Origin of the sequence: Streptomyces sp. NBC_00096, assembly GCF_045041305.1 — a bacterium.
Taxonomy (GTDB): Bacteria; Actinomycetota; Actinomycetes; order Streptomycetales; family Streptomycetaceae; genus Streptomyces.
In genome coordinates this window covers 5655073-5767920 of the sequence record NZ_CP108221.1, presented here as the reverse complement: position 1 = coordinate 5767920, position 112848 = coordinate 5655073, and the positions used below count along the sequence as shown (strand labels likewise).

Genomic DNA, 112848 nt, shown 5'->3' with positions numbered 1-112848 from the left:
GGCCGAAGTAGGGGCCGGCGGCCGCGGCGGGCGCGGGCACCGGCGGTTCGGGGGACATCGCGTCGGCGGCCTGCAGGGCGGCGACCGGGTCGACCAGCCCGAAGCCGCGGGCGTCGTCGCGGCCGCCGGCCGGAGAGTTGGAGGCGGTGTCCTCCAGCAGCTTCTTGATCTGCGCCGGGGACAGCCCGGGGTGGGCGGCCTTGACCAGGGCGACCGCGCCGGAGACGAACGCGGAGGCGGCGCTGGTGCCCCAGCCCTCGTAGTAGGAGCGGTCGGGGTCGGCGATGACGACCCCGACCCCGGGGGCGCTGACGGTGGCGTACCAGTTGCGGGTGGAGAAGGCGGCCTTGCGGCCCTTGCGGTCGACGGCCGTGACGGCGATCACCCCGGGGTAGGCGGCCGGGTAGGAGGCGTGGTCGCCCTGCAGGCCGCCGTTCCCGGCGGAGGCCACGACGACCGCCCCCTTCGCGAGGGCGTACTGGACGGCCTCGTCCTCGGAGGCCTCGTGGTGGGCGGAACTGCTGTCGTCGCCGAGGGACAGGTTGATGACGTCGGCGCCGTGGTCGGCGGCCCAGCGGATGCCCTCGGCGAGGGCGCCGCCCTTGCTGTCCCGGGCCTTGGCGCGGCCGGGGTCGCCCTCCTCCAGGATCACCCGGACCGGGAGGATCCTGGCCTGCGGGGCGACGCCGAGGACGCCCTTGCGGCGGTTGGGGCCGTGGCCGTGCCCGGCGATGATCCCGGCCATGGCGGTGCCGTGGCGGGCCCAGGCGCGGTCGCCGCGACCGGCTCCCATGCCGACGAGGTCGGCGCCCTCGAGGACCTGGCCGTCCAGGTCGGGGTGGTCCGGGTCGACCCCGGTGTCCAGGACGGCGACGGTGATCCCCTCGCCCCGGGTGGTCCCCCAGGCCTCCTCGGCGCGCAGGGCGGTCAGCCCCCACTGGCGGTCGCGGATGGCGTCGGCGGCGGCCGGGGGCGCGGCGGTGGCGAGGAACAGCGCGGCGAGGGCCATGGCCGGGACCAGGGGGCGGCGGCTCATCGGGCGCGCTCCCCGGCGGGGGGCCGGGTGGCGAGGGTCCGCAGGGCGTGCTCCATCAGGCCGGCGACGGCCTTGGTCTCGTGGCCGAGGCCCGCCTGGGCCACGGCTCCGGTGGCGTCCTTGCTCATGGTGTCCTCGGCGGGGCTGGGGGCGCCGAGGACGCGGCCGTCGGCGAAGGCGGAGACGGTGTAGACGACGACGGGGGCCTCGGCGAGGACGGTGGCGGTCCAGGCGGCCCGGCGGTCATCGGGGAATCCGTAGCCGGGCGGGGCGGTAAGCCGCCCGCTCAGGGAGTCCATGGCGGCGCCGCCGGCGGGGGTGAAGACCATGCCGACGGTGACGAACGAACTGCGGGTGGCGTCCGTGTAGGTGGCGCGCAGGACGCGGGTGCACCCGGTTTCGGCGAGCAGGGCCCGCCAGTCGGCGGCGAGTGCGTCGGCGCAGTCGGCGTCGGGGGCCAGGGCGATGCGGATCCACGAGCGGTCGGCGCCGCCGGGCCCGGCTCCCTGTCCGTCCAGGACGGGTGGGAAGAGGCTGTCGACCGGGGTGGAGCGCCAGAGGGAGCCGGCCTCGCGGTACGCGGCGTCGGCGGTCACCGGCCGGTGAGCGGCCCGGTATCCGGTGACGGCCGTGTAGCCGGCGCCGCCGGTGAGACCGAGGCCGAGGAGGCCGCACAGGGCGGCGGCGAAGATCTTTCCCGGGCGCCGCCGGGGCGCGGCCGGGGCCGGGTCGGGTGCGATCAGGACCCCGTCGTGCGGTGTGGACGTGCTCATCCGGCGGCTCAGCCCCCCGTTCCGTCGGCTGCCAGCCCCCCACTTTACGCGCCCGCTCCGGCCCGGCGGCGGCCCCCCGGAAGCGTCCGGGCCGGCCGGTCCGGGGGAACGCGCAGGTGGTGCGCCGCGACGGGGCAAGTGGCGCGCCGGGACGGGGCAGGACGTGCGCCGGGAGGCAGCAGGTGGTGCGCCGCGACGGCGCAGGACGTGCGCCGGGACGGTCCGCCGGGCGACCGGCCCGGCGGACCGCCGCATGTCCTACGGGGCGATCTGCACGCCCGTCAGCGCCGGGACGAACTGGTCGAGCTCGGTGCGCCAGTAGCGGTTGATGTTGAGGCGGGTGGGCTTCTCCTCGCCCGGGAGCCGGAAGCGCAGGGAGCTCCAGAGCGCGTTGCGCTTCACGTCGGTGACGAGGGTGCGGGCCTCGTCGAGCGGGATGACGTGCACGAGCTCCTTGGGGCGGTTGCTCATCCGGGAGGCCCGGTGGACGACGACGACCCGCTCGGTCAGGGTGACGAAGTAGTACTTCACGAAGAGCTGGCCGATCAGGCCGAGCTCGTTCATCAGCCAGGGGCTCGGGCCGGTGATGGTGTGGAACGTGACCACCGGACGGTCGTTCGGCTCGATCTCCCGGATCGCCTGTGCGACCTGCTCCTGCATGGTGGACTTGCGGATGGCCATCTGGCTCTTCCCCCTGAGTGGTGACTCCCCCGCGCACGTCAGCCGGGGACGGGCGAGAGTAGACACATTCGAACGGCCGTCTCAATGGCCAAAACGGGCATCCAGTGGTCGAGACCAAATTTTGACCAGAGCCTCCTCCATGGCCTCTGACCTGGCCGATGGACGGGACGGTCCGCGAACCCCCTACCCACGGGTACACCCATCTGGCAGGCTGCCGCCCATGAACTCCCCCGCCGCCGACCGGGCCCGTTACGACCGGGCCACCGCCCATCTCGACGCCCCGCTCGCCCTCGTGGATCTGGACGCGTTCGACGCCAACGCCGATGACCTCGTGCGTCGCGCCGGCGGGAAGCCGGTCCGGGTGGCGAGCAAGTCCGTACGGTGCCGCGTGCTGCTCGAACGGGTGCTGGCCCGGCCCGGGTTCGCCGGGATCATGTCGTACACCCTCGGCGAATCGATCTGGCTGGCCCGCTCCGGCTTCGAGGACGTGCTGCTCGCCTACCCGTCCGCCGACCGGGCCGGCTTCGCCGAGCTCGCCGCCGACCCGAAGCTGGCCGGCGCGGTCACCGTGATGGTCGACGACCCCGCGCAGCTGGAGCTGATCGACCGGGCCCGCGACGGTGGAGGCCAGGAGATCCGGGTCTGCCTGGAGCTGGACACCGCCCTGCACCTCTTCGGCGGCAAGGTGCGCGTCGGCGCCCGCCGCTCCCCGCTGCGCGAACCCGCCCAGCTGGCCGAGCTGGCCCGCGCGGTGAGCGCCCGGCCGGGCTTCCGCGTCGTGGGACTGATGGGATACGAGGGCCACGTGGCCGGGGTCGGCGACGCCCTCGCCGGACGTCCGCTGCGGTCGCGCGCCATCCGGCTGATGCAGGGCGCCGCCCGCAAGGAGCTGGCCGCCCGCCGGGCCGAGGCCGTACGGGCCGTGCGCGCCGTCGTCCCCGACCTGGAGTTCGTCAACGGCGGCGGCACCGGCAGCGTCCAGCAGACCGCCGCCGAGGACGCGGTCACCGAGATCGCCGCCGGCTCGGGGCTCTACGTACCGCGACTCTTCGACAACTACACCTCGTTCAGCGGCCGCCCGGCCGCGCTCTTCGCCCAGCCGGTGGTCCGCCGGCCCGGCGTCGGGGTGGTCACCGTGCTCGGCGGCGGATACCCGGCCTCCGGCGCGCCCGGCGCGGACCGGCTGCCGGTTCCGTACCTCCCCCAGGGCCTGCGCTACGACCCGCAGGAGGGGGCCGGCGAGGTGCAGACCCCGCTGCTCGGCGGTCCGGCCGACGATCTGCTGATCGGCGACCGGGTCTGGTTCCGGCACGCGAAGGCCGGTGAGCTGTGCGAGCGCTTCGACGAGCTGCACCTGGTCCAGGGCGACCGGGTGACGGCCACCGCCCCGACCTACCGGGGCGAGGGCCGCACGTTCCTCTGAGCGGGTACCGCTAGAACACCGAGTCCGTCTGGTCCGGGATGACGCTCGTGTCACCCCGGAGCACGGGCCCCGGGGTGCCGTCGCGGCCGGTGAAGCCGGTGGTCGCGCACGGGTACGGCGCGGCCTTCTGCTTCTTGGGCTGGATGAACATCGGGTTCACGATCCACTTGCCGTCGCTGTTGTCGTAGGCGCGGCACATCAGCTCGTTCTTGTTGCGGTTCACGACGAGCCGCAGCGCGGTCGCGTCCCGCAGGAACGTCACGTCCGTGTCGGAGTCGCCCGCGGCGAACACCTGGCGGCGGGCGGCCGGCTGGACCTTCTCGGCGGCGGCGCCGCGGACCCCGAAGATCTCCTTGTTGATCCAGCACCGCTTGCCGTCCACGTACGTGATCATCGTGTCGGCGCCGTCCCGGACGGACCCGCAGCCCTGCAGGTGGGAGGTGAACTTCCCGCCGGCGGTCGTGGTGCTGCGGATGCCGATGACGTGCCGCGCGTCGACGCCCACGCCCTCGGCCCACACCTCGACGACCGGCTGCGGCGAGGCCGAGCTGATCCAGACGTCGAAGCCGGCCTGCTGCAGGCCGGCTATGAGCTCCTTCTGCTGGTCGTAGTAGCGCACCCAGCCGGTGGCGGTGGCGGAGCCGACCTGCTGTTTGGCGTCGACCGGCGCGGCCAGGTTCTCGGCCTGGGCGGCGGCGGCGAAGCCGCGGATCTCGCGGGCGGTCCAGCCCTGCATGAGCTGCGGCAGCCAGGCGTAGGCGGGCTCGATCGTCCGGTGGTCCCAGCCGGCGAAGGCGGGGGCGCCCGCGCGGGTGGCGGCGGTGCCGTAGACGGCGTTCAGCTCGTCGGCGCAGCCGACGCCCGCGGGGGCGCCGGTGGGCAGCGGGGCGCCGGGCTTCGCGAGGGTGCCGCAGGCCTCGGCCAGGGCCTGGGCGGCGGCCGGGGTCAGGTAGCGGCTGGTGGTGGTCCAGTCGCCCTTGGCCGGCTGGCGGATCTTGCCGTTGCGCAGCAGCCAGAACATCTGCGCGTCGCCCACGTCGTTCTTGACGACGGTGTTGTCCCAGTCGAAGACCGCGACGGGCTTGTTGCGGCTGGGCCGGTACGGGTTGCACTCGCCGTACTCGTCGATGAGCTGCTGGAGCCGGGCCTGGTTGTCCCCGTACCACTCGGCCTGCAGCCGGGGGGTGGTGCAGTGGGCGCCGGGGCGGGCCGCCTGGGCGGCGGGCGCGGCGGCCACGAGGGTGCCGGCGGCCAGCGCGACGGCGGCGCCGACGGCCGGGAGCCGTCGTACGGAGTTGAGTCGGGTCACTGAGGTGGATTCTCCTGGTTCTTTCACAAGACCATCAAGGTCAAGATCGTCGCGGACGGTAGAACACGACAGCCGGGCGTCGTGCGACGCCCGGCTGTCGGGGAGGTGGAGTCCGGGTGAACCCTTGGCGCCGGGCCCCCGGAAGCCGCCTACAGGGGGGTGACGTACGCGCCGGAGATGCCGCCGTCGACGAGGAAGTCGGTGGCGTTGATGAAGGAGGAGTCGTCGCTGGCGAGGAAGGCGACGGCGGCCGCGATCTCGGTGGGCTCGGCGAACCGGCCCAGCGGGATGTGCACGAGCCGGCGGGCGGCGCGCTCGGGGTCCTTGGCGAACAGCTCCTGCAGGAGCGGGGTGTTGACGGGACCCGGGCAGAGCGCGTTGACCCGGATGCCCTCGCGGGCGAACTGCACGCCCAGCTCGCGGGACATGGCGAGCACGCCGCCCTTGGAGGCGGTGTACGAGATCTGCGAGGTGGCGGCGCCCATCCGGGCGACGAAGGAGGCGGTGTTGATGATGGAACCCCGGCCCTGGCGCCGCATGTAGGGCAGGGCCGCCTTGCAGCACAGGTAGACGGAGGTCAGGTTGACGTCCTGGACCCGCTTCCAGGCCTCCAGGCCGGTGGTGAGGATCGAGTCGTCGTCCGGGGGCGAGATGCCGGCGTTGTTGAAGGCGATGTCCACGGAGCCGTAGGTGTCGAAAGCGGTCTTGAAGAGGGCCTCGACCTCCTCCGGACTGGTCACGTCGACCTTCACGAAGGTGCCGCCGACCTCTTCGGCCGCGGCCTTGCCCGCGGTCTCGTCGATGTCCCCGCAGACGATGTTGGCGCCTTCGGAGGCCAGTCGCCGGGCGGTGGCCAGGCCGATGCCGCTGCCGGCTCCGGTGATGACGGCGGTACGGCCGACCAGCCGGCGGCAGACGTTCTCTTCGATGGAGCCGGTGGAACCGGTGGAATCGGTGCTCATGCTGTTCAGGCCTCCGTGCTGATGAAGACGTTCTTGGTCTCGGTGAAAGCGGTGAGGGAGTCCGGCCCGAGCTCGCGCCCGAGTCCGGACTGCTTGTACCCGCCGAAGGGGGTCCAGTAGCGGACGCTGCTGTGGGAGTTGACCGACAGGTTGCCGGCGGCGACGGCGCGCGAGACGCGCAGCGCGCGGCCCACGTCGCGGGTCCACAGGGAGCCGGCCAGGCCGTAGTCGGTGGCGTTGGCCAGGCGTACGGCGTCCTCCTCGTCCTCGAAGGGCAGGACGACGGCGACCGGCCCGAAGACCTCCTCGGTGGCCACGACGGCGGTGGGGTCGACGTCGGTGACGAGGGCCGGCGGGTACCAGAAGCCGGGGCCTTCGGGTGCGCTGCCGCGGATCACCGTGAGGTCATCGGTGATGTAGGACCGTACGCGGTCCAGCTGGACCCGCGAGATGAGCGGCCCCAGCTGCGTCTTCTCGTCGGACGGGTCCCCGACGACCACCTTTTCGATCTCGGGCGCCAGCAGCTCCATGAAGCGGTCGTACGCGGAGCGCTGTACGAGGATCCGGGTACGGGCGCAGCAGTCCTGGCCGGTGTTGTCCAGGAAGGACATGGGCGCCGAGGCCGCCGCGGCCTCCAGGTCCGCGTCGGCGAAGACGATGTTGGGGTTCTTGCCGCCGAGTTCGAGGGTGAGCCGCTTCACCCGGTCGGCGCACTTGGCCATGATCCGCTTGCCGACCCGGGTGGAGCCGGTGAACACGATCTTGGCCACGCCCGGGTGCTCGACGAGGGCGTCGCCCGCCACGTCGCCCCGGCCGGGCAGCACCTGCAGGAGGTGCTCGGGGAGCCCGGCCTCCAGGGCGAGCTCGGCCAGGCGCAGTGCGGTGAGCGGGGTGGTCTCGGCGGGCTTGAGGATGACCGCGTTGCCGGCGGCCAGGGCCGGGGCCAGGCCCCAGGCGGCGATCGGCATGGGGAAGTTCCACGGGGCGATCACGCCGATGACGCCGAGGGGCTCGAGGAAGGTGACGTCGATGCCGCCGGCGACGGGGATCTGGCGGCCGGAGAGGCGCTCCACTCCCCCGGCGGCGAAGTCGAGTACGTCGCGGACGTTGCCGGCCTCCCATCGGGCGTTGCCGATGGTGTGGCCCGCCTCCCGGACCTCCAGCCGTGCCAGTTCCTCGGTGTGCCCGTCGACGACGGCGGCGAAGCGGCGCAGCAGTCTGGCCCGGTCGGCGGGCGCGGCCGCCGCCCAGATCCGCTGGGCGGCGGCGGCCCGTACGACGGCGGCGTCGACGTCGCCCCGTGTGGCGGCCGGGACGACGGCGACGATTTCCTCGGTGGCCGGATTCAAGACTTCCAGCGCGTCGGACACGTGGTGGCCTTTCAGACGTTCGGGTGCGGTGGGTGCGGTGGATCCGGTAAGGCGGTGGATCCGGTCCTGCGGTGCGCAGGGACGGCTCGGGCCCTACAGGCGTTCGAAGGAGCGGCGCAGCTCCCAGTCGGTCACCGCGGAGTCGTACGCGTCCAGTTCGACGCGGGCCATGTTCCGGTAGTGGGCGACGACCTCGGGGCCGAAGGCCGCCTTGGCGATCTCGCTGTTCTCCCAGAGCTCGGCGGCCTCGCGCAAGGTGGTGGGAACGTGCGCGAAATCGGCGGTGTAGGCGTTGCCGGCGCAGGGGTCCGGCAGTTCGAGGCGGTTCTCGATGCCGTAGATCCCGGCCGCGACCAGGCCGGCGACGGCCAGGTGCGGGTTGACGTCGCCGCCCGGCAGGCGGTTCTCGAACCGCATGGATCGTCCGTGGCCGACCACGCGCAGCGCGCAGGTGCGGTTGTCCACGCCCCAGGCGACGGCGGTCGGCGCGAAGGATCCCGGCCGGAAACGCTTGTAGGAGTTGATGTTGGGGGCGTAGAGAAGGGAGAAGTCGCGCAGCGCGGCGAGCTGGCCGGCCAGGAAGTGACGCATCACCGGTGACATACCGCCGTGGGCGTGCGCGTCCGGGCCCTCGCCGGCCATCGCGTTGCGTCCGTCATCGTCGTTGAGCGAGAGGTGGATGTGACAGGAGTTGCCCTCGCGCTCGTCGTACTTGGCCATGAAGGTGAGCGAGACGCCCTCCTGGGCGGCGATCTCCTTCGCACCGGTCTTGTACACGGCGTGCTGGTCGCAGGTGGTCAGCGCCTCGTCGTAGCGGAAGGCGATCTCGTGCTGGCCGAGGTTGCACTCGCCCTTGGCCGACTCCACGACCAGGCCGGCGGCCTGCATCTGGTTGCGGATGCGGCGCAGCAGCGGTTCGATGCGGCCGGTCCCGAGGACGGAGTAGTCGATGTTGTACTGGTTGGCGGGGGTGAGGCCGCGGTAGTTGGAGTCCCAGGCCTGCTCGTAGGTGTCCTGGAAGACCATGAACTCCAGCTCGGTGCCCACCATCGCGGTGTAGCCGTGACCGGCGAGGCGTTCCAGCTGGCGGCGCAGGATCTGCCGGGGCGCGGCGACCACGGGCGAGCCGTCGTTCCAGGCGAGGTCGGCGAGGAGGAAGGCGCTGCCCGGGTTCCAGGGGATCCGGCGCAGGGTGGCGAGGTCGGGGTGCATGGCGAAGTCGCCGTAGCCCCGGTCCCAGGAGGACATCTCGTACCCGTCGACGGTGTTCATGTCCGTGTCGACGGCGAGGAGGTAGTTGCAGCCCTCGGTGCCGTGCTCGAGGACCTCGTCGAGGAAGAACTGTGCGGCGAACCGCTTGCCCTGGAGGCGCCCCTGCATGTCGGGGAAGGCCAGGACCACTGTGTCGATCTCACCGCTGGCGACGAGAACACGGAGTTCTTCGGTCGAAAGCGGCGGCTTGCGGTCTACCACGGGATTCTCTCCTTCGGTGAGCCGAGTGGGCCTAAGGTATTGAATAGAACCATTGCTTGGGAAGGGGAGGGGACCACATGACCGATACGGCGAGCGAAGACGACGCGATCGCGCGGCTCAATCCCGTACTGCGGCAGGTGCGGGCGGGCAACGGTTTCGAGGAGGCGCTGGAGCAGATCCTCCAGGTGGTCCGGCTGGGTCTGGTGCCCGGCGGGGAACGCCTGCCGCCCGAGCGCGAGTTGGCCGAGCGGATGGGGATCAGCCGGGTGACGCTCCGCGAGGTCCTGAAGGTGCTCCAGGACCAGGGCCTGGTGGAGGCCCGGCGCGGGCGGTACGGAGGAACGTTCGTCCTGCCCCGCCCCGACACCCCGGCCGGGGGCACCGAGGAGGAGCTGCGGCGCCGGGTCGCGGGCGTGGACATCGAGGACGTGCTGCGCTTCCGAGAGGTCCTGGAGGTGGGCGCGGCCGGGCTGTGCGCCTCGCAGGGGCTCACGGAACGGGACGCGGACCGGCTGCTCGGCGCGCTGGCCGCCACCCACGACGCCCCGCTCCCCGACTACCGCCGCCAGGACACGCTCTTCCACCTCACCCTGTGCGAACTCGCCGGATCCGCCACCCTGACGGCCCAGTACGCGGCCGTCCGGGCCACCGTGAACGACCTGCTGGACTGCATCCCGCTGCTGGTGCGCAACCTGGAGCACTCGCAGCAGCAGCACAGCGCGCTGGTCGAGGCGGTACTGGAGCGGGACGCGGACGCGGCGCGCGAGGTGATGCGCGAGCACTGCTGCGGCACGGCGGCGCTGCTGCGGGGGTTCCTGACCTGAACGGCGCCGGACCGAGAGGCATTCGTAACCCCCGTTTAACGCAGGGGTCTTGCGCCCGCCATGCCGGAGCGGCAAAGGTACGCCCCACAACCATTGCCCTAGGCAGGAGTGCACATGGCCGACGACACCGGCGCACGGCTGGCAGCCGTGCCCGAACCCACCACGTCCCTCGAGAACGCCGCCCCCGGGAACGGCTCGGACGGCTATCTGGAGCGCCGCACCCTTCGCCGCGGCAGCGCGGGCTGGCTGCTGCTGACGGGGCTCGGCGTCGCGTACGTCGTCTCCGGAGACTTCTCGGGCTGGAACGTCGGCCTCGCCCAGGGCGGTTTCGGCGGTCTCGCCATCGCCACCGTCCTGATGGGCGCGATGTACGCGTGCCTGGTCTTCTCCCTCGCCGAGCTGTCGGCGATCCTGCCCACCGCCGGCGGCGGTTACGGCTTCGCCCGCCGGGCACTCGGCACCTGGGGCGGCTTCCTCACCGGCACCGCGATCCTCATCGAGTACGTGCTCGCCCCGGCGGCCATCGCCATCTTCATCGGCGACTACGTCGAGTCGCTGAACCTCTTCGGCCTCACCTCCGGCTGGCCCGTCTACCTCGCCTGCTTCGCCATATTCATCGGCATCCACCTGTGGGGCGTCGGCGAGGCCCTGAGCTTCTCGCTCGTCGTCACCGCCATCGCGGTCATCGCCCTGATCGTCTTCGCGGCCGGCGCGTTCACCGAGTTCGACCCCGCCAACCTCGACAACATCGCGGTCGACACCTCCGCGGCCGGCGCGAGCTCGTGGCTGCCGCTGGGCTTCCTCGGCATCTGGGCCGCCTTCCCCTTCGGCATGTGGTTCTTCCTCGGCGTCGAGGGCGTGCCGCTGGCCGCCGAGGAGGCCAAGGACCCGGTCCGCTCCGTACCGCGCGCCCTGTCGATCTCCATGGGCATCCTGGTCCTGCTCGCCCTGGTCACCTTCCTCGCCTCGACCGGTGCGCGCGGAGCCGACGCCATCAAGGACGCGGGCAACCCGCTGGTCGTCGCCCTGGAGGGCAACCCGAACCTCTCCTGGCTGAAGACCTTCGTCAACTACGCGGGCCTGGCCGGACTCGTGGCCTCCTTCTTCTCCATCATCTACGCCGGCTCCCGCCAGCTGTTCGCCCTCTCCCGGGCCGGCTACCTCCCCCGCTTCCTGTCCCTGACCTCGAAGCGCAAGGCCCCGTACCTGGGCCTGCTCATCCCCGGCGCCATCGGCTTCGCGCTGGCCGCCGCCACCGGCAACGGCCCGCGCATGCTGAACATGGCGGTCTTCGGCGCGACCATCTCCTACGCCCTGATGGCCCTCTCCCACATCGTCCTGCGGCGCCGCGAGCCCGGCCTGGAGCGCCCGTACCGCACACCGGGCGGCATCGTGACCTCCTCGGTGGCCTTCGTACTCGCCCTGTCGGCCCTGGTCGCCACCTTCCTGGTGGACAAGGACGCGGCTTTCATCGCCCTGGCCGTGTACGCCGTCGCCCTCGCCTACTTCGCGTTCTACAGTCGGCACCACCTCGTGGCCTCCGCGCCGGAGGAGGAGTTCGCGGCCCTGGCGGAAGCCGAGGCCGAGCTCTCCCGCGACTGATCCCCGCCCCTTCACCCCTGTCCCCCGGAGGTACCCACCGTGCCCAGGCCGCTCATCGGCATCACCACCTACGTCGAGGCATCCACCCGCTACGGGGTGTGGGACGTCCCGACGGCCCTGGTCCCCACCGGGTACTACGAACTCGTGCAGGCGTCGGGCGGCACCGCCGTCCTGCTCCCGCCGGACGAACCGGAGACGGCGGCGGAGGTGCTGGCCCGACTGGACGGCTTGGTCGTGGCGGGCGGACCGGACGTGGACCCGGTCCGCTACGGCGCTCCGCGCGATCCCCGTACGGGCCCGGCGGCGACCCTGCGCGACGAGTGGGAGCTCTCCCTCATCGCCGCGGCACTGGATTCCCGCACCCCCCTGCTCGGGATCTGCCGGGGCATGCAGGCGCTGAACGTGGCGCTGGGCGGAACGCTGGTCCAGCACATCGACGGCCACGCGGCGGGCCCGGGCGTCGTCTCCTGGCACCCGGTCCGCCCGGTCCCCGGCACGCTGTACGCCTCGCTGGTCCCGGAGGAATCGGAGGTCCCGACCTACCACCACCAGGCCGTCGACCGCCTGGGCCACGGCCTCGTCGCCTCGTCCCACGCCCTGGACGGCACGGTGGAGTCGATCGAACTCCCCGACCCCGCCCACTGGACCCTGGGCGTCCAGTGGCACCCGGAACGCGACAAGGACACCCGAGTCATGTCAGCCCTGGTGGCGGCGGCCTCCGCCCTGGCCCGGGTCTGACCCCCAGCAACCCAGCCCCACCGGCGTTTGAGGCGCGGGGTCTGGGGCGGAGCCCCAGGGGGCCGGGCGCAGCCCGGCCCCCTGTCCTCGAACGCCGGGCGGGCTGAAGGGCCGGCGCCGCGGCAGTCAGTGCCGGGTCAGCGCGAGCAGGTCCCGCGCGGGGCCCGCCGGCCGGGCCCCCGCGGGCCAGACCGCCCGGAGCTCCCGCTCCAGGCCCGCGCCCAGCACCGGCACGGACACCAGCCGCCGCCCCGCCAGCTCGTCCCCCACCGCCAGCTCCGACAGCACGCACGGCCCGGCCCCGCTCACGGCCGCCGCCTTCACCGCGGTGGTGGAGGCCAGTTCCAGCAGCGGCTCCGCCAGCCCCCCGCACCCGGCCAGCGCCGCGTCCAGCACCTGCCGGGTCCCCGACCCCCGCTCCCGCAGGATCAGCGCGGTGGCCGCCAGCTCCGCCGGCTCCACCCCCCGCGAACGCCGCGCCCACGGGTGCCCGGGAGCCACCGCCACCACGAGGCGGTCCTGCGCGATGACCACGGAGTCGAGCCCTTCCGGCACGCTGAGCCCCTCCACGAAGCCGAGGTCCGCCTCGTGCGCGAGGACCCGGTCGGCGACGACCGCCGAGTTCCCGGCGTGCAGGGACACCGCCGTCCCGGGGCGCTGCCCGCGCAGCGCGATCAGCCAGCCGGGCAGCAGGTACTCCGCGATGGTCATGCTGGCCGCGACCCGCAGCCGGGAGTCGCGCCGGCCCCGCAGCGCCTGCGCACCCGCGTCGAAGGCCTCGGCGGCCTCCACCACCCGGCGCGCCCAGTCCGTGACCAGCGCGCCCTCCGCCGTCAGGGTCGATCCGCGCGGCGAGCGGTCCACGAGCGCGACGCCGAGCCGGGTCTCCATCGCCCGGATCCGGCTGCTGGCGGCGGGCTGGGTGATGCCGAGCCGCCGCGCTGCGCCGCTCAGGCTGCCCACCCGCGCGACGGCGAGCAGCAGTTCCATGGCCCCGAGGTCCGGGACCCGGTGCGCCAGCGGTACCTGTCCCTCGGCCGCCCGCTCCTCATTGCCGTACCCATTACCCATAACTTCAGTTTATGCCCTCATAGGGAAGATCCCTCTGCCGTCCGGCCCCGCCCGGCGGGACGCTGGACCCATGGCCACCACCCTCGTACGACCCCGTCCCACCACCCCCGGGATCCTCCGGCCCCACAAGGCCCCCTCGCTGCGCCACCTCGGCCCCAACTGGTACGCCTCCGTCATGGGCACGGCGATCATCGCCAACGCCGGCGCGACCCTCCCGTACCAGCTCCCCGGCCAGCGCGTGCTCTGCCAGGTCTTCTGGGTGCTGGCCGCCACCGCCCTGGCCGTGCTGCTGACCGCCCGCGCGGGCCACTGGCTCCACCACCGCGACCAGGCCCGCGCGCATCTGCTGGACCCCGCCGTGGCCCCCTTCTACGGATGTCTCTCGATGGCCCTGCTGGCCGTCGGCGGCGGCACCCTCATCGTCGGCAAGGACCTCATCGGAGTACCCGCCGCCGTGGCCGTCGACACGGTCCTGTTCACCGCGGGCACCGCGATCGGCCTCCTCGCCGCCGTGGCCGTCCCCTACCTGATGGTGGTCCGCCACAAGGTCGAGGCCCACCAGGCCACACCCGTGTGGCTGCTCCCCGTGGTCGCCCCCATGGTCTCCGCCGCGCTGGGCCCGCTGCTCATCCCCCACCTGGCCGCCGGCCAGGCCCGCGAGGCCATGCTGCTCGCCTGCTACGCCATGTTCGGCCTCAGCCTGCTCGCCACCCTGCTGCTGCTCCCCCTGGTCTTCGGCCGGCTGATCATCAGCGGCCCCCTGCCCCTGGTGCTCACCCCGACCCTATTCCTGGTCCTGGGCCCACTCGGGCAGTCCACCACCGCCGTCAACTCCCTCGCGGACATGGCCCCCCAGTCGATAGCCGCCCCCTACACCGGCGCCTTCGCCGCCTTCGCGGTCGTCTACGGGGTCCCCGTGATGGGTTTCGCCCTCCTCTGGGTGGCGCTGGCCTCGGCGATGCTGCTGCGGGCCGCCCGGGAGGGGATGGGGTTCGCCATGACCTGGTGGGCGCTGACCTTCCCCGTGGGCACCTGTGTCACCGGCGCGGCCGGACTGGCCCGCCACACCGGACTCACCGCCTTCGCCTGGCTGGCCGCGGCCCTGTTCCTGGCCCTGCTGACCGCCTGGTTCCTGGCCGCCGCGAACACCCTGCGCGGCCTGCGCACCGGCCGGCTCCTGGCCGCGCCCCGCTAGGACGCTCCTGGCCGCGCCCCGCCAAGCCGCGCCCCGCTAGGCCTGGCCCCGCAGGGCCGCCGCCAGCACCGCCGGAGCCTCGGCCAGCGAGGGCCCGTACCAGGTCAGCATGCGGCCGTCGACGAGGGCGGCCGGGATGTCCGGAAACGCCTCGGGCCCGTCGTCGGCGGTGAAGCGGTAGGGCTCGTCCGGGAGCACCACGAGCTCGCAGCCGGCGGCCGCCAGCTCGGCCGCCGGGACCCTCGGATAGCGCTCCGGGTGCCCGGCGTAGACGTTGCGCACCCCGAGGCGTGCCAGCAGGTCCCCCGCGAAGGTGTCGCGGCCGAGCACCATCCAGGGCCGCCGCCAGACCGGCACGAAGGCCGGGCGCAGCTCCCTCGGCGGTTCCACCCGGGCCCACGCGGCCTCCGCGTCCGCCAGCCACCCGGGCCGCGCCAGACCCAGGGCCCCCACCAGCACCCGGTCCAGTTCGCGGAAGGCCTGCGGCAGGTCCCGTACCTCGGTGACCAGCACCTCCAGGCCGGCCGCGCGCAGCGCCGCCAGGTCCGGGGCCCGGTTCTCCTCCTCGTTGGCGACGACCAGGTCCGGGCGCAGCTCCGCGATCGCGCGCACGTCGGGGTTCTTCGTCCCCCCGACGCGCACCGCGTCCCCCAGGTCGCCCGGGTGCGTGCACCAGTCGGTCACCCCGACCAGCGCCCCGGGCGCGCTCAGGGCCACCGCCTCGGTCAGGGACGGCACCAGCGAGACGACGCGCCTGCGCATCCGGTCAGTGTTCCGGGCAGGGCGGTTCGGAGGTCGCGTGGATGTGCTCGCCGACCGCGACGATCAGGATCCGGGTGTCCTCGGTGACGGCCCGCCAGCGGTGGCGCACCCCGCCGGACAGGAACAGCGCGTCGCCGTTCTCCAGCCGGTACGCCCGCCCCTCGGCCTCCACCTGGCAGGCTCCCGAGACCACGTACATCAGCTCGTCGTTGCGGTGCTGGTACTCCCGGCCGGCGGCCTGGTCCCCGGTGAACTCCAGGGCGTGCAGCTGGTGGTGCCCGCGCACGAGGGGCCGTACGCCGGGAACCGGGGTGAGCCCCGAGTCGTCGCCGGCCCGTACGAGGTCCACGGTGCGCGCGGTGTCGGAGGCGGCCAGCAGGTCGACGGCCGTGGTCTCCAGGGCATCGGCGACCCGCTCCAGGGAGCGCATGCTGGGCCGGGCCCGCTCGTTCTCTATCTGGCTCAGGAAGGGGACCGACAGGCCGCTGCGCGCCGATACGGCGGCGAGGGTCAGGTGCAGTGCCCGGCGTCTCTTGCGCACGGCCACGCCCACCCGGAGCGGTTCCTTGGAGTCCTTGTCCCTGTCCCGCTCCTTGTCGTCCGCGCCGGTCGCCGCGCTCGTGCCGTTCCTGCCGTCGGTGCCGTTCCTGCCGTCGGTGCCGTCCCTGTCGTCCATGGCGGGGCTGCCCTCCCCTTGTCCCGGTCCATCGCACATGACACATCGCCCATCGGTGTGCTGTAAGCACCTTACGCAGCAACCGGCCCCGGTTTCTTGCTCAAGTCCGGAGGAGGCCGCACGAGGAGGCCGCACCCGCGCCACTTTCCGTTTGCCCGCGGTGCATCATCGTGATCGTGACGACGACTCGACGCCTGATGCTCCTGGACACCGCTTCCCTCTACTACCGCGCGTACTTCGGCGTGCCGGATTCCGTGAAGGCCCCCGACGGGACCCCGGTCAATGCCGTGCGGGGCCTGCTCGACTTCATCGGCCGCCTCGTGCAGGACCACCGCCCCGACGACCTGGTGGCCTGCATGGACGCCGACTGGCGGCCGCACTGGCGGGTGGAACTGATCCCCTCCTACAAGGCCCACCGGGTCGCGCGGGAGACGGACACCGGCCCGGACGTCGAGGAGACCCCGGACACCCTGGCCCCGCAGGTCCCGATCATCGAGGCGGCGCTGGACGCCTTCGGCATCGCCCGGGTGGGGGTGGCAGGGTACGAGGCGGACGACGTGATCGGCACGCTGACCACCCGCGCCACCGGCCCGGTGGACATCGTCACGGGCGACCGGGACCTGTACCAGCTGGTCGACGATGCGAAGCGGCGGCGCGTGCTGTACCCGCTGAAGGGTGTCGGCACCCTCCAGGTGACCGACGAGGCCTGGCTGCGCGAGAAGTACGGGGTGGACGGGCCCGGCTACGCGGACCTGGCGCTGCTGCGCGGCGACCCGAGCGACGGCCTGCCGGGGGTGCCCGGCATCGGCGAGAAGACGGCCGCGAAGCTGCTGGACGCCTACGGGGACCTGGCCGGGATCATCGCGGCGATCGACGACCCGAAGGCGAAGCTGACCCCCACCCAGCGCAAGCGGCTGGACGAGTCCCGGCCCTACCTCGCGGTGGCCCCCAAGGTCGTCCAGGTCGCCTCGGACGTTCAACTGCCGCAGTTCGATCCGTCCCTTCCGTCCCTTCCCGCCCAGCCCGACCTGGTGGCGGCACTCGCGCACCGGTGGGGTCTGGGTGGAGCAGTTGAACGCCTGAGCAGCGCTCTGCGCCACTGAGGTGCTAACTTAGGTAATCCTAAGCTTCACGAAAGTCAGGGTCGGAAAGTCAGGGAGACGCCGTGGCAGAAGGACGCGCCCGCAAGGTCGGCACCGCAGTCGTCTTGCGCACCGAACAGTTGACCCCGCACATGGTGCGGATCGTGCTGGGCGGTGACGGGCTGGCCGGATTCGGCGCGGGCGCGTACACCGACCACTACGTGAAGGTCCTCTTCGCACCGGAGGGCGTCACCTACGCCTCCCCGTGGGACCTGGAGCAGATCCGCGCGTCCCACCCCCGCGAGGAATGGCCGCGCCAGCGGGCGTACACGGTGCGCGCCTGGGATCCGCTGCACCGTGAGCTGACCCTCGATTTCGTGGTCCACGGCGACGAGGGACTGGCCGGCCCCTGGGCGGCGCGCGCCCAACCAGGTGAAATCGTGCGCTTCCTCGGGCCGGGCGGCGCCTACGCCCCGGACCCGCTCGCCGGGTGGCATCTGCTGGTCGGTGACGAAAGCGCCCTGCCGGCGATCGGCGCGGCGATGGAGCGGATGCCCGCCGGGGCCCGGGTCCACGCGTTCGTGGAGGTCGAGGGACCGGCGGACGAGCAGCAGATCGCCACCCCCGACGGCATCGTCCCCTTCTGGGTGCACCGCGGCTCCCGCCCGGTCGGCGAGGCCCTGACCGAGGCCGTCCGGGCCCTGGCCTTCCCCTCCCAGGACGTCCACGCCTTCGTCCACGGCGAGGCCGGCTTCGTCAAGGACCTGCGCCACCACCTGCGCGTGGACCGCGGCATCCCGCGCGAACGCCTGTCGATCTCCGGCTACTGGCGCCTGGGCGAGACGGACGAGGGCTGGCGCGCGATCAAGCGCGACTGGAACGCCGAGGTCGAAGCCGAGCAGGAGCCGGTCGGCGCCTTGCGCTGACGCACCCCGGGGGGACCCGCCACGGGCGTACCCGCCACGGGCGTGCCGGGACGCACCTGCCGGCGCACGCGTGCGGCCCCCGCTCCCCCGCGGGCGGTGTCACCCGGACGGCGGGACAATGACCGCATGCGTACGCTCCGCGCGCTCACGGCAGCCGGAGCCGCAGCCCTCCTGGCCGCGGCCGGGACGACGGCGGCCACCGGGACGACAGCGGCAGCCGGGACGACGGCTGCAACCGGGACGACGGCACTGATCGGGACGACAGCGGCCGCACCGGGCCCGCCCACCCCGAAACCCCAGATCACCGACGCCCAGGTGGACACGGCCCTGCGGCGCCTGGACGCGACCGTCACGGACATGATGCGCCGCACCGGGGTCCCCGGTGTCTCCGTCGCCGTCGTCCACGACGACAAGGTGGTCCACCTCAAGGGGTTCGGCCTGCGCCGGGTCGGCGACAAGGCGGCCGTGGACCCCGACACGGTCTTCCAGATCGCCTCCCTCTCCAAGCCCGTCTCCTCCACCGTCGTGGCCGGCGTCCTGAAGGACCCGGCCGACTGGGACCGGCACACGGAGCTCCCCGGCTTCGCCCTCAAGGACCCCTGGGTGACCTCGCACGTCACCACCGCCGACCTGTTCTCCCACCGCAGCGGCCTGCCCGACCACGCCGGCGACCTCCTCGAAGACCTCGGCTACGACCAGGCGTACGTCCTCGACCACCTGCGCCTGGCCCCCCTCACCCCCTTCCGGGCGAGCTACGCCTACACCAACTTCGGTTTCACCGCCGCCGCCGAGGCCATCGCCCGTTCCCGGAACACCACCTGGCAGAAGCTCAGCGCCGACACCCTCTTCACGCCGGCCGGCATGACGCACACCAGTACCCAGTTCCGGGCCTTCGAGACCGCCCCCGACCACGCCGCCACGCACGTCAGGAACCCCGACGGCAGCTGGAGCCCCCGCTTCGTCCGCGACCCCGACGCCCAGGCCCCGGCCGGCGGCGTGAGTTCCACGGCGCGCGACATGTCCCGCTGGCTGCGCCTGCAGCTCTCCGGCGGCACCCTCGACGGCAAGCGGATCGTCCCCGCCGACACCCTGGCCCGCACCCACGTCCCCGAGATCGTGTCGCAGCCGCCCGCCGCGCCCACCGCCCGCACCGGTTTCTACGGTCTGGGCTGGAACGTCTCCTACGACGACGCCGGCCGCCTGCGCCTGAGCCACTCCGGCGCCTTCGCGCTGGGCGCCAACACCAACGTCACCATGCTCCCTCTGGAACGGCTCGGCATCGTCGTCCTCACCAACGGCGCCCCCGTGGGCCTCGCCGACGCCGTCGCCCTCGATTTCTTCGACACCGCCGAGCACGCCAAGCCGACCACCGACTGGCTGGCGCTGACGGGCCCGCTCTACGCCCAGCTCGACGAGGCGGGCCGCTCCCCCACCGACTACGCCCGCCCGCCCGCGGCGGCGAAGCCGGCCCGGCAGGACTCCGCGTACACCGGGACCTACGAGAACCCGTACTACGGCAAGCTGACCGTGGCGGCCACGGGCGCGGGCGGGCTGACGCTGTCCCTCGGCCCGGAGCCGATGGTCTTCACCCTCACCCACTACGACGGGGACACCTTCAGCTACGAGACCGCCGGGGAGAACGCGGTCGGCCGCACCGGGGTGACCTTCTCCCCCTCCGAGCACACGGTCCGCGTCGAGTACCTGGACGCCGACCACCTGGGGACCTTCACCCGCGGTTAGGCCGTCTAGCCTGTACCCCGATGAAACGCAGATCCCACATCCCCGACGCGCCCCTGCCCCAGGTCGCCGGCATCGACCCGGTCCGCATGCGGCTGCCCCCCGACCCGCAGGGGACGTGGCCGGATCTCGGTTCCTACCTCACGGCGCGCTACGAGGGCACCCGCGGCGCCGATTCCATGGCCCGCCTGCTCCACGACGGCCGGGTGCTGGGCACCGGCGGGCGGGTGCTGCGCGCGCGGGACCCGTACGAGCCGGGCGCCTTCCTGTGGTTCCACCGGGACATGCCCGAGGAGCCGGTGGTGCCCTTCCCGATCGGGGTCGTGTACCGCGACGAGCACCTGCTGGTGGCCGACAAACCGCACTTCCTGGCCACCACCCCGCGCGGCAGCCACGTCTTCCAGACGGCCCTGGCCCGGCTGCGGGTGGAGCTCGGGCTGCCCGCGCTGAGCCCGGCGCACCGGCTGGACCGGATGACCGCCGGACTGGTGCTGTTCAGCATCCGCCCCGAGGACCGGGGCGCCTACCAGCTGCTGTTCCAGGAGCGGCGGATCCGCAAGGAGTACGAGGCGCTCGCGCCCCACGACCCGGCGGTGGGGTTCCCGCGGACCCTGCGCAGCCACATCGAGAAGGAGCGCGGGGTGATGGCGGCGGTGGAGATCGCGGGCGCCGAGCCCAACGCCGAGACGCTGGCCGAACTCCTCGCGGTCAAGGACGGCCTGGGGCGCTACCGGCTGACTCCGCACACCGGGCGCACCCACCAGCTGCGGGTGCACATGAACAGCCTCGGCCTGCCGATCCTCGGCGACCCGGTCTACCCGGTGGTCGGCGATCCGGCCCCGGACGACTACCGGCGTCCGCTCCAGCTCCTGGCCCGCACCCTGGAGTTCACCGACCCCGTCACCGGGATCGCCCACCGGATCGAGAGCGGCCGCACCCTGCGGGCCTGGGAGGACCGGGCCGGCTGGGAAGGGGAAGAGGGCGAAGGGGAAGGCGAAGGGACACCGGCGGGCGCCCGCTAGTCGGCGACGCCCGCGATCCGCAGCGCCGCGTCGGCCGTGGCATCCGCGAAGGCGGCCACCGGCCGACCCGGATCGGCGCGGTGGATGAGCATGACGCCTTCGATGAGGCCGAAGACGAGGTCGTTGCGGAGCACCAGACCCGCCCGGTCACCGGCGAGCAGGGCTCCGACGCAAGTGGCGTCGAGCAACGTGCGGTAACTGTCCTTGAGTTCCTGCCGCATCTGCCGGAAGCGGGTGAACCGTGCGCCGCTGACCTCGGGCAACAGGTAGAGCGCGCCCAGGTTGTACGGCCCCCCGCACAGCAGCAGCACGTCCGAGCGGCACAGCTCCCAGAGCCGGCGGCCGGCCGGCCGGTCCGCTTCGAGGACCAGGCGGCGGGCCAGCTCCAGGGAGGGCGCGACCGTGGACTCCAGGAGTTCGGCGAGGAGTTCCTCCTTGCCGCCGAAGTAGTGGTACATGGTGGCCTGGCGCATTCCGGCCCGTTCGGCCACGGCCCGCGTGGTGGTGGCCGCGTACCCCTTCACCGTGAACAGCTCGGCCGCCGCGTAGAGGAGCTCCTCGCGCGGCGGCCGTCCGCTCTCTGATCTCTGCTGATCGGCTCGCGGCCGACCGACCCGTCTCGGCCCTTCGTCCGTTCCCCCAGTCATGAATCGATCGTCGCACAGCGCACGTCGAATCGATCATGGCAAGAGATGAGATCCGGCCACGACCGCCTTTGGAGGAAGATCCAAAGGCGGTCAGCCCACGGAGCTGTAGGCCACCACACCGCGCAGCAGGGCGTCCACCGCCTTGCGGGCGTTGCGGGCCACCGTGCTGCCCCCTTCCGAGGAGGACGGCGCCGCGGCGGCCACCTGTCCCAGCACATCGATGACCTGCTTGCACCAGCGCACGAAGTCACCCGCCGGCATCTCCGCCTCGCGCAGCACCTCGTCCAGGCCCCTGTCCGAGGCCCACTGGTACGCCGCCCACGCGAAGCCGAGGTCCGGCTCGCGCTGGCCCACGCCCTCCGCCTGGTTGATGCCGTGCTCCTCCTCCAGCGCGTCGAGCCGGCCCCAGATCCGGACCATCTCACCGAGCGCGGCCTTCGCCGCACCACCGGGCACCTTCGGCGCCACCGCGTCGTCGGACTGCCGCGCCTCGAAGACCAGCGCCGAGACGCAGGCGGCCAGTTCGGCCGGGCTCAGCCCCTCCCAGACACCGGCCCGCAGGCATTCGGACGCCAGCAGGTCGAGCTCCCCGTAGAGCCGGGCGAGCCGCCGCCCGTGCGGGGTGACCTCGCCCTCGCGCAGGTAGTCCAGCTCCGTCAGCAGCGCGTGGATCCGGTCGAAGGTGCGGGCGATGGTGTTCGTCCGGCCCTCGATGCGCCGCTCCAGCTGCTGGGTGTCGCGCTGCAGCCGGTGGTGGCGCTCCGCCCAGCGGGCGTGGTCCTCGCGCTCGTCGCAGCCGTGGCACGGGTGCGCGCGCAACTCGGTGCGCAGCCGCGCGATCTCCCGGTCGTCCGCGGCGGCCGCCCGGCCGCGGCCGTGCCGCTCCACGGTGATGTGCCCCGCCTTGGCCCGCAGCTGGGACGCCAGGTCCCGACGGGACTGCGGGGAGCGCGCGTTGAACGTCTTGGGGATCCGCATCCGCTCGACCGCCTCGACCGGGACCGGGAAGTCGATCCCGGCGAGCCGCTTGACCTGCCGCTCCACGGTGAGCACCAGCGGGCGCGGGCCCTCGGTGTACTCGTGCCCGCGGTGCCCGTTGGAACGCCCGGCCGGCACGCCCGGGTCCAGCACCAGGGCCAGGCCCGCGAACTTCCCCGTGGGCACGTGGATGATGTCGCCCGGCTTCAGCTTCTCCAGCGAGGCCGCCGCCTGCGCCCGGCGCTGGGCCGCGCCCTGCTTGGCCAGGTCGTTCTCGCGGTCCTTGAGTTCGCGGCGCAGCCGCGCGTACTCCTCGAAGTCTCCGAGGTGACAGGTCATGCCCTCCCGGTAGCCCTCCAGGCCCTCCTCGTTGCGCTGCACCTGCCGGGAGATCCCGACGACCGAGCGGTCGGCCTGGAACTGCGCGAAGGAGGTCTCCAGCAGCTCGCGCGAGCGGTGCCGCCCGAACTGCTGGACCAGGTTGACGGCCATGTTGTACGAGGGCTTGAAGCTGGAGCGCAGCGGATACGTACGGGTACCCGCGAGCCCCGCCAGGGCCGCCGGGTCCATGCCCCGCTGCCACAGCACCACCGCATGGCCCTCGACGTCGATGCCGCGCCGCCCGGCCCGCCCGGTGAGCTGCGTGTACTCGCCGGGGGTGATGTCGGCGTGCTGCTCGCCGTTCCACTTGACCAGCTTCTCCAGGATCACCGTGCGCGCGGGCATGTTGATGCCCAGCGCCAGGGTCTCGGTGGCGAAGACGGCCTTGACCAGGCCCCGTACGAACAGCTCCTCGACGACCTCCTTGAAGGTGGGCAGCATGCCCGCGTGGTGCGCGGCGATGCCCCGCTCCAGGCCTTCGAGCCATTCGTAGTAGCCCAGGACGTGCAGGTCCTCGGCGGGGATGGACGCGGTCCGCTCCTCGACGATCTCGCGCACCTTCACCCGCGCGGAGTCCTCGTTGAGCCGCAGGCCCGCGTACAGGCACTGCTGGACGGCGGCCTCGCAGCCGGCCCGGCTGAAGATGAAGTTGATGGCGGGCAGCAGCCCGTCGCCCTCCAGCCGTGCGATGACCTCGGGTCGCGAGGGGGTCCAGATCCGGCCGCGCGAACGCCGCTCGCGCTCGCGGTCGGCCTCGCGGACCATCTTCCCGCGCCGCCGGTCCTTGGGGTTGTAGCGGCTGGTGTTCTCCTCCCGCGCCATCCGCAGCAGGTCGGGGTTGACCTCGCGGCGCGCGGAGCCGCGGCCGCCGTGGTCGGACTCCTCCTCGAAGAGGTCGTAGATCCGGCGGCCGGCCATGACGTGCTGCCACAGCGGTACGGGCCGTTCCTCGGAGACGATCACCTCGGTGTCGCCGCGCACCGTGTCGAGCCAGTCGCCGAACTCCTCGGCGTTGGAGACGGTGGCGGACAGCGAGACCAGGGTCACCGACTCGGGGAGGTGGATGATCACCTCTTCCCAGACGGCTCCGCGGAACCGGTCGGAGAGGTAGTGCACCTCGTCCATCACCACGTAACCCAGGCCGCCCAGCGCCTGCGAGCCCGCGTACAGCATGTTGCGGAGCACCTCGGTGGTCATCACGACCACCGGAGCGTCGGAGTTGACGCTGTTGTCGCCGGTGAGCAGGCCGACCTTGTCGGCGCCGTAGCGCCGCGCCAGGTCGGCGTACTTCTGGTTCGACAGGGCCTTGATGGGCGTGGTGTAGAAGCACTTGCGGCCCTGCTGGAGCGCCAGGTGCACGGCGAACTCGCCGACGATGGTCTTGCCCGAGCCGGTGGGCGCGGCGACGAGGACGCCCTTCCCGGCCTCCAGTGCCTTGCAGGCCTCGATCTGGTAAGGATCCAGGTCGAATTCGTACATCTCACGGAAGGGCGCCAAGGCCGTGGCCTCTTCGGCGGCGCGGATCCGGGCAGCGGCGTACCGCTCGGCGGGAGAGAGTTCTTCGGTCATCTTGATGTCGAGCCTACCCGCCACCTCTGACAACAGTCGCGATCATTTAAGTGAGCAGCCGGACGGCCCCGGAGACGCACTCGGCGGTCACCGGCAGCGGCCCCAGCGGCTCCCCGTCCGCGTACGCGGTGATCCCGGCGGCCTCCAGGGTCACCTTCGCCGCACGGTGGACGGTCACCTTCGGATGGCTCAGATGGGTCCCCTTGTAAACCTTCGGGAAGACCTTGAGGAGGGTGGTACGGCTGCAGTCGCCGACGACCGTGACGTCGAAGAGCCCGTCGTCGGGGACGGCGTCCGCGCAGATGCGCATGCCGCCGCCGTAGGAGGACCCGTTGCCGACGGCCACCAGCGTGGCCTCGGTCTCGATGACCGGGCCGCCGTCCAGGGTGATCCGGTACGGGAAGGGCCGGAAGGCGGCCAGCTCCAGGGCCATCGCCAGGTCGTACTTGAACCGGCCGGCCGGCAGCCGCATCCGGTTGCCGCGGTCGTTGACCCGCGAGTCGAAGCCGGAGCACAGGACGGTCCCGTACCAGCTTGCGCCACCGGCCCCCTCGACCCGGCCGAGGTCGACCTCCCGGGTCCGGCCGCCCTTGAGCGCCTCGGCCGCCAGCCGGCCGGCCCGCGCGGGCTGCCGTACGGGCAGCCCCGTGGCGCGCGCGAAATCGTTCCCGGTGCCCACCGCGACCACCCCGAGCGGCACCAGGGTCCCCGCGAGCGCCTGCAGCGCGAGGGAGACCATCCCGTCACCGCCGACCGCGATGACCGCGCCGGTCCCCTCCCGCACGGCGGTCCGCAGCCGGGCCAGGGCATCGGGGGCGTCCGTGCCGACGACGGTCCGCACGGAGAAACCGGCGTCGCGAAGCGCGGAAGCGGCCGGCTGCGCGGCGTGCGCGCCCCGGCCGCTTCCGGCGGTGGGATTGACGAAGAGGGTGATCTCAGCACTCACCCACGGGAATGTACCCGCCGGGATCAGGTCGCGTCGTCGTAACCGTTGATCCGCTGGCGTCCGCCGTCGGCCTGCTCGGGCAGGGCGCCGGGGGCCGCCACGGCCTCCACCGCACCGACCTCGGCCGGCGTCAGGTCAACCTCGGAGGCCTCGTCGTCATCGAGGTCCGCGTCGGGGTTGCCCCGCGCCCGGCGGCGGTCGTTGAGCCAGCAGAGCAGCAGCGCGATGAAGTAGAGGGCGATGATCGGCGCGGCCAGCGACATCATGGTCAGCGGGTCACCGGTGGGCGTCGCGAACGCGGCGAAGATCGTGATGCCGAGGACCATGGCCCGCCACCAGCTCGCGAGCCGCTTGGCGGTCAGCACCCCGGTGATGTTGAGCAGGATCAGCAGCAGCGGCAGTTCGAAGGCCAGGCCGAAGACCACGACCATGCGCGTGACCAGGTCGAGGTAGTCGTCGACCGGCAGCAGGTTGCGCGCGTTGTCGGGGGTGAACTCCAGCAGGATCACCGCGGTCTGCGGAAGGATCTTGTAGGCGAGGACCGCTCCGGCACCGAACAGCGGTGCGCCGACCGCCACGAAGCCCACGGCGTACTTCTTCTCGTGGTTGTGCAGTCCCGGGGCCACGAAGGCCCACAGCTGGTACAGCCACACCGGCGTCGAGAGCACCACACCGGCGCTGAGCGAAACCTTCAGGACGATGGAGAACGGCGCGATGAGCCCGTTGACCGTCATGTCGGCGCAGGGGCGGCCGTTGCGCTGCGAGACCACCCCGTCGATGCAGCCCACGGAGTCCAGCATCGGCTTCAGCATGAAGGCGATGAGGTCCTTGTAGAAGACCGCGGCCACGATGGTGATCACGAGGACCGCAAGGACCGACTTCAGCAGCCGGTTTCTCAGCTCACGCAGGTGCTCGACCAGGGGCATCCGCCCTTCGGCGTCCTTCGCCTTCTGGTCCTGCTTCTCCTGCTTGCGGGCAGACTTGAGCAACCCACGTCCCTTGTCTCGTTGCAGATGGCTGGTGCGACCGTGACCGGCTGGTGTCAGCCCTGGGTCGTGTGGTTGGGCTCGCTCACGGGCCGGGCGCTGGTGACGTCACCGGGCGAGGCCTGGATCGTGCGCGGGGCCGCGGTCTGCTGCTGGGGGGCACCGGCCTGGTCGGCGACGGAAGCGGCGGTCGCGGCATCCTCCGCCTCGCCCTCCTTCTTCATCGCCTTCGCCTCGCTCTTGAGGATGCGGGCGGACTTGCCGAGCGAGCGGGCCATGTCGGGAAGCTTCTTGGCACCGAACAGCAGGAAGATCACGGCGACGATCAGGAGGATCTCGAGGGGCTTCAGGTTGCCGATCATGTGTGTCTTCCTTCTCACCGAAACGGCTGGTTGTGGAGTCAAGACGGCCGCGCCGAAATTCGGCAGACCGTTCTGACATGGATCGTAACCCCCGGGGGTTAACGCCAGGCAATCCCCTGGGGTCTCACCGGATGCGTGGTCAGACAGTACGACGGTTGCCACACGATGGCTATGGCCGCACGGAGCGTCCCGCCCTGGCCAGGTCACCCGCGGCCCGCTCCAGGTCGGCGGAGGCGTCCGCGATGCGGCGCCCGGCGTCCGCAACCTGACCGGAGAGCCTGCGCACCTCCACGAAGACCCGTAGGGCGAGCACGGCGAGGACGGCGAGCCCGAGGAAACCCAGAGCGATTGCGAACATCGGCCACAGCATGTGAGGAGCCTAGGCCACGGCCCGGCTCATACGCTGCGCAGGGTGCTCACGCCGCCCCCGGTCAGCAGTTCCACAATGCGCTCACCGGCCGGTTTTCGCACCGGAGCCCCGCAGTCCGGGCAGGTGAAGGAGTAGAAGGTCGTACGCCGGCTGCCGCCGATGGCCAGCCGCAGGGCGCCCGCGTCCAGCTCGAAGCGGGCCCGGCACTCGGGACAGGAGGCCTTGAACGCGACCGGCCCGCCCGCACCGGCCTGTGCGGGCACCTGCGGCACCTCCGGCATCCCCGACGCTCCCGGCATCCCCGAAGCTCCCGGCATCCCCGGCACCCCCGTCATCGCGCGGATCCCCCTCAGCCCTGTTCCCCGTCAGCCCTGCCCTCGCCCGCCCCGTCCTCATAGGCGGCCAGCGCCTCCCGCGCCGCCCGGCGCGCGCTGTCCGCCAGCTCCACGGGGGCCACGATCCGCCCCTCGCGGCCCAGCCGCAGCGCGAGCCGGCGCAGCGAGCCCGGATCGGGGCTGCGCAGCGTGATCCGCAGACCGCCCTCGGGCAGCTCCTCGGCGCTGTCGTGCGGGTAGTACTCGGCGACCCAGCGCCCGCCGGGACCCACCTCGACCACGACCTCCGGGTCCTCGGCGGCCGGCTGGACCAGCCCCTCGGACAGGTCGCGGGGCTCGATGGCGGGCGGGTCGGCCCGCTCGTCGAGCAGGCGGATTTCGGCCACCCGGTCCAGGCGGAAGGTGCGCCGGGCCTCCGAGAGGTGGCACCACCCCTCCAGGTAGGTGTGCCCGACGGCGAAGAGCCGGATCGGGTCGACCTTGCGCTCGGTGAGCTCGTCGCGCGCCGGCGAGTAGTAGCGCAGCCACAGCCGGCGCTGCTCGGAGATCGCCCGGTCCACGTCGGCGAAGACCCCGCCCTCGGACTCGAAGGTCACCGACAGCCGGGAACTCGCCCCGGCGACCTCGCCCGCGGCCGCCTCCAGCTTGGCGGTGGCCCGCAGCAGGGCCTGGCGATCGCCCTCGCGCAGCCCTGGCAGGGTGGCCACCGCGCGGGCGGCCACCAGCAGCGCGGTCGCCTCGTCGGCGGCCAGCCGCAGCGGCTCGGCGGTGGACTCCCCCGAAGCATCGGGATTGCGCCACCAGATGCGCTCCCCGTCGGTGTCGATGTCCAGCAGGTCACCGCCCCGGAAGCTGGTCCCGCACATGGGCAGCACGTCGAGGTCCGAGATCAGCTCGTCCTCGGTGATGCCGAAGGCCCGGGCCACGTCGGCGACGTGCGCACCCGGGCGCTCGCGCAGGTACGTCACCAGGGACAGCATCCGGCGCGTCTGGTCGATGGCATTGGCGGCCATGCTGGTACGTCTCCCCCTCAGGGCATTGCCCACTGGTCTTGCGCGGCCCGTCCGGTCCCGCGCGGCTCCGCGCGGTGCGCTCAGCCCTTGGCCACGGCGCGCAGCCGGTCCACCACGTCGGCCCGCAGGTCCGCGGGGGCCAGCACCACGACATCGGGACCGAACTCCACCAGCCACGCGTCCAGCCCGTGGCCGTACGGGATCTCCAGCTCGTCCCAGCCCTCCCCGCCCGCGCCCTCGCGCACGGCCGTGGCCTTGGCCCGCAGCGGATAGCCCGCCCCGGCCCGCAGCCGGATCAGCGCGGAGCGGTCCGCGCTCTCCCCGGCCCAGCTCGCCACGGTCTCCCGTACGGTCACCACGTCCGGGACCTCGGCGGTGTACCTGGCGGCACGCGAGCGGACCTTGCCCGTGATCCGGGAGAGCCGGAACACGCGCTCCGCCCCGCGGTCGCGGTCGAAGCCCGCCAGGTACCAGTGACCGCGCCAGCACTCCAGGGCCCAGGGCTCGACCTGACGGGTCTCGGGACGGGCGGCGGTGGACTTGCGGTAGTCGAAGACGACCGGGCGGCGGTCGCGGCAGGCCAGCATCAGCGGCTCGAAGGCCGCCTCGTGCACCGGGATCCGCGGCTCGATGGCACTGTGCTGGCCCTCGTACGGATCCGAGGCCTCCGGCATGCCCCCGGCGCGCAGCTTCTGCAGGGCGCCGCTGGCCGCCCCGGCCAGCCGGGCCTGCTGCCACACCTTGGCGGCGAGCCCGAGGGCAGCGGCCTCCTCGGCGTCCAGCGCGACGGGCGGCAGCCGGTTGGAGTCACGCCGGGCCAGGTAGCCCGTCTCGCCCTCCAGGTTCTCCACCGTCTCGATGACCAGGCCGAGCTCCCGCAGATCGTCCTTGTCCCGCTCGAACATCCGGTTGAAGGATTCGTCGTTGCCGGCTTCCATGTACGCCTCGATGGAGCCGCGCAGTTCGCGCTTGCTGAGCGGCCGGCGGGTCCCCAGCAGACACAGCGCCAGGTTCATCAGCCGCTCGGCCTTGGCAATCGCCATCGACGCCCATCCGCCCTTCCACGCCTTCGGGACGATCCCGTCCGCGCACCCTCGTGAGCGCTGACCGTACCGCCCCGGCGGTCCTGGGCAAAAGCGAGGGGCCCCCGCCGAACGGCAGGGGCCCCACACATGCTTCCCGGCTTCGGTGAAGACCGGTCAGGCACCCATCAGGTCGCACACGAAGATCAGCGTCTCGCCCGGCGCGATGGCGCCGCCGGCGCCGCGGTCGCCGTACGCGAGGTGGGCCGGGATCGTCAGCTTGCGACGGCCGCCGACCTTCATGCCCTGGACGCCCTGGTCCCATCCGGAGATGACCTGACCGACCCCGAGCTGGAACTGCAGCGGCGCGCCGCGGCCCCAGGAAGCGTCGAACTCCTCGCCGGTGGAGAAGGCCACGCCCACGTAGTGGACGGAGACGCGGGAACCGGCCTTGGCCTCGGCGCCCTCGCCGACCCAGATGTCCTCGACGACCAGGTCGGTCGGGACCGGGCCCTCGGGGAAGTCGATCTCGGGCTTCTCGAGCTTGTCGCTCACGGAACTGCTCCTCAAAAACTTACGAACAGGGGGACAACCTGGACAGTCTTACATCACGGAGAGGATGTCGAGACTGAAGACCAGCGTCGAGTTGGCCGGGATGGTGCCCTGCTCCTTGTCACCGAAACCCTGGTCGGCCGGGATGACCAGCAGGATTCGGCTGCCGACCTTCTTGCCGACGATCCCGTCCTTCAGACCCTTGACCGAGAGCTCCGCCAGCGGCCACGTCACCGACTGGTCGGTGGAGTACGTGCTCTCGAAGGTCTTGTCGTCCTTCCAGGTCTTGCCGTTGAACTTGACCACGACGCTGTCGGTGTCCTTGACGACGGCGCCGTCGCCCTCCAGGACGTAGTCCGAGACCAGCTTGGCCGGCGGGGTGTCGTCCTTCGGGACGGTCACGGAGACTTCCTTGCCGTCCGTGTTCGTACCGACCTTGGGCAGGTCCTTGTTGTCCTGCGGGACCTCCTTGCCCTTGGCCGAGACCGGGATGGAGGTGCCCTTGACGATGTCCACGACGAAGACGAGCGTGGCGTTCGGCTTGATCTTGTCGCCCGAGCCCTGCGCGCCGTAACCGAGGTCCGGCGGAATCACGAGCTCCAGACGGCTGCCGACCTTCTTGCCCTCAAGGCCCTGGTCCCAGCCCTTGATGACCTGTCCGGCGCCGATGGTCACGTCGAACGGCTTCTTGTCCTTGCCGAAGCTCTGGTCGAACGGCGTCTTGCCGTCCCAGACCTGGCCGAGGTAGTTGACCTGGGCGACGTCGCCCTTCTTCAGCGCCGGGCCGTCGCCCTCGCTGATGGTCACCACCTTCAGTTCCTTGGGCGGGGTGCCCTTCCCCTGCGACAGGGTGGGCTCTTCCCCGAACTTGGCGCCCTTCGTGATCGCGGGCGCCCCGTTCTTCATCTGGGCGGAGTCGGAGCCGCTGTCGCCACACGCTGCTGTCGACAGCAGCAGAAGGGGTACGACAAGCAGGCCGGCAAGTCGGCGCACGTGTTCCTCAGATCTCAGACGGCTGGGCGGTCGTCGCCACTCTAAGGCGTGCGCAGGGCCCCGTACGAGATTCATACGGGGCCCTGCACAAGATCCGTGCGATGTCACACAACGCTACGCGGTGCGCTACATCCCCGCGATCAGCTTCTCCACCCGGTCGTCCACCGACCGGAACGGGTCCTTGCACAGCACCGTCCGCTGCGCCTGGTCGTTCAGCTTCAGATGCACCCAGTCGACCGTGAAGTCCCGCCGCTGCTCCTGCGCACGACGGATGAAATCACCCCGCAGCCTCGCCCTCGTCGTCTGCGGAGGCACCGACTTGCCCTCGAAGATCTTGAGGTCGTTGCAGATCCGCGCCGCCTGTCCCTTGCGCTCCAGCAAGTAGTACAGACCCCGCCTGCGGTGGATGTCGTGGTAGGCGAGGTCGATCTGAGCCACCCGCGGATTCGACATCGTCATGTTGTGCTTCGCCCGGTACCGCTCGATCAGCTGGTACTTCATGACCCAGTCGATCTCGGTCCCGATCCGGTCCAGGTCCTCCGCCTCGATCGCGTCCAGCGTGCGACCCCACAGCTCCAGGACCTGATCGACCACACCGGTACGGATGCCCCGCCGCTCGGCGAAGTCCACCGCCTTGTCGTAGTACTCCCGCTGGATCTCCAGCGCGGAGGCCTCCCGGCCACTCGCCAGACGCACCTTGCGCTGACCCGTGATGTCGTGACTGACCTCCCGGATCGCCCGGATCGGGTTCTCCAGCGTCAGGTCCCGCATCACCGTGCCCGCCTCGATCATGCGCAGCACCAGATCGGTCGCCCCGACCTTCAGCAGCATGGTCGTCTCGGACATGTTCGAGTCGCCCACGATCACGTGCAGGCGCCGGTAACGCTCGGCGTCCGCATGCGGCTCGTCACGCGTGTTGATGATCGGCCGCGAACGGGTCGTGGCCGAACTGACACCCTCCCAGATGTGCTCGGCCCGCTGGCTCACGCAGTAGACCGCGCCCCGGGGAGTCTGCAGCACCTTGCCCGCACCGCAGATCAGCTGCCGCGTGACGAGGAACGGGATGAGAATGTCCGCCAGCCGCGAGAATTCCCCGTGCCGGGCCACCAGGTAGTTCTCGTGGCAGCCGTACGAGTTTCCCGCCGAGTCGGTGTTGTTCTTGAACAGATAGACGTCGCCCGCGATTCCCTCCTCGTGCAGGCGGCGTTCGGCATCGACGAGCAGGCCTTCGAGAATGCGCTCGCCGGCCTTGTCGTGGGTGACCAGTTCGATCAGGTTGTCGCATTCAGGAGTTGCGTACTCCGGATGCGAACCCACGTCGAGGTAGAGGCGGGCGCCGTTCCGCAGGAAGACATTGCTGCTGCGGCCCCATGACACAACACGGCGGAAGAGGTAGCGCGCCACTTCGTCAGGAGACAGTCGGCGCTGTCCCCTGAACGTGCACGTGACGCCGTACTCGTTCTCCAGCCCGAAAATGCGGCGGTCCATGACTGAACATTACGCCTTCTGCTCTGTTCTGAAACCGAGTTCGCGAGCGTCGTTTCGATCATTTTCCCCGGAGCCCGCCGAAGCACCCGCCTCCGCACCCGCCACCACACGACCCGCACCCGGGCGCGCCAGCACCCGCTGAGTGACCATCAGCACCACCAGCGCGGCCCCGCCGGCCACGCTCGCCACCGCGAAACCCGCCGCCGTACCCCCCGCCTCCACCGACGGACCGGCCACCGCCGTACCGATCGCCGCACCCACCCCGAAGAACGTCACCAGCCAGGAGAACGCCTCCGTCACCGTCCCCGCCGGAGCATGCCGGTCCACCACGATGAACGCACACGCCAGGGCCGGAGCCAGGAACACCCCCGCCAGCGCCGCGAACCCCGTCATCACCACCGGACCCGGAACCAGCATCAACGGCAGGTAACACACCGCCAGCAGCGCCACCAGCAGCCGCAGCCGCCGCTCCGGCGCACCCCTCCACTGCCGGGCCCCGTAGAACACACCGCCCACCAGAGCGCCCAGACCCAGCGCCGCCATCAGCCAGCCGTAGACCGCCTGACCCCCGTGCTCGTCCGCGTACGCCACGCCCGCCACCGTGATCGACCCCAGCGCCGTCCCCACGAAGAAGAACGCCCCCAGCAGCGCCAGCAGCCCCCGCGAACGCAGGGCCCCCAGCCAATGCGCCTCCCGCGGCGCCGAACGCCACGTACGCGAAGGCTCCGAAACCACCACCGACAGCGCACCGAGCACACCGATCGCATTGATCACCAGCAGCGCGGCCGCCGGATCCCACAACGCCACGCACAGCGTCACCAGCAACGGCCCCACCGTGAACATGACCTCCTGGGCCACCGCGTCCATCGCGTACGCCGCGTGCACCCGCTCCTCCCGGCCGCCCAGCACACTCGGCCACAGCGCACGCAGCCCGCCCTCCAGCGGAGGCGTGAACAGCCCCGCGACCACCACCGCCCCGTACGCGGCCGCCGCCGAACCCGTACCGGCCAGCGCCAGCCACACCATGCCCAGCGCCGACACCACCGCGGCCGGCAACTGCACCCGCGGCTGCCCGTACACGTCCACCGCCCGGCCCAGCAACGGCTGCCCCACCGCGTTGGCCAGGCCGTACGCGGCCGCCAGCGCCCCCGCCAGGCTGTAGCTGCCGCCCTCGGCCCGGGTGAACAGCACGATCGCGATCGGCGCCGTGCCATTGGGCAGCCGGCCTATGAGCGTGCCCACCAGCAGCCTCGCGGCATGCCTGGTCCTGAGCAGCTCCGCGTAACCCGCGGCCATCTCCGCCCCCTTCTGCCCGGATCCCACCGGAGTAATACGTATAACGTGACCGGTCATACGTACCATGACCACAGACAGGCGGTCCAGGCGAAACCACCCGCCCAACCCCCCGCACCCCCCACGACCTCGCACTTCAGGAGCACCCTGTGACGAGACCCACCAGCCGCGACGTGGCCACCGCCGCCGGAGTCTCCCAGGCCACCGTCTCCCTCGTCCTCGGCGAAAAATGGCGCGGCCGCGTCTCCGAACGCACCGCCGACCACGTCCGCCACACCGCCACCGAAATCGGCTACCGCCCCAACCTCGCCGCCCGCAACCTCCGCCTCGGCTCCACCCGCACCGCCCTCCTCGTCGTCCCCGCCCTCACCAACGAATTCTTCGCCCGCGTCTACACCGGCGCCGCCCGCGTCGCCGCCCAGCACGGCTTCGGCGTCGTCCTCTACCCCTCCCCCGACGGCACCGGCCCCGCCCGCGACCCCTTCCCCTCCGCCCGCGCCGCCCTCGACGGAATCATCGCCTCCTCCATGGCCGCGGACGCCCTCCACGCCCTCGGCGGCGACGAACTCCCCCTCGTCATGCTCGACAGCGACCCCACCGCAAAGAACGCCGCCGCCCACGTCAACCTCGCCATCGCCGACGGCATGCGCCACATCACCCAACACCTCCTCGCCCACGGCCACCGGCGCATCCTCCACCTCGCCTCCGCCATCGACTCCTGGACCTTCGACGCCCGCGCGAACACCCTCAGCGCCCTCCTGCCGCCCACCACCGAGCTGCGCACCGTCCGGGCCCACCTCAGCGTCGACGCCGCCCGCACGGCCATGGAGAGCGCCCTGGACACCCCCCGGGACCACCGCCCCACCGCCATCGTCTGCGACGACGACATCCTCGCCGCCGGAGCCTGCAAAGCCGCCCGCCGACTCGGCCTGCGCATCCCCGAAGACCTCTCCGTCACCGGCTTCGACGACCTCGCCCTCGCCACCGCCGTCGAACCGGAACTCACCACCGTCCACCTCCCCGCCGAACGCGTCGGCGAACAGGGCATGACCGCCCTCCTCGCCGTCCTCGAAGGCACCCCCTGGACCGCCGAGGACATCCCCGTAGAACTCGTCGTACGCGACTCCTCGGGCCCGGCGCCGACCACCTGAACCCCGGAAACGCGAAAACGCCCCCGGCCAAAGACCAGGGGCGCTCCCACACTCGTTTCGGGCTCTACTCGGCTTCCTCTTCGGGAGCCTCGTCGTTCGACACGGCATCCACCTGCGCCGCCGCCGGAACATCCACCTCCAGCAGCCTCGACAGCTGCCGACCCCGGATCCGCTTGAACTTGCGCTGCTGAGCCCGCGTACGGTCCAGCACCGCCACCTCCAGCCGCTCCGCCGGAATCGACTTGTCCGCACCGTTCGCCTGGCTCGACAGCGCCTGCACCGCCAGCTTCAGCGCCTCCGACAGGGTCATCCCGTCCTTGTGCCGCTGATCGAGATAGGTACTGATCTGCTCGGCGTTGCCGCCGACCGCCACCGAACCGTGCTCGTCCACGATCGAACCGTCGTGCGGCAACCGGTAGATCTGGTCCCCGGCCGCCGTCGCACCGACCTCGGCCACGACCAGCTCCACCTCGTACGGCTTCTCACCCGCACTGGAGAAGATCGTGCCGAGCGTCTGCGCGTAGACGTTCGCCAGCCCACGGGCCGTCACATCGTCACGGTCGTAGGTGTATCCGCGCAGATCGGCATAGCGCACGCCACCGATCCGCAGGTTCTCGTACTCGTTGTACTTGCCGGCGGCCGCGAAGCCGATCCGGTCATAGATCTCGCTGAACTTGTGCAGTGCACGGGACGGGTTCTCACCGACGAACACGATGCCGTCGGCGTACTGGATCACAACAAGGCTGCGGCCGCGGGCGATGCCCTTCCGGGCGTATTCCGCCCGGTCGGCCATGGCCTGCTGGGGTGACACATAGAACGGAGTCGACACCGGCTTTCCGTCCCTTTCTTCTGGGTCCTAGGGGCGACGGATGGTCAGAGCAGGGCGGCGCGCGGGCCGTCGGGCTGCTCCAGCCGACGATTCGTGATCTTGCGGGCCAGCTCCGAGGACTCGGCGTCGGTGAGCCTGCGGAATCCCTCTTCGGTCATGACGGTGACGATGGGGTAGATGTGGCGGTAGAGGTCCGGGCCACCGGTCGCCGAGTCGTCGTCGGCGGCGTCGTACAGCGCCTGCACGACCAGCGTCGTGGCCTCCTCCTCCGTCAGCTTCGAGTGGTACAGCTTCTTCATCGAGCCGCGGGCGAAGATCGAGCCGGAACCGGTGGCGGCGAAGCCGTGCTCCTCGGAGCGGCCGCCGGTCACGTCGTAGGAGAAGATCCGGCCCTTCTCCTTGGCCTCGTCGTACCCCGCGAAGAGCGGCACGACGGCCAGCCCCTGCATCGCCATGCCCAGATTGCTCCGGATCATGGTCGACAGCCGGTTGGCCTTACCTTCGAGGCTGAGCGTCGCCCCTTCGACCTTCTCGAAGTGCTCCAGCTCCAGCTGGAACAGCTTCACCATCTCCACGGCCAGACCGGCCGTGCCGGCGATGCCGACGGCGGAGTACTCGTCCGCCGGGAACACCTTCTCGATGTCCCGCTGCGCGATCATGTTCCCCATGGTCGCCCGCCGGTCACCGGCGAGCACGACCCCGCCGGGGAAGGTGGCGGCCACGATGGTCGTCCCGTGCGGCGCCTCGATGACCCCGTCGGGCAGCTTCCGGTTGCCCGGGAGCATCTCGGGCTGGTGAGCCCCGAGGAAGTCCATGAAGGACGACGAACCCGGCGTCAGGAAGGCTGCCGGTAGACGCCCTGTGCTACGAGTGTTGGGTTCCACAGGTTTCCTTCCACGTAAGCGGCTGCACGCCTCAAGACGTCCGGCCGATCCTTGAGCTGCCCAATTCCTGCGTTGCAGCCGAAGCGAAGTACGCCTCGGACCTTACCCGTCCGATGATCGTGATCCACATGCTCTGCCGGACTCTCTTGGCAGAGGACGCAGACACCGCCCTGGGCGGCGATCATCGCGTCCCGCTCGGCTTCTGTAATGCCGTAATTGCGCTTCAGGTGTCCGGCCCGGCCCTGGACGGCCCGGCAGGCCTTGCAGCGAGTCGACAACCCGTCAGAGGCACTTGTGTTCTCGTGCCACTCACCGTGCGGCTTTACCTCACCGCGCTGTCGGCAGAGCTTGCTGCCGACCTGCACTTCCACGTGTTCCCTGACAGCCTTGCCTTGGGCGGCCCGGCGGCGCCGGTAGTGCTCGGCACCGTAGGCCGCCACGCACTCACGGCACCTGGGCTGCAGCCCATCGCGCCGGTTTCGATCCGAGGCGAATCCGCTCAGTGGTATGTCACGGGCACACCCGCGGCACCACTTCGTTCCATTGGACATGGAGCACACACTGGCGGACTCACCTTAGATTCGAAGGCTATTCGCCGCCTTTTTGTACGAAACTCCGAACGAAATCCTCGGCATTTTCCTCAAGTACATCGTCAATCTCGTCAAGTACCGAGTCGACGTCGTCGGAGAGCTTTTCCTGTCGTTCCTTGAGGTCGGTCGATTCCTCGACCGCCGCCTCCTCGACCTCCTCGGTCGAGCGCTGCGCCTTCTGCTGTCCGCCGCCGGTGTCCTTGGTCGCCATGTCTAGCTCACCCCGCTCGGTTCGCACGCTCACGTGAAAGACCCCGCGAATTCGGGATCCCTCAAGATCAGACTCTACGTCGGACCCTACAAGGAGGGCCCGACATCCGTCCCGGTACTTTCATAACGTCCGGGTGTCTTCATGATTCCCGGGCCGGAGGCCTTTCAGCCCCCGCCCCGGGGACCGGAAAGCCCTACCGTCCCGACAGCACCCGCACCAGGTCCTCCGCCGTCCGACAGCGGTCCAGGAGCTCCTTCACGTGCGCCCGGGTGCCCCGCAGGGGTTCCAGCGTCGGGACCCGCTGGAGCGAGTCGTGGCCCGGCAGATCGAAGATCACCGAGTCCCAGGAGGCCGCGGCGACGTCGTCCGCGTACTGCTCCAGGCACCGTCCCCGGAAGTACGCCCGGGTGTCCTCCGGAGGCTTGCTCTGCGCGCGTTCGACGGCGGTCTCGTCCAGCAGCCGCTTCATCTTTCCGCGGGCCACCAGGCGGTTGTACAGCCCCTTCTCGGGCCGTACGTCCGCGTACTGCAGGTCCACCAGGTGGAGCCGGGCCGCGTCCCAGCCGAGGCCGTCCCGGCGCCGGTAGCCCTCCAGGATCTCCCGCTTCGCGATCCAGTCGAGCTCCCCCGACAGGCTCATCGGGTCGGTCTCGAGCCGGCCCAGCACGTCCTCCCAGCGGGCCAGCACATCCTTGGTCTGCTCGTCCGCGTCGGAGCCGAAACGCTCCTCCACGTACTTCCTGGCCAGCTCGTAGTACTCCATCTGGAGCTGTACGGCGGTCAGCGTGCGCCCGCTGCGCAGCGTGATCAGGTGCTGCAGGTCGGGGTCGTGGGAGACCTGGTGCAGGGTGCGTACGGGCTGGTCCACGGCGAGGTCGACGTTGATGTAGCCGTCTTCGATCATGGACAGGACAAGTGCGGTGGTGCCGAGCTTGAGGTAGGTGGAGATCTCGGAGAGGTTCGCGTCGCCGATGATCACGTGGAGCCGGCGGTACTTCTCGGCGTCCGAGTGCGGTTCGTCCCGCGTGTTGATGATGGGGCGCTTGAGGGTGGTTTCCAGGCCCACCTCGACTTCGAAGTAGTCCGCGCGCTGGCTGATCTGGAAGCCGTGTTCGCGTCCGTCCTGGCCGATGCCGACGCGGCCGGCGCCGGTGAAGACCAGGCGGGAGACGAAGAAGGGGGTGAGGTGGCGCACGATGTCAGAGAAGGGGGTTTCCCTCTTCATCAGGTAGTTCTCGTGCGTGCCGTAGGAGGCGCCCTTGTTGTCGGTGTTGTTCTTGTAGAGGTGGATGGGCTGGGCCCCGGGGAGCTGGGCGGCCCTGACGGCGGCCTCGGCCATGATCCGCTCGCCGGCCTTGTCCCAGAGGACGGCGTCGAGCGGGTTGGTGATCTCGGGGGAGCTGTACTCGGGGTGCGCGTGGTCGACGTAGAGCCGTGCGCCGTTGGTGAGGATGACGTTGGCGAGGCCGATGTCCTCGTCGGTGAGCTGGCTGTTGTCTGCGGCCTCGCGGGCGAGGTCGAAGCCGCGGGCGTCCCGCAGCGGGTTCTCTTCCTCGAAGTCCCATCGGGCGCGTCGCGCCCGGTGCATCGCCGCCGCGTAGGCGTTGACGATCTGGGACGAGGTGAGCATGGCATTGGCGTTCGGGTGCCCCGGGACGGAGATCCCGTACTCCGTCTCGATCCCCATTACTCGCCGTACGGTCATGCGGCCCTCCTTGCCCGGCGGCGCTCCCGTTCGGGAGCGGCGCTCAAGTACCGCTGGTGCTCCGGTGCGTCGTGTGCGGTGCCCGTCCCCGCACTGCGCGACCTGCGGTACGGATGAGCCTAGAACCACTCCGCGCTGGTGGGGAGATCATTTCAGTCATTGACCTTGCCCTGTCACCGGCTGAAAAGAGCAGTAGGTAAAGCAGTCGGCTGCGGGTGCCCGGCAGGGCTCCCGCAGCCGGCCGGCTTTGTCAGAGGTACTGACCGGTGTTGGCCACCGTGTCGATGGAGCGTCCGGTGTCCGCGCCTTGCTTTCCGGTGACGAGGGTTCGGATGAATACGATCCGCTCGCCCTTCTTTCCGGAGATTCGGGCCCAGTCGTCGGGGTTGGTGGTGTTGGGCAGGTCTTCGTTCTCCTTGAACTCGTCCACGCAGGCCTGGAGGAGGTGGGCGACGCGAAGGCCCTTCTGGTTGTGCTCGAGGAAGGCCTTGATGGCCATCTTCTTCGCACGGTCCACGATGTTCTGGATCATCGCGCCCGAGTTGAAGTCCTTGAAGTAGAGGACTTCCTTGTCGCCGTTGGCGTACGTGACCTCGAGGAAGCGGTTCTCCTCGGTTTCGGCGTACATCTGCTCGACGACGGTCTGGATCATGCTGTGGACGGTTTCGGCGGTGGAGCCCTGGTGTTCGGACAGGTCGTCCGTGTGCAGGGGCAGCGAGGCCTTGAGGTACTTGGCGAAGATGTCCTTCGCCGCCTCGGCTCCGGGGCGCTCGATCTTGATCTTCACGTCGAGCCGGCCGGGGCGCAGGATGGCCGGGTCGATCATGTCCTCGCGGTTGGAGGCGCCGATGACGATGACGTTCTCCAGGCCTTCCACGCCGTCGATCTCGGCGAGCAGCTGGGGGACGATGGTGTTCTCCACGTCCGAGCTGACGCCTGATCCGCGGGTGCGGAAGAGGGATTCCATCTCGTCGAAGAAGACGATGACGGGGGTGCCCTCGCTCGCCTTCTCCCTGGCACGCTGGAAGACGAGGCGGATGTGACGCTCGGTCTCGCCGACGTACTTGTTGAGGAGTTCGGGGCCCTTGATGTTCAGGAAGTAGGACTTCCCGGTGGGCTGGCCGGTGACTTCGGCGACCTTCTTGGCGAGGGAGTTGGCCACGGCCTTGGCGATGAGCGTCTTGCCACAGCCGGGAGGGCCGTAGAGCAGGATGCCCTTCGGGGGCCGCAGTTCGTGTTCCTTGAAGAGGTCGGGGTAGAGGTAGGGGAGCTCGACCGCGTCGCGGATCAGTTCGATCTGGTCGCCCAGGCCGCCGATCTTGTCGTAGTCGATGTCCGGGACCTCTTCGAGGACGAGGTCTTCGACTTCGCTCTTGGGGACGATCTCGTAGACGTAGCCGGAGCGGGGTTCGAGCAGCAGGGAGTCGCCGGGGCGGATGGTGACGTCCAGGAGCGGCTCGGCGAGCCTCACCACCCTTTCCTCGTCGGTGTGCCCGACCACCAGGGCGCGCTCGCCGTCCTCGAGGATTTCCTTGAGGGTGACGATGTCCCCGGCCCGCTCGAACTCCATGGCTTCGACCACGTTGAGGGCTTCGTTGAGCATGACCTCCTGGCCGCGCCGGAGCTCTTCCGGTTCGAGGCTGGGGCTCACGTTCACGCGGAGTTTCCGGCCGCCGGTGAAGATGTCGACGGTGCCGTCTTCGTTGGACTGCAGGAAGACTCCGAAGCCGGCCGGCGGCTGTGCGAGCCGGTCGACTTCTTCCTTGAGGGCCACGATCTGGTCGCGGGCCTCCCGCAGGGTGTTCGCCAGCCGCTCGTTCTGAGCGGAGACGCCTGCCAGGTTTGTCTGGAGCTCGACGATCCGCTCTTCGAGAATCCTCGTGTGTCGCGGAGAGTCGGCGAGCTTACGTCGCAGGACGGCGATTTCCTGCTCGAGATAGGCAACCTGGCCGGCGGGGTCCTCAGACCCTCGCCCGGGCCGGATGCCGCGGTTGATGTCGTCGTCGTGGGCTGCCACGGTCCTCACCTCCTCCAAGGGGAGCTGGACGCTTTCTGACCCTACCTGGGCTGGTGGTGATTGAAACCCCTAGATCACAAAGACGGTAGGGGTGTGTCCGATCTTCACCCTTGCGTACTCCCTCCTGTCAAGGAAATACCCACCCATCAACATCGGAAAGCAGCCGGTTGTAAGGTCGAACTGTTCAACACCCGCCAGAGCTCGCGCGACTTGCCTCGGGTTCTGACCGGAATGGATCACTCACAGCAGGGAACGGCAGGAGATATGACCGTGCAGCAGGGCGCAACCACCGAGCGGGCCGCGGGTGCCGGCGAGGCCGGAGAGCCGCTCGAGGTCTGGATCGATCAGGACCTCTGCACCGGCGACGGAATCTGTGTGCAGTATGCGCCGGAGGTCTTCGAGCTGGACATCGATGGTCTGGCGTACGTGAAGAGCCCCGCCGACGAGCTGCTCGTGGAGGCGGGGGCGACCACTCCGGTTCCGCTGGTGCTGCTCCAGGACGTGGTGGATTCGGCGAAGGAATGCCCGGGTGACTGCATCCACGTAAGGCGGGTTTCGGACAGGGTAGAGGTCTTCGGTCCCGACGCGGAGTGACGGTTCAAACACCCGTGGGGGTCGAGTCCCTAAGCTCCTGGCGGAATTTTCCGCCGGTCCAGCGCCACTTGGCGAGCTGTTTGGTGTCGGGGCTGTAACGGGGCACTTCGGGTGAGGAGTACCCGAGGAGGCTCGCCGTGACCAGTCCGTCACTGACGGTGAGATCGGTCGTGGTCTGCTTGCGGGTGGCCTCGAGCAGGGTGGCGACGACCCTGGGGGCGGCGTCCTTCGCCGGGTCCTGCGCGAGGACGTAGATCGCGTGCGGCGGGGTTCCCGAGCCGGCGTCGCAGTGGACGGCCGCCACGGTTTCGGGGCGGCCGTCGCCGTCCAGGTCGCCTTCGGCGGTGGCCGCGACGGCCTGTGGGGCGCCCTTGCAGTCCAGGGGGTACGTGACCGCGTGCGCGTCGGGAGCGGCCGCCCTGGGGCCTCCGGCGGGGCCCGTGGGGCGCTCCGGCCCGGTGGTGGCTCCGGTGGCCCGGTCGGGCTGCAGGAGTCCCGCGCCGCCTATGACGGCGGCCATGGCGGTGAGGGTGGCGAGCCAGTGGACGGGCCGGGTCCGGTGGTGTGCCGGGGTGTGCGGCGCGGGCTCGGCGGGGCTGTGCGGCACGCGGGGTGTCTCCTGTGCGAAGGGTGACGGGGAGCCAGCATCGTGCCACACCTCACATCGGGGCGGAACGGCTGGGTCCGGGCCGGCCCGGTCGCTTGCGCGGGGATCTGCCCGCAGGACAACGAAAAGACGCTGTGGCGCAGTTCCCCGGTGCTCCGGGGGAACTGCGCCACAGCGTCCGTGTGTTGGGTGGCCTCGCGGCCGGTCGTGCGGTGCTCAGTCGCGGTCGCCGGTGTCGGCTTCCGTGGTGGCGGTGCCGGCGGCCGCGGTGGCGGTGTCAGCGGCCGCGGTGGCGGTGTCGGCGGTCTTCGCGGCCGACCGGCTGCCGGGGCCCTCGTAGTCCTCGCCGTAGGCGCCCTTGGAGGGGCGGCGGCGGCGCATGGGCGCCTCGACGCCGTCCGCGAGGCGCCGGGCGGTGACGAGGAAGCCGGTGTGGCCGATCATGCGGTGGTCCGGGCGGACGGCCAGGCCTTCGACGTGCCAGTTGCGGATCATCGATTCCCAGGGCTGCGGTTCGGCGTAGCAGCCGAACTCGCGGATGGATTCGACGGTCCGGGAGAGCTGGGTGGTGGTGGCCACGTAGCAGCAGAGGATGCCGCCGGGTACCAGCGCCTTGGAGACGGCCTCCAGGCACTCCCAGGGGGCGAGCATGTCGAGGATCACGCGGTCGACGTCCGTGTCGGACAGGTTGTCCTGGAGGTCGCCCACGGTCAGCTGCCACGCGGGGTGCGGGCCGCCGAAGTAGCGCTCGACGTTGGCCGTGGCGATCTCGGCGAAGTCCGGGCGGCGCTCGTAGCTGTGGAGCATGCCCTGGTCGCCGATGGCGCGCAGCAGGAAGCTGCTCAGGGAGCCGGAGCCCACACCTGCTTCGACGACTCGGGCGCCGGGGAAGATGTCGGCGAAGGCCAGGATCTGGCCCGCGTCCTTGGGGTAGACCACGGCGGCACCGCGGGGCATGGACAGGACGTAGTCGGGGAGCAGGGGACGCAGCGCGAGGTAGGCGACGTTGCCCGTGGTACGGACAACGCTTCCCTCGGGGGAGCCGATCAGCTCGTCGTGCGGGAAGGCACCCTTGTGGGTGTGGAAGTTCTTCCCGGCTTCGAGCGTGAACGTGTAGTGGCGGCCCTTGGGGTCGGTGAGCTGAACCTGGTCCCCGACCTTGAAGGGCCCGCGTCGGCGGGCGGCACCGGTCGGTTCGGACATGTGACCAGTGTATTGGCTTCAGGACTGGGGCCGCGCCATGGCCTTCACGAAGGCCTTTTCGACGTCGAGGGTGGACAGGACGCCGTAGATCGAGCCGTCGGGCTGGAGTACGAGGTACTCGCTGGCGGGGGTGGTGCGCAGGTGGTCGAGGAGTTCTTCGCCGGTGAGGTCCGCTGAAACCTTCATGCCGTCGGTGAGGTCCTGGGCGAGGGTGCCGGTGGCGACCCAGGGGCGGCGGTGTTCGGGGACGGAGGCGATGGCGCTTTCGCGGACGATGCCGGTGGGGTCGCCGAGTCCGTCGACGACGACGAGGGCCCGGGCGCCGGATTCGTTGGCGCGGCGCAGGGCTTCGGAGAGGGGGGTGGCGTTCTCCACGGGGATGGCGCGGCGGGTGAGTTTGCGCGCGTGGAGTTCCGGGAGGTGTTCGCGCAGGCGGGCGACGCGCAGGCTGTTGCCGGCGCCGGTCCAGATGATGGCGGCGAGGATCGCGGCGAGGAGGGCGTCCATGACGGTGTCCATGCCGCTGATGGTGCCGGTGCGGTTGCCGAGGGTTCCGGTGGAGTTCAGCAGGGGCAGGCCGAGGAGGACGGCGACGGCGAGGGCGCGTCCGGCCCAGGCGGCGGCGATGGTGCCGGTCATGGGTTTGCCGGTGATGCCCCAGATGACGGCGCGGAGCATGCGGCCGCCGTCGAGGGGCAGGCCGGGGAGGAGGTTGAAGGCGGCGACGAGGAGGTTGGAGATCATGAGGCCGGCGAGGAGGACGCCGGGGACGCTGGCGGGTTCGACGGCTTTCATGCCGAGGTGGAAGGCGCCGGCGAGGAGGAGGGAGAGCAGGGGGCCGACGAAGGCGAGGACGAATTCGCGGCCGGGGGTCTCGGATTCCTTCTCGATCTCGGAGACGCCGCCGAAGAACTGGAGCTGGATGCGGCGTACGGGGAGTTTGAAGCGGAGGGCGGCGACGGTGTGGGCGAGCTCGTGGACGAGTACCGAGGCGTAGAAGGCGACGGCGAAGAAGAGGGCCACGAGGTAGCGCAGGGGGCCGAGGTCGGGGAGGATGCGGTCGAGCTGGTCGCCGAAGACCCAGGTGATGAGGGCGGCGACGAGGAACCAGCTGGGCGAGACGTAGACGGGTACGCCGAAGGGGCGGCCCATGAGGAGTCCGCCGCCCGGTCCTGAGCGCCGGCCCGCGCGCTCGCCGGTTTCGTCGGTGTCTGCCACGGCTTTCCTTCGTTCGCTGCTGTCCGGCACTGTGGTGCGCCGGGTGGTTCTGGTGCTTTTTCCCGTGGTGTCCGGGTGCGCTGTTGCGCGGTGTGATGCTCCGATCATGCAGTGCGAGGGGGGTCGGCGTCGATGGTATGCGCGTGCTGTCGGTGGCGGGTCGTAGGGTTTTGCGTATGACGACGAGCCCCGGCAGCGGTCCGGACGACGCAGCGCCCTGTTCCGTGCCCGGCCAGGTGGTGGCCGTGGCGCCTTCTTCGCTGTCGCCTTCGCGGGCGAGCGATTTCATGCGGTGTCCGCTGCTGTACCGGTTCCGGGTGATCGACAAGCTGCCGGAGAAGCCGAGTGCGGCGGCGACGCGGGGGACGCTGGTGCACGCGGTGCTGGAGCGGCTCTTCGATCATCCGGCGCCGGAGCGGACGGCGCCGCGGGCGAAGGCTTTGATTCCGGGGCAGTGGGACCGGCTGGTGGAGTCGAAGCCGGAGTTGACGGAGCTGTTCCCGGAGGGTGATGAGGGGGCGGGGCTGGCGCGGTGGCTGACGGAGGCCGAGGCGCTGGTGGACCGCTGGTTCACGCTGGAGGACCCGACGCGGCTGGAGCCGGTGGAGCGGGAGTTCTTCGTGGAGACGGAGCTGGAGTCGGGTCTGCGGCTGCGCGGGATCATCGACCGGGTGGACGTGGCGGCGACGGGTGAGGTGCGGATCGTCGATTACAAGACGGGGAAGGCGCCGCGGCCGGAGTACGCCGAGGGTGCGCTGTTCCAGATGAAGTTCTACGCGCTGGTGGTGTGGCGGCTGAAGCGGGTGGTGCCGCGGCGGCTGCAGCTGGTGTACCTGGGCAGTGGGGACGTGGTGACGTACGACCCGGTGGTCGAGGATCTGGAGCGGATGGAGCGCAAGCTGCTGGCGCTGTGGGAAGCGATCCGGGAGGCGACGGAGAGCGGTGACTGGCGGCCGCGGAGGACGAAGCTGTGCGGCTGGTGTGATCATCAGGCGGTGTGTCCGGAGTTCGGGGGTACTCCCCCGGTCTATCCGCTGACGGTCTCTCCCGGCCCGGGCCGGGAGGTGCCCGCGGCGCGTCCGGGGTCCGGGGAGCCGTCGGCGTCCGGGGAGCCGTCCGGGTCCGGGGAGCCGTCCGGGGCCTAGGAAGGCGCGGAGCGGGAGTGGGTTCTCCGGGTCAGGGCAGAATGGGCGGGGTTCCGCGTTGCCGTCCGACGAATACGAGGTAGACCCCGTGGCGATCCGCGTACTGCTGGTCGATGACCAGCCGCTGCTGCGCACCGGTTTCCGGATGATCCTGGAGGCCGAGGAGGACTTGGCGGTGGTCGGTGAGGCCGGGGACGGTCTGCAGGCGCTGGATCAGGTGCGGGCGCTGCAGCCCGATGTGGTGCTGATGGACATCCGGATGCCGCGGATGGACGGGGTGGAGGCGACGCGGCAGATCACGGGTCCGGGCCGGGACGGTCCGGCGAAGGTGCTGGTGCTGACGACCTTCGATCTGGACGAGTACGTGGTGGAGGCGTTGCGGGCGGGGGCCAGCGGGTTCTTGCTGAAGGATGCGCCGGCGGTGGAGCTGGTGCAGGCGATCCGGGTGGTGGCGGGTGGTGAGGCGATGCTCGCGCCGAGCATCACGCGGCGGCTGCTGGACAAGTACGCGGGTCGTCTGCCGTCGGGTGAGGACCGGGTTCCGGACATGATCGGTACGTTGACCGAGCGTGAGGTCGAGGTGCTGAAGCTGGTGGCCCGGGGGTTGTCGAACGCGGAGATCGCGGCGGATCTGTTCGTGAGCGAGACGACGGTGAAGACGCACGTGGGGCATGTGCTGACGAAGCTGGGTCTGCGTGACCGGGTGCAGGCGGCGGTGTACGCGTACGAGAGCGGTCTGGTGCGGCCGGGGGCCGGCCAGTAGCCGTCCCGGGGCGTCCTGGGGTGCTGTACGGGTTCGGGCCCGCTTCCGCGTGATGCGGAGGCGGGCCCGTTCTCGTGTGTGTGGGGGGGTGGGGCCGGTTCAGCCCTTGCTGATCTCCCAGAAGCGGAAGACGGTGGAGGCGTCCAGGGACCACTGCAGGCCGGTCACGTTCGGGCGGGTGACGGCGTACTGCTTGCTCTGCCAGAGCGGGAGGAGCGGGATCTCGTCGGCGACGATGTCCTGGAGGCGGTTGTAGTCGGTGGTGGCGGCGGTGCGGTCGGACTTCGCGGAGGTCGACGGGATGATCGTCCCGGTGATCTCCTTGTTGTCGTAGTTGTTGCGCAGGACGCTGTCGGGCCCGAAGAAGGGCTGCGTGAAGTTGTCGGCGTCGGGGTAGTCGGGGACCCAGCCCTTGACGTAGACGCCGTACTTGCCGTCCTGGATGTCCTTCTCGTACTGCTCGAACTCGATGGACTTGACGTCGGCTTCGAAGAGGCCGCTGTCGTTGAGCTGCTTGGCGATGAGCTGGAATTCCTGGTCGGTCGAGGGGCCGTAGCGGCTGGGCGTCGAGTACAGGGTGATCTTCACCTTGTCCTTGATGCCCGCGGTGCGCAGGACGGCCTTGGCCTTCTCGGGCTGGGGGGTGCCGCCGTAGCGGTCGAAGAAGGCGGTGGTGTGGGAGGCGATGCCGGCCGGGACGATGGAGTAGAGCGAGGTGGCGGTGCCGTCGTAGACCTGCTTGACGAGGGCTTCGCGGTCCACGAGGTAGGCGATGGCCTTGCGGACGGGGAGCTTTCCGGCGACGGGGTCGTTCATGTTGAAGACGAGGTGTTCGACTTCGGCGCCGGCGCCCTGGATGACTTCGACCTTCTGGTCGCCGGTCTGGGAGGCGAGGCCCGCGATGTCCTTGGCGGCCAGGCCGCGGAAGGCGAAGTCGACGTCTCCGCTTTCGAGGACCTTCCTGAGGGCGGCCTGGTCCTCGTTGAAGAACTTCATGGTGACGCCGCTGTTCTTCGGCTTGGCCTTGCCGCTGTAGCTGTCGTTGACGGAGAAGCTGGCGCTCTTGTCGTTGATGGAGTCGAGCTTGTAGACGCCGGAGCCGATGGCCTTGCCGTCGGTGCGGATCTTGTCGGCGGGGTACTCGGCGTGGTCGACGATGGAGCCGGCGCCCGATGCGATCTTGCTGGGGAAGGTCGCGTCGGGGGTCTTGAGGTGGAAGGTCACGGTCTTGTCGTCGGGGGTGTCGATCGAGCCGATCGACGCCAGCATGACGGCGGGGCCGTTCTCGTCGTTGATCTTCAGGGTGCGCTCGAAGGAGTACTTGACGTCCTTGGCGGTGAGGCTGTGGCCGTTGCTGAACTTCAGGCCGCCGCGCAGGGTGCACTTGTACGTCCGGCTCTCGCTGCCCTCGAAGTCGCAGGACTGCGCGGCGTCGGGTTCGGGCGTGGTGCCGCCCTTGGGGAAGCTGAGCAGGGACTGGAAGACGTTGTTGAAGAGCAGCCAGGAGCCCGGGTCGTAGCCCGAGGCGGGGTCGGTGGCCTTCACCTTGTCGGATATGCCCATGACGACGCCCTTGCCGCCGCCGGCGTTGGATCCGTCCGTCGAACCGCAACCGCTGAGCAGGGCGGCGGCGGTGGCCGCGCCGAGGGGGGCCACCAACCACTGGTTACGTCTCATCACGCGATCGTCCTTCACAGTCTGGCTGTCTCACTGGCTGGTCTGGTTTCTTCGTTCCGGTCCGGGGTGCGGTCCCGGGCCGGCGGGTGGGGGGTCAGCCGCTGACGCCGCGGCCGAGTTCCCACAGCTGGAGGTCGGAGATGGAGTTGACCGACCACTCCACTCCGGTGATCCCGTCGCGTGCGGCGACGTACTGCTTGCCCTGCCACAGGGGCAGGACGGGTACGTCCTCGGCCACGATGTCCTGCATCTCCGTGATCGCGGGGACGGCGACGCCCCGGTCGAGGGCGCGGCGCGATTCGGGGATGAGCTTGGTGCGCACCGTGGTGTTGGCGTACGGCGTGCCCAGGAAGTTGTCCTGCTCCAGGAACGGGGCGAGGAAGTTGTCGGCGTCGGGGTAGTCGGGGAACCAGCCGAGTCCGTAGGCGGCGTAGTCGCCCTTCTTCTGGGCGGGCCGGAAGGCGGCCCAGTCGGTTCCCTGGACGGTGACGTCGAAGAGCTGGGTGGAGTTCAGCTGGGTTTTGAGGGCTTCGAACTCGGCCGCGGTGCCGTCGCCGTAGTGGTCGTTGGTGTAGTTGAGCGTCAGCTTGACCGGGGTCTTGATCCCGGCGGCCTTCAGCAGGTCGGCGGCCTTGGCGGTGTTGGCTTCGCCGTACTTGTTGAAGAAGGAGTTGACGTGCCCGGTGACGCTGGTGGGGACCAGGGAGTACAGGGGCTGCGCGGACTTGCCGTACACCTTGGCGATGATCGCGTTGCGGTCGACGGCGGCGGCGAGGGCCTGGCGTACGGCCTTGTCCTTGACGACGGGGGCGTCGGTGTTGAAGCCGAGGTAGCGGATCTCCAGGCCGGGCAGGGGGACGAGCTTGATCCCCTTGGGGGGCTTGGCGGAGAGCGTGGTGATCTGGGCCGGCGACAGGGTGCGGGAGACCATGTGGACGGTGCCGTGTTCCAGGGCCTTGTCCATGGCTTCGGAGTCGTCGAAGGCGCGGAGTTCGGCCTTGTCGTTCTGGAGCTTCAGGTCGCCCTTGTAGTTCGGGTTCTTGCTGAAGACGGCGCGGACGAGGCGGTTGTCCTTGACTTCGGCCTTCATCGTGTACGGGCCGGAGCCGTCGACGGCGAAGCCGGTGCGCAGCTTCTTGGCGTCGTACTTCTTGGCGCTGACGATGCCCGCGGCGGGGGTGGAGAGTTTGTACGGGAAGGTCGCGTCGGAGGTCTTGAGGTGGAAGACGACGGTGTCGGTGCCCTTGGTCTCGACGCTGTCGATGGTGGAGAGCAGCGAGGAGGGGCCGTTCTCGTCCTTGATGGCGAGGACGCGCTCGATGGAGAACTTGACGTCCTGTGCGGTGAGCGGGTCTCCGCCGGCGAATTTGAGGCCGGGGCGCAGGGTGCAGCGGTAGCTCTCGTTGCCGGTGTCGGTGAAGCGGCAGTCGGAGGCCGCTTCGGGGACGGGCTGGCCGCCGCCGCGGGGGGTGTGCATGAGCGTCTGGACGGTCTGGCGCAGGATGTTCCAGGTGCCTGCGTCGTAGGTGTAGGCGGGGTCGAGCGGGGCGGGAGCGTATTCGGCTGCCTCGAACCGGTCGGTGGTGCCGACGACGATCGCCCCGGATCCCGCTCCTGCCCCGCTGGTGCTGCCGCAGGCGGTCAGCGCGGGGGTGAGCAGTCCGGCGGCTGCCGTCAGCGCCATGGTCTTGCGGTTCATGCTGGTAGTACTCCCTCGACCCGGCACTTGTTCAAAGCTGGCGTGGAGGGCATCGCGGCGGTCGCCCGTTCTGGGCGGAACGATCGGGCCGGTGTTGTGACGATCGGTCCACGCGGTTCCGGGAACAGGGGTGTGTTTCCGGGACGGCTGAGGTGCGGCGCAGTGCCCGGATTGACACTAGTGGCCTGCGGAGGGGTGGCTTGAACCGGTTGGATCGGGTCCGTGACCGTTGCGTTGCGGGAGCTGACCGGGGGTGTGCGCGGGGCGGTGCGCAGATTCGGTCAGGTGCTGATCAATGTGGACACAATGGGTGGTGCGGGAGGGTGCGCAGTGGTGCGAAGGGTGCCTTGTGGGTGACAAAGGTCACCCGGGACAACTGCCGCGGGATGGATGGAATTTCGGCCCCCGGGGTGCGGCGCGAAAGATCCGCCCGCGGGACCTCGGTCCCGGGGGTGGATCGTCCGTACGCAGGGTGCGCGGTCAGTTCATCGGAGTGATGAGGGAGCGCAGGAACGGCAGGTCCACGTCCTCGAGCGAGCGGACGATGGTGCGGCCGGGGGCGGGTGCGATCAGGCCGACGGAGGGGATGGCGACGACCCGGCAGCCGGCGGCCTCGGCGGCGGCCACTCCGGTGGCGGTGTCCTCGATGACGGCGCAGCGCGAGGGGTGGGCGCCGAGGGTGCTGGCGGCGAGGAGGTAGGGGTCGGGGTGCGGCTTGGTGCGCGCGACCTCGTCTCCGGCGATGGTCATGGTGAAGCGGTCGCGGCCCAGGGTGAGCAGGACCTGGTCGATGACGCGCCGGTGGGAGGCGGAGACGAGGGCCGTGGGGACGTTGTGCCGGGCCAGTTCGGTGAGCAGCCGTTCGGCGCCGGGCATGAGGGGGACGCGGTCGGCGATGCGGGCTTCGAAGCGCTCGTTGAGCAGGACGCTGAGTTCGGCGAGGCCGATGTCGGCGCCGGTGGATTCGATGAGGAAGGCGGCGCTGCGGGTCATGGGGCCGCCGACGACGATGTCCCGCCAGGACTCGTCGAGGCGGTGGCCGAGTTCACCGAAGACGCCGACCTCGATCTCCCACCAGAAGCCCTCGGTATCGACGAGGGTGCCGTCCATGTCGAGCAGCACCGCCTGCAGGGCGTGTCCGTCGGCCGTACGGGCGACGGGGGCGGGGACTGTGCTCGTCATGCGCGCACCTCTCTGAAGGTCCCCGGGGGGACGAGAAGGCCGGTCACCTCGCCTCCGGGGGCGTGCCCGGGGGAACAGGTGACCGGCCTGTATGGGACCGACTAGTGTACGCCGGTCCGTCTCAGCGTGCGTTGAAATACTTCGCTTCGGGGTGGTGGATGACGATTGCGTCGGTGGACTGCTCGGGGTGGAGCTGGAACTCCTCCGAGAGGTGGACGCCGATGCGCTCGGGCTGGAGGAGGTCGGCGATCTTGGCGCGGTCCTCCAGGTCGGGGCAGGCGCCGTAGCCGAGGGAGAAGCGGGCTCCGCGGTACTTGAGGTCGAACATGTCCTCGACCTTGGAGGGGTCCTCGCCGCCGAATCCGAGCTCGGCGCGGACGCGGGCGTGCCAGTACTCGGCCATGGCCTCGGCGAGCTGGACGGACAGGCCGTGCAGTTCGAGGTACTCGCGGTAGGAGTCGGACGCGAAGAGCTTGGCCGTGGCCTCGCCGATCCTGGAGCCGACGGTGACGACCTGGAGGCCGACGACGTCGGTCTCGCCGGATTCCTCCGGGCGGAAGAAGTCGGCGAGGCACAGGCGGCGGCCGCGGCGCTGGCGGGGGAAGGTGAAGCGGGTCCGCTCGTTGCCGGCGTCGTCGAGGATGATCAGGTCTTCGCCCTTGGAGACGCAGGGGAAGTATCCGTAGACGACCGCGGCTTCGAGCAGGTTCTCGGTGTGCAGCTTGTCGAGCAGTCCGCGCAGCCGCGGGCGGCCCTCGCTCTCGACGAGCTCCTCGTAGGTGGCTCCGCCGGCGCGGGCCTGCTTGAGGCCCCACTGGCCCTTGAAGAGGGCACCTTCGTCGAGCCAGGAGGCGTAGTCCTTGAGCGGGATGCCCTTGACGACGCGGGTGCCCCAGAACGGCGGGGTGGGGACGGGGTTGTCCGTGGAGGTGTCGGAGCGGCCGCCCGGCTCCTCCGCTTCCTCCGCCTGCAGGACGGGGGTGTCACGCTTGGCGACGCGGCGTTGCTTGAGTTCGGGGAGGGTGGCTCCGGGGACTCCGCGCTTGACGGCGATGAGGGCGTCCATGAGCCGCAGGCCTTCGAAGGCGTCGCGGGCGTAGCGGACCTCGCCCTCGTAGATCTCGTGGAGGTCCTGCTCGACGTAGGCCCGGGTCAGGGCCGCGCCTCCGAGGATGACGGGGTAGTCGGCGGCGAGCTTGCGCTGGTTGAGCTCCTCCAGGTTCTCCTTCATGATCACCGTCGACTTGACCAGCAGACCCGACATGCCGATCACATCGGCCTTGTGCTCCTGCGCGGCCTCCAGGATCGCCGAGACCGGCTGCTTGATGCCGATGTTCACGACGTTGTAGCCGTTGTTGGACAGGATGATGTCCACGAGGTTCTTCCCGATGTCATGGACATCGCCGCGGACCGTGGCCAGGACGATGGTGCCCTTGCCCTCGTCGTCGCTCTTCTCCATGTGGGGTTCCAGGTGGGCCACGGCCGTCTTCATGACTTCGGCGGACTGGAGCACGAAGGGCAGCTGCATCTGGCCGGACCCGAAGAGCTCACCGACGACCTTCATGCCCTCCAGCAGGGTGTCGTTGACGATGTCCAGGGCGGGCCTGGTCTGGAGGGCCTCGTCCAGGTCGGCTTCCAGGCCGTTCTTCTCGCCGTCGATGATGCGGCGCTGCAGGCGCTCGTCCAGTGGCAGGGCCAGGAGCTCTTCGGCGCGGCCGGCCTTCAGGGACTTGGTGTTGACGCCCTCGAAGAGGGCCATCAGCTTCTGCAGCGGGTCGTAACCCTCGGCGCGCCGGTCGTAGATCAGGTCGAGGGCGGTGCCGACCTGCTCGTCGTCGAAGCGGGCGATCGGCAGGATCTTGCTCGCGTGGACGATCGCCGAATCCAGACCCGCCTTGACGCACTCGTCGAGGAACACGGAGTTCAGCAGGACGCGGGCGGCCGGGTTGAGGCCGAAGGAGATGTTCGACAGGCCCAGCGTGGTCTGCACGTCCGGGTGACGGCGCTTGAGCTCACGGATCGACTCGATCGTGGCGATGCCGTCCTTACGGGACTCCTCCTGGCCGGTGCAGATCGTGAAGGTCAGGGTGTCGATGAGGATGTCCGACTCGTGGATCCCCCAGTTCCCGGTCAGGTCATCGATCAGACGCTCCGCGATGGCGACCTTGTGCTCCACCGTGCGGGCCTGACCCTGTTCGTCGATGGTCAGCGCGATCAGCGCGGCACCGTGCTCCCGCGCCAGCGCGGTGACCTTCGCGAACCGCGACTCCGGACCGTCACCGTCCTCGTAGTTCACCGAGTTGATGACCGCACGGCCACCGATCTTCTCCAGACCCGCCTGCAGGACGGGAACCTCAGTGGAGTCCAGAACGATCGGCAGCGTCGAAGCCGTGGCGAAGCGGCCGGCCAGCTCGCGCATGTCGGCGACACCATCGCGCCCGACGTAGTCCACGCACAGGTCGAGCATGTGCGCGCCCTCGCGGATCTGGTCACGGACCATCTCCACGCAGTCGTCCCAGCGCGCCTCGAGCATGGCGTCGCGGAACTTCTTGGACCCGTTGGCGTTCGTCCGCTCGCCGATCGCCATGTACGAGACGTCCTGGCGGAAGGGGACCGTCTGGTAGAGCGAGGACGCACCCGGCTCGGGGCGGGGGTCTCGGGTGGCGGGGCTCAGGTCGCGGACCCGCTCCACGACCTGCCGCAGGTGCTCCGGAGTCGTACCGCAGCAGCCGCCGACCAGGGAGAGGCCGTACTCGCGCACGAAGGTCTCCTGCGCGTCGGCCAGCTCGGCCGCGGAGAGGGGGTAGTGCGCGCCGTTCTTCCCCAGGACCGGCAGGCCTGCGTTCGGCATGCAGGAGAGCGGGATCCGGGAGTTCCGCGCGAGGTAGCGCAGGTGCTCGCTCATCTCGGCGGGGCCGGTGGCGCAGTTCAGGCCGATCATGTCGATACCCAGGGGCTCCAGCGCCGTCAGCGCGGCGCCGATCTCCGAGCCCAGCAGCATCGTGCCGGTGGTCTCCACCGTCACCGAGCAGATCAGCGGCACGGAGACACCCAGGGCCTCCATCGCGCGGCGGGCACCCACGATGGAGGACTTCGTCTGCAGCAGGTCCTGCGTCGTCTCCACGAGCAGGGCGTCGGCGCCGCCGGTGAGCAGGCCTTCGGCGTTGATCTGGTAGGCGTCGCGGATGGTGCCGTAGTCGATGTGGCCCAGCGTGGGCAGCTTGGTGCCGGGGCCCATGGAACCCAGGACCCAGCGCTGCTGCCCGGTGGCGGCGGTGAACTCGTCGGCGATCTCGCGGGCGATGCGGGCGCCGGCCACGGACAGCTCGTGGTTGCGGTCGGCGATGTCGTATTCGGCGAGGGCGGCGTAGTTGGTGCCGAAGGTGTTGGTCTCGACGCAGTCGACGCCGGCCTCGAAGTACTCGCGGTGCACGTTGGCCACGATGTCGGGGCGGGTGACGTTGAGGACCTCGTTGCAGCCTTCGAGCTGTTCGAAGTCGTCCAGGGAGGGGTCCTGCGCCTGGAGCATCGTTCCCATCGCTCCGTCGGCGACGACCACGCGGGTGGCCAGTGCCTGGCGCAGGGCGTCGGCCCGGGTCTGGGTGTCTGCGGGCGGGTTAGGCAACGAGGCCATGGGTGAGCTCCCTGGGATGCGACGGCTGTCGGCTTTGCACCCTCTCTGTGTCAAGGGTGCACGCGGCCAGGGTAACGGCGCGAACCGGCCCCGGTGGGGGCAGTCCACGTGGCGGACTGCATTCTGTGCGCGGGGGATGGCGTCTTTCGGCCGGGGGCGTTGCGGGCCGACTCGTTTCCGGGGATTCCGCCCACCATGCACGAAGTCGGCATCGACCGATAGTGTTCAGCATTGTCGAACTACGTCAGCAGGAGGCTGCGCGATGGCACGGAACATCCAGTCGCTCGAACGAGCCGCTGCGATGCTGCGGCTCCTGGCGGGCGGCGAGCGCCGGCTGGGACTCTCCGACGTGGCCTCCTCCCTGGGGCTGGCCAAGGGCACGGCACACGGGATCCTGCGCACCCTGCAGGCCGAGGGCTTCGTGGAGCAGGACCCGGCCTCGGGCCGGTACCAGCTGGGCGCGGAGCTGCTGCGCCTGGGCAACAGCTATCTGGACGTCCACGAGCTGCGGGCGCGCGCGCTGGTGTGGACGGACGACCTGGCCCGCGCGAGCGGGGAGAGCGTCTACGTGGGGGTGCTCCACAAGAGCGGGGTGCTGATCATGCACCACGTGTTCCGGCCCGACGACAGCCGTCAGGTCCTGGAGGTGGGCGCCATGCAGCCGCTGCACTCCACGGCCCTGGGCAAGGTCCTGTCGGCCTACGACCCGGTGGCGCACACGCAGGTCCTGGAGGTGGAGCGGGAGGCCTTCACCCCCCGCACGGTCACCGACGGCGCCGGCTTCGAGGAGGTCCTGGGCCTGATCCGGGCCCGCGGCTGGGCCAGCGACGTGGAGGAGACCTGGGAGGGGATCGCCTCGGTGGCGGCCCCCATCCACGACCGGCGCAGGATGCCGGTCGGCGCGGTGGCCGTCGCGGGGGCCGTGGAGCGGGTGTGCGGGGAGTCCGGGGAGCCCCGGGCGTCCCTGGTGGCGTCCGTACGGGACTGCGCGCGGGCGGTTTCGCGCGATCTCGGGGCGGGCCGGTTCTGACCTTGGCGTGACCGCATCGCTACGCCCTGACCACCCAACGGCCATTCCAAGTGGCATTTGGGTGGTTTTTGGCGTTTGATGATCACCCAATGGCCTAATTTGGGCGATCGTACCGTCTGGTAACGATCCGGCGCATTGGCCAGGTCAACTCTTGACGCCCGCTTCACCTGGGCGGAAAACTGCCGTTCATCGGTCGGCATTGCCGAACACCTACCGGCAATACGCGTTAGGGTGTGGCAAGGCCAAGGACCGGTGCAGCACTCACCGAGTGCGTGGGCCACCGGAGGGACCCGGTGGCCGACCACCCCTGAACGACAAAGGAGTCGCGGGTGTCCAGCTCCGACATCTTCATCGGCGAGACCATCGGTACCGCCCTGCTCACCCTGCTCGGCGGTGGCGTGTGCGCCGCCCTGACGCTCAAGAGCTCCAAGGCCCGCGGTGCCGGCTGGCTCGCGATCACCTTCGGCTGGGGTTTCGCCGTCCTGATCGCCGCCTACGTCTCCGCACCGCTCTCCGGCGCGCACCTCAACCCGGCGGTCACCGTCGGCATCGCCATCAAGGACGGCGCCTGGGGCGACGTACCGGTCTACCTCGCCGGCCAGCTGCTCGGCGCGATGATCGGCTCGGTCCTGATGTGGCTGGCCTACTACGGCCAGTTCCGGGCGCACCTGGCCGACCCGGAGCACATCCGCGACGCCAAGCTCGGCCCCGAGGACCCGCACCCGCACGACGTGGCCGGCCCGGTGCTCGGCATCTTCTCCACGGGCCCGGAGATCCGCAACGTCGTCCAGAACCTCACCACCGAGATCATCGGCACCGCCGTCCTGGTCCTGGCCATCCTGACCCAGGGCCTGCAGGACGACGGCAAGGGCCTCGGCGTCATCGGCGTCCTGATCACCTCGTTCGTCGTCGTCGGCATCGGCCTCTCGCTGGGCGGCCCGACCGGCTACGCGATCAACCCGGTCCGCGACCTCGGCCCGCGCATCGTCCACTCCCTGCTGCCGCTGCCCAACAAGGGCGGCTCGGACTGGAGCTACTCCTGGATCCCGGTCCTCGGCCCCCTCGCGGGTGCCGCGCTCGCCGGCGGTCTGTACAACATCGCGTTCGCCTGATCAGCATCGGCACCACGGCACCACCCGAACCGCCATCCTGATTCCGCCTACCCCGACACCTGCCAGGAGCAGCCACCATGACCAGCAGCACCGGCCCCTTCATCGCCGCCATCGACCAGGGCACCACCTCCTCCCGCTGCATCGTCTTCGACCGTGACGGCCGCATCGTCGCCGTCGACCAGAAGGAGCACGAGCAGATCTTCCCGAAGCCGGGCTGGGTGGAGCACGACGCCGCCGAGATCTGGACCAACGTCCAGGAGGTCGTGGCCGGGGCCATCACCAAGGCCGCCCAGGACATTCCGGGCTTCACCGCGGCGGACGTCAAGGCCGTCGGCATCACCAACCAGCGCGAGACCACCCTGCTGTGGGACAAGAACACCGGCGAGCCGGTCCACAACGCGCTGGTCTGGCAGGACACCCGTACCGACGCCCTGTGCAAGGAGCTCGGCCGCAACGTCGGCCAGGACCGCTTCCGCCGCGAGACCGGCCTGCCGCTGGCGAGCTACTTCGCCGGCCCCAAGGTCCGCTGGCTGCTCGACAACGTCGAGGGGCTGCGCGAGCGCGCCGAGGCCGGGGACATCCTCTTCGGCACCATGGACTCCTGGGTCATCTGGAACCTCACCGGCGGCGCCCAGGGCGGTGTGCACGTCACCGACGTCACCAACGCCTCGCGCACCATGCTGATGAACCTGCACACCCTGGCCTGGGACGAGAAGATCGCCGAGTCCATGGACGTGCCGCTCAACGTCCTCCCGGAGATCAAGTCCTCCGCCGAGGTCTACGGCCACGTCAAGGAGGGCGTCCTCGCGGGCGTCCCGGTCGCCTCGGCGCTCGGTGACCAGCAGGCCGCGCTGTTCGGCCAGACCTGTTTCGCCGAGGGCGAGGCGAAGTCCACGTACGGCACCGGAACGTTCATGCTGATGAACACCGGCGACAAGATCATCAACTCCTACAGCGGCCTGCTGACCACGGTCGGCTACCAGATCGGCGACCAGCAGCCGGTCTACGCGCTGGAGGGCTCGATCGCCGTCACCGGCTCGCTCGTCCAGTGGATGCGCGACCAGATGGGCCTGATCAAGTCCGCGGCCGAGATCGAGACGCTGGCCTCCTCCGTCGAGGACAACGGCGGCGCCTACTTCGTGCCGGCCTTCTCGGGCCTGTTCGCCCCGTACTGGCGCTCCGACGCCCGCGGTGTGATCACCGGCCTCACCCGGTACGTCACCAAGGCGCACATCGCCCGTGCCGTCCTGGAGGCCACCGCCTGGCAGACCCGCGAGATCACCGACGCCATGACCAAGGACTCGGGCGTCGAGCTCGCGGCCCTGAAGGTCGACGGCGGCATGACCTCCAACAACCTGCTGATGCAGACGCTCTCCGACTTCGTGGACGCCCCCGTGGTGCGCCCGATGGTCGCCGAGACCACCTGCCTCGGCGCCGCCTACGCCGCCGGCCTGGCCGTCGGCTTCTGGCCCGACACCGACGCCCTGCGCGCCAACTGGCGCCGCGCGGCGGAGTGGACCCCGCGGATGCCCGCCGAGCAGCGGGAGCGCGAGTACAAGAGCTGGCTCAAGGCCGTGCAGCGTTCCATGGCCTGGGTCGACGACGAAGACGCCAGCTGACCGCACCAGCTGAGTCAATCGACGAGGAGCTAAGAGAGATATGAGCAGCCTGCAGAGCGTGACCGCACTGGGCACGCACCCGACCGCCGGTTCGAACGCGAGCCGAGCCGAGACCCGTGAGCAGCTGGCGAAGGCCACGTACGACCTGCTGGTCATCGGCGGTGGAATCCTGGGCACCTCGGTGGCCTGGCACGCCGCGCAGTCGGGTCTGCGGGTCGCCATGGTGGACGCCGGCGACTTCGCCGGCGCCACCTCCTCGGCCTCGTCCAAGCTCGTCCACGGCGGCCTGCGCTACCTGCAGACCGGTTCGGTCAAGCTGGTCGCCGAGAACCACCACGAGCGCCGTGTGCTGGCCAAGGACGTGGCCCCGCACCTGGTCAACCCGCTCACCTTCTACCTCCCGGTGTACAAGGGCGGTCCGGTGGGCGCCGCGAAGCTGGGTGCGGGCGTGTTCGCGTACTCGGCGCTGTCCGCCTTCGGCGACGGCATGGGCAAGATCATCTCGCCGGCCCGTGCCGCCGCGGACAACCCGGGTCTGAAGACGGATGACCTCAAGGCCGTGGCCGTCTACTACGACCACCAGATGAACGACTCGCGCGTCGCCGTCATGACGGTCCGCGCGGCCGTGGAGTCGGGCGCCGTGGTCCTGAACCACGCCGAGGTCACCGGCCTGCGCATGACGCGCGGGCGGGTCTCCGGCGCGGAGCTCAAGGACCGTCTGGACGGCACCGAGTTCGGTGTGGACGCGCGCGTCGTGCTCAACGCGACGGGCCCGTGGGTGGACCACCTGCGGCGCATGGAGGACAAGCACTCGATGCCGTCCATCCGCCTGTCCAAGGGCGCGCACATCGTGATGAAGCGCAAGTCACCGTGGAAGGCCGCCATGGCCACCCCGATCGACAAGTACCGCATCACGTTCGCCCTTCCGTGGGAGGACCAGCTGCTGCTGGGCACCACGGACGAGGTGTACGAGGGCGACCCGGCGGACGTGCGTGCCACCGAGGCCGACATCCAGCAGATCCTGGACGAGGCGGCCTTCTCGGTGAAGGACGCCGATCTGGACCGTTCGCTGATGACGTACGCCTTCGCGGGGCTGCGGGTGCTGCCGGGCGGCCCCGGCGGCGTGGAGAAGGCCAAGCGCGAGACGGTGGTGTCCGAGGGTGCGGGCGGCATGCTGTCGGTGGCCGGCGGCAAGTGGACCACGTACCGGCACATCGGGCGCGTGGTCATGGACAAGCTGGCCAAGCTGCCGGGCAGCCCGCTGAGCGAGGACATGGAGCCGGTGAAGTCCCTCGTGCGCCGGATCGCGCTGCCCGGTGTCGCCAACCCGAACGCGGTGGCGCACCGGCTGCTCGTGGACCGCGATCCGGGCTCGCGGATGGACCCGCTGACCGCGCGTCACCTGGCCTCGCACTACGGTTCGCTGGCCTTCGACATCGCGCGGCTCGCGAACGAGGACCCGGCGCTGGCCGAGCGGATCCACCCGGACGGTCCGGAGATCTGGGCGCAGGTCGCCTACGCCCGGGACAACGAGTGGGCCGAGACCGCCGACGACGTGCTGCGCCGCCGTACGACGGTGACGGTCCGCGGTCTGGACAGCGCCGAAGTGCGCGGCCGGGTCGAGGAGATGCTGGCCGATAAGGCATAACCGCGTCCGCGGACGGGCAGAGGGGCGGTTCCGAGGGGAACCGCCCCTCTGTCGTGGGCTGTGGCTGGCGTCGCATCAAGGCTTAGGCTGACCCCCGTACGCAAGGGAACTTCGGAAGGAGACCTGGGTGATCGAGCTTGAGGGCGTGCCCGAGCTGATCGACCCGGTCATGGTGGCCGCGTTCGAGGGCTGGAACGACGCGGGTGACGCGGCCTCCGGTGCGGTCGCACACCTGGACCGGGAGTGGAAGGGCGAAGTCTTCGCGGCTCTGGACGCCGAGGACTACTACGATTTCCAGGTCAACCGGCCGACGGTGTGGCTGGACAACGGGGTACGGAAGATCACGTGGCCGACGACCCGGCTGTCGGTGGTCCGCATCGGCGGTACCAAACCGCGCGACCTGGTGCTGGTGCGGGGCATCGAACCGTCCATGCGGTGGCGGTCGTTCTGCAACGAGATCCTCGGCTTCGCCCATGAACTGGGCGTGGAGATGGTCGTCATCCTGGGTGCGCTGCTGGGTGACACCCCGCACACCCGGCCGGTGCCGGTCAGCGGGGTGACCTCGGACGCGGATCTGGCGCGGACGATGGACCTGGAGGAGACGAAGTACGAGGGTCCGACGGGGATCGTGGGCATCCTGCAGGAGGCCTGCACCCATGCCGGGGTGCCGGCGGTGTCCCTGTGGGCGGCGGTGCCGCACTACGTGTCCCAGCCGCCGAACCCGAAGGCGACGCTGGCGCTGCTCAACCGTCTGGAGGATCTGATCGACATCCGGATCCCGCTGGGCGAACTGCCCGAGGACGCGCGGGCGTGGCAGCTGGGCGTGGACCAACTGGCGGCCGAGGACAGCGAGGTGGCGGAGTACGTCCAGACGCTGGAGGAAGCCCGCGACACCGCCGACCTGCCGGAGGCCTCGGGCGACGCGATCGCCCGTGAGTTCGAGCGCTACCTGCGCCGGCGGGACCCCGCGGCGGGCCCGGAGACGGCCACGGACACGGGCTCGTACTTCCGTGACCTGTCCGGCGGCCGCCCCCAGCCGAAGCCGAAACCGGACGGCACCGCGGATCCGGACGGCACCGCCGATCCGGATGCCGCGGCGGACCCGGATGCCGCGCCCGGGACCGACCGTCCCGCGGAGGGCACCGGGGAGGGCGACGCGGACACGCCCTAGGGCGCGGTGAAGCGGTGAAACGGCGAAGCGCGCCTCCGGCACCGGGCCGGGGCGCGCTTCGCCGCTTCGTGCGGGGTGGTGCTAGAGGGCCACGCCCAGGAGGGCGTCGACCGTGCGGGACACCAGGCCCGGGGCCGACTCGTCGTCGCCGTCCGTGGCGATCTGCAGCTCGGCCCAGCGGTCCACGGCCGCGAGGGCCGCGGGGGCGTCCAGGTCGTTGGCGAGGGCTTCGCGGACCTCCTCGACCAGGGCGTCGGCCGTAATGCCGTCCGGGCGGGAGACGGCCGCGCGCCAGCGCTCCAGGCGGGCCACCGCCTGCGCGAGGACCTCGTCGGTCCACTCCCAGTCCGCGCGGTAGTGGTGCGAGAGCAGGGCCAGGCGGATCGCCGCCGGGTCCACTCCGGCCCGCCGCAGGGCGGACACGAAGACCAGGTTGCCCTTGGACTTCGACATCTTCTCGCCGTGCAGGGCGACCATGCCCGCGTGTACGTACGCCTTGGCCATGGGGAACTCGCCCGTCAGCACCTGGGCGTGCGAGGCGCCCATCTCGTGGTGCGGGAAGGCGAGGTCGGAGCCGCCGCCCTGGATGTCGAAGGTCATCCCCAGGTGGTCCAGGGCGATGGCCACGCACTCGATGTGCCAGCCGGGCCGGCCGCGGCCCAGGGAGCCGCCGTCCCAGCTGGGCTCGCCCGGACGGGCGGCCATCCACAGCATCGGGTCGAGCGGGTTCTTCTTCCCCGCCCGGTCGGGGTCGCCGCCGCGCTCGGCCGACAGCAGCCGCATCGCCTCGGCGTCCAGGTTGGACACCTTGCCGAAGTTCGGGTCGGACTCCACCGAGAAGTAGACGTCGCCGTCCAGCTCGTAGGCGGCGCCCGCGTCCCGCAGTCGCTCGACCAGCGGCACGATGCCGGGTATGGCCTCGACTGCTCCGATGTAGTGCTGCGGCGGCAGCATCCGCAGGGCGGTCATGTCCTCGCGGAAGAGCGCGGTCTCGCGCTCGGCGAGCTCGGTCCAGTCCTGGTTGTCGCGCAGCGCCCGCTCCAGCAGGGGGTCGTCCACGTCCGTGACGTTCTGGACGTAGTGGACCTGCCTCTTGGTGTCGAGCCACACGCGTTGCACGAGGTCGAACGCGTTGTAGGTCGCCGCGTGACCGATGTGGGTCGCGTCGTACGGGGTGATTCCGCAGACGTAGATACGGGCGACGGGACCGGGGGCGAGGGTGATCGTCCCCTGGGTCGCGGTGTCGTGGATCTGGAGGTCGCGGCCCTTGCCAGGCAGGGCGGGGACCTCAGAAGCGGGCCAGGCATGCATGTCTCGAGCCTAACCGGACGGGTGTTCCGAAAACGAACCGGACCTGCACTGTTGTCTTGATCGGCACTCTTGCGCCATGGCCGGTTCTGTGCGTGTCGACCCCGGTCGGCTGCGCTGCGCTCGGCTGGGCTCCGGCCGTCTCAGACGGGCGGCCACGGGATCGAGGGCCACTGCCCGGAGGGCTGCGGATGCGTCCCCGTGCGCAGCAGGAGGGCCACGCGGGCCCGTACGGCGGCCAGCTCGGCGGCGGTGACCAGTTCGGCCAGCCGGGTGGCGAGGGGCTCCCCGGGGGCCAGTGCGGCCTCCAGGCCGGTCAGCACGGAGCGCGCCTCCCCGGTCAGCGGCTCCCCCGCCCACCCCCACAGCAGGGTGCGCAGCTTGTCCTCGGTGTGGAAGGTCACTCCGTGGTCGATGCCGTAGAGCCGGCCGTCGGGCGCGGGCAGCAGGTGGCCGCCCTTGCGGTCGCCGTTGTTGATCACGGCGTCGAGGACGGACATCCGGCGCAGCCGTTCGTCGTCGGCGTGCACGAGCAGGGCGGTGCGGCCCTCCCCGACCTCGGCGAAGGCGACGGGCTTCCAGCCCTCCCCCGCCTCCTCGCCGTCCACCAGCGCGAGCAGTCCGGCCTCGGGGGACTCCCCCGTCTCGATCCACTGCTGGACCATGCCCTCGCCGTACGGTCCGTCGCGCAGCACGGTCGGGGGCACCAGCCCCCAGCCGGTGGCCTCGGAGACCAGGTAGGCGGCGACCTCGCGCTGGGCGAGGTTCCCGTCGGGGAAGTCCCACAGCGGGCGCTCGCCCTTGACCGGCTTGTACACGCAGTCGGCGCTCGCGCCCTCGTGCGTGACGCTGCACAGCAGGACGGCGTTGGACGCCTCGCGGATCCGGCCGACGACCGTGAGCTCCCCGTGGGCGAGCAGTGCTTCCAGTTCCCCCGTGGAGTTCACGCCTGGCGCCGGTAGCCGTTCTGGCGCGGGCAGACGTGCCCCTCGGGGTCCAGCGGCAGGCTGCACAGCGGGCAGGGCGGCCGGCCCGCGTTGACCACGTCCAGGGCCCGCTTGGCGAAGGCCCGGGCCTGGGCGCCGGAGAGGCGAACCCGCAGCATCGGCGGCCCGTTCTCCTCGTCCTGGAGGAGCCGTTCCTCCGCCTCGGCGAGGTCCTCGTCCGAGTCGGCGTCGAGCTCCACCAGCGCCTGCGCCTCGACGATCATGCGCTGGTCCTCGCCGTCCCAGGCCAGGGCCATGGTGCCGACGCGGAACTCCTCCTCGACGGGAACGTCCAGGGGTGCGGTGTCGGTGGCCTCGGCGGGGGCGACGGCCGGGACGGGGGCGTTGCCCCCGGTGCGCCGTACGACCTCGTCCAGCAGTTCTTCCATCCGCTCCGCGAGCGCCGCGACCTGGGTCTTCTCCAGGGAGACGCTGGTGACGCGGGGGCCGGTGGAGGCCTGCAGGAAGAACGTACGGCGTCCAGGCAGGCCGACCGTGCCGGCCACGAAACGGTCCGGGGGGTCGTAGAGGAACACCTGACGGGGCACGTCCAGTCTCCAAGTGTCCGGGGGTCCCCCGACGGAGTCAGGGGAGGCAGGGGCAGGGCTGCGCCCATGTGTTGGCCCGTCCACCCTACTGCGCCGTTCGATCACACCGCGCCCGCACCGCCCCCCACGACCGCCTCGCCTGCGTCCGCGGCCGCGTCCGGGGGCGCCGCGGCCTCGTCCGCGGGGGTTTCGCGCGGTACGAACGAGGCGAAGTCCCCGGTGTCACCGAGCCGGAGCAGGAACGGCCGGGTCGGCGTGTAGCGGATCGCGGTGACCGAGCAGGGGTCGACGTGGATCCGCTGGAAGAGGTCCAGGTGCATGCCGAGGGCGTCCGCGACAAGGGACTTGATGATGTCCCCGTGGGAGCACATCAGGAACACGGCGTCGCTGCCGTGCTCCTCCTCGATCCGGGCGTTCCAGTCGCGTACGGCGTCCACGGCGCGGGCCTGCATGGCCCGCATGGACTCGCCGCCGGGGAAGGCGGCGGCCGACGGGTGCTGCTGGACGATGCGCATCAGCGGTTCTTCGGACAGTTCGGAGAGTTTGCGGCCCGACCAGTCGCCGTAGTGGCACTCGCCGATCCGCTCGTCGGTGTGCAGGACCAGCCCGGGCCTGGCGGCCAGCAGGGGGGCGAGGGTCTCGGCGCACCGCTCGAGCGGGCTGGAGACGGCGGCGGCGAGCGGTACCCCGGCGAGCCGCCCGGGCAGGGCGGCGGCCTGTCCGGCACCGTGCTCGTCCAGGCTCACTCCCGGGGTCCATCCGGCGAGCAGCCCTGCGGTGTTGGCGGTGGACCGCCCGTGTCGTACGAGGATCAGCGTGGCCATGCCACCACCCTATGCGGACCGGCCGGTGTGCGGGCGGGCGCTGGGCAGGGAACAATGCGCGGGTGATTGTCGACTGCGCCATGTACCGAGGCGGCCGCCGTTCCGAGGCGCCCGAGGACTTCTCCGATGCCCTGGACGAGGCGCGGGCCTCCGGCGACGCCTTCCTCTGGGTGGGCATGCACGAGCCGACGGCGAAGGAATTCGAGCACGTCAGCCAGGAGTTCGGGCTGCACCCGCTGGCGGTGGAGGACGCGCTGACCGCCCACCAGCGGCCGAAGCTGGAGGTGTACGACGATTCGCTCTTCGTGGTCCTCAAGCCGGTGATGTACGACGACTCCTCCGACACGGTGACCGCGGGCGAGCTGATGGTGTTCATCGGCGACTCCTTCGTCGTCACGGTCCGGCACGGCGAGGGGGCCGCGCTGGCCGCCGTGCGCCACCGGCTGGAGCAGGAGCCCGACGTCCTCAAGCACGGCCCGACGGCGGTGCTGTACGCGGTCTCGGACGCGGTGGTGGACCACTACATCGAGGTGGCGGCCGAGCTCCAGGCCGACCTGGAGGAGCTGGAGGCGGAGGTCTTCGCGCCGAATTCCGCGGACACCAAGAACACCGCGGCCCGGATCTACGGCTTCAAGCGGCAGGTCCTGGAGTTCCGCCGGGCCACGAGTCCGCTGCTGCAGCCGATGGACCGGCTCGCCTTCGGGGACGTGCCCTTCGTGCACGAGCACGCCCAGCCGTTCTTCCGCGACGTCGCCGACCACCTGACGAAGGCGAACGAGTACATCGAGGGCCTGGACCGGCTGCTCTCGGACGCGCTGGCCGCGCACCTGGCGCAGATGGGGGTCCGGCAGAACGACGACATGCGCAAGATCTCGGCCTGGGCGGCGATGGCGGCGGTCCCGACGATGGTGGCGGGGATCTACGGCATGAACTTCGATCACATGCCGGAGCTCAGGCACCGGTGGGGCTATCCGCTGGTGGTCGCGGTGATGCTGGGCCTGTGCCTGGGCCTGCACCGGATGTTCAAACGCCGCGGCTGGCTGTAGGCGGTCCGGGGCGCCGGGCGGCCCTGAGCGGCGGGCGGTCCTGAGCACCGGGCGGTCCTGAGCGGCCGGCTGCCCTGAGCGGCCCGGCCTAGGCGAACTCGGGCGCCGAGGTCGGCGCGCCGCCCAGCGCGTCGCGGCGCTCCGGCGGGCGCAGGGCGACCATCCGGTGCCAGCCGCCGAAGCGCTCGTACGCGTACACGCCCCGGATCCCGGCGGCCAGCGCGGCCGCCTTCGGCGCGGGCCAGCCCAGCAGCCGGCCCATGCGCGCCATGACGGCGAGGCTCACGTCGCGGTAGACGGCGATCTCGGCGAGCGCGCTCTCGCGCAGTACCCGGTGGATGGTCCGGGCGTGGCCGGCGCGGGCCAGGCGCAGCAGTTCCTCGTGGCAGTAGGCGAGGTGGTTGTCCTCGTCGGCACTGATCATGCGGACGGCCCGGCCGAGGTCGGGGTGGTCCCCGAACTGCCGCAGCAGCATCACCATCTGCTCGGAGGCGCGCTGTTCGGTGACCCGGCTGTGGGCGAGGTAGACGACGACGTCCTCCTCGCTCAGGGCCCGTTCGCCGCGCAGCTTCTCGTGGCTCAGGCCGATGCCGCGCCGCTCCAGCAGCATCGTGTAGTCGGTCTCCGGGGGAACGGGGACCGGGGCGAGACCGCGCTTGCGCAGCAGCGCGTTGAAGATCCGGCCGTGCTTGTCCTCGTCGGCGCCGTGCCGGGTGATCTTGGGCGCGAGGTCGCGCATGGAATCGGGGACCAGGGCCGCGATCCGGGCGTTCTCCCAGCCACCCTGGGACTCGCCGCCGGCGGCGATGGAGCAGAACAGCTGGAAGGAGCCGTCGTGGTCGACGATCTCCCGGAACAGGCCGCGCGCAGAGAGCATGCGTCGAGTCAAAAGCCGATTCCGCGACCGGGCAACCGGATGCGGCCCACGGCTCCGCCGAATGGATCGGACACGACCGGTGGGCCCGGGGGCGTAACCCCGCGGGCCCCCCGCGCGTTGTTGGCTGTGTCGGCCGTGGCGGGGAAGACCCCCCGAGCCCCCACCACGGCCGCAGAGCCCGCACGCCTGACCGGTCGGCCCTCAGACGGACCCGTCCGTCGCTCCGCCGAACCGGTCAGGCGAGGCCGGCCCGTTCCATCGCCTCGACACCCGTCCGCAGGGCGGTGATCCGCTCCTCCAGGGTGAAGCCGGCCGGGGCGAGCGTCAGGGTGGTGACCCCGGCCTCGGCGTAGGCCCGCATCCCGTCGGCGATGCGCTCCACCGGACCGAGCAGGGTGGTGGAGTCGATCAGCGAGTGCGGGACCGCGGCGGCCGCGCCCTGCTTGTCGCCCGCCAGGTACTTGTCCTGGACCTCCACGGCTTCCTTCTCGTAGCCCATGCGCTGGGCCAGCTGGTTGTAGAAGTTCTGCTTGCGGCTGCCCATGCCGCCCACGTACAGGGCGGTGTACGGGCGGAACATGTCCGCGAGCCCGGCGACGTCGTCGCCGACGGCCAGCGGCACGGTCGGGCAGACGTCGAAGCCGTCCATCGTCAGCCCGGCCTTCTCGCGGCCCGCCCGGATGTGGGTCAGGGCGGTGGCCTCCAGGTGCTCGGCGGCCGGGAAGATCAGCAGGGCGCCGTCGGCGATCTCGCCGGTCTGCTCCAGGTTCTTCGGCCCGATCGCCGCGATGTACAGCGGGATGTGCTCGCGCTCGGGGTGCACGGTCAGCTTGAGCGGCTTGCCCGGTCCGCCGGGCAGCGGCAGGGTCCAGTGCTCGCCCTCGTAGCTGAGGCGCTCGCGGGTCATCGCCTTGCGGACGATCTCCACGTACTCGCGGGTCCGCGCGAGCGGCTTGTCGAACTTCACGCCGTACCAGCCCTCGGAGACCTGCGGTCCCGAGACGCCGAGGCCGAGCCGGAAACGGCCCTTGGTGAGCGAGTCGAGGGTGGCGGCCGTCATGGCCGTCATGGCGGGCTGGCGGGCCGGGATCTGGAGGATCGCCGAGCCGACGTCGATCTGCTCGGTCTGGGCGGCGACCCAGGCCAGGACGGTCGGCGCGTCGGAGCCGTAGGCCTCCGCAGCCCAGCAGACGTCGTAGCCGAGGCGGTCGGCCTCCTGCGCGACGGCCAGGTTGTCGGCGTCCATGCCAGCGCCCCAGTAGCCGAGATTGATGCCGAGCCGCATATGTCGTCCCCTTACCGGTTTACCCATCAGTAACGTAGGTCTGCGGGGACTGTAGCGCGCCCGGGTGTCCCACGTCAGTGCCGCAGTAGTCTCAGCCCTCATGGAGCAGAGGCATCTCGGCCGCACCGGACTGCGCGTCTCCCGGATCGGTCTCGGCACACTGACCTGGGGCCGGTCGGCGGACGGACCGGACGAGGCGGAAGCGGCCGCGCAGTTGAAGACGTTCTGGAACGCGGGCGGCACGCTCGTCGACACGGCCGACGTGTACGGGGGCGGGGAGGCCGAGTACCTCCTCGGGCAGTTGATCGGTTCCGTCGTCCCGCGGCGGGATCTGGTGATCGCGACGAAGGCGGGCGGGGTCGCGGACCCGGACCGCCGCTTCGACGGCTCGCGCGGGCACCTGCTGTCCGCCCTGGACGACTCGCTGGCCCGGTTGGACACCGACTACGTCGACCTCTGGCAGGTCCACGCCTTCGACCCGTGGACCCCGCTGGAGGAGACCCTCCAGGCGCTGGACATCGCGGTGAGCAGCGGGCGGGCGCGGTACGCGGGGGTGTCGAACTTCAGCGGCTGGCAGCTGGCGAAGGCGGCGACCTGGCAGCTCGCGGCGCAGGGGGTACGGAGCCGGCTGGCCTCGACGCAGATGGAGTACTCCCTGCTCCAGCGGGGCGTGGAACGCGAGGTGGTGCCGGCCGCGCTGGACCTGGGCGTGTCCCTGCTGCCGTCCTCCCCGCTGGGCCGGGGCGTCCTGACGGGCAAGTACCGGTCCGGGACCCCGGCGGACTCCCGGGGTGCCTCGGAGACGATGGCGGCGTTCGTGGACCCGTACCTGGACGAGGCGGCGAGCCGGATCGTGGACGCGGTGGCGACGGCCGCCCACGGCCTGGCGGTGACCCCGCTCCAGGTGGCCCTGGCCTGGGTCCGCGACCGCCCGGGAGTGGCCGCGCCGATCGTCGGCGCGCGGACGTCGGCGCAGCTCGGGGCGGCCCTGTCGGTGGAGACGCTTAGTCTTCCGGTGGAGATCCGCCAAGCGCTGGACGACGTCTCGGCGCCCGTCCACCGCTACCCCGATCAGGACTGGAGCACCCTGTGAGCGAGACCGCTGCCGCGGCAGACCCGGCCGACCCGGCCACTGCCGGGACGCCCCCGGAACCGGCCGCTCCCGAGGTGGAAGCGGCCCCGGCCGACGGGAAGGACACGCCCCCCTCCACTGCCGACCGGGAGGCCGACCCGACCACCCCCGAGGCCGACGGCACGGGCACAGGCGCGGACCGGGACGGCGAAGCCGTGGCGGGCGACTCCGGGAGCGGGGACGGCGAGGCCGAGCCCCCGACCCCCGAGGCCGACGGCACCGGCGAAGCCGCGGCGGACGGCTCCGGCGAAGCCGGGAGCGGGGACGGGGGTCCAGGGGCGGAGCCCATGGTTTCGGGAAGGGGCGGGGTGGGGGAAAGCCCCGCGGGGCCCACCCCCGACGGCACGGACACGGAGACCGGGGACGCGCCGGCCGACGGCGAGAGCGGCGGTGCCGGTGCGGAAGCCGAACCGGCAGCGACCGACGTCGACCCGGGCGCGGGAGCGGAAGGGGTCGCCGAGACCGCCGAAGCCGCGCCGCAGCTCAGTGAGGCCGCCGCCGAGCTGGCCGCGCAGCGGATCGAGCGGGAGCGCATCGCCCGCCGCAAGGCCGAGCGCGAGGCTCCCGTGGAGGCCGGGGCCAAGCTCAGCGGCCGCGCCGCCGACCTGCTGGCCGCCGTACGGGCCGTGGAAGGCGGCGCCAAGCCCCCGGCCCGGTTCGACGCACCCCCGGAGCCCCGCCGGACGGTCCCGGCCCCCGCGCCCGCGCCGGAGCGCGCCCCCCTGGCCGCACCCGCGCCGACGGGCCCGCCCGCCCCCTCCCCCGACGCCGTCCAGGCGGTCCGTGCCGTACTCGCCCGTGGCGGCGCCCCCGAGACGCTCGCCCCGCAGGCCACCGCGGCCCTCGGCGACGACGCCGCCGCGCAGCTCGCGGAATCCCCCTGGCGGCTGCTGGCCGTCGCCGGGGTCCGCCCGACCCAGGCCGACGGGTTCGCCCGCGCCCTCCTCGGCGCCGGGGAGACCGGCCCCGGGGACGAGCGGCGGGCCGCCGCCCTGGTGGGCTGGCTGCTGGCCCAGGCCGCCGCCAAGGGGCACACCGTGCTCGACGCCCCCACCCTGGAATCGGCGCTGGCCCAGTACGGCGTGCCCGACCCCGCCGAGGCGCTGGAGGCGGCCGTCGGCGACGGAGCCGTGCTCGCCTTCGAGGAGCCGGTCGGACCGCCCGTCGGGGAGGACGAGGAGCAGCCGGTACGGATCCTGGTGGGCCTGGAGGGCTCCGCCATGGCCGAGGAGAGCCTCGCCGAGGGCCTGGCCCGGCTCGCCAACACCTTCACGGACCCCGCCGACTGGGAGAAGGCCGCCACCGGCCCCGGCGCCGAGCTGATCCGCGCCGCCGCCGGGCACGGCCTGGTCACCCACACCGGCGGCGAGGCCGCCCGCGCCGAACCCCGCGCGCTCCTGGCCGCGGCCCGGGAGTTCGGGCTCCGCGCCTGCCTGGCCGCGCACGCCCCGGCGGCGGACGCCGTCACCGTGGCCGGTCTGCTGGGCGGCGCCGAGGGCCCGGGCCGGAACGCGGACGGGCAGTTCGCGCTGGACCTGCTCATCGTCCTGGACGCTCCGCAGCTGGACGTGGAGACGGCCGCCGCGCTGGTGGAGTCCGTGCCCGACGGGGCCCGTCTGGTGCTGTCGGGCGACCCCGCGGTCCTCGGCTCCGCCGGTCCCGGCCGGGTCTTCGCCGATGTGCTCGCGGCCCGCGCCTGCCCCGGGCTCGTCTCCCGCGTCCCGGACCCCGGCCCGCTCGGCGAGCTGGTCTCCGGGGTCGGCGTCGGGGAGCTGAACCAGGTCGACGCCCCCGGCAAGGAGGTCGTCATCGTCCCGGTCCGCGACGCCGGGGAGGCGGTGCACCGCACCGTGCAGCTGGTGGCCGAGTCGGTGCCGCGCGCCTTCGGCGTCCCGGCGGACGCGGTCCAGGTGATCACCCCCGGCCACGGCGGCGCGGCGGGCACCCGTGCTCTCAACGCCGCCCTCAAGGAGCGGCTGAACCCGGGCCCCGGCCGCTTCGGCGGCTTCGACCCCGGGGACCGGGTGGTCCACGTACCGTCGGCCGGGCGGGCGCTGCCGGCCCGGGTGGTGTCGGCCGACGCGCAGGGGCTGCACCTGGACGCGGGGGCGGGCGCGCGGATCGTCGTACCGAAGGAGCGGGTGGAGTCGCGGGTGCGGCACGGCTGGGCCGTGACGGCGCACCAGGCCGTGGGGGCGCGCTGGCCCGCGGTGGTCGTCGTTCTGCCCGGTGACGCGGCGCAGGCCCTGTCCCGGGACTGGGTGTACACGGCGTTCGGCCGGGCCGAGCGGCACCTGTCGGTGGTGCACGGGGTGGACCAGGCCCTGGCCCGCGCGGTCGCGGAGGTGCCGGCGAAGCCCCGTACGACCCGGCTGACGGGTCTGCTGCGGGCGCTCGTGGCGTCGGCGCGGGCCCAGCCCGAGTAGCGGACGCGCCGCGGCCCCCGTCCCGGGCGGGACGGGGGCCGCGGCCTCCTGCGTACGGGTCAGCCGCCCGGCTAGGCCGGGGTCAGACCGGGCTCCGCCGGCTCTTCCTCGCCGTCCTCGACGTACTCCTCGTCCAGGTCCTCGTCGAACACCGAGCTCACGTCGAAGCGGTGCATCACGTCTTGCGGATCGATGTGCGTGAAGGGCGAGCCCAGCCAGTCCCCCGGTTCGGCCACCTCCTCCGAGGCGGCGATCCACAGCGTGGAATCGCCCTCCTCCAGTCCGAAGTCCTTCGCGCGCGAGGCGATCTCGTCCGGCTCGTACTCCCCGAAGAGCACGCCGAGGGCCTCGGCGGTGCCTCCGTCGTGGTCGAGCGCGGCCTCCCGGTCGTGCGCGACGACCCGTTCGGCCTGGGCGAGCAGGCGGGCCGGTTCGACGACGGCGTAGTCGCGGCGGATGAGCACGCTGAAGGCGGCGGGCTCGGCGGGGCCGGTGTACGGCAGCCCGTCCTCGGGAGTGGGGATCTCGAAGGGGGTGACCTCGTCGTGGCGGTCGTAGAGGAGCTCGTCGTACTCCTCGGCAGCGGCGGCGAGTTCGTTGAACGCGGCGTAGACGTCCGGATCATCGTCCCCGATCCTGCTCTCGACCGCGGCGAGGTGACGGTCGAGCGCGGCCTTGACCGCCTCGGCGGCGGCGCGTACCTCGGCAACAGTGGGCAGAGCGGCATCAGACATAGTGCAGACGCTATCCGTAGCGGGGCTCTCCCGGCACAATAGATGCGATGCCGGAATACGAATTTGTCGACTTGTACGTGCCCCGCGGGGTTCCTCGCCAGGAAACGACCCGCCTGTTGACCGATCATGCCGAGTACGGGCTCTGGGAGCTCGACCGGCTGACCCTGCTTCGGGACGGCAGTCGCCGCGTGCGACTGCGCCGCCGGATCATCCGCCAGGTCCGCGCGACCTGGTGATGCGGGTGACGTGGGCCCCGGGGGCCGGGACCCACGTCGTGAACGTCCGTCAGGCGGCGTTGCGCGCCCGGCGGTAGAGCACGGAGCCGGCCAGCAGCATGCCTGCGGCCAGGGGCACGCCCGCGGTGAGGACGTCACCGGATCCGGTGGCGGCCAGTCCCCCGGCCGGGGTCGAACCCGTACCGGTGGTGGTCCCCTGGGCGGGGAGCGTCACCGGGGTCACCGATCCGGTGCCGGGTCCCGCGCCGGGGCCGGCGGGCGTGCCGGGGCCGGCGGGCGTGCCAGGGCCGGTGGGCGTGCCGGGCTGTCCGGGGACGGGGGTGCCGGGGGTCCCCGGGTTCCCGTGATCGCCGGGGGTGCCGGGACCGCCCGGGTTTCCGTGGTCTCCGGGACCGCCGGGGTTCCCGTGATCGCCAGGACCACCGGGGTTGCCGTGGTCACCCGGCCAGCCAGGGGTGCCGTGATCCCCGGGACCGCCGGGGTTCCCGTGGTCACCCGGCCAGCCAGGGGTGCCGTGATCCCCCGGACCACCCGGATTGCCGTGGTCGCCCGGCCCGCCGGGGTTGCCGTGACCCCCCGGACCGCCAGGGGTGCCGTGATCGCCGGGACCACCCGGGTGCTCCGGATGCCCCGGGCCGTAGCCCCCGTCGTCCTCGTCGCACTGGTCGTGCGGTTGGTCCGGGTGCTGCGGGTACTCCGGGTGCTGCGCATGGCCCGGTCGCCCCGGGAGGTTCGCGCAGCGGTTGCCGAAGGCCGGATTCAGCGCCCCCACGACCGTCACCGTGTTCCCGCAGGCGTTCACCGGTGCGTCCACGGGTGCCTGGAGGGTGTTCCCGGACAGCAGGCCCGGAGAGTGCGCGGCGTGGCCGGAGGCCCCGGAGTCCGCGTGTGCGTACCCCCCTCCGAACGCGAGCAGACCCCCCGCGGCCGCCATGGTGATCAAGGTCTTCCTGCCGGTGACCTGTACCTGTCGTCGCATCTGTACTTCGTCCCCTGGTGTGTGCGTCGTGCGCGTGCACGACGTGGCCGGCGCACTGGCCGCACAGGCTCCCCCGCCTGGTGCACCGGAAGATCGTCATCGGGCCCGTAAAGCCCGGCGGCCCCGGAGCGCTGGAATGCGCTCCGGGGCCCAGAACTTCAGAAACGTCAGGCGTTGACGCAGGTGGTGCCGAAAGCCGGGTTCAGCAGACCGATCACGGAGACCGAGTTGCCACAGACGTTCACGGGGACGTGAATCGGAACCTGGATGACGTTGCCGGACGCGACACCGGGCGAACCGATGGCCGCACCCTGGGCACCAGCGTCGGCGACAGCCAGACCCGCACCCGCGAGAACCAGACCACCGGTGACAGCCGCAGCGGCGGCAACCTTCTTGAGCATTGTTCCTCCTAGTAGGCAAGCGCGGTCCCAGCCGCGGACCGCACCACCTGTAACGAGGAGGGATCACCGGGGCTACGAGCGTATGAGCGCATTCACTCTTCTCAGTGGAATCCGCACACCTTCCCGATTCCGCGGCGTTAGCTTCCGCCCGTTCCGGTCAGGACTCGTCGATGAACCGGTCGAGCACCCGCACGCCGAACTTCAGCCCCTCCACCGGCACCCGCTCGTCCACCCCGTGGAACATCCCGGCGAAGTCCAGCTCCGGCGGCAGCTGCAGCGGCGCGAAGCCGAAGCAGCGGATGCCGAGGTCGTCGAAGGACTTGGCGTCCGTACCCCCGGAGAGCATGTACGGGACCGCGTGCGCGATCGGGTCGTGGGCCTTCAGGGCGGTCTGCATCGCGTCCACGAGCTTCCCGTCGAAGTCCGTCTCCAGCGCCTTGTCCGCGTGGACGTCCTCCCGCTTCACGCGCGGGCCGAGGATCCGGTCGAGGTCGGCGAAGAACTCCTCCTCGTAGCCCGGCAGGAAGCGGCCGTCCACGTGGGCGGTGGCCTGGCCGGGGATGACGTTGACCTTGTAGCCGGCGCCGAGCATGGTCGGGGCGGCCGAGTTGCGCAGCGTCGCGCCGACCATCTTGGCGATGCCGCCGAGCTTGGCGAGCGTGGCGTCCATGTCGTCCGGGTCGAGCGGGGTGCCGAGCGCGTCCGAGAGCTCGTCCAGGAAGCTCCGTACGGTCTTGGTGACCCTCACCGGCCACTTGTGGCGGCCCAGGCGCCCCACGGCCTCGCACAGCTCCGTGATGGCGTTGTCGTTGTTGGTCATGGACCCGTGGCCGGCGGTGCCCTCCACCGTGAGCCGCATCCAGTGCATGCCCTTCTGGGCGGTCTCCACCAGGTACAGCCGCAGGTTCTCGTTGACGGTGAAGGAGAAGCCGCCGACCTCGCCGATCGCCTCGGTGACCCCCTCGAAGAGCCCGGGGTGCTTGTCGACGAGGTGGCGGGCGCCGTAGACGCCGCCGGCCTCCTCGTCGGCGAGGAAGGCCAGCACGATGTCGCGCGGGGGCTTGCGGCCGCTGCGCATGCGGTCACGCACGACGGCCAGCGTCATCGCGTCCATGTCCTTCATGTCGACCGCACCGCGGCCCCAGACGCAGCCGTCGGCGATCTCGCCCGCGAAGGGGTCGTAGGTCCAGTCGGCGGCGTTGGCCGGGACCACGTCGGTGTGCCCGTGGATCAGCAGCGCCGGCCGCGAGGGGTCCTCCCCCTCGATCCGCGCCACGGTCGAGGCGCGTCCCTTGTGCGATTCGAAGATCTGCGGCTCCAGCCCGACCTCGGCGAGCTGCTCCGCGACCCATTCCGCGGCCTTGCGCTCGCCGGGGCCCGAGTGGTCCCCGTAGTTGCTGGTGTCGATCCGGATGAGGTCCCTGCAGAGGTCGACGACCTCGTCCTCGCCCGAGATGGTCCTGCCCGCGCTCGATTCGCTCACGCTGCTTCCTCCCACTGATCAGTACCGGACTGCCCCCCATCCTCCCGCTCCGGGCGCCCGCGCCCAAGGGCGATCCCCGGCCGCGGGGGGTGTGATCGAGGACCCCGGAATGTTTGGTAATGTTTTCCACGTCGGAACGGCCCGCGAGGGACGCGAGACAGACACCTTGTCCGGGTGGCGGAATGGCAGACGCGCTAGCTTGAGGTGCTAGTGCCCTTTATCGGGCGTGGGGGTTCAAGTCCCCCCTCGGACACCAAGCGAAAACCCCACTTCACGTGGGGTTTTCTGCGTTTGACGGCAAAGGCGGGGCGCGTCGCGCGCGACAGGTTCGGGATATTCTGTACCGGTGAATGAGAATCTTCCCCCTTGTCCCAAATGTTCCTGTGAGTACACCTACGAGATGAACGCGCTCGTGGTGTGCCCCGAGTGCGGTCACGAGTGGGTGCCCGCCGAGGGCGGTGCCGAGGGTGGCGGGGACACCGGGGAGCGGGTCGTGAAGGACGCCGTCGGGAACGTGCTGAACGACGGCGACTCCGTGACCGTCGTCAAGGCGCTCAAGGTCAAGGGCAGCCCTTCGGGCATCAAGGCCGGTACCAAGGTGCGTGGCATCCGGCTCATCGACGGGGTCGACGGGCACGACATCGACTGCCGGATTGACGGCTTCGGCGCCATGCAGCTGAAGTCCAGCGTGGTCAAGAAGGCCTGACCGGTCCCGTACGTGCGAAGGGGGCCCCGCCGCGGCGGGGCCCCCTCGCACGTTCCGGGTCGCGCGTTCCGGGTCCGGTCAGCCGCGCGGGGCGGCACCGGCCGCCTCGGCGGACTCCGCGGACTCCGCCGCCTGGTCGAGGCGGAAGGCCTCGTTGCCCAGGCCGATGCGGGCGTGCACCGCGGGGCGGGTGGAGCGCAGGACGAGCCCGTACGCCAGGCCCACGACGGCGGCGGCGGCGATGATGCCGGGCAGCGCCCAGCTGAGCGCGGAGCCCTCCTCCGCGCCGACCAGGACGCCGAAGTCCCGGACCGTGTAGACGGCGATGGCGAGCAGCGCGAGGCCGGCGAGGCCGGCCGCGACGAGCCGCCAGACCTGGGCGCCGGCGGTGCCGCGGCGGACGAAGAAGGCGATGACCGCGAAGGAGGCGGTGGCCATGAGGAGGGTCACGCCGAGGGCGCCGACGCTGCCCATCCAGGTGAACAGGTGCAGGACGGGCACGGTGGGGTCGCCGGCCGGCAGGTCGTCGGTGAAGGCGAAGGCCAGTACGACGACTACGGAGATCGCGGTCTGCAGGAGCGAGCCGGTGGCGGGGGCGCCGGTGCCCGCGCTGGTGCGGCCGAAGGCGGCCGGGAGCAGGCCCTCGCGGCCCATCGCGAAGGCGTAGCGGGAGACGACGTTGTGGAAGCTGAGCATCGCCGCGAACATGCCGGTCACGAACAGCACGTGCAGGGCGTCGGTGAAGGCGGCGCCCAGGCGGTCCTCGGTGAGCTGGAAGAGCAGCCCGGGGCCGGCCTCGGCGGAGGCCTTGACCACCTCGCCGGGGCCGGTGGCGACGGTGAGGGCCCAGGCGCTGAGGGCGAAGAAGAGGGCGACGAAGCCGACGGCGAGGAACATCACCCGGGAGACGACGATGTGCGGCTTGCTGGTCTCCTCGGCGTACACCGGGGACTGCTCGAAGCCGACGAAGGCGGCGATGCAGAAGCACAGGGCGGTGCCGAGCCCGGCGCCGGTGAGGGTCTCGGGGTTGAAGGCGTGCAGCGAGAGGCCGTCGGGGCCCGGCTTGCCGAGGGCGGCCAGGTCGAAGACGACGACGAGGAGGACCTCGATGAGCAGGAGGACCCCGAGGACCTTGGCGTTGAGGTCGATCTTCAGCCAGCCGAGCGCGCCGGTGAGGGCGACGGCGGCCAGGGCCGGTATCCACCAGGCGAGTTCGGTGTCGAGGTAGGTGGTGAAGAGGCCGGAGATCTCGAAGCCGAGGATGCCGTAGACGCCGACCTGCATGGCGCTGTACGCGACGAGGGCGACGAGCGAGGCGCCGGCGCCGGCGGTGGGGCCGAGCCCGCGCGCGATGTAGGCGTAGAAGGCGCCCGCGTTGTGGACGTGCCGGCTCATCTCGGCGTAGCCGATGCTGAAGAGGGCGAGGACGGCGCCGAGGATGACGAACAGCAGGGGCTGTCCGACGATGCCCATGACTCCGAAGGTGGTGGGCATGACGCCCGCGACGACCATCAGGGGCGCGCTCGCGGCGAGTACGGAGAGCAGGAGGCCGGCGGTGCCGAGGCGGTCGGCGCGCAGTGCGCGGTCCTGGCCCTTGTACGTACGGATCTCGGCCGGGTCGGCCGCGTCGGTGAGCGTGGTGGATCTGCCCGTCGGCATGGCGGTGTCCTTTCCGGGGCGGGGACTGGGCGGGGGTCAGGCGGTGCCGAGCGCGGCGCTGCGCGCGGCGAGGAAGGCCTTGTGCGGGTCGAGGTCGGGGTAGGACCACGGGGCGCGGGTGGCGTGGCTGCCGATGCGCTGGAAGAGGGCCGCGGCCTCGGCGGGGCGGCCCTCGCAGAGTTTGGCGTGGGCGAGGAAGTTGAGGTCCACGCGGTTGCGGGGGTGGTCCTCGCGCTCCCACTCCAGCCACCAGTCGAAGGCGGAGCGCAGCACCTGGCGGGCGCGGCGGCCGGACCAGTGCTCGGCCCCGGTGTCCTGGGCGTGGCCGGCGGCGGCGAGGACGCGGTAGCGCTCGGCGTGGGCGATGACGGGGAGCACGGCGAGCGGGGAGTCGGCCGGGGACTCCTCGGCGGCCCAGGCGGCGAAGTCGTAGACCTCGTGGAGCGGGTCGTGGCCGGCGGCGGGTGACCGCTCGGCCAGCCTGGAGACCATCAGGTGGTGGGCGTGGTGGTGCTCGCGGTGGCGGGCCCGGACCTGGTCGAAGTGGCGGCTGAACTCCTCCTCGGTGCCGAAGGCGCGGGTGAGGAGCAGGAGTCCGAGCCAGGGGGTGGGATCGGCCGGGTACAGGGCCGCGGCGCGGCGGCAGGCCTCCTCGGCGGCCTCGGGGGTGCCCTTGCGGCGCAGGGCGGTGAAGACGGCCGCGCAGGCGAGGAGGGTGACGGCGTCGGCGCTGCCCGGTTCCGCGAGGAGCCATTCGCGGGCCCAGGCGGTTGCGGCCGGGGTTTCCGCGAGGACGACGAGGCGGTGCCCGCGGCGGTCCCAGTCGTCGCCGGTGGCGACCAGCAGGGAGCGGGCCTTGGCCCACCGGCCCTGGGTGAACTGGGCGCGGACATCGACGAGTTCGGTGTCGCAGAGGGCGGAGTCGAAGAGCTGGGCGTCCCGCTTGCGGGCGCGGCCGAGGGGCGGCGGAGGCGGCGACATCCGCGGTTTTCCCTCCAGGACGCGGGCAGTTGGACGATGTGGCTGGAAGATCACGCACAGCAAAGCGGTACGCACAGCTCCGCGTCAAGGTCCAGTCCACCGCGTGGCTCGTTTCAACTGGTCTGCGCAAGAGGCGAGTTGGTGGGGTTCCTCCGGTTCGCCGCCGGTTCGGGAACGGCGGGGCAGGGCGCGGGGACGAACCGGGACGGCTCGCCTCCGGTTCACGGCCGGCGCCCCGGGCGGGGCGCCCGGGAATCGCGGGGTGGGATCCGTGACGGCGGACGGGGAACTCCCGCCCGCCCCGTTCGGCTTCCCCGGACCCCCGCGCGACAGGCTGGTGGCGGCCCTGCCGAGCGGCGGCGAGCCGTGCCGGGGCCGGGCGGCAGGGTCCCCGCCGGCCACGAGGCGGCCGGGTACCCCCCTGCCGGCGGTGGGCGCGCCGATGGCCCTCGTGGACTGCGCCCGGGTGTCCGGCGGGCGTCCTGGAGGTGACGGACGCGGGGGCGCCGGGCCCCGCGGGCGGGGACCCGCGCCGCGCACCGGACGGGGGCGAGGGATTTCGCGTCACTGGCCGAATGGCGATCCGCCCGCGAAGGCTTCCGGCACGGCCCGCGGACGGGGGGTCAGGACACGGCCGCGGCCGCCGCGCGGCCCGCCGCCCGGCCCGAGAAGATGCAGCCGCCGAGGAAGGTGCCCTCCAGGGCCCGGTAGCCGTGGACGCCGCCGCCACCGAAGCCGGCCGCCTCGCCCGCCGCGTAGAGGCCCGGCAGGGGTTCGCCGGTGGCGGTCAGGACGCGGGAGGAGAGGTCGGTCTCCAGGCCGCCGAGGGATTTGCGGGTCAGGATCGAGAGCCGGACGGCGATCAGCGGGCCCGCCGCGGGGTCCAGGATGCGGTGCGGGGCGGCGGTGCGGATCAGTTTGTCGCCAAGATACTTGCGGGCGCCGTGGATGGCCGTGACCTGGAGGTCCTTGGTGAACGGGTTGGCGATCTCCCGGTCCCGGGCGACGATCTCCCGGCGGACCGTCTCCTCGTCGAGCAGCCCCTCCTTCGTGACCGCGTTCATCCCGCGCACCAGGGAGGAGAGGTCCTTCTCGACGACGAAGTCGGCGCCGTTGTCCATGAAGGCCTTCACCGGCCCGGGGACGGCCTGCCGGGCCCGGTCGATGACCCCGCGGACCGATTTGCCCGTCAGGTCGGGGTTCTGCTCGGAGCCCGAGAGGCCGAACTCCTTGCCGATGATCCGCTGGTTGAGGACGAACCACGTGTGGTCGTGGCCGGTCTTCATGATGTGGTCGAGGGTGCCCAGGGTGTCGAAACCGGGGAAGAGCGGTACGGGCAGCCGCTTGCCGGTCGCGTCCAGCCACAGCGAGGACGGGCCGGGCAGGATGCGGATGCCGTGCTTGGCCCAGATCGGGTTCCAGTTCTCGATGCCCTCGGTGTAGTGCCACATCCGGTCCTTGTTGATGTGGCTGGCGCCCGCCTCCTCCGCGATGCCCAGCATCAGGCCGTCCACGTGCGCCGGGACCCCGGAGAGCAGCCGCTCCGGCGGGGTGCCGAGCCGATCCGGCCACTGCTTGCGCACGAGGTCGTGGTTGCCGCCGATGCCGCCGCTGGTCACGATCACGGCCTGGGCCCGCAGGGAGAACTCCCCGGTGGCCTCGCGGCCGCTCGCGGTGCCCCGTACGGCGTCGGAGGGGGCCAGCACCTCGCCGGTCACGGTGTCGAGCGTGCCCGCCGTGCGGGAGAGCCCGGTGACCCGGTGGCGGAACTTCAGCTGGACCAGGCCGCGGGCCACCCCGGCCCGTACGCGGCGCTCGAAGGGCTCCACCAGCCCGGGGCCGGTGCCCCAGGTGATGTGGAAGCGGGGGACCGAATTGCCGTGACCGTTGGCGTCGTAGCCGCCGCGCTCCGCCCAGCCGACGACGGGGAAGAACCGGACGCCCTGGGCGTGCAGCCAGGGGCGCTTCTCGCCGGCCGCGAAGTCCACGTAGGCCTCGGCCCACCGGCGCGGCCAGGCGTCTTCCTCGCGGTCGAACCCGGCGGTGCCGGACCAGTCCTGGAGCGCCAGCTCGCGGGTGTCCTTGATCCGCATGCGGCGCTGCTCGGGCGAGTCGACGAAGAACAGGCCGCCGAAGGACCAGTGGGCCTGGCCCCCGATGGACTGCTCGGGCTCCTGGTCCAGCAGGATGACCTTGCGGCCGGCGTCGACGAGCTCCGCGGTGGCCACGAGCCCCGCGAGCCCCGCCCCGATCACGATCACGTCTGCGTCGTACGTCATGCGAAACCCGTCCTCCGTCGATGGTGGGGCGATCCTTTGCTACGGAGCGGTAACCAGTCAACAGGAGCGGAGGGACCGGAGCATGAGCGCGGCCGACGAGGTGCTGGACGTGGTGGACCGGGACGACCGGGTGACGGGGCGGGCCCCGCGCGGCGAGGTGTACGCGGGCGGGCTGATCCACCGGTGCGTGTTCGTGCTGGCCCGGGACGGGCGGGGCCGGATCTTCACGCACCGGCGGACGGAGTCGAAGCTGGTGTTCCCCGCGCACTACGACATGTTCGTGGGCGGGGTGGTCGGCGCCGGCGAGAGCTACGCGGAGGCCGCCCTGCGGGAGGCGGAGGAGGAGCTGGGGGTGACGGGGCTGGGGCAGCCCGAGCCGCTGTTCAAGTTCCTGTACGAGGGCCCGGGCGGGGCCTGGTGGAGCCACGTGCACGAGGTCCGCTGCGAGCTGCCGGTCCGGCCGCAGGTCTCGGAGGTGGCCTGGTACGCGTGGCTCTCCGAGGAGGAGGTGGAGCGGCGGGCGGCGGACGGCTCCTGGCCGTGGGTGCCGGACGGGCTGGAGGCGTACCGCAGGCTGCGGGAGTTCCGGTCGGGCCGCCAGTAGATTGGGCGGGTGATCGACTTCGTCAAGGACGTGCGGCTGTGGTTCGCGCCGGCTCGGGTGAGGGACGAGGGCGAGACCCCCGACTACCGCTTCTCGCTGGCCAACGAACGGACCTTCCTGGCCTGGATCAGGACCGCCCTGGCCCTGGTGGGCGGCGGTTTCGCCGTGGACCAGTTCCTGCCCGACCTGCGCTGGGGGGTGCGCGTGGGGATGGCCTTCGTGCTGCTCGTGGTGGGTGCGGCCTGCGCGCTGCGGGCGGTGAACCACTGGGTGCGGTGCGAGCGGGCCATGCGGCGCGGCGAGGACCTGCCGCTGTCCCGGTTCCCGGTGGTGCTGAGCCTGGGCGTGGGACTGGTGGCGGTGGCGATGGTGGTGGTCGTGCTGCTGGGCTGGACGACGGGGCGGTGAGCCCCTCGGGCGGGAACGGCACCGGCGCAGGCAGGGCCGGCGGCACCGGCGGAGGCAGTGCGGGGCGGGACGGGCGCGGCGGGCGGGACGGCGGGAGCGGCACCGGCGGGCGGGACGCGGGGCTGCAGCCCGAGCGGACCCGGCTCGCGTGGCGGCGTACGACGCTCTCGTGCGCGGTGGCGGCCGTACTGGCCCTGCGTCAGGCCCTGCACGGACGCGGGTCCCCGGTGGAGCTGACCGGGGTGGCGGTCATCGCGCTGCTCTGGCTGGCGTTCCTGTGGGTGGCGCACCGCCGGATGCGGGAGCTGGCCGCGGTCCGCCCGGCCGGGCTCGCTCCGCGCGCGGCGCTGGCCGCGACGGCGTGCACGGTGGCCCTGGCCGTCTTCGCGATGGCGGTCATCCTCTGAGCCGACGAACCGATGGTCCGCCTTGTGGCGCCACCCCCGGCACAGAGCGGACAGAAGGGGTGATCCGGGTCGTTCCGCACTAGCCTCGGCGCCATGACGACCCTGCACCAGGAACACCCCGCGCACGAGCACTCCCACGCCCACGGACCCGCGTGCGGCCACACCGCGGTCGAGCACGGTGACCACGTCGACTACGCGCACGACGGCCACCTGCACCGGGAGCACTCCGGGCACTGGGACGAGTGCGAGCCCGAGGGGCACGCCGAGCACGCCGCCCACGAGCACGCGCACGGCTCGGACTGCGGGCACGACTCCGTCCGGCACGGGGACCACGTCGACTACCTGCACGACGGGCACCGGCACGCCGTGCACGGCGCTCACTACGACGAGCACTAGCACCAGCAGCAGCACCGGCGCCGGCACCGGCACCGGCACCGGCGAGCGCTGTCGGGCACCCACAAACCCCGCCCTCCCCCCGGGCCACCGCGACTGGCAGGATGCCGAAAGTCCGTCACAGCGACCCGGGGAGAGCGCAGATGCCCGTAGAAGAGCCGTACCTCGTCCAGCCGGCGGACGGGGCGTACGCCTACGTGCAGCCCGACGGCGGCTGGTGCCTGAACAACGCCGGCTTCGTGACGGGCGGCGGCCGGACCCTGCTCGTCGACACGGCCGCCACCGAGCGCCGGGCGCTGGCCCTGCGCGACGCGGTGCTGGCGGCGGGGGCGCCGCTCCCCCGCACGGTGGTCAACACCCACCACCACGGCGACCACACCTACGGCAACGGCGTGTTCGCCCCGGAGGCGCTGATCCTGGGGCACGACAACGCGCGCTCCGAGCAGCTCGCCGCCGGGCACCAGCTGGAGATGATCTGGCCGGCCACCGACTTCGGCACGATAGCCATCACCCCGCCCGACCTGACCTACCGGGACCGGATGACCCTGCACGTCGGGGAGACCGAGGTGCACGTCATCCACCCCGGCGTCGCGCACACCACGGGCGACTCGGTCGTGTGGCTGCCCGCGCAGCGGGTCGTGTTCACCGGGGACCTGGTCTTCGCCGGGGGCACCCCGTTCCTGGCGATGGGCTCGCTGGCCGGGTCGCTGCGGGCGCTGGGTCTGCTGCGCTCGCTCGGTGCGCGGACCGTCGTACCGGGCCACGGGCCGCTGACGGACGCTTCCGCCTACGAGGCCACCGAGCGGTACCTGCGGTACGTGGCCGAGCTCGCCCGGGAGGGCTGCGCGGAGGGGCTGACCCCGCTGGAGACGGCCCGGCAGGCGGACCTCGGCGAGTTCGCGGCCTGGCGGGACAGCGAGCGGCTGGTGGCGAACCTGCACCGGGCGTACGCGGAGCTGGCCGGGAAGCCCGAGGGCGCCGCCCTGGACATCCTGGCGGTGCTGCGCGACATGACGGTGATGAACGGCGGGACGCCCATCCTCTGCCACGCCTGATCCCGGCGGGCCGGGGGTCCACGCCCTCGCGCGCGTCCCGCGGCCCGCGCCCTTCCTCTTGTTGCTCCCGGCTTGTTGCTCCCGGCTACTGGACGGCATACCGACTGGTCGGCATGATGGGTCGCGTCCGTTCCGTCGTCGTCAACCCCGTACGGAGGCGCGCACCATGACCTCAGCCCCAGGCCCGGCCCCCGCCGGCCCCCGAGGCCTCGATCTGGAGCGGCTGCGCGGTCATCTCGACCGGGTGCGGCCGGGACTCGTGGCCGGGCCGCTCACCGGCCGGCTGATCGAAGGCGGCCGCTCGAACCTCACGTACGAGGTCGGCGACGGGAGCTCCCGCTGGGTGGTGCGCCGGCCGCCACTGGGGCACGTACTGGCCACCGCGCACGACATGCGGCGCGAACACCGGGTCATCGAGGCGCTGCACGGCACCGCGGTACCGGTGCCCGGGCCGCTGCTGCTGTGCGAGGACGAGGCCGTGCTGGGCGCGCCGTTCTACGTGATGGAGTTCGTGGACGGGGTGCCGTACCGGACGGCCGGCCAGCTGGCCGCCCTGGGTCCCGAGCGGACCCGGCAGGTGGTACTGGGCCTCGTGGACACCCTGGTGGACCTGCACGCGGTGGACCCGGACGCGGTGGGCCTGGGCGACTTCGGCCGGCCGGAGGGCTTCCTGGACCGGCAGCTGCGCCGCTGGGGCAAGCAGCTGGCGGCCTCCCGGGGGCGGGAGCTCCCCGGGATCGACGAACTGCACGGCGCCCTGGGGCGGGCCCTGCCCGGCTCCCCCGCGCCCACGGTGGTGCACGGGGACTTCCGGCTCGACAACGTGCTGATCGGCGGGTCCCCGGCGTCCGGCGGGGACCGGATCCGGGCGGTGCTGGACTGGGAGATGTCCACGCTCGGCGATCCGCTGACCGACCTGGGCCTGCTGGTGATGTACAGCTCCGATCTGGGTCTGACCGACTCCCCGGTGAGCACGACCAGCGGCGCTCCGGGCCATCCGGCGCCCGCCGAGCTGATCGAGCGTTACGCGGCGCGCTCGGGCCGGGACACCTCCGCGATCGCCTGGTACACGGCCTTCGCCTGGTTCAAGCTCGCGGTGATCCTCGAGGGCATCCACTACCGCTTCACGCTCGGGCAGACCGTCGGCGCGGGCTTCGACCGGATCGGCGAGCTGGTCCCGGTCTTCATCGAGCACGGCCTGACCACCCTCCAGGAAGGCTGAGGAACCCTGATGGATTTCGCATTCGACGCCCGGACCGAGGAACTCCGCGGACGGCTGCTCGCGTTCATGGAGGAGCACGTCCACCCGGCGGAACCGGTCGCCGCCGAGCAGCGCGCTCGGCTGGCCTCGCCCTGGGACACCCCGGCCGTGGTCGGCGAGCTGAAGGCCGAGGCGCGCCGCCAGGGGCTCTGGAACCTCTTCTTCGTCGACCGGCACGGCTCGCCCGGCGCGGAGTACGGCGCCGGGCTGACCAACCTCCAGTACGCCCCGCTCGCCGAGATCACCGGCCGCAGCCCGCACCTGGCGCCGACGGCGACGAACTGCGCGGCCCCGGACACCGGGAACATGGAGCTGCTCGCGCAGTTCGGCAGCGAGGAGCAGAAGAAGCAGTGGCTGGAGCCGCTGCTGGCCGGGGAGATCCGGTCCGCCTTCGCGATGACCGAGCCCGAGGTGGCCTCCTCGGACGCCACGAACATCGAGACCCGCATCGAGCGCTCCGCGAACGGCGACGAGTACGTGATCACGGGCCGCAAGTGGTTCATCTCCGGCGCCATGAACCCGGACTGCAAGATCTTCATCGTCATGGGCAAGACCGACCCCGAGGGGGCCGACCCGCGCCGCCAGCAGTCCATGGTCCTGGTCCCCCGCGACACCCCGGGCGTCGAGGTGCGGCGCGCGATGACGGTGTACGGGTACGAGGACCACGACCACGGCGGCCACGCCGAGGTGGTCTTCGACGGGGTCCGGGTCCCGGCGGCGAACCTGATCGGCGAGGAGGGCGGCGGCTTCGCCATCGCCCAGGCCCGCCTCGGGCCGGGCCGGATCCACCACTGCATGCGGCTGATCGGCATGGCGGAGCGGGCCATCGAGCTGATGTGCCGGCGCGCGGTGGGACGTACCGCGTTCGGCAAGGAGCTGGCCGCGCAGGGCGTCGTGCAGAACTGGATCGCGGACGCCCGGGTCACCGTGGAGCAGTTGCGGCTGCTGGTGCTGAAGACGGCCTGGCTGATGGACACGGTCGGCAACCGGGGCGCGCACACCGAGATCCAGGCCATCAAGATCGCGACCCCGCGGGCGGTCGTGCGGATCCTGGACGACGCGGTGCAGCTGCACGGCGCGGGCGGGGTGAGCCAGGACTTCCCGCTGGCCGAGCTGTGGGCGGCGGCGCGGACCCTGCGGCTGGCGGACGGGCCGGACGAGGTGCACCAGCGCTCGCTGGCGCACCGGGAGCTGAAGCGGTACCGGTAGCCTCCGGCGGGCGTGACGGGGGTACCGGTCCACACCTGGACGGGGTGCCCCCGGGCTCCCCGCGGGGTGCTCGGCGCGGGACTTCGGCCCTGCGGCGGCGGACCTTTGATGGTCCAGACCAGTTGGGAAGTCCGATATATTCGGGATGTCCCCCACTGAAAGTGCCCTTCGCCATGCCCAGCTCCACCCTGGCCCCCGCCGCCGCGCCGCACGCCACGGCCTCCCCCGCCACCGCCACCGCCACCGCGCCGCGGGCCATGGCCAACCCCGGCCCGCTCGGCCTGGCGGCGTTCGCCCTCACCACCTTCGTGCTCAGCCTCTTCAACTCGGGCCTGATCTCGAACACCGCGCTCAGCGCCGTCGTACTGCCGCTGGCGCTGTTCTACGGCGGCCTCGCGCAGTTCGTCGCGGGCGTGCTGGAGTTCCGCCGCGGCAACACCTTCGGGACCACGGCGTTCGTCTCGTACGGCGCGTTCTGGATGTCCTTCGCCGGCTACGTGAAGTTCGTCGTCCCGACGCTGCCGGCCGACCAGGCGCACGTGGCGACCGGCTGGTTCCTCGTGGCCTGGTTCATCTTCACCGCGTACATGTCGATCGCCGCCATGAAGCTGGACCTCGCGCACCGGGTGCTGTTCGTCTCGCTCGCGCTGACCTTCCTGTTCCTGGCCCTGGGCGACCTGGCCGAGAGCACGGCGCTCGGCCACACCGGCGGCCTCCTCGGCCTCTTCACTGCGGGCGTCGCCTGGTACATCTCCTTCGCCGTGGTGGCCAAGGAGACCTGGGGCCGCGAGGTCGCTCCGCTCGGTTAGGCCGTCGGCTGCGGCCGTTACGGCCGCAGCGCGCGCAGCAGCAGGTCCGCCAGGTGGTCGGCGACCTGCTGCGGGGTGAGCGGGCCGTCCTCGCGGTACCAGGTCGACAGGTGGTGGACGGACCCGAAGTGGTAGTCCACCACCAGGTCGGCCGGGGTGGCGGTGGAGAAGACCCCGGTGCGCTGCCCCTCCTCGACCAGCGCCCGGAACCGCTCGTGGTAGCGCCGGCGCTCCGCCCGCACCTGCTTGAACTTCTCCGGGCTCAGCTGGTGCATGGACCGGAAGAAGATCGCCGCGTCGTCGAGGTTCTCGATGGTGGTGACCACCACGTCGGCGGCCGCGGCGCGCAGCCGCTCCTCCACGGGTGCGCCGGAATCGGCCACCGCGTCGAGCCGCTGCTGCTGGAGCCGCAGCATGCGCGCGTACACCTCGTGCAGCAGATCGTCCTTGGACCCGAAGTAGTGGTACAGCGCGCCCTTGGTGACACCGGCCGCCTCGACGATCTCCTGGACCGAGGTCCGGTCGTAGCCGCGCTCGGCGAACAGCCTGGTCGCGACGGCCAGCAGCCGCTGCGGTACCGGGGCCTCGTGCGTCCCGACGGTCTCCGTCGTGGTCCTGGCGGCCATGGCGCTCGCCTCCCTTTCGTGATCCTCGCGTGTGCGGCGCCGGGCGGACGCGGTCCGGCTGTTTTCAGCCGTGGTCGCGTTCGCGCAGTTCCCGTCGCAGGATCTTGCCACTGGTCGTCTTCGGAAGGACAGGCAGGATCTCCACCTGGCGCGGGTATTTGTACGCGGCGATGCGCGCGGCGCAGTACGCGGACAGTTCCGCCGGGTCGGCCGTGGTCCCGGGGCGCAGGCTGACGTAGGCCTTCACGGTCTCCCCGCGGTAGGGGTCCGGGACGCCGACGACGGCCGCCTCGCGCACGGCGGGGTGGGTGTAGAGCACGTCCTCCACCTCGCGCGGCCAGACCTTGAACCCGGAGGCGTTGATCATGTCCTTCTTGCGGTCGACCACGTAGAGCCAGCCCTCGGCGTCCATGAACCCGACGTCCCCGGTGCGCAGTTCGCCGTCCGGGAAGGCCTTGGCCGTGTCGGCCGGCAGGCCCCAGTAGCCGGGGACGACCTGGGGTCCGCGCACGGCGATCTCACCGGTCTCGCCCAAGGGCACCTCGGCGCCGCTCCCGTCGAGGATCCGTACGAGGGTGTCCGCGCCGGGCACGCCCACGGAGAGGGTGCCGGAGGCCGGGTCGACGGGGGCCTCGCGGTGCGCGGGCACGGAGGCGCAGGGGGCGGTGCACTCGGTGAGGCCGTAGCCGTTGCGCAGGTAGAAGCCGAAGGCGGTGCGCAGGCGTTCGACGAGGGCGGGCGGGAGCGGGGCGCCGCCGGAGGAGACCACCTGGAACGAGGCGAAGTGGCCCGGGGTCACGCCGGGCTGGGCGGCGAGCGCCATGAAGGCGGTGGCCGGGCCCACGGTGTAGGCGGGGCGGTGTTCGAGGAAGGCGTCGAGGACGACTCCGGCGTCGAAGCGGTGGGCGAGGACGAGGGTGCCGGCGTTGGTGAAGCAGGCGGCGAGCTCGCACACCATGCCGGTGATGTGGAAGAGCGGGGCGAGGGCGAAGTAGCCGGCGCCCTCGGGGAGCGGGTGGCCGGTGACCTGGCGCACGGCGTTGTGGGTGAGGGCGCCGTGCGGGTTCATGGCGCCCTTGGGGGTGCCGCTGGTGCCCGAGGTGTAGCTGATGAGGGCGGTGTCGGCGGCCGTCAGCCGCGGATCCGGCGGGGCCGGGTGGCCCCGGCGGGCCTCGCTGGCGAGATCGGCGGCGTCGGCCGCCTGCTCCGGGTGGCCCGGCGCGAGGACCCGTACGTCGTCGCGGGTCTGGAAGTCCCGGTCGCGGGCGGTCAGGACGGTCCGTACGGCCGTCCCCCGCGCGGCCTCGCGCAGGTACTCGGGCCAGGCCCGGGCGTCGCAGACCAGCGCGGCGGCCCCGGAGTCGCGCAGGATGTGGCCGGCCTCGCCGGACTTGTACATCGGGTTGAGCGGGACCACCACCGCCCCGGCCTTCCAGGCGGCCAGGACGGCGAGCACGAAGTGCGGGGTGTTCTGGAGCATGACCGCGACCCGGTCCCCGCGGGCGATGCCGCGGGCCGCGAGGTGACCGGCGAGGGAGTCGGAGAGCGCGTCGGCCTCGGCGTAGCCGACGCGGCCGTCGAAGTAGGCGAGCGCGGCGCGCCCGGGGGCCCGGGCCACGGCGGCGCGGAAGGCGTGCAGCACGCTGGACGGGGGCGCGATCGGCGCCCGCTGCACCGGGCTGAGCAGGGCGAGCCAGGGCTTGGCGGCGTAGGGGGAGGGTGGGGGCGGGGGCGGGGTGCCCGGGGTCGACCCGGCGGCGGTCACCGGGTCTCCCACTTGCGCTGGAGGTGGTTCATGCCGCTGAGCCAGCGGTCCGGATCGGTGGCGCGGGACGCGTAGAAGTCCGCGACCTCGGGGTGCGGGAGGATCAAGAACCGGCCCTTCTCCATGCCGTCGAACAGGGCGTCCGCGACCGCTTCCGGCTCGATCGCGGTCGGCGCGAGGACCAGCTCTCCGGCCGATCCGGCGGCGGTGAGCATGTCGGTCCGGACCCCCTGCGGGCAGATGGCGTGGACCTGGAGGCCGCGGTGGCGGTAGGTCAGCGAGAGCCATTCCGCGAAGGCGAGCGCGCCGTGCTTGGTGACACTGTACGGGGCCGCCCCGATCATGGTCAGCAGTCCGGCGGCCGAGACGGTGGACACGAAACGGCCGCCGCCGCGCTCCAGCCAGTCGGGCAGCAGCAGCCTGGCGGCCCGGACGTGGGCCATGACGTTGGTGTCCCAGGCCGCTTCCCAGACGGCCTCCTCCGCGAAGGCGTCGCCGCCGGAGGCGAGTCCGGCGTTGGCGCAGTAGACGTCCACCTGACCCCCGAGCGCCTCGCGGGCCCGGTCGACCACGGCCGACGCGTCGCCCGGGACGGCGATGGCGCGGGCGCCGATCGCGTCCGCGACGGCGGTGGCCCTGGCGGCGTCGAGGTCGTTGACCACGACCGTGGCCCCCTCGGCGGCGAAGCGGTGGGCGAGGGCGGCGCCGATGCCGCCGCCCGCGCCGGTGACGACGACTCGCTGGTCCTGGAACGCGTTCACGGGTCCACCCTTCGTGCCCTCGCGGCCTGCTGCCGCGTGCCGGATCCCCGGCAGACTAACCAGTCGGTATGTCAGGGCGGAAGGGTGCTGCGCCCTACTTTGGCGCGATGACGCTGTCGCGACGCGGGTTGCTGGGGCTGGCCGGGGCGGCGGGGGCCGCCGGTACCTGGGGGGCGGGGACGCCGGGGACCGCGCGGGCGCTCGCGCGGGCGGCTCCGGATGGCCCTCCGGGGGGCGCCGCGGGCGCTGCCGCGGGCGCCGCTCCCGTCGCCGCCGCGGGCCCGGCTCCGGGGTCGGCCGCGGGCGCCGCCGGAGGTGCCGCCGGGGGCGACCGGGTGCGGACCGGGTTCGAGCGGCTCGCCGCGGACGGGTACGCCGTACTGGCCGGCCAGCGGGTCGGGGTGGTCACCAACCCCACCGGGATCACCGCGGACGCCCGCCACCTGGTCGACGTACTGCACGCCGACGAACGCGTCGACCTGGTCGCGGTGTTCGGGCCCGAGCACGGATTCCGGGGCACCGCGCAGGCCGGCGGTTCGGAGGGGGCCGGGCGGGATCCGGCAACCGGGCTGCCGGTGTACGACACGTACGACAAGAGCGGACAGGCCCTCGCGGACGTGTTCACGGCGGCCGGGATCGACACCGTCGTCTTCGACATCCAGGACGTCGGCGCCCGCTTCTACACCTACATCTGGACCCTCTACGACTGCATGCGCGCGGCCGCGCTCGCCGGCAAGGCGGTGGTGGTGCTGGACCGGCCCAACCCGGTCGGCGGCCGGCGGGCGGCCGGACCCGTCCTGCAGCGCCCGTACGCGAGCTTCGTGGGCCGGGAGCCGATCGCGCTGGCGCACGGGATGACGGCGGGCGAGCTGGCCGGGCTCTTCGCGGGCGAGTTCCTCCCGGGCGGCGGCCGGGCCGGGGAGGCCGTCCGGCTGCGGGTGGTGCGGATGGCCGGGTGGCGGCGGGAGTCGTTCTTCGACGCGACCGGGCTCCCCTGGGTGCCGCCGAGCCCGAACATGCCGACCCCCGCCACAGCCCTCGCGTACGCCGGGACCTGCCTGTTCGAGGGGACGAACCTGTCGGAGGGGCGCGGTACGACCACCCCCTTCGAACTCGTCGGCGCCGAGGGCGTGGACCGGCGTTGGGCGGAGGCGGCGAACGCGCTGGAGCTGTCCGGGGTGTGGTTCCGGGAGGCCTATTTCACGCCTTCCTTCTCCAAGCACGCCGGGAAGACCTGCGGTGGGGTACGGCTGCTCGTGCACGACCGGGAGGCCTTCGATCCGGTACGGGCGGGGATCGGGCTGCTGGTCACCGCACGGCGGACGTGGAGCGGTTTCGCGTGGCGCGCGGACCACTGGATCGACCGGCTGACGGGCTCGGACCGGGTCCGGCGGATGGTCGACGCGGGGGCGGGCGTGGAGGAGGTCGCGGCCGACTGGGCGGCGGGGCTGGCGGGGTTCGCGGCGGTGCGGGAGAAGTACCTGCTGTATCCGTGAGGCGGTGGTGTCCCGGGGCTGGTCGGGGGGCCGTGTCCGCAGGATGCTGTCGGGCAGGGACACGGCGTGGAGGGGGACGTCATGGTGCACATCGGGGAGACGGCGGCTGCGGCGGGGATCGCGGCCGGACCGTACGTGGAGCTGACCTACGACACCCAGGGCGACGCGGCCCCGGGCGCGCGGGAGGCGGTGTTCGGGATCGAGGCCACCGACCTGCTGGTCTTCGCCCACGGGTGGAATTCCGACCGGTCCACGGCCGTCCGGCTCTTCGACCGGTTCTACGCCCCCTTCGCGGATTTGGTGGGGACCGGGGTGCGGCTGGGGTACGTGGGGGTCGTGTGGCCCTCGATCCGTTTCTCGGACGAGCCGATACCCGACTTCGACGCGCACGGGGCCTTCGGCTCAGTGGGGCGCGCCGGGGAACCGGGCCACGGTACGGCCCTGGACCCGGCCACCCGGCGGGCGCTCGGCGCGTTCTGGCCGGGCCGGGGCGCGGAGCTGGACCGTCTCGGCGAACTGCTGGAGGAACGGCCTCCGCAGGAGGGGGCCTTCGCCGAGTTCGGCGCGCTGGTGCGGGAGCTGGCCGGGGTGGACGGGGTGGGATCGGGCGACGATCTGGCGGAGCCCTTCGCGCCCCGCGAGGTCCCCGCCTTCCTCACCGAGGACGTCCTGCGGGTGTGCCGGGTGTTCACCGACGCCCTGGCCGAGGCGGGCGCCACGTTCCCCGGCTCGTTCCCGGGCTCGTTCCCGGGCTCGTTCCCCGACGCGGACTCCTCCGGTGCCGACGGCCCGGCGGAGGGGGCGGCGACGGGTGGAGGCCCGGCGGAGGTCGCGACGCGGGCGATGTGGAACGGCGCCAAGGAGGTGCTGCGCCAGGCCACGTACTACCAGATGAAGGCCCGCGCCGGAGTCGTCGGCGAACACGGCCTGGGGCCCGTGCTGGCTGAGCTGGCCCTGCGCCGACCGGCCCTGCGGATCCACCTCATCGGCCACAGCTTCGGCGGCCGGCTGGTCTCCTTCTCGCTGCGCGGACTGCCCTCCGGGGCGCGGAACGTGAAGTCCCTGACGCTCCTCCAAGGAGCCTTCTCGCACTACGCGTTCGCCGACAGCCTGCCGCACGACCGGGGGCGCGGGGGCGCCCTGCGCGGACTGCAGAGCCGGGTCGACGGCCCGGTGGCGGCCTGCCACTCCCCCTACGACTCCTCCCTCAAGGTGTTCTATCCGCTGGCCTCCCGGATCGCGGGCGATTCGGCCGGTCTTCTGGGTTTCGACGAGCGGTGGGGCGCCATCGGGCACGACGGGGTGCGGGGCGTGCCGGGAGCGCCCCGGCTGACCCTCGACGCGGCCCTGCGCGGCGGACTGCCCGCGACGGGCTGCGTCAGCGTGGACGCGGGTTCCGTGGTCCGGCGCGGCGGCGCCCCCTCGGGGGCGCACAGCGACATCTGCCACGAGGAGCTCGCCCGGCTGGTGGTCGTGGCGGGGCGCATGGGGCGCTGAGTTCCGGCCATGTGCCACCCGCACGCCTCGACCGCCCCCGCATGCGCCCACACAGTGCAGGGCATGTTGGGCACACAGCGCGGTGCGCGGCGGGCACGGCGCTCGGTGCTGGGCGCTCGGCGGAGGTGAAAGGTGATGGCGGGATTCCGGAGTCTGGCCTACCAGGTGCGCGACGCACGCAACGACCGGGCCCTGCGGCGCCATTCGCTGCGCCGCTGCCTGGAGCGGTTCGCCCCGTACGGGCACCGCGCGACCTGGTGGCACCTGTGCGACCGGCACGGGATCGGCCCCGAGGACCGGGCGGCGGACCCCTCGCGGCTGGTGGCCGCCCTGGAGGAGCTGGAGGACGCGCGGGCGGTCTGGCTGGAGTACGAACGCCAGTTCGCGGAGCGCCGGCGGCGCGAGAAGCACCACGGGCTGCGCCGCCCCGAGTGGGCCTGGAGCGGCAGCGGCGACGCGGTGGTCCGCTGCGCGGACCCGGGCGTCCGCCCCTCGGGAACCCTGGGCGAGGTCCTGCGAAGACTGGTGGCGGCACTGGAGTCGGAACCGGGCCGCGTCTGCCCGGTGTGCGGGGCCCGCGACCTGCACTGGCCGACGGCGGCGCCGAGCCCGACGGCGACCGCCGGCGCGGTGACGGAGCCGGGGTCGACGGCCGGACCGGGCGCAGCGGCCGGCGCGGCAGCGGAGCCGGGGTCGACGGCCGGACCGACGGCGACGACTGGGTCGACGGCTCGACTTGGGGCGGCGGCCGGCTCGGCAGCGACGGCCGGGGCTACAGCGGGACCGGGAACAACAGCCGGGGCTGCGGGGACGGCTGGATCGACAGCGACGCCCGGGGCGACTGCGGGACCGGCAGCAGCCGACGGGGCTGCGGGGACGGCTGGCCCGACGGCGGCAGCCGGGCCGGACGCGGAGCCGGGAGGAGCCGCCGGGGTGGGGCCGGAGCCCGTGGCCGGGTCGGTGGTGACGGCTGGGCCGGGGCTGGTGACCGGGACGGCAGCGGTGGCGGTCGGGGTGCCGTCCGCTCGACGGGCGGGCGTGACGCCTGCCCGCGCCTCGGTGGGCGCGCCGACTGTCGCCACCCGGTCGACCACCGGTACGCCCGCCGGCACCGCCTGGGCGTGGGACGGGCCGGTCTGCGCGGGCTGCGGGATCGTGGTGCCGAGACCGGCGCTCGCGGACCCGGCGCTGTCCGCGGCCGATCTGGCGGGTGCCGCATGAGGCCGGCGCCGCCGGGACCCCCGCTCGTGGTGTCGCTGAACGGCTCGCGGAGCGCCGCCGACGGGACGGCCGTACCGATGACCCCCGAGGACCTGGTGGAGTCGGCGCTGGCCGCGGTGGCGGCCGGAGCCGGGGAGGTACTGGTCCATCCCCGCACCCCGTGCGGTCGCGAAAGCCTCTCCCCCCGCGTGGTGGGACCCCTGCTGGAGGCCCTCCGTGACGCGGGCCTCGGCGCGGCATCCGGACCCGGGGCCCACGCGGAGACGGCATCCGGCCTCGGGGCCTACACGGAGGCTGGAGCCGGGCCCGGGGCCCACGCGGGAGCCGGAGCCGACGCCCGCGCAGGAGCGGGAGCCAAGGCCCGCGCAGGGGCGGGAGCCGAGGCCCGCTCCGCGTCCACGGCCCGCGCCGGATCGGGAGCCGGGGGCGAGACCGACACCGGGGCGGGAGCCGGGGCCCGGGCCAGAGCGGGAGTCGGGGCGGGAGCCGCGGGGGGCTCCGGTCTCGGGGTGTCGGTTGGCGTGCTTGCCGGCGTTGGCGCCGAGAGCGGGGTGGCGGAGCGGCTGGCCCGGGTGCGGAGCTGGGTGGTGCTGCCGGACCGGGCGGTGGTGCGGTTCGCGGAGCCGGGGGCGCGGGAGCTCGCCGAGCTGCTGCTGGAGCGCGGGGTGGGGGTGGACGCGGAGGTCCCGGTGGGCGGGGCGCCCGGGCCGCTGGGGCGGTTCCTCGCCTGGCCGGTACGGAGCCACCCGTTGGTCCGCCTCGTGCTCGAACTCCCCTCCGCCGACCCGGGGTCGATCGCCGGGATGCGCTGGCTGCCGCCCGTGCCGGTGCTGCTGTTCGGGCGCGAGGAGGCCGCCTGGCCCGTGCTGCGGCTGGCCGCGCTGCGCGGGACCGGCGCGCGGATCGGCGTAGGAGACGTGCTGCGCCTGCCGGACGGCCGGGCGGCGCGGTCGAACGCCGAACTGGTCGCGGCGGCGACCCGCGCGCGCCGGGAGGCTACAGCCGCGAGCCGGTGAGGCGTTCGCCGAAGACGTCGTCCGGATTGGAGAGCGCGCAGTTCTCCAGCGAAAGACAGCCGCAGCCGATGCAGTCGGTCAAGTGGTCCCGCAGGCGGCCCAGTTGGGCTATGCGGTGATCGAGCTCGGCGCGCCAGCTCGCGGACAGCAGCGCCCAGTCCTCCCGGTTGGGGGTGCGCCCCTCGGGGAGCTGCGCGAGCGCGTCGCGGATGCTGGCGAGCGGAATGCCGACCCGCTGGGCGGCGCGCACGAACGCCACGCGGCGCAGCGCGTCACGGCCGTAGCGGCGCTGGTTGCCGGCGGTGCGGCGGCTGCTGATCAGGCCCTTGGTCTCGTAGAAGTGCAGCGCGGAGACGGCCGCGCCGCTGCGGGCGGACAGCTGGCCGACGGTGAGCTCGTGGACCTTCTCGGGAATCTGCGGCACACCGCCGAGGGTAGTCGGCCGGTCCGACATTCGCCGTCAGGTGCGTCGTTGACAGATACATGCGGCCCCAGCATGCTGCATCCTGAACGCTGAGCAAGCGCTTATTAGCCAGGGAGAGGTACGGGTATGTCCGAGCCGAGGATCTTCACGTCCGCCGAGGAGCTCACCGCCGGGATCGGCGAACCGCTCGGCCCGAGCGACTGGCTGGAGGTGGACCAGAAGCGGATCGACCTCTTCGCGGACGCCACCGGGGACCACCAGTGGATCCACGTGGACCCGGAGCGGGCGGCGGACGGACCCTTCGGCTCCACCATCGCGCACGGATACCTCACGCTGTCGCTGCTGCCGAGCCTGGTGCCGCAGATCATGCGGGTCGAGGGCATGAAGATGGGCATCAACTACGGGGTCAACAAGGTGCGATTCCCCGCGCCGGTGCCGGTCGGCTCGCGACTGCGCGCGACCGCGCTGATCACCGAGGTCGTGGAGGCGGGCGGCGGCGTCCAGGTGTCCGCGACCGTCACGGTCGAGCTCGAGGGCGGCGCGAAGCCCGTGTGCGTGGCGGAGTCGGTGTCCCGCTACTACTTCTGAGCCGCGCCCGGAGCCTCCGCGCCCGGAGCGGCCGGCGCCGCGCCCCCGGGACGGGCCCCCACCATGCGGAGCACGAGGTCGGCGTAGAGCGCGCCGACCTCGTCGGGCGTGCGGCTGCCGTCCGCGCTGAACCAGCGGGCGACGTCGATGCACAGGGACAGGACCGCGAGCGTGGTACCCGGAACGTCGGGGACCGAGAACTCCCCCGCCGCGACGCCTTCGGCGAGGATGCGGCGGACGGCCGCCTCGCTCTGCCTGCGCAGTGCCACGATTTCGGAGCGGTGCTCCGGAGCGAGAGCATCGAGCTCGTACTGGACCACGCGCGCGGTGGTGTGATGTGCCGCGTGCCACCGCACGAAGGACCGCACGGCCGCGTCGAGCCGCTCGGCGGCGCCGCCGGGGCCGGAGGCGGAGATGTCCAGGATCTCCAGGGCCTTGTCGTGGCCGATCCGGCTGATCCGGTGGAGCAGCTCTTCCTTGGTCTTGTAGTGGATGTAGAGGGCGGCCGGGCTCATGCCCGCCCGTCCGGCGATGTCCCGCGTGGTCGTGGCGTGGTACCCGCGCTCGGCGAAGGCGTCCACGGCGGCGACCAGCAGCCTTCGCGCGGCGTCGGGAGTGACCTCCGACCACGGCCGGTAGCCGCCGATCTCCTCCGCGCTGTCCATCGCTCGCTCACCCTCTTCGGCTTGTAGGAATGAACACCTTACCGGAGGGTGAGCAAGCGCTTAGCGTTCCTGGGCGGTGGGCTGCTTCGGAGCGAAGGGGTCGTAGCCCGTCATGATCTTCTCCATCCTGGCCTGGTCGACCCGGCTGACGATCTGCGTGACCTCCTGGCGGTCGCGGACCACCTTGGCGAGGGTGAAGGCCGAGGTGGTGAGGTAGAGGACCGCGATGCCGAGGAAGGCTCGGACCCAGCCGTCGGCGTCCATGTTGTAGATGCCCAGCGCCACGGCGCCGATGGCGATGCCGAAGGAGGCGACGGCCTGGCCGTAGTAAGCCCCCGTGTTCTGCTGCTTGACCGGTGTCTCGTTCATGGGTCCAGCTTCCGGCGGCCCGGGCCGCGGCGCATCCGCGCGCGTACTCACGTACGTACTCAGAGAGTTCGGGGTCCGGAGAGTTCGGCGCTCGGAGGATTCCGGGCCGGAGAGAGTCCGGTCCCGGAGAGTCCGGGCCCCTGCAGACCTCAGGTGCTCAGAACGCCGAAACTCCCGTACGGGCGCGGCCGATCAGCAGCTTCTGGATCTGACTGGTGCCCTCGTACAGGGTCATCACGCGGGCGTCGCGCAGCAGCTTGCCGGCCGGGTACTCGTCGATGTAGCCGTAACCGCCGTGCACCTGGAGGGCGTTGCCGGCGGCGCGGACGGCGGCCTCGGAGGCGAAGAGCTTCGCGGTGGAGGACTCGGTGGCGAAGGGCAGGCCGCGGTCGATCAGGTCGGCGACCCGCCAGGTCAGCAGCCGGGCCGCGTCCACGTCGACGGAGATGTCGGCGATCAGCTCCTGGACCAGCTGGTGGTGGGCGATCGGCTTTCCGAACTGCTCGCGCTGGGCGGCGTAGGAGACGGCCGCGTCGAGCGCGGCCTGGGCGATGCCGACACAGCCCGCGGCGACCGACATCCGGCCCTTGGCGAGGGCCGACATGGCCACCGAGAAGCCCTTGCCCTCGGGGCCGAGCATCGCGGTGGCGGGTACGCGCACCGCGTCGAGGGACAGTTCGGCGGTGGCCTGGCCGCGCAGGCCCAGCTTGCCGTGGATCTCGCGGCGGGTCAGGCCCGGGGTGTCGGTGGGCACGAGGAAGGCGGAGATCCCGCGGTGGCCGGGCTCGTCGTTCGTGCGGGCGAAGAGGAGGACCACGTCGGCCCAGGTGCCGTTGGTGATGAACATCTTGCTGCCGCTGACGACGTACGAGTCCCCCTCGCGGGTGGCCCGGGTGGTGAGGCCGGCGGCGTCGGAGCCGGTGCCGGGCTCGGTGAGGCCGAAGCAGCCGAGCGCCTCGCCGGAGCACAGCCGGGGCAGCCAGGCGCGCTTCTGCTCCTCGCTCCCCCAGGCGGCGACGGTCTTGGCGACCAGGCCGAGGGAGACGGAGACGATGCCGCGCACGGCGGAGTCGCCGCGGCCGAGTTCCTCGGTGACCAGCACGTAGGAGAGGTGGTCGCCGCCGGAGCCGCCGTACTCCTCGGGGACGGTCAGACCGAGGAAGCCGACCGACCCGAGCTTCTTGACGATGGCCCGGTCCACGCTCTCGGCCCGGTCCCAGGCGGCGGCGTACGGGGTGATCTCGCGCTCGGTGAACCCGCGGGCGAGATCGCGGACGGCGGACTGCTCCTCGCTGAGCTCCAGATTCACCGGGCACCTCCGGGCGGGACGGTATTAATTAGCACCGCTAGTTTTAGCGGGGCAGCCTTACTATGTGGCGCATGGCCAGACCGCGCAAGCCCCTGCTCAGCAGATCCCGCATCGTCGAGGCGGCGGGCGCGCTGGTGGACGCCGAGGGACTGGAGGCCGTCTCGACGCGGCGGCTGGCGGCGGCGCTGGGCGTCAGCGGCCCCTCGCTGTACAACCACTTCCGCACGAAGGACGAAATCCTGGACGCGGTCGCGGACGCGGTGAGCGCGCGGGTCGACTTGTCGATGTTCGAGGCGGACGACGGCCGGGAGTGGCGGACCGCGCTGCGCGACTGGGCGCATTCGTACCGGTCCGCCCTGTCCGACCATCCGAACATCGTGCCGGTGCTGGCGCGCGGACCGGGCCGCCGGCCGGCCGGTCTGCGGGTGGCCGACGCGGTCTTCGGCTCGATGACCGCGGCCGGCTGGCCGCCCGCTCAGGCGACCCGGATCGGCGCCCTGATGCGCTACTTCATCCTCGGCTCCGCGGTCGGCTCCTTCGCCGGGGGTTTCGTGGACGACGAAACGGCATACGACCCCTCGGACTATCCGCACCTGGGCCAGGCCCACCTGCTGGCGGAGCGCCGTCGCGAGGTGGACGAGGGCGCCTTCGAGACGGGCCTGGCGGCTCTGCTGGACGGGCTGGCCATCCAGTACGAGGCGCTGCGGGAGACGGTCTGACGCCGTCCGGCGGGGTCAGAAGACCACCAGTGAGCGGCCTCCCTTGCCCGCGAGCATCGCGTCGAAGGCGGCCGGGATGCCGTCGAGGGTGATGCGGTCGGTGACCAGCGCTCCGAGGTCGAGCCGGCCCGCGCGGACGTGGTCGGCGATCACCGGGAGGTCGCGGGCGGGGTCGCTGTTGCCGTAGACGCAGCCCGTGAGGGTGCGGGCGAAGTGGAAGATCTCCAGCGCGTTGAAGCCGACCTGCTGCTCCTTGCCGCCGATGCCGACGACCGTCGTACGCCCGCCGCGGCGGGTGGAGTCCCAGGCACCCCGGATGGTCTCGGCCCGGCCGACGCACTCGACGGCCACGTCCGCGCCGTGGCCGCCGGTCAGCGCGCGGATCTGCTTGGCGGTGGTCTCGGAGGCGAGCACGAACTCGGTGGCCCCGGCCGCCCTGGCCAGTTCCTCCTTGGCCGGGGAGACGTCCACGGCCACGATCGGGCCCCGCGTCGCGATACGGGCCGCCTGGAGGGCGGCGAGCCCCACGCCGCCGACCCCGAAGACGGCCACCGACTCGCCGGGGCGGACCTTGGCGCTGTGGTGGACGGCTCCGTAGCCGGTGAGGACGGCGCAGCCGAGCAGCGCGGCCTCGGTGAGCGGGATCCCGGCGGGGGCGGGCAGCACGCAGTTGGCCGCGACGACCGTCTCCTCGGCGAAGGCGGCCACGTTCAGCCCCGGGTGCAGCTCGGCGCCCCGGGCGTCGTGGGCGTAGACGGCCCCGACCCCGGAGAGCGCCTTCGCGCAGAGCCAGACCTCGCCGATCGAGCAGTGGTGGCACTCGCCGCAGGACGGGGCCCAGTTGAGCACCACCCCGTCGCCGGGTGCCACATGGGCGACCCCCTCACCGACGGCGAGGACCGTACCCGCGCCCTCGTGGCCGAGGACGGCGGGTACGGGGACCCGCATGGTGCCGTTGGTGAGGGAGAGGTCGGAGTGGCAGACCCCGGCTGCGGCGAGCCGCACCCGGACCTGACCGGGGCCGGGATCGGGCAGCACGATGTCCCGTATCTCCAGCGGGGCTCCGACGGCGGGCAGGATGGCGGCGCGGACCATGGTCGTCGTCTCCGTGGGGCTCATGGGTGCGGGGCGGGCGGGCCGGGGGCTCGGGCCGACGGCTGAGAGCTGAGGGTTCGGGCGGGAGGCCGGGGGTTCGGGCGGGAGGCCTCGGGGCCCCGGGCGGGAGGCCGGGGGTGGCCCCTGTGCGGACGGGTCAGAACTGCAGGGACTTGGTCTGCAGGTACTCGGCGAGACCGTGCGGGCCCAGCTCGCGGCCCACGCCGGACTTCTTGTACCCGCCGAAGGGCGCGAGCGGGTTGAAGCGGCCGCCGTTGATGTCCACCTGGCCGGTGTCCATGCGGCGGGCGAAGGCCACGGCCGTCTCCTCGTCCGCGGCCCAGACCGCCCCGCCCAGCCCGTAGTCCGTGCCGTTCGCGATGGCCAGGGCCTCGTCCTGGTCCTCGTAGGGAAGGATCGACAGCACGGGGCCGAAGATCTCCTCCTGGGCGATGGTCATCCCGGGCGTGACGTCGGCGAACACGGTCGGGGCGATGAAGTACCCCTGCCCGTGCGGCGCCTCGGGCCCGCCCGCGACCAGGCGCGCCCCTTCCTCCATGCCCTTGGTGATGAAGCCGCGCACCCGGTCGCGCTGCTTGGCGCTGACGACCGGGCCGAGGCGGGTGCCCGGGTCGAGGGGGTCCCCGGAGGCGTACTTGGCGGCGGCCGTGGCGGCGAGGGAGACCGCCTCCTCGTACTGGTCCCGGTGGACGAGCATGCGGGTGAGGGCGTTGCAGCTCTGGCCGGCGTTGTTCATGACGTGGCCCACGCCCGCCGCGACGGCCTTGGCGAGGTCGGCGCCGGGCAGGATGACATTGGCCGATTTGCCGCCCAGCTCGAGGGCGACCCGCTTGACGGCGGCGCCGGCCGTGGCGCCGATCTGCTTGCCGACCGCAGTGGATCCGGTGAAGGAGACGAGGTCGACTCCCTCGTGCGCGGCCAGGGCCTGGCCGGTGACCGGGCCGGTGCCGGTCACCAGGTTGAAGACCCCGGCCGGGATCCCCGCCTCGTGCACGGCCTCGGCGAAGAGCTGTGCGGTGAGCGGGGTGTCCTCGGCGGGCTTGAGGACGATGGTGCAGCCTGCGGCGAGAGCGGGCGCCACCTTGGCAACGATCTGGTGCAGCGGGTAGTTCCAGGGGGTGATCGCCCCGACGACGCCGACCGGCTCCAGCAGCACGGTCGAGTTCCCGATCCGCTCCTCGAAGGCGTACGAGGCCCCGAGCTCGGCGAAGGAGGAGGCCACGGCGATCGGCGCCCCGACGTGGACCATCTCCGAGAAGCCCAGCGGCGAGCCCAGCTCGGCGGTGACGGTCGCGGCGATCTCGCTCTTGCGGGCGACCAGCACGTCGCGCAGCGCCCCGATGAGGGCGGCCCGCCGGGCCGGAGCCGTGGCCGCCCAGGCCGGGAACGCGGCGCGGGCCGCACGCACGGCCGCGTCCACGTCCTCGGACGAACCGGCCGGGACCGAGGCGATGAGCCGCTCGTCCGCCGGGTTGAGGACCTCTATCCGGCCGTCGCCGAGGGCGGGCCGCCACTCGCCTCCGATGTACATCCCGTCGTGGGCCTTCATGGCATTCCTCCCGAACGCGCCCGAGCGCGTACACCTACGGCCCGGTGGACCGGTGGACCTGACGTCGCCAACACCCTACAAACTAGCGTCGGTAGTTTTGTGTGCGCCAGGGGCGGACGGGGTCAGATGATGCCGAAAAGCATCCCTGCCGCCAGGACCACGAGGGACGTCAGGACCGCCCATTTCACGGTGAAACGGGTGTGGTCGCCGAACTCGACCTTGGCCATGCCCACGAGGACGTAGACGGCGGGCACGAGCGGGCTCGACATGTGCAGGGGCTGGCCCACCAGGGAGGCGCGGGCGATCTCGAGCGGGGAGACTCCGTGGGCGGCGCCGGCCTCGGCGAGGACCGGAAGGACGCCGAAGTAGAAGCCGTCGTTGGACATGAAGTAGGTGAGGGGGAGGCTGAGCAGGCCGGTGACCAGGGCCATGTGCGGGCCCATGCCGTCGGGGATGGCGCCCACCAGCCAGTCGGCCATGTGCTTGACCATGCCGGTGCCGCTGAGGACTCCGGTGAAGACCGCGGCGGCGAAGACCATGCCGGCGACGTTCAGGACGTTGTCTGCGTGGGCGGCGATCCGGGCCTTCTGGTCCGGCATGTGGGGGAAGTTGACGGTGAGCGCGAGGGCGGCGCCGAGCAGGAAGAGCACCGGGATCGGGAGCAACTCCATGATCATGGCGGTGAGGAGCGCGACGGTGAGGCCCGCGTTGAACCAGTAGAGGCGGGGGCGCAGGGTCGCACGGTGCGGGTCGAGGCCCTGGAACCCGTCCTCGTCCGGGGCGGCGGCGTCCGCGCCGGAACCCGCGGACGCATCGGCCTGGACGACCGGTGCCGTGGTGGTGGACGGCGTACGCGCGCCCCCGGCGGCCGGGCCCGTACCGGTGGCGACGAGGAGGTCCCCGGCAGGCTCGCCGGCGGGCACGCCCCCGCGCTGCGCCGCGTGCTCCCCGGTCCGCTGCGTGCCGGCCGGGAAGGTCAGCAGGCCGATGCGGCGGCGCTCCTTGCGGCCGAGGACGTAGGCCAGGGCGAAGACGAAGACCAGGCCCACCGCGAGCGCGGGGATCATGGGCACGAAGATGTCGCCGGCGTCGAGCTTGAGGGCGGCGGCGGCGCGGGCCGTCGGGCCGCCCCAGGGCAGGGTGTTCATGACGCCGTTGGCGGTGGCCGCGACTCCGGTCATCACCACCAGACTCATGCCGAGGCGTTTGTAGAGCGGGTACATCGCCGAGACGGTGATCATGAACGTGGTCGATCCGTCGCCGTCGAGCGAGACGATGGCGGCGAGGACGGCGGTGCCGACCACGACGCGCATCGGGTCGGCTCTGCAGAAGCGCAGGATGCCGCGCACGATCGGGTCGAAGAGGCCGACGTCGATCATCACGCCGAAGTAGACGATGGCGAACATCAGCATCGCGGCGGTCGGCGCGAGCTTGCCGACCCCTTCGATGACGTAGCCGCCGAGCTGTGCGCCCTGTCCGGCGAACACGCAGAACAGGGCGGGGATGAGGACGAGCGCCGCGATGGGCGACATTTTCTTCAGCATGATCAGAACCAGGAACGTCGCGATCATGGCGAATCCGAGGAAGGTCAGCATGTGGGGAAGGTAGGCCCCTCCTCCTGGGGCCAACAAGACGTCCGCACGTGAGCAATAGGAGCAAAACCCCAGCTCAGGGGATGGGTGTCAGTTCGACGGGGAATCCGTTGAGCACGGCCGTGCCGGAAAGCGGGTCGAGCCGGGTGCCGTCGAGGAGCTGGTTGACGTTGACACCGGGGGCGGCCCCGGCGACCGAGAGACGGGTGCCTGCCCGGTCGTGGCCCCAGCCGTGCGGGAGGCTCACGACTCCGGCGCGGACGGAGTCGGTGATCTCCACGGGGACCTCCAGGCTGCCGCCGTCGGCGGTGACCCGGGCCGGGCGCCCGTCGGTGAGCCCGAGCCGGACCGCGTCGTCCGGATGCACCTGGAGGGTGCACTGGTTGGAACCTCCGGTGAGGGCCGGAACGTTGTGCAACCAGCTGTTGTTGGACCGCAGATGGCGGCGGCCCACGAGCACCAGGGCTGCGGGGCGGTCGGCGAGCGTCGCGCGCAGCCTGGGAAGCTCGGCCGCGATCGGGTCAGGCAGCAGCTCGATCCTGCCGCTGCGCGTCCTGAGCAGGCCGGGGAGCCGGGGCCGCAGCGGGCCCAGGTCGATTCCGTGCGGGTGCGCCCGCAGCCGCTCCAGGCTGAGGCCGGATTCCGCCGCGCCCTCGGCGGTGCCCGCGCCGGGCTCCGTAGCACCGCTCCCGGACACGGCCGTGGCCGCGCCGAACCGGTCGGCCTGGGCCGCGCCGAACCCGTCGGCCGGGTCCGCGCCGAACCCGTCGGCCGGGTCCGCGCCGAACCGGTCGCCGTAGGGGCCGAGTCGGAGCATCAGGTCGAGGCGGCGCTCGGGGCCGGTGGCGCCCGAGAGCATGCCTGCGAGGTGCGCCGCGTCCTGCCCGAGCAGCGGGGAGTCCGGGTCGGCGCTCTCCCTCGCGAGAGCGGTCCGGATGGCGAGGTCGTCCACGGCCGCCGGGTCGGCTCCGTGCATGCCGGAGACGGCGAGTACGAGGCGAGCGTGGATCTCGCACTCGTCCATCCGCCCCTCTTCGAGCGGGATGGCGGGCGGCGAGTAGCGGACCTGGTTGCGGATGGCGAAGGTGTTGAAGGAGAAGTCGAAGTGGGCGCTCTGCGAGGGCGGGGGCGGGGGCAGGACCACGTGCGCGTGGCGTGAGGTCTCGTTCAGGTAGGGGTCGATGCTGACCATGAAGTCGAGCCCGGCCAGGGCCGCGTCGAGGCGCCGGCCGTCGGGGGCGGACAGCACGGGGTTCGCCGCGATGCAGAGGAGCGCGCGGATCCGCCCCTCCCCCGGGGTCTCGATCTCCTCCGCCAGCGCGGACATGGGCAGTTCGCCCTTGGCCTCGGGGTGGCCGCTGACCCGGCTGTGCCAGCGCCCGAGACGGAAGCCCTTGCCGGGCCCGGCCGGCCGGGGTGCGCGGTCGGTCGCGGACAACGGGAACAGGGCTCCGCCCGGCCGGTCGAGATTGCCGGTGAGGATGTTCAGCACGTCGACCAGCCAGCTGGCCAGCGTGCCGTACTCCACGGTGCAGCTGCCGATCCGCCCGTAGACGGCGGCGGTCGGCGCGGCCGCGAGATCGCGGGCGAGGTCGCGGATCTCTCCGGCCGTGAGGTCGCAGGCGGGGGCAACGGCCTCAGGAGTGAAACTGTCGAGCGCTTCGCGGAGTTCCCCGATCCCCTGTACGTGTTCCGCGAGCGCGCCCGGGACGGTCGCCTTCCCGGCGAGCAGTGTCCGGGCGAGGGCCGCGAGCAGGAGCGCGTCGCTGCCGGGACGCGGCGCGAGGTGGCGGTCGGCGAGCTTGGCGGTCCGGGTGCGGCGCGGGTCGACGACGACGAGGGTGCCGCCCCGGGCCCGCAGCGCCTTGAGCCGGCCGGGAAAGTCGGGGGCGGTGCACAGGGAACCGTTGGATTCGACCGGGTTGGCCCCGAGCAGCAGCAGGAAGTCGGTGCGGTCGAGGTCCGGGACCGGGATGGCGGACGGATCCCCGAAGAGCAGCCCGCTGGAGACGTGTTTGGGCATCTGGTCGAGGGTGCTGGCGGTGAAGAGGTTGCGGGTGCCGAGGGCCTTGAGCAGCAGCGAAGGGTAGAGCTGGCCGGCCATGGTGTGGACGTTCGGGTTGCCCAGGACCACGCCGGCGGACTGGGGCCCGTACTCCTGCACCAGGGCGGGGACGGCAGCGGCGATGACCTCGAAGGCCTCCTCCCAGGTGGCCTCCTGGAGCCGGCCTTCGCGCCGGACGAGGGGGGTCCGCAGCCGGTCGGGGTCCGAGTCGAGGCCACCGAAGGCGGCGCCCTTGGGGCAGATGAAGCCGCGGCTGAACACGTCCTCCCGGTCGCCCCGGGCACCGGTGACGGTGGCGCCCTCGATGGTGAGGGTGAGGCCGCAAGTGGCTTCGCAGAGGGGGCAGATGCGCAGGGCGGTGCGGGGCATGGGCCCTCCAGGGGCGGCAGGCTGCGGCACGGGGGCGCGGTCGGTGCGGCCGCGCGGGCGGCACCGAGCATACCGACCGGTAGGCACGGTGGGGAGGACCCTGCGGCACCGGAAATGGCGCGGTGGCGGTGGCGGTGGCGGGTGACGGTGGCGGCGCGAGGTGGCGCCGGGTGACGGAGGGGAGGCGCGAGGCGGGGCCGGGGCCGGGCTGGGCAAGGGCCGGGCTGGGCAGGGGCCGGGCTGGGCAAGGGCGGGGGCCGGGCAGGGGCGGCGCGGCCGACGTTTGTCAGTCCAGGACGCGGGCGAGGTAGGCGTGCATCATCGCGCGGGTCTCGTCGACGATGTCGGGGTCGCCGGCCGGGTCGTTGCGGAAGGCGAGCTGGATCAGGGCGTCGGTGGCCTCGACCGCCACCAGGACGGCCCGTTCCAGGGTGGCGTCCGGGGTGAGGGCGAGGTGGGCGCCGAGCAGTTCCGTGAGGCGGACGGCGACCAGGTGGTTGGGGTCGGAGGCGGGCCCCTCGGACGGCGGCGCGGGCACCCCGAAGTCCACGAGCGCGAAGCCGGGCACACTGCGCTTCATGACGAGGTACTCGTCCAGCACCGCGTCGACCACCGGTCGCCAGCGGGTCGCCGGAAGGGCGGCGAGCCTCACCTCGATGCCGTCGGCGTAGCGCTCGAGGTTGCGGTGGGCGAGGGCGATGGCCATGGCCCGCTTGTTCCCGAAGAACCGGTAGACCGAGCCGATGGGCACGCCGGCGCGCAGGGCGACGGCCCGGGTGCTGAGGTTCTCGTACCCGGTTTCGTCCAGGAGTTCCGCGCAGGCGTCGAGGATCCGCTCGAGGCGGTCGGCGCTGCGCTGCTGGATCGGCGTCCGGCGCAGGGGGTGGGCTGGGAGCACGGGGTCCATCATGCCGCTCCTCGTTCAACGGGTCGGCGGCGGTACCGGTTCCACGGTCTCAGCTCAGCAGCAGGCCGAGTCCGCCGACCGTGTAAATGATCATCAGTGCGAGCAGCGGCAGCTGTCCGGCGACGGCTTTCGCGGGCGGGAAGAGGCGTACGGAACGGTCGTGCGCGGCGATCACCCCGAGGACGTGTCCGGTGACGACGGCGACGACCTGGAGGGTGGCGAGGCCGCCGGGGCCCAGTGGTGGCAAGGGTTCTGGGGCGTTGTCAGTGCCGAGTGCCATGCTTACTGTGCGTGGTCCTTCGGTTACCAGGAGGGAGAAGTAGTGGGCGACGAGATAGCCGAGCGCGATCGGTACGAGTGAGTGCGCGAAGGCGGTCAGCGGGCCGGGGTGCGGGCCGCAGACGAGGCGGGTGAGCGCCGCGCAGAGGCAGAAGAGGGCGGCGACGAGGGCGATGGAGCCGAGGAGTCCGAGGGTGGCCGCGGGGGTGCGGCCGAGGGGGGAGGTCTGGATCGCGTTGATCCACGAGGGGTTGTCGGAGAAGCCGTCGTAGGCGGTGGATCCGAGCAGGACGCAGACGGTGGCGACGAGTCCGGGCCGCTCGGGTGTCGCGTCGAGTCCGTGGAAGGGGTTACGGAGTACGAGGCGGCCGTCGCTGCGGCGGCCGAGGGGGGAGAGCCGGGCCAGGAGGGCGGAGTACACCTCGAAGGCGTCTGCGTCGGCGAACCAGCGCTCGCCGTAGCGGGCGGCGAGCAGGAGCTGGACGGCGGCGTAGCCGGTCAGGGCGATCAGGAGGGTGGTGGTGGAGGCGGGATCAGGAGAGACGAGTTCGAGCCAGGTGAAGGCGAACAGCCCTGCGGCCGCGGGCCATTGCCCGAGCCGGGCGGGGATCGGGCGGGGTGTCGGGGGCTCCGTAGCTGCGGGGAGCCGCGGTGGTGGGCGTCGCGAGCCGCGGGAGGGGCTCCCGGCGCCGGTGGCGGGGGTGGCGACGGTGGCCGCGGAACGGGCCGCGCGGAGCCTTCCCGGCAGGGTGAACAGGCGGTGCAGGGCGCGGAGCGGGCTGAGGAGGCGCCAGACGGGACCGAGGAGGAGGGAGGCCGGCACGAGGCCGACCCAGAGGAGGACGTAGACGGCTCCGGGAGCGGGGTTGCGGGCGGGGTCGTCGGGACCGAGGAGGAGGTGGAGGAGGACGGCGAGCGCGGCCGCGAGGCCGAGCCCGCGCAGGGCGGTGCGGGTGGCCGGCGCGTCGGCCACCCGCTGGAGCCCGGCGGGCAGGGCGATGCCCGAACGGTCCCCGCGGAAGCGGGAGTCGGACCAGAGGAGGCCGAGTGCGAGGAAGGAGATGAAGAGCGCGATGAAGGCGCCGGCGAACGCGTAGAAGGGGGAGATCGGCAGATCGTGCCGGGACCCGATCCCGTGCGCGAGCACGGTGAGCGGATCGGCCGGGTACTGGACCACGCCCCGGCCGAACCCGCCACCGGCCGCGCCGTACGGATCACCCCCCAGCGCGAACCCGAACCCGCCCACCCGCACCTGCGACACCACCCCCACACCCCCGCTCACCACCGGACCACCGATGCGGGGGACGCAGGGGATGGAGCCGGACGGCCCGGATCCGGGGGCTGGGTTGAGGCCGGAACTGAGGCCGGGGCCGGAGCCGGAACCGGGGCGGGAGCCGGAGCCGAAGCCGGGGCTGACGCCGAACGGCTCGGATCCGGGGCCTGGGCCCAGGCCGGAACTGGGGCCGGAGCCAGAGCCGGAGCGGGGGCTGGGGCCGGGGCCGACGCCGGGGCCGACGCCGAACGGCCTGGATCCGGGGCCTGGGTTGAGGCCTGGGCCTGGGCTCGGGCCGAGGCCCCGGCCCAGGGCGGAACCTGGGACGAGGCTGGGGGGTGGGGCGGGGCGGTGGGGTGGGGGGTCGTGGTCATCGGACGAGGAGTTGGGTCAGGACGAGGTTGGACTCGTGGGTTTCGACCTCGAAGAGGCCCGTGCGGTCGGCCGTCAGGATCAGGGTGGCCTCCTGGCCTGCCGGCAGGGCGAGTTCCTTGTCGAAGCCGTGGACGTGCAGGGTGTCCGCACGGTCGCTGGTGACGCGCAGGGCAACGCGCTCACCGCGCGTCACCTCCACGCGGCCCGGCGCCGGTGAGACCTTGCCGTCCCGGACGGTGATGCTGACCGTCCGGTCGGCCTGCGACGCCTCCGGGGACGCGGGGGGCGGCGTGGCCGCGGGGTGCGTGTGGGTGGGCTGGGCGGACGCGGCGGTGAGCTGGAGGGTGGCTTCGACCGGCTTGCCCGCTACGGCCCAGGCCGTGTGGTCGTCCGCGTAGAGGCGGACGGTCAGGGTGTGCGCGCCCTCCGGCACCTGCGCGGCGGGCAGGTGGAACCAGGGGCCGTACAGGCGGGCCAGCTTGCGGCCGTCCAGCTCCAGGTGCGCGTGACCGGCACCCGGGAGGGCGGCGCCGCCGGCGCTGTCGGGGGTGAAACGGAAGTTCGTCACCGCCAGTTGGAGGTTCCAGCCGTCCTCCGAGTCCGGCCGGGCGGCGAGCCGGACCTCCGGCGCGCCCTTGGCCGGGACCTCGCGGAGCCGGTGCCCCGCGCCGTCGTCGGCGGCGAGCAGGGTGCCGACGCTGCCGGAGGCCTGCTCGTGGCTGGTGCCGGGCTTGTGGTGGGTGGTGGCCCTGCCCCCGCAGCCCGTCACCGCGCCGCCGGCCAGCAGCAGGGCCAGGGCGAGCAGCGCGGCGGCGCGGCCAGCCCGCCGGGTCCGGCGCGGCGGCGTACCGCAGGCGTCGCACCAGACCCGGTTCTCGGGGCGGTCGCCCGTGGGATCGGTCATCACGCGTCTCCCCCCGCCGCGCCCCGCTCCGACCCGGCGCCGGTCCCCTTGCCGGGGTCGGTGGCGGCGGCGGTGCCGGTGGGGGCGGTGACCCTGCCGGGTTCGCGCTCGGCGTTCAGGGTTGGGGGCGGGCCTGCCGGGACGGGGACCCGGTCGCCGGACGGGTCGCCGCCCGGGCCGGCCGGGCGGGCCGGGGTCCCGCCGGGGCGGGCCGATGCGACCGCGGCCCACAGGACCCACACCACCGCGACGAGGCCGCGTATCCAGGCCGGGCTGAGCGGGATCCAGGGGATCATCAGGACGGCCTTGTCGAAGGCGTCGAGGAGGGTGAGCGCGCCCAGGAGCAGGGTCAGCCGGGCCAGCCACGGGCGGGTGGTCCGCAGTGCGACGCCGACGCCGGTCCACCACAGGCCGAGGCAGAGCAGCGCCAGGGCCGGGACGAAGGTGCCGGTCAGTCCCGTGGTGGAGCCCGCCACGTCCAGGGCCAGGCCCGCGAGGCCGAGCAGGGTGGCCACCGTGGCCGTCCGGGAGGTGCGCAGCCTGCGCCACCACAGGAGGCCGCCGACCAGGAGGAGGACCGCCGCGACGGCGAGGGCGAGCTGGGTCTCCACCCGCTGGAGCCCCCGGGACCCGTACCAGTCGCAGCCGGCCGGAAGCTTGCGCGCCTGGACGTTGTAGTCGGCGCAGACGAGGAGCTGGGCCAGCTTCACCGGTTCGCCGGCCAGCCGGGCCGAGCCGCCGGAGACCGCGCCCCGCCGCTCACCGCACTGCGGGAGCGTGCCCGGGGTGGAGCCGTCCGGTCCCTGCTGCCAGCAGTTGCCCCGACCCTGGCCGTCCCACCACACGTCCATGGCGTTGGGGCGGGAAGCGCCGGACTTGTCCTTGCCCAGGACGTTGCCGGCGTAGCGGTTGTGGTGGGAGGTGTCCGCCTGCTTCGACAGCTTCTCCTCGCCGCGGATGAAGGCGGGGACGGCGGAGAGGAAGAAGCCCGCGCGCTGGTGCCCGTACACCCAGTTGTTCTCGTAGAGGTTCCAGTTGCCGCCGGCGGTGATGATGCCGGTGCCGGGGGGCATGGAGATCTGCGGGCAGACCACGCCCTGCTCGTAGCCGCGCTCCACGGGCGGCTTGGCGCAGGTGCCGTCGGCGACGTAGTGGTAGTAGTCGGCGTTGTTGTCGTGGATCAGGTTGCGCTCGAAGTGGGCGTGGTTCTGCGGGAGTCCGGGGTGACCGGGGAAGGCGCTGTCCATCGAGGCGCCGCCCATGTTCTGGTCGAACTCGTTGTCGTGCACCCATACCGAGTCGCCCGCGGTACCGGAGTAGCCGACCATGTTGTGGTGGCTGCGGCAGCCGGTGATCTCGATGGAGTAGCGGGGGACGTCGTAGCCGCGGCCGTCGTTGATGTTGGAGGCGCTGCCGGGGTAGATGCCGGAGTCTCCGTTGCCGTACGACTCGCAGTTCTTGTAGAGCCCGTGGTCGCTGGCGAAGGTCAGGAAGCCGTACTCGTCGTTCCAGCGGGTCAGGACGTCGTCGATGACGAAGCCGTCGCCGGCCAGGACGTACAGCGAGTTGAACGTGGTGCGCTGCGCGGTGAAGTTGCGGAAGTAGATGCCGTTGGACTTGTCGGCGCGGATCGCGTTCAGCTTCTGGTATTTGGCGTCGATGACCACGTCCTCGCGCGAGGCTCCGGTGCCTTCGATCTGGAGGTTCGTCTTGCCGAGGATGGCGACCAGGTTCTGGTTGTGCCGACAGGCCACCTGCTGCTCGTAGGTCAGGATCTGGTAGCCGAGCGAGGAGTTGGGCGCTTTGAGCGAGGCGCACTCGCCGGCCGGCTTCGGGAGCGAGGGCTCTTCCTCGTAGAGGCCGGGGAGGATCGCGATGTTCACGCCCGGGCGGTCCACGGCGTCGACGGCTGCCTGGAGGTCCCGGAAGCCGTTCTTCTCGCAGCGCTCGTAGAGGGCGAGGTTGCGCTGCTTGAGGGTGTCGGGGAAGGCCGATATCCGGCGCTCGAAGGCGGGCCGGTCGGTCTTGCAGACGATCAGGTCGGGCTCGGCGGTCCGGTACGCGGGTACGGAGCCGGTGCCGTCGGGGAGTTCGACGGGCCGCTCCTCGTGCGCGCTGGCGGCGGGTGCGGCGGCGAAGAGGGACAAGAGGGCCAGGAGGGCGGCGAGGAGCGCCGCCGGCACGGCAGGAATCCTGCGGGTCCACGACATGCGCGTGAGAGTAGAGGAATGTTCATCTTTTCGGATCCCCTCTCGCACGAATAGCCCGCCGACAGGCCAAGTCGTAACCCGGCACCCCTGGGCGGGCGCGCCCCGCGAGGCGACGGGGGGGGCGGATGCGTCCGCGGGACGCCGACCTGGACGGGCCGGTAGCCCGGTCCGCCGCAACCCGGCAGCACGTAGCCCCGCTGGGCTACGGGGCTACGGCCCCGGCAGCCCGGCGGTCTGGCGGTCCGGCGGTCCGGCATCCGTGTAGCCCGGCAGACCTGCGGGCCCGGAGGCCCGGGGGGCCGGGGGCCGGGGGGCCGGGGGCCCGGGGGACCTGGGGCCCGGGGGACCTGGGGCCCGGGGGACCTGGGGACCTGGGGCCCGGGGGACCTGGGGACCTGGGGGCCTGCGGGCCCGGGGGGCCGGGGGGCCGG

The 112848-nt window shown here is 72.1% G+C and carries 100 protein-coding genes, 1 tRNA gene and 1 pseudogene (1 of these 102 only partly in view); 38 read left to right on the top strand and 64 right to left on the bottom strand.

Annotated features, from left to right (window positions below; all coding sequences use genetic code 11):
* From mycP to OG904_RS25460, 3 genes are all read right to left on the bottom strand, one after another.
* On the bottom strand, positions 1-1036 hold the 5' portion of the coding sequence (gene mycP / locus OG904_RS25470) for a type VII secretion-associated serine protease mycosin (protein ID WP_405494739.1). The gene continues 146 nt to the left of window position 1, outside the view; only the first 1036 of its 1182 coding nucleotides appear in the window; its start codon is at positions 1034-1036; its stop codon lies beyond the left edge, outside the window.
* On the bottom strand, positions 1033-1809 hold the full coding sequence (locus OG904_RS25465) for a hypothetical protein (RefSeq protein WP_405494737.1): 777 nt from the start codon (positions 1807-1809) through the stop codon (positions 1033-1035). The genes mycP and OG904_RS25465 overlap by 4 nt, the downstream gene beginning before the upstream one ends.
* A 258-nt stretch (positions 1810-2067) precedes the next feature.
* A complete protein-coding gene (locus OG904_RS25460; protein WP_405494735.1) occupies positions 2068-2490 on the bottom strand; it encodes a hypothetical protein in 423 nt (140 codons plus the stop codon).
* Between the two features lie 220 nt (positions 2491-2710).
* On the opposite strand from OG904_RS25460, the gene OG904_RS25455 reads away from it, so the two are divergent.
* Entirely contained in the window at positions 2711-3913 is a 1203-nt protein-coding gene (locus tag OG904_RS25455; protein ID WP_405494733.1) for an amino acid deaminase/aldolase, read from the top strand.
* A gap of 10 nt (positions 3914-3923) precedes the next feature.
* On the opposite strand, the gene OG904_RS25450 is transcribed toward OG904_RS25455, so the two are convergent.
* The 4 genes from OG904_RS25450 to OG904_RS25435 all read right to left on the bottom strand — a co-directional run bounded on the left by OG904_RS25450 (position 3924) and on the right by OG904_RS25435 (position 9027).
* Positions 3924-5222, bottom strand: a complete 1299-nt coding sequence (locus tag OG904_RS25450) for a haloacid dehalogenase-like hydrolase (protein WP_405494731.1) — start codon at positions 5220-5222, stop codon at positions 3924-3926.
* A 149-nt stretch (positions 5223-5371) separates the two neighbouring features.
* A complete protein-coding gene (locus OG904_RS25445; protein ID WP_405494729.1) occupies positions 5372-6184 on the bottom strand; it encodes a 3-oxoacyl-ACP reductase in 813 nt (270 codons plus the stop codon).
* Positions 6185-6189: 5 nt separating this feature from the next.
* On the bottom strand, positions 6190-7554 hold the full coding sequence (locus OG904_RS25440; protein ID WP_405494727.1) for an aldehyde dehydrogenase family protein: 1365 nt from the start codon (positions 7552-7554) through the stop codon (positions 6190-6192).
* Between the two features lie 93 nt (positions 7555-7647).
* The gene (locus tag OG904_RS25435; RefSeq protein WP_405494725.1) at positions 7648-9027 is read right to left on the bottom strand and encodes a glutamine synthetase family protein; all 1380 of its coding nucleotides are present in this window, start codon (positions 9025-9027) and stop codon (positions 7648-7650) included.
* Positions 9028-9104: 77 nt separating this feature from the next.
* On the opposite strand from OG904_RS25435, the gene OG904_RS25430 reads away from it, so the two are divergent.
* From OG904_RS25430 to OG904_RS25420, 3 genes are all read left to right on the top strand, one after another.
* Positions 9105-9851 (top strand): FadR/GntR family transcriptional regulator, encoded by a 747-nt coding sequence (locus tag OG904_RS25430; RefSeq protein WP_405494723.1) that lies wholly within the window; start codon positions 9105-9107, stop codon positions 9849-9851.
* A gap of 114 nt (positions 9852-9965) precedes the next feature.
* The gene (gene eat / locus OG904_RS25425; protein ID WP_405494721.1) at positions 9966-11453 is read left to right on the top strand and encodes an ethanolamine permease; all 1488 of its coding nucleotides are present in this window, start codon (positions 9966-9968) and stop codon (positions 11451-11453) included.
* 39 nt (positions 11454-11492) lie between these two features.
* Positions 11493-12191, top strand: a complete 699-nt coding sequence (locus OG904_RS25420) for a gamma-glutamyl-gamma-aminobutyrate hydrolase family protein (protein WP_405494719.1) — start codon at positions 11493-11495, stop codon at positions 12189-12191.
* Between the two features lie 126 nt (positions 12192-12317).
* Here OG904_RS25420 and OG904_RS25415 read toward each other — a convergent pair whose 3' ends face one another.
* Positions 12318-13262 carry a LysR family transcriptional regulator gene (locus OG904_RS25415; RefSeq protein ID WP_405494717.1) on the bottom strand — a complete coding sequence of 315 codons (945 nt, stop codon included), beginning with the start codon at positions 13260-13262 and terminating at the stop codon, positions 12318-12320.
* Positions 13263-13332: 70 nt separating this feature from the next.
* Here OG904_RS25415 and OG904_RS25410 point away from each other — a divergent pair, with 70 nt between their 5' ends.
* Complete coding sequence (locus OG904_RS25410) at positions 13333-14457, top strand: TDT family transporter (RefSeq protein WP_405494715.1); 1125 nt, start codon at positions 13333-13335, stop codon at positions 14455-14457.
* A gap of 36 nt (positions 14458-14493) precedes the next feature.
* Here OG904_RS25410 and OG904_RS25405 read toward each other — a convergent pair whose 3' ends face one another.
* Both OG904_RS25405 and OG904_RS25400 read right to left on the bottom strand, forming a co-directional pair.
* Positions 14494-15219 carry a helical backbone metal receptor gene (locus OG904_RS25405; protein ID WP_405494713.1) on the bottom strand — a complete coding sequence of 242 codons (726 nt, stop codon included), beginning with the start codon at positions 15217-15219 and terminating at the stop codon, positions 14494-14496.
* 4 nt (positions 15220-15223) lie between these two features.
* Positions 15224-15772: a helix-turn-helix domain-containing protein gene (locus OG904_RS25400; RefSeq protein WP_405498266.1), complete on the bottom strand. Its 549-nt coding sequence runs from the start codon at positions 15770-15772 to the stop codon at positions 15224-15226.
* Positions 15773-16092: 320 nt separating this feature from the next.
* Between OG904_RS25400 and OG904_RS25395 the strand changes: the two genes are divergently transcribed.
* From OG904_RS25395 to OG904_RS25380, 4 genes are all read left to right on the top strand, one after another.
* Complete coding sequence (locus OG904_RS25395; RefSeq protein ID WP_405498264.1) at positions 16093-16998, top strand: 5'-3' exonuclease H3TH domain-containing protein; 906 nt, start codon at positions 16093-16095, stop codon at positions 16996-16998.
* A gap of 62 nt (positions 16999-17060) precedes the next feature.
* Positions 17061-17903, top strand: a complete 843-nt coding sequence (locus OG904_RS25390) for a siderophore-interacting protein (RefSeq protein ID WP_405494711.1) — start codon at positions 17061-17063, stop codon at positions 17901-17903.
* Positions 17904-18029: 126 nt separating this feature from the next.
* The gene (locus OG904_RS25385; RefSeq protein WP_405494709.1) at positions 18030-19643 is read left to right on the top strand and encodes a serine hydrolase; all 1614 of its coding nucleotides are present in this window, start codon (positions 18030-18032) and stop codon (positions 19641-19643) included.
* Between the two features lie 20 nt (positions 19644-19663).
* Positions 19664-20662 carry an RluA family pseudouridine synthase gene (locus OG904_RS25380; protein WP_405494707.1) on the top strand — a complete coding sequence of 333 codons (999 nt, stop codon included), beginning with the start codon at positions 19664-19666 and terminating at the stop codon, positions 20660-20662.
* Here the strand turns inward: OG904_RS25380 and OG904_RS25375 are convergent.
* The 13 genes from OG904_RS25375 to OG904_RS25315 all read right to left on the bottom strand — a co-directional run bounded on the left by OG904_RS25375 (position 20659) and on the right by OG904_RS25315 (position 33600).
* Complete coding sequence (locus tag OG904_RS25375; RefSeq protein WP_405494705.1) at positions 20659-21309, bottom strand: helix-turn-helix domain-containing protein; 651 nt, start codon at positions 21307-21309, stop codon at positions 20659-20661. The genes OG904_RS25380 and OG904_RS25375 overlap by 4 nt on opposite strands.
* Before the next feature lie 90 nt (positions 21310-21399).
* Positions 21400-24237, bottom strand: a complete 2838-nt coding sequence (locus OG904_RS25370) for a DEAD/DEAH box helicase (RefSeq protein ID WP_405494702.1) — start codon at positions 24235-24237, stop codon at positions 21400-21402.
* A 46-nt stretch (positions 24238-24283) separates the two neighbouring features.
* On the bottom strand, positions 24284-25183 hold the full coding sequence (locus tag OG904_RS25365) for a diacylglycerol kinase (RefSeq protein WP_405494700.1): 900 nt from the start codon (positions 25181-25183) through the stop codon (positions 24284-24286).
* Between the two features lie 23 nt (positions 25184-25206).
* Positions 25207-26172 (bottom strand): twin-arginine translocase subunit TatC, encoded by a 966-nt coding sequence (tatC, locus tag OG904_RS25360; protein WP_405494698.1) that lies wholly within the window; start codon positions 26170-26172, stop codon positions 25207-25209.
* 53 nt (positions 26173-26225) lie between these two features.
* On the bottom strand, positions 26226-26531 hold the full coding sequence (gene tatA / locus OG904_RS25355; protein ID WP_405494696.1) for a Sec-independent protein translocase subunit TatA: 306 nt from the start codon (positions 26529-26531) through the stop codon (positions 26226-26228).
* Between the two features lie 169 nt (positions 26532-26700).
* A complete protein-coding gene (locus tag OG904_RS25350; RefSeq protein ID WP_405494694.1) occupies positions 26701-26901 on the bottom strand; it encodes a hypothetical protein in 201 nt (66 codons plus the stop codon).
* 26 nt (positions 26902-26927) lie between these two features.
* Positions 26928-27182, bottom strand: coding sequence for a hypothetical protein (locus tag OG904_RS25345; RefSeq protein ID WP_405494692.1), 255 nt, complete (start codon positions 27180-27182; stop codon positions 26928-26930).
* Between the two features lie 68 nt (positions 27183-27250).
* Complete coding sequence (locus tag OG904_RS25340) at positions 27251-28249, bottom strand: helix-turn-helix transcriptional regulator (RefSeq protein WP_405494690.1); 999 nt, start codon at positions 28247-28249, stop codon at positions 27251-27253.
* A gap of 80 nt (positions 28250-28329) precedes the next feature.
* Entirely contained in the window at positions 28330-29292 is a 963-nt protein-coding gene (locus OG904_RS25335; RefSeq protein WP_405494688.1) for a helix-turn-helix transcriptional regulator, read from the bottom strand.
* Between the two features lie 156 nt (positions 29293-29448).
* Positions 29449-29826 carry an FKBP-type peptidyl-prolyl cis-trans isomerase gene (locus tag OG904_RS25330; RefSeq protein ID WP_405494686.1) on the bottom strand — a complete coding sequence of 126 codons (378 nt, stop codon included), beginning with the start codon at positions 29824-29826 and terminating at the stop codon, positions 29449-29451.
* A gap of 48 nt (positions 29827-29874) precedes the next feature.
* Entirely contained in the window at positions 29875-30816 is a 942-nt protein-coding gene (locus OG904_RS25325; RefSeq protein WP_405494684.1) for an FKBP-type peptidyl-prolyl cis-trans isomerase, read from the bottom strand.
* Positions 30817-30942: 126 nt separating this feature from the next.
* Complete coding sequence (gene pafA, locus OG904_RS25320; RefSeq protein WP_214948088.1) at positions 30943-32304, bottom strand: Pup--protein ligase; 1362 nt, start codon at positions 32302-32304, stop codon at positions 30943-30945.
* A gap of 9 nt (positions 32305-32313) precedes the next feature.
* Positions 32314-33600: an MFS transporter gene (locus tag OG904_RS25315; protein ID WP_405498262.1), complete on the bottom strand. Its 1287-nt coding sequence runs from the start codon at positions 33598-33600 to the stop codon at positions 32314-32316.
* A gap of 146 nt (positions 33601-33746) precedes the next feature.
* Between OG904_RS25315 and OG904_RS25310 the strand changes: the two genes are divergently transcribed.
* Positions 33747-34748: a LacI family DNA-binding transcriptional regulator gene (locus tag OG904_RS25310; RefSeq protein WP_405494681.1), complete on the top strand. Its 1002-nt coding sequence runs from the start codon at positions 33747-33749 to the stop codon at positions 34746-34748.
* 64 nt (positions 34749-34812) lie between these two features.
* Here OG904_RS25310 and prcA read toward each other — a convergent pair whose 3' ends face one another.
* The 6 genes from prcA to arc all read right to left on the bottom strand — a co-directional run bounded on the left by prcA (position 34813) and on the right by arc (position 40984).
* Positions 34813-35577, bottom strand: a complete 765-nt coding sequence (gene prcA / locus OG904_RS25305) for a proteasome subunit alpha (RefSeq protein WP_405494679.1) — start codon at positions 35575-35577, stop codon at positions 34813-34815.
* A gap of 44 nt (positions 35578-35621) precedes the next feature.
* Positions 35622-36461 carry a proteasome subunit beta gene (gene prcB, locus OG904_RS25300; protein WP_405494677.1) on the bottom strand — a complete coding sequence of 280 codons (840 nt, stop codon included), beginning with the start codon at positions 36459-36461 and terminating at the stop codon, positions 35622-35624.
* The gene (locus OG904_RS25295; protein ID WP_405494675.1) at positions 36413-36901 is read right to left on the bottom strand and encodes an endonuclease VII domain-containing protein; all 489 of its coding nucleotides are present in this window, start codon (positions 36899-36901) and stop codon (positions 36413-36415) included. Before OG904_RS25295 ends, prcB begins: the two co-directional genes overlap by 49 nt.
* A 148-nt stretch (positions 36902-37049) precedes the next feature.
* A complete protein-coding gene (locus OG904_RS25290) occupies positions 37050-37262 on the bottom strand; it encodes a ubiquitin-like protein Pup (protein ID WP_030294332.1) in 213 nt (70 codons plus the stop codon).
* Between the two features lie 193 nt (positions 37263-37455).
* A complete protein-coding gene (gene dop, locus OG904_RS25285) occupies positions 37456-38967 on the bottom strand; it encodes a depupylase/deamidase Dop (protein WP_266876650.1) in 1512 nt (503 codons plus the stop codon).
* 250 nt (positions 38968-39217) lie between these two features.
* Positions 39218-40984 (bottom strand): proteasome ATPase, encoded by a 1767-nt coding sequence (gene arc / locus OG904_RS25280; protein WP_405494672.1) that lies wholly within the window; start codon positions 40982-40984, stop codon positions 39218-39220.
* Between the two features lie 264 nt (positions 40985-41248).
* On the opposite strand from arc, the gene OG904_RS25275 reads away from it, so the two are divergent.
* Positions 41249-41578, top strand: a complete 330-nt coding sequence (locus OG904_RS25275) for a ferredoxin (protein ID WP_405494670.1) — start codon at positions 41249-41251, stop codon at positions 41576-41578.
* Positions 41579-41582: 4 nt separating this feature from the next.
* Here OG904_RS25275 and OG904_RS25270 read toward each other — a convergent pair whose 3' ends face one another.
* The 3 genes from OG904_RS25270 to OG904_RS25260 form a co-directional block, all read right to left on the bottom strand.
* Positions 41583-42098, bottom strand: a complete 516-nt coding sequence (locus OG904_RS25270) for a hypothetical protein (protein WP_405498260.1) — start codon at positions 42096-42098, stop codon at positions 41583-41585.
* A gap of 303 nt (positions 42099-42401) precedes the next feature.
* The gene (locus OG904_RS25265; RefSeq protein WP_405494668.1) at positions 42402-43388 is read right to left on the bottom strand and encodes a tRNA (adenine-N1)-methyltransferase; all 987 of its coding nucleotides are present in this window, start codon (positions 43386-43388) and stop codon (positions 42402-42404) included.
* An 18-nt stretch (positions 43389-43406) separates the two neighbouring features.
* The gene (locus tag OG904_RS25260) at positions 43407-44606 is read right to left on the bottom strand and encodes a site-2 protease family protein (protein WP_405494666.1); all 1200 of its coding nucleotides are present in this window, start codon (positions 44604-44606) and stop codon (positions 43407-43409) included.
* Between the two features lie 176 nt (positions 44607-44782).
* On the opposite strand from OG904_RS25260, the gene OG904_RS25255 reads away from it, so the two are divergent.
* Positions 44783-45751, top strand: coding sequence for a RecB family exonuclease (locus OG904_RS25255; protein WP_405494664.1), 969 nt, complete (start codon positions 44783-44785; stop codon positions 45749-45751).
* Positions 45752-45839: 88 nt separating this feature from the next.
* Positions 45840-46514, top strand: coding sequence for a response regulator (locus OG904_RS25250; protein ID WP_405494662.1), 675 nt, complete (start codon positions 45840-45842; stop codon positions 46512-46514).
* Between the two features lie 99 nt (positions 46515-46613).
* Here OG904_RS25250 and OG904_RS25245 read toward each other — a convergent pair whose 3' ends face one another.
* From OG904_RS25245 to metH, 4 genes are all read right to left on the bottom strand, one after another.
* Positions 46614-48191: an ABC transporter substrate-binding protein gene (locus tag OG904_RS25245; RefSeq protein ID WP_405494661.1), complete on the bottom strand. Its 1578-nt coding sequence runs from the start codon at positions 48189-48191 to the stop codon at positions 46614-46616.
* A gap of 94 nt (positions 48192-48285) precedes the next feature.
* On the bottom strand, positions 48286-49890 hold the full coding sequence (locus OG904_RS25240) for an ABC transporter substrate-binding protein (RefSeq protein WP_405494659.1): 1605 nt from the start codon (positions 49888-49890) through the stop codon (positions 48286-48288).
* A 480-nt stretch (positions 49891-50370) separates the two neighbouring features.
* Entirely contained in the window at positions 50371-51072 is a 702-nt protein-coding gene (locus OG904_RS25235; RefSeq protein WP_405494657.1) for an HAD family hydrolase, read from the bottom strand.
* Positions 51073-51193: 121 nt separating this feature from the next.
* Complete coding sequence (gene metH / locus OG904_RS25230) at positions 51194-54706, bottom strand: methionine synthase (RefSeq protein WP_405494655.1); 3513 nt, start codon at positions 54704-54706, stop codon at positions 51194-51196.
* A gap of 262 nt (positions 54707-54968) precedes the next feature.
* Here metH and OG904_RS25225 point away from each other — a divergent pair, with 262 nt between their 5' ends.
* The 5 genes from OG904_RS25225 to OG904_RS25205 all read left to right on the top strand — a co-directional run bounded on the left by OG904_RS25225 (position 54969) and on the right by OG904_RS25205 (position 61286).
* Positions 54969-55736, top strand: a complete 768-nt coding sequence (locus tag OG904_RS25225; RefSeq protein ID WP_405494653.1) for an IclR family transcriptional regulator — start codon at positions 54969-54971, stop codon at positions 55734-55736.
* A 329-nt stretch (positions 55737-56065) separates the two neighbouring features.
* Entirely contained in the window at positions 56066-56848 is a 783-nt protein-coding gene (locus tag OG904_RS25220) for an MIP/aquaporin family protein (protein ID WP_405494652.1), read from the top strand.
* Between the two features lie 77 nt (positions 56849-56925).
* Positions 56926-58467: a glycerol kinase GlpK gene (glpK, locus tag OG904_RS25215; RefSeq protein ID WP_405494650.1), complete on the top strand. Its 1542-nt coding sequence runs from the start codon at positions 56926-56928 to the stop codon at positions 58465-58467.
* Between the two features lie 40 nt (positions 58468-58507).
* Entirely contained in the window at positions 58508-60115 is a 1608-nt protein-coding gene (locus OG904_RS25210; protein WP_405494648.1) for an FAD-dependent oxidoreductase, read from the top strand.
* 127 nt (positions 60116-60242) lie between these two features.
* Positions 60243-61286, top strand: coding sequence for a PAC2 family protein (locus tag OG904_RS25205; protein ID WP_405494646.1), 1044 nt, complete (start codon positions 60243-60245; stop codon positions 61284-61286).
* A gap of 81 nt (positions 61287-61367) precedes the next feature.
* On the opposite strand, the gene mshC is transcribed toward OG904_RS25205, so the two are convergent.
* From mshC to OG904_RS25185, 4 genes are all read right to left on the bottom strand, one after another.
* On the bottom strand, positions 61368-62597 hold the full coding sequence (mshC, locus tag OG904_RS25200) for a cysteine--1-D-myo-inosityl 2-amino-2-deoxy-alpha-D-glucopyranoside ligase (protein WP_405494644.1): 1230 nt from the start codon (positions 62595-62597) through the stop codon (positions 61368-61370).
* 140 nt (positions 62598-62737) lie between these two features.
* Positions 62738-63574: an SCO1664 family protein gene (locus OG904_RS25195; protein WP_405498258.1), complete on the bottom strand. Its 837-nt coding sequence runs from the start codon at positions 63572-63574 to the stop codon at positions 62738-62740.
* The gene (locus OG904_RS25190) at positions 63538-64128 is read right to left on the bottom strand and encodes a DUF3090 domain-containing protein (RefSeq protein WP_405494642.1); all 591 of its coding nucleotides are present in this window, start codon (positions 64126-64128) and stop codon (positions 63538-63540) included. The genes OG904_RS25195 and OG904_RS25190 overlap by 37 nt, the downstream gene beginning before the upstream one ends.
* 101 nt (positions 64129-64229) lie before the next feature.
* Positions 64230-64952, bottom strand: coding sequence for a histidine phosphatase family protein (locus OG904_RS25185; protein WP_405494640.1), 723 nt, complete (start codon positions 64950-64952; stop codon positions 64230-64232).
* A 62-nt stretch (positions 64953-65014) separates the two neighbouring features.
* Between OG904_RS25185 and corA the strand changes: the two genes are divergently transcribed.
* On the top strand, positions 65015-65998 hold the full coding sequence (gene corA / locus OG904_RS25180; RefSeq protein ID WP_405494638.1) for a magnesium/cobalt transporter CorA: 984 nt from the start codon (positions 65015-65017) through the stop codon (positions 65996-65998).
* Between the two features lie 88 nt (positions 65999-66086).
* Here corA and OG904_RS25175 read toward each other — a convergent pair whose 3' ends face one another.
* Both OG904_RS25175 and OG904_RS25170 read right to left on the bottom strand, forming a co-directional pair.
* Positions 66087-66875 carry a ferritin-like domain-containing protein gene (locus OG904_RS25175; RefSeq protein WP_405494636.1) on the bottom strand — a complete coding sequence of 263 codons (789 nt, stop codon included), beginning with the start codon at positions 66873-66875 and terminating at the stop codon, positions 66087-66089.
* A gap of 235 nt (positions 66876-67110) precedes the next feature.
* Complete coding sequence (locus OG904_RS25170) at positions 67111-68160, bottom strand: LLM class F420-dependent oxidoreductase (RefSeq protein ID WP_405494634.1); 1050 nt, start codon at positions 68158-68160, stop codon at positions 67111-67113.
* A gap of 100 nt (positions 68161-68260) precedes the next feature.
* Here OG904_RS25170 and OG904_RS25165 point away from each other — a divergent pair, with 100 nt between their 5' ends.
* Both OG904_RS25165 and OG904_RS25160 read left to right on the top strand, forming a co-directional pair.
* Positions 68261-69253, top strand: a complete 993-nt coding sequence (locus OG904_RS25165; protein ID WP_405494632.1) for an aldo/keto reductase — start codon at positions 68261-68263, stop codon at positions 69251-69253.
* 326 nt (positions 69254-69579) lie between these two features.
* Positions 69580-71718 (top strand): helix-hairpin-helix domain-containing protein, encoded by a 2139-nt coding sequence (locus OG904_RS25160; protein ID WP_405498256.1) that lies wholly within the window; start codon positions 69580-69582, stop codon positions 71716-71718.
* 71 nt (positions 71719-71789) lie between these two features.
* Here OG904_RS25160 and OG904_RS25155 read toward each other — a convergent pair whose 3' ends face one another.
* Positions 71790-72452, bottom strand: coding sequence for a hypothetical protein (locus OG904_RS25155; protein WP_405494630.1), 663 nt, complete (start codon positions 72450-72452; stop codon positions 71790-71792).
* A 47-nt stretch (positions 72453-72499) separates the two neighbouring features.
* On the opposite strand from OG904_RS25155, the gene OG904_RS25150 reads away from it, so the two are divergent.
* Positions 72500-72688 (top strand): DUF5703 family protein, encoded by a 189-nt coding sequence (locus OG904_RS25150; protein ID WP_405494628.1) that lies wholly within the window; start codon positions 72500-72502, stop codon positions 72686-72688.
* Between the two features lie 49 nt (positions 72689-72737).
* On the opposite strand, the gene OG904_RS25145 is transcribed toward OG904_RS25150, so the two are convergent.
* The 3 genes from OG904_RS25145 to OG904_RS25135 all read right to left on the bottom strand — a co-directional run bounded on the left by OG904_RS25145 (position 72738) and on the right by OG904_RS25135 (position 75551).
* Complete coding sequence (locus OG904_RS25145) at positions 72738-73667, bottom strand: chaplin (RefSeq protein WP_405494626.1); 930 nt, start codon at positions 73665-73667, stop codon at positions 72738-72740.
* Between the two features lie 167 nt (positions 73668-73834).
* Positions 73835-74068: a chaplin gene (locus OG904_RS25140; protein ID WP_405494624.1), complete on the bottom strand. Its 234-nt coding sequence runs from the start codon at positions 74066-74068 to the stop codon at positions 73835-73837.
* A 157-nt stretch (positions 74069-74225) separates the two neighbouring features.
* Positions 74226-75551 (bottom strand): M20/M25/M40 family metallo-hydrolase, encoded by a 1326-nt coding sequence (locus OG904_RS25135; RefSeq protein WP_405494622.1) that lies wholly within the window; start codon positions 75549-75551, stop codon positions 74226-74228.
* Between the two features lie 168 nt (positions 75552-75719).
* Here OG904_RS25135 and OG904_RS25130 point away from each other — a divergent pair.
* Together OG904_RS25130 and OG904_RS25125 are read left to right on the top strand one after the other, a co-directional pair.
* A tRNA-Leu gene (locus OG904_RS25130) sits at positions 75720-75807 on the top strand.
* Between the two features lie 90 nt (positions 75808-75897).
* Positions 75898-76257: a zinc ribbon domain-containing protein YjdM gene (locus OG904_RS25125; RefSeq protein ID WP_405494620.1), complete on the top strand. Its 360-nt coding sequence runs from the start codon at positions 75898-75900 to the stop codon at positions 76255-76257.
* Between the two features lie 78 nt (positions 76258-76335).
* Here OG904_RS25125 and OG904_RS25120 read toward each other — a convergent pair whose 3' ends face one another.
* The 3 genes from OG904_RS25120 to OG904_RS25110 all read right to left on the bottom strand — a co-directional run bounded on the left by OG904_RS25120 (position 76336) and on the right by OG904_RS25110 (position 81176).
* Positions 76336-77916: an APC family permease gene (locus tag OG904_RS25120; RefSeq protein ID WP_405494618.1), complete on the bottom strand. Its 1581-nt coding sequence runs from the start codon at positions 77914-77916 to the stop codon at positions 76336-76338.
* A gap of 36 nt (positions 77917-77952) precedes the next feature.
* On the bottom strand, positions 77953-78897 hold the full coding sequence (locus OG904_RS25115) for a hypothetical protein (protein ID WP_405494616.1): 945 nt from the start codon (positions 78895-78897) through the stop codon (positions 77953-77955).
* Positions 78898-79520: 623 nt separating this feature from the next.
* On the bottom strand, positions 79521-81176 hold the full coding sequence (locus OG904_RS25110; protein WP_405494614.1) for an FAD-binding dehydrogenase: 1656 nt from the start codon (positions 81174-81176) through the stop codon (positions 79521-79523).
* An 82-nt stretch (positions 81177-81258) separates the two neighbouring features.
* Between OG904_RS25110 and OG904_RS25105 the strand changes: the two genes are divergently transcribed.
* The 8 genes from OG904_RS25105 (at position 81259) to OG904_RS25070 (ending at position 87322) form a co-directional block, all read left to right on the top strand.
* Positions 81259-81780, top strand: a complete 522-nt coding sequence (locus OG904_RS25105) for an NUDIX domain-containing protein (RefSeq protein ID WP_405494612.1) — start codon at positions 81259-81261, stop codon at positions 81778-81780.
* Between the two features lie 9 nt (positions 81781-81789).
* Positions 81790-82188 (top strand): YidH family protein, encoded by a 399-nt coding sequence (locus OG904_RS25100; RefSeq protein ID WP_405494610.1) that lies wholly within the window; start codon positions 81790-81792, stop codon positions 82186-82188.
* A gap of 122 nt (positions 82189-82310) precedes the next feature.
* Positions 82311-82595, top strand: a complete 285-nt coding sequence (locus OG904_RS25095) for a DUF202 domain-containing protein (protein ID WP_405498254.1) — start codon at positions 82311-82313, stop codon at positions 82593-82595.
* Between the two features lie 93 nt (positions 82596-82688).
* Positions 82689-82991: a hypothetical protein gene (locus tag OG904_RS25090; protein WP_405494608.1), complete on the top strand. Its 303-nt coding sequence runs from the start codon at positions 82689-82691 to the stop codon at positions 82989-82991.
* 140 nt (positions 82992-83131) lie between these two features.
* Positions 83132-84043 carry an MBL fold metallo-hydrolase gene (locus OG904_RS25085; protein ID WP_405494606.1) on the top strand — a complete coding sequence of 304 codons (912 nt, stop codon included), beginning with the start codon at positions 83132-83134 and terminating at the stop codon, positions 84041-84043.
* Between the two features lie 166 nt (positions 84044-84209).
* A complete protein-coding gene (locus OG904_RS25080; protein ID WP_405494604.1) occupies positions 84210-85265 on the top strand; it encodes a phosphotransferase family protein in 1056 nt (351 codons plus the stop codon).
* 9 nt (positions 85266-85274) lie between these two features.
* Complete coding sequence (locus OG904_RS25075; RefSeq protein ID WP_405494602.1) at positions 85275-86513, top strand: acyl-CoA dehydrogenase family protein; 1239 nt, start codon at positions 85275-85277, stop codon at positions 86511-86513.
* 173 nt (positions 86514-86686) lie between these two features.
* Positions 86687-87322, top strand: coding sequence for an acetate uptake transporter (locus tag OG904_RS25070; RefSeq protein ID WP_405494600.1), 636 nt, complete (start codon positions 86687-86689; stop codon positions 87320-87322).
* A gap of 17 nt (positions 87323-87339) precedes the next feature.
* On the opposite strand, the gene OG904_RS25065 is transcribed toward OG904_RS25070, so the two are convergent.
* From OG904_RS25065 to OG904_RS25055, 3 genes are all read right to left on the bottom strand, one after another.
* Complete coding sequence (locus OG904_RS25065; protein ID WP_405494598.1) at positions 87340-87948, bottom strand: TetR/AcrR family transcriptional regulator; 609 nt, start codon at positions 87946-87948, stop codon at positions 87340-87342.
* A 64-nt stretch (positions 87949-88012) separates the two neighbouring features.
* Positions 88013-89713 carry a class I adenylate-forming enzyme family protein gene (locus OG904_RS25060; protein WP_405494596.1) on the bottom strand — a complete coding sequence of 567 codons (1701 nt, stop codon included), beginning with the start codon at positions 89711-89713 and terminating at the stop codon, positions 88013-88015.
* Positions 89710-90474, bottom strand: coding sequence for an SDR family oxidoreductase (locus OG904_RS25055; protein ID WP_405494594.1), 765 nt, complete (start codon positions 90472-90474; stop codon positions 89710-89712). Before OG904_RS25055 ends, OG904_RS25060 begins: the two co-directional genes overlap by 4 nt.
* Before the next feature lie 107 nt (positions 90475-90581).
* Here OG904_RS25055 and OG904_RS25050 point away from each other — a divergent pair, with 107 nt between their 5' ends.
* From OG904_RS25050 to OG904_RS25035, 4 genes and pseudogenes are all read left to right on the top strand, one after another.
* Complete coding sequence (locus OG904_RS25050; RefSeq protein ID WP_405494592.1) at positions 90582-91970, top strand: exo-beta-N-acetylmuramidase NamZ domain-containing protein; 1389 nt, start codon at positions 90582-90584, stop codon at positions 91968-91970.
* Positions 91971-92051: 81 nt separating this feature from the next.
* Complete coding sequence (locus tag OG904_RS25045) at positions 92052-93467, top strand: serine-threonine protein kinase (protein ID WP_405494590.1); 1416 nt, start codon at positions 92052-92054, stop codon at positions 93465-93467.
* Positions 93468-93602: 135 nt separating this feature from the next.
* A pseudogene (locus OG904_RS25040) lies at positions 93603-94145 on the top strand (hypothetical protein); the annotation flags it as partial.
* Between the two features lie 569 nt (positions 94146-94714).
* A complete protein-coding gene (locus OG904_RS25035; protein WP_405494588.1) occupies positions 94715-95704 on the top strand; it encodes a 3-keto-5-aminohexanoate cleavage protein in 990 nt (329 codons plus the stop codon).
* Here OG904_RS25035 and soxR read toward each other — a convergent pair.
* Complete coding sequence (soxR, locus tag OG904_RS25030) at positions 95685-96128, bottom strand: redox-sensitive transcriptional activator SoxR (RefSeq protein WP_405494586.1); 444 nt, start codon at positions 96126-96128, stop codon at positions 95685-95687. The genes OG904_RS25035 and soxR overlap by 20 nt on opposite strands.
* Positions 96129-96254: 126 nt before the next feature.
* Here soxR and OG904_RS25025 point away from each other — a divergent pair, with 126 nt between their 5' ends.
* Positions 96255-96716 (top strand): MaoC family dehydratase, encoded by a 462-nt coding sequence (locus OG904_RS25025; RefSeq protein ID WP_405494584.1) that lies wholly within the window; start codon positions 96255-96257, stop codon positions 96714-96716.
* Here OG904_RS25025 and OG904_RS25020 read toward each other — a convergent pair.
* The 3 genes from OG904_RS25020 to OG904_RS25010 form a co-directional block, all read right to left on the bottom strand.
* Complete coding sequence (locus OG904_RS25020; RefSeq protein WP_405494582.1) at positions 96707-97381, bottom strand: TetR/AcrR family transcriptional regulator; 675 nt, start codon at positions 97379-97381, stop codon at positions 96707-96709. The two genes, OG904_RS25025 and OG904_RS25020, sit on opposite strands and share 10 nt — an antisense overlap.
* 60 nt (positions 97382-97441) lie before the next feature.
* The gene (locus OG904_RS25015) at positions 97442-97750 is read right to left on the bottom strand and encodes a YiaA/YiaB family inner membrane protein (RefSeq protein ID WP_405494580.1); all 309 of its coding nucleotides are present in this window, start codon (positions 97748-97750) and stop codon (positions 97442-97444) included.
* A gap of 157 nt (positions 97751-97907) precedes the next feature.
* Positions 97908-99059, bottom strand: a complete 1152-nt coding sequence (locus tag OG904_RS25010) for an acyl-CoA dehydrogenase family protein (protein WP_405494578.1) — start codon at positions 99057-99059, stop codon at positions 97908-97910.
* 71 nt (positions 99060-99130) lie between these two features.
* Here OG904_RS25010 and OG904_RS25005 point away from each other — a divergent pair, with 71 nt between their 5' ends.
* Positions 99131-99778, top strand: coding sequence for a TetR/AcrR family transcriptional regulator (locus OG904_RS25005; RefSeq protein WP_405494576.1), 648 nt, complete (start codon positions 99131-99133; stop codon positions 99776-99778).
* 15 nt (positions 99779-99793) lie between these two features.
* Here OG904_RS25005 and OG904_RS25000 read toward each other — a convergent pair whose 3' ends face one another.
* From OG904_RS25000 to OG904_RS24965, 8 genes are all read right to left on the bottom strand, one after another.
* Positions 99794-100873 carry a Zn-dependent alcohol dehydrogenase gene (locus tag OG904_RS25000; protein WP_405498252.1) on the bottom strand — a complete coding sequence of 360 codons (1080 nt, stop codon included), beginning with the start codon at positions 100871-100873 and terminating at the stop codon, positions 99794-99796.
* A 157-nt stretch (positions 100874-101030) separates the two neighbouring features.
* On the bottom strand, positions 101031-102443 hold the full coding sequence (locus tag OG904_RS24995; RefSeq protein WP_405494574.1) for an aldehyde dehydrogenase family protein: 1413 nt from the start codon (positions 102441-102443) through the stop codon (positions 101031-101033).
* Between the two features lie 122 nt (positions 102444-102565).
* Entirely contained in the window at positions 102566-104038 is a 1473-nt protein-coding gene (locus tag OG904_RS24990; protein WP_405494572.1) for a CitMHS family transporter, read from the bottom strand.
* 73 nt (positions 104039-104111) lie between these two features.
* Complete coding sequence (locus OG904_RS24985; RefSeq protein WP_405494570.1) at positions 104112-106469, bottom strand: molybdopterin oxidoreductase family protein; 2358 nt, start codon at positions 106467-106469, stop codon at positions 104112-104114.
* Positions 106470-106755: 286 nt separating this feature from the next.
* Positions 106756-107376 (bottom strand): TetR family transcriptional regulator, encoded by a 621-nt coding sequence (locus tag OG904_RS24980; RefSeq protein ID WP_405498250.1) that lies wholly within the window; start codon positions 107374-107376, stop codon positions 106756-106758.
* Between the two features lie 49 nt (positions 107377-107425).
* On the bottom strand, positions 107426-108832 hold the full coding sequence (locus OG904_RS24975) for a hypothetical protein (protein ID WP_405498248.1): 1407 nt from the start codon (positions 108830-108832) through the stop codon (positions 107426-107428).
* A gap of 466 nt (positions 108833-109298) precedes the next feature.
* The gene (locus OG904_RS24970) at positions 109299-110207 is read right to left on the bottom strand and encodes a cupredoxin domain-containing protein (protein ID WP_405494568.1); all 909 of its coding nucleotides are present in this window, start codon (positions 110205-110207) and stop codon (positions 109299-109301) included.
* Positions 110207-112417 carry a right-handed parallel beta-helix repeat-containing protein gene (locus tag OG904_RS24965; protein WP_405494566.1) on the bottom strand — a complete coding sequence of 737 codons (2211 nt, stop codon included), beginning with the start codon at positions 112415-112417 and terminating at the stop codon, positions 110207-110209. The genes OG904_RS24970 and OG904_RS24965 overlap by 1 nt, the downstream gene beginning before the upstream one ends.
* Positions 112418-112848 lie beyond the last annotated feature (431 nt).

What these genes read in the sequence shown, in the direction of transcription:
- OG904_RS25270 (WP_405498260.1), bottom strand. Translation starts at nt 42,098, where the DNA reads ATGGCCGCCGTCATAGGCGGCGCGGGACTCCTGCAGCCCGACCGGGCC.
- OG904_RS25235 (WP_405494657.1), bottom strand. Translation starts at nt 51,072, where the DNA reads ATGACGAGCACAGTCCCCGCCCCCGTCGCCCGTACGGCCGACGGACAC.
- OG904_RS25085 (WP_405494606.1), top strand. Translation starts at nt 83,132, where the DNA reads ATGCCCGTAGAAGAGCCGTACCTCGTCCAGCCGGCGGACGGGGCGTAC.
- OG904_RS25115 (WP_405494616.1), bottom strand. Translation starts at nt 78,897, where the DNA reads ATGTCGCCGCCTCCGCCGCCCCTCGGCCGCGCCCGCAAGCGGGACGCC.
- OG904_RS24980 (WP_405498250.1), bottom strand. Translation starts at nt 107,376, where the DNA reads ATGGACCCCGTGCTCCCAGCCCACCCCCTGCGCCGGACGCCGATCCAG.
- metH (WP_405494655.1), bottom strand. Translation starts at nt 54,706, where the DNA reads ATGGCCTCGTTGCCTAACCCGCCCGCAGACACCCAGACCCGGGCCGAC.
- pafA (WP_214948088.1), bottom strand. Translation starts at nt 32,304, where the DNA reads ATGGACCGCCGCATTTTCGGGCTGGAGAACGAGTACGGCGTCACGTGC.
- OG904_RS24970 (WP_405494568.1), bottom strand. Translation starts at nt 110,207, where the DNA reads ATGACCGATCCCACGGGCGACCGCCCCGAGAACCGGGTCTGGTGCGAC.
- OG904_RS25045 (WP_405494590.1), top strand. Translation starts at nt 92,052, where the DNA reads ATGGTGCACATCGGGGAGACGGCGGCTGCGGCGGGGATCGCGGCCGGA.
- OG904_RS25120 (WP_405494618.1), bottom strand. Translation starts at nt 77,916, where the DNA reads ATGCCGACGGGCAGATCCACCACGCTCACCGACGCGGCCGACCCGGCC.
- OG904_RS25315 (WP_405498262.1), bottom strand. Translation starts at nt 33,600, where the DNA reads ATGGCCGCGGGTTACGCGGAGCTGCTCAGGACCAGGCATGCCGCGAGG.
- OG904_RS25405 (WP_405494713.1), bottom strand. Translation starts at nt 15,219, where the DNA reads ATGCGCAGGCGCGTCGTCTCGCTGGTGCCGTCCCTGACCGAGGCGGTG.
- OG904_RS24995 (WP_405494574.1), bottom strand. Translation starts at nt 102,443, where the DNA reads ATGAAGGCCCACGACGGGATGTACATCGGAGGCGAGTGGCGGCCCGCC.
- OG904_RS25460 (WP_405494735.1), bottom strand. Translation starts at nt 2,490, where the DNA reads ATGGCCATCCGCAAGTCCACCATGCAGGAGCAGGTCGCACAGGCGATC.
- OG904_RS25145 (WP_405494626.1), bottom strand. Translation starts at nt 73,667, where the DNA reads ATGCGACGACAGGTACAGGTCACCGGCAGGAAGACCTTGATCACCATG.
- OG904_RS25375 (WP_405494705.1), bottom strand. Translation starts at nt 21,309, where the DNA reads ATGACTGGGGGAACGGACGAAGGGCCGAGACGGGTCGGTCGGCCGCGA.
- OG904_RS25335 (WP_405494688.1), bottom strand. Translation starts at nt 29,292, where the DNA reads ATGGCGATTGCCAAGGCCGAGCGGCTGATGAACCTGGCGCTGTGTCTG.
- OG904_RS25395 (WP_405498264.1), top strand. Translation starts at nt 16,093, where the DNA reads ATGCTCCTGGACACCGCTTCCCTCTACTACCGCGCGTACTTCGGCGTG.
- OG904_RS25150 (WP_405494628.1), top strand. Translation starts at nt 72,500, where the DNA reads ATGCCGGAATACGAATTTGTCGACTTGTACGTGCCCCGCGGGGTTCCT.
- OG904_RS25075 (WP_405494602.1), top strand. Translation starts at nt 85,275, where the DNA reads ATGGATTTCGCATTCGACGCCCGGACCGAGGAACTCCGCGGACGGCTG.
- mshC (WP_405494644.1), bottom strand. Translation starts at nt 62,597, where the DNA reads ATGCATGCCTGGCCCGCTTCTGAGGTCCCCGCCCTGCCTGGCAAGGGC.
- OG904_RS25290 (WP_030294332.1), bottom strand. Translation starts at nt 37,262, where the DNA reads ATGGCGACCAAGGACACCGGCGGCGGACAGCAGAAGGCGCAGCGCTCG.
- OG904_RS24990 (WP_405494572.1), bottom strand. Translation starts at nt 104,038, where the DNA reads ATGCTGACCTTCCTCGGATTCGCCATGATCGCGACGTTCCTGGTTCTG.
- dop (WP_266876650.1), bottom strand. Translation starts at nt 38,967, where the DNA reads ATGACCGTACGGCGAGTAATGGGGATCGAGACGGAGTACGGGATCTCC.
- OG904_RS25050 (WP_405494592.1), top strand. Translation starts at nt 90,582, where the DNA reads ATGACGCTGTCGCGACGCGGGTTGCTGGGGCTGGCCGGGGCGGCGGGG.
- OG904_RS25020 (WP_405494582.1), bottom strand. Translation starts at nt 97,381, where the DNA reads ATGGACAGCGCGGAGGAGATCGGCGGCTACCGGCCGTGGTCGGAGGTC.
- OG904_RS25005 (WP_405494576.1), top strand. Translation starts at nt 99,131, where the DNA reads ATGGCCAGACCGCGCAAGCCCCTGCTCAGCAGATCCCGCATCGTCGAG.
- OG904_RS25370 (WP_405494702.1), bottom strand. Translation starts at nt 24,237, where the DNA reads ATGACCGAAGAACTCTCTCCCGCCGAGCGGTACGCCGCTGCCCGGATC.
- OG904_RS25345 (WP_405494692.1), bottom strand. Translation starts at nt 27,182, where the DNA reads ATGCCGGAGGTGCCGCAGGTGCCCGCACAGGCCGGTGCGGGCGGGCCG.
- OG904_RS25065 (WP_405494598.1), bottom strand. Translation starts at nt 87,948, where the DNA reads ATGGCCGCCAGGACCACGACGGAGACCGTCGGGACGCACGAGGCCCCG.
- OG904_RS25275 (WP_405494670.1), top strand. Translation starts at nt 41,249, where the DNA reads ATGACCGTGCAGCAGGGCGCAACCACCGAGCGGGCCGCGGGTGCCGGC.
- OG904_RS25245 (WP_405494661.1), bottom strand. Translation starts at nt 48,191, where the DNA reads ATGAGACGTAACCAGTGGTTGGTGGCCCCCCTCGGCGCGGCCACCGCC.
- OG904_RS25225 (WP_405494653.1), top strand. Translation starts at nt 54,969, where the DNA reads ATGGCACGGAACATCCAGTCGCTCGAACGAGCCGCTGCGATGCTGCGG.
- OG904_RS25160 (WP_405498256.1), top strand. Translation starts at nt 69,580, where the DNA reads ATGGTTTCGGGAAGGGGCGGGGTGGGGGAAAGCCCCGCGGGGCCCACC.
- OG904_RS25350 (WP_405494694.1), bottom strand. Translation starts at nt 26,901, where the DNA reads ATGCTGTGGCCGATGTTCGCAATCGCTCTGGGTTTCCTCGGGCTCGCC.
- OG904_RS25455 (WP_405494733.1), top strand. Translation starts at nt 2,711, where the DNA reads ATGAACTCCCCCGCCGCCGACCGGGCCCGTTACGACCGGGCCACCGCC.
- OG904_RS25255 (WP_405494664.1), top strand. Translation starts at nt 44,783, where the DNA reads ATGACGACGAGCCCCGGCAGCGGTCCGGACGACGCAGCGCCCTGTTCC.
- OG904_RS25340 (WP_405494690.1), bottom strand. Translation starts at nt 28,249, where the DNA reads ATGGCCGCCAATGCCATCGACCAGACGCGCCGGATGCTGTCCCTGGTG.
- eat (WP_405494721.1), top strand. Translation starts at nt 9,966, where the DNA reads ATGGCCGACGACACCGGCGCACGGCTGGCAGCCGTGCCCGAACCCACC.
- glpK (WP_405494650.1), top strand. Translation starts at nt 56,926, where the DNA reads ATGACCAGCAGCACCGGCCCCTTCATCGCCGCCATCGACCAGGGCACC.
- OG904_RS25380 (WP_405494707.1), top strand. Translation starts at nt 19,664, where the DNA reads ATGAAACGCAGATCCCACATCCCCGACGCGCCCCTGCCCCAGGTCGCC.
- OG904_RS25410 (WP_405494715.1), top strand. Translation starts at nt 13,333, where the DNA reads ATGGCCACCACCCTCGTACGACCCCGTCCCACCACCCCCGGGATCCTC.
- OG904_RS25465 (WP_405494737.1), bottom strand. Translation starts at nt 1,809, where the DNA reads ATGAGCACGTCCACACCGCACGACGGGGTCCTGATCGCACCCGACCCG.
- OG904_RS24985 (WP_405494570.1), bottom strand. Translation starts at nt 106,469, where the DNA reads ATGCCCCGCACCGCCCTGCGCATCTGCCCCCTCTGCGAAGCCACTTGC.
- OG904_RS25110 (WP_405494614.1), bottom strand. Translation starts at nt 81,176, where the DNA reads ATGACGTACGACGCAGACGTGATCGTGATCGGGGCGGGGCTCGCGGGG.
- OG904_RS25265 (WP_405494668.1), bottom strand. Translation starts at nt 43,388, where the DNA reads ATGTCCGAACCGACCGGTGCCGCCCGCCGACGCGGGCCCTTCAAGGTC.
- OG904_RS25090 (WP_405494608.1), top strand. Translation starts at nt 82,689, where the DNA reads ATGACGACCCTGCACCAGGAACACCCCGCGCACGAGCACTCCCACGCC.
- OG904_RS25025 (WP_405494584.1), top strand. Translation starts at nt 96,255, where the DNA reads ATGTCCGAGCCGAGGATCTTCACGTCCGCCGAGGAGCTCACCGCCGGG.
- OG904_RS25080 (WP_405494604.1), top strand. Translation starts at nt 84,210, where the DNA reads ATGACCTCAGCCCCAGGCCCGGCCCCCGCCGGCCCCCGAGGCCTCGAT.
- OG904_RS25070 (WP_405494600.1), top strand. Translation starts at nt 86,687, where the DNA reads ATGCCCAGCTCCACCCTGGCCCCCGCCGCCGCGCCGCACGCCACGGCC.
- OG904_RS25240 (WP_405494659.1), bottom strand. Translation starts at nt 49,890, where the DNA reads ATGAACCGCAAGACCATGGCGCTGACGGCAGCCGCCGGACTGCTCACC.
- OG904_RS25105 (WP_405494612.1), top strand. Translation starts at nt 81,259, where the DNA reads ATGAGCGCGGCCGACGAGGTGCTGGACGTGGTGGACCGGGACGACCGG.
- OG904_RS25445 (WP_405494729.1), bottom strand. Translation starts at nt 6,184, where the DNA reads ATGAGCACCGATTCCACCGGTTCCACCGGCTCCATCGAAGAGAACGTC.
- OG904_RS25015 (WP_405494580.1), bottom strand. Translation starts at nt 97,750, where the DNA reads ATGAACGAGACACCGGTCAAGCAGCAGAACACGGGGGCTTACTACGGC.
- OG904_RS25430 (WP_405494723.1), top strand. Translation starts at nt 9,105, where the DNA reads ATGACCGATACGGCGAGCGAAGACGACGCGATCGCGCGGCTCAATCCC.
- OG904_RS25155 (WP_405494630.1), bottom strand. Translation starts at nt 72,452, where the DNA reads ATGTCTGATGCCGCTCTGCCCACTGTTGCCGAGGTACGCGCCGCCGCC.
- OG904_RS25000 (WP_405498252.1), bottom strand. Translation starts at nt 100,873, where the DNA reads ATGGTCCGCGCCGCCATCCTGCCCGCCGTCGGAGCCCCGCTGGAGATA.
- OG904_RS25210 (WP_405494648.1), top strand. Translation starts at nt 58,508, where the DNA reads ATGAGCAGCCTGCAGAGCGTGACCGCACTGGGCACGCACCCGACCGCC.
- OG904_RS25415 (WP_405494717.1), bottom strand. Translation starts at nt 13,262, where the DNA reads ATGGGTAATGGGTACGGCAATGAGGAGCGGGCGGCCGAGGGACAGGTA.
- OG904_RS25170 (WP_405494634.1), bottom strand. Translation starts at nt 68,160, where the DNA reads ATGCGGCTCGGCATCAATCTCGGCTACTGGGGCGCTGGCATGGACGCC.
- OG904_RS25185 (WP_405494640.1), bottom strand. Translation starts at nt 64,952, where the DNA reads ATGGCCACGCTGATCCTCGTACGACACGGGCGGTCCACCGCCAACACC.
- OG904_RS25385 (WP_405494709.1), top strand. Translation starts at nt 18,030, where the DNA reads ATGCGTACGCTCCGCGCGCTCACGGCAGCCGGAGCCGCAGCCCTCCTG.
- tatA (WP_405494696.1), bottom strand. Translation starts at nt 26,531, where the DNA reads ATGATCGGCAACCTGAAGCCCCTCGAGATCCTCCTGATCGTCGCCGTG.
- OG904_RS25175 (WP_405494636.1), bottom strand. Translation starts at nt 66,875, where the DNA reads ATGCTCTCTGCGCGCGGCCTGTTCCGGGAGATCGTCGACCACGACGGC.
- OG904_RS25165 (WP_405494632.1), top strand. Translation starts at nt 68,261, where the DNA reads ATGGAGCAGAGGCATCTCGGCCGCACCGGACTGCGCGTCTCCCGGATC.
- OG904_RS25140 (WP_405494624.1), bottom strand. Translation starts at nt 74,068, where the DNA reads ATGCTCAAGAAGGTTGCCGCCGCTGCGGCTGTCACCGGTGGTCTGGTT.
- OG904_RS24965 (WP_405494566.1), bottom strand. Translation starts at nt 112,417, where the DNA reads ATGTCGTGGACCCGCAGGATTCCTGCCGTGCCGGCGGCGCTCCTCGCC.